Annotated in this window: 62 protein-coding genes, 1 pseudogene and 1 riboswitch; of the genes and pseudogenes, 28 read left to right on the plus strand and 35 right to left on the minus strand. The window is 65.3% G+C overall.

What is annotated here, in order from left to right; all coding sequences use genetic code 11:
* From DTS01S_RS31085 to uvrA, 3 genes are all read left to right on the plus strand, one after another.
* The coding region (locus tag DTS01S_RS31085; protein WP_218010588.1) for a hypothetical protein at positions 1-244 on the plus strand (244 nt) is incomplete at its 5' end.
* A gap of 66 nt (positions 245-310) precedes the next feature.
* Positions 311-1,300: a porin gene (locus DTS01S_RS19975; RefSeq protein ID WP_016450048.1), complete on the plus strand. Its 990-nt coding sequence runs from the start codon at positions 311-313 to the stop codon at positions 1,298-1,300.
* A 431-nt stretch (positions 1,301-1,731) separates the two neighbouring features.
* On the plus strand, positions 1,732-7,689 hold the full coding sequence (gene uvrA / locus DTS01S_RS19980) for an excinuclease ABC subunit UvrA (protein WP_017404604.1): 5,958 nt from the start codon (positions 1,732-1,734) through the stop codon (positions 7,687-7,689).
* Positions 7,690-7,692: 3 nt separating this feature from the next.
* Here the strand turns inward: uvrA and DTS01S_RS19985 are convergent, their stop codons facing one another.
* Positions 7,693-8,871 carry an MFS transporter gene (locus DTS01S_RS19985; RefSeq protein WP_016450051.1) on the minus strand — a complete coding sequence of 393 codons (1,179 nt, stop codon included), beginning with the start codon at positions 8,869-8,871 and terminating at the stop codon, positions 7,693-7,695.
* Positions 8,872-9,000: 129 nt separating this feature from the next.
* Here DTS01S_RS19985 and DTS01S_RS19990 point away from each other — a divergent pair, with 129 nt between their 5' ends.
* Positions 9,001-9,966 (plus strand): LysR family transcriptional regulator, encoded by a 966-nt coding sequence (locus tag DTS01S_RS19990; protein ID WP_016452773.1) that lies wholly within the window; start codon positions 9,001-9,003, stop codon positions 9,964-9,966.
* 22 nt (positions 9,967-9,988) lie between these two features.
* On the opposite strand, the gene DTS01S_RS19995 is transcribed toward DTS01S_RS19990, so the two are convergent.
* The 4 genes from DTS01S_RS19995 to DTS01S_RS20010 form a co-directional block, all read right to left on the minus strand.
* Positions 9,989-10,849: a hypothetical protein gene (locus DTS01S_RS19995; RefSeq protein ID WP_017404603.1), complete on the minus strand. Its 861-nt coding sequence runs from the start codon at positions 10,847-10,849 to the stop codon at positions 9,989-9,991.
* A gap of 159 nt (positions 10,850-11,008) precedes the next feature.
* On the minus strand, positions 11,009-12,133 hold the full coding sequence (locus DTS01S_RS20000; RefSeq protein ID WP_017404602.1) for an acyltransferase family protein: 1,125 nt from the start codon (positions 12,131-12,133) through the stop codon (positions 11,009-11,011).
* 254 nt (positions 12,134-12,387) lie between these two features.
* Positions 12,388-13,710: an MFS transporter gene (locus DTS01S_RS20005; protein WP_017404601.1), complete on the minus strand. Its 1,323-nt coding sequence runs from the start codon at positions 13,708-13,710 to the stop codon at positions 12,388-12,390.
* A gap of 48 nt (positions 13,711-13,758) precedes the next feature.
* A complete protein-coding gene (locus tag DTS01S_RS20010) occupies positions 13,759-15,411 on the minus strand; it encodes a GMC family oxidoreductase (protein ID WP_017404600.1) in 1,653 nt (550 codons plus the stop codon).
* Between the two features lie 165 nt (positions 15,412-15,576).
* On the opposite strand from DTS01S_RS20010, the gene DTS01S_RS20015 reads away from it, so the two are divergent.
* Positions 15,577-16,377, plus strand: a complete 801-nt coding sequence (locus tag DTS01S_RS20015; protein ID WP_012207743.1) for an IclR family transcriptional regulator — start codon at positions 15,577-15,579, stop codon at positions 16,375-16,377.
* A 134-nt stretch (positions 16,378-16,511) separates the two neighbouring features.
* Here DTS01S_RS20015 and DTS01S_RS20020 read toward each other — a convergent pair whose 3' ends face one another.
* From DTS01S_RS20020 to DTS01S_RS20125, 24 genes are all read right to left on the minus strand, one after another.
* Complete coding sequence (locus tag DTS01S_RS20020) at positions 16,512-17,798, minus strand: TRAP transporter large permease (RefSeq protein ID WP_016452769.1); 1,287 nt, start codon at positions 17,796-17,798, stop codon at positions 16,512-16,514.
* Positions 17,799-17,947: 149 nt separating this feature from the next.
* Entirely contained in the window at positions 17,948-18,463 is a 516-nt protein-coding gene (locus DTS01S_RS20025; protein ID WP_013800419.1) for a TRAP transporter small permease, read from the minus strand.
* A 177-nt stretch (positions 18,464-18,640) separates the two neighbouring features.
* Positions 18,641-19,627, minus strand: coding sequence for a TRAP transporter substrate-binding protein (locus tag DTS01S_RS20030; RefSeq protein ID WP_017404599.1), 987 nt, complete (start codon positions 19,625-19,627; stop codon positions 18,641-18,643).
* A gap of 233 nt (positions 19,628-19,860) precedes the next feature.
* The gene (locus DTS01S_RS20035; protein ID WP_013800421.1) at positions 19,861-20,193 is read right to left on the minus strand and encodes a helix-turn-helix domain-containing protein; all 333 of its coding nucleotides are present in this window, start codon (positions 20,191-20,193) and stop codon (positions 19,861-19,863) included.
* Positions 20,190-20,534 (minus strand): type II toxin-antitoxin system RelE/ParE family toxin, encoded by a 345-nt coding sequence (locus DTS01S_RS20040; RefSeq protein WP_013800422.1) that lies wholly within the window; start codon positions 20,532-20,534, stop codon positions 20,190-20,192. Before DTS01S_RS20040 ends, DTS01S_RS20035 begins: the two co-directional genes overlap by 4 nt.
* Positions 20,535-20,686: 152 nt before the next feature.
* Positions 20,687-22,189 (minus strand): sodium/proline symporter PutP, encoded by a 1,503-nt coding sequence (gene putP / locus DTS01S_RS20045; RefSeq protein WP_061288582.1) that lies wholly within the window; start codon positions 22,187-22,189, stop codon positions 20,687-20,689.
* A gap of 79 nt (positions 22,190-22,268) precedes the next feature.
* Positions 22,269-26,306: a trifunctional transcriptional regulator/proline dehydrogenase/L-glutamate gamma-semialdehyde dehydrogenase gene (gene putA, locus DTS01S_RS20050; RefSeq protein ID WP_061288584.1), complete on the minus strand. Its 4,038-nt coding sequence runs from the start codon at positions 26,304-26,306 to the stop codon at positions 22,269-22,271.
* A 182-nt stretch (positions 26,307-26,488) separates the two neighbouring features.
* The gene (locus tag DTS01S_RS29845) at positions 26,489-27,496 is read right to left on the minus strand and encodes a fimbrial protein (RefSeq protein WP_160310758.1); all 1,008 of its coding nucleotides are present in this window, start codon (positions 27,494-27,496) and stop codon (positions 26,489-26,491) included.
* Positions 27,497-27,646: 150 nt separating this feature from the next.
* Positions 27,647-28,435, minus strand: a complete 789-nt coding sequence (locus DTS01S_RS20060; protein WP_139223874.1) for a hypothetical protein — start codon at positions 28,433-28,435, stop codon at positions 27,647-27,649.
* Positions 28,436-28,550: 115 nt separating this feature from the next.
* The gene (locus tag DTS01S_RS20065) at positions 28,551-31,442 is read right to left on the minus strand and encodes a fimbria/pilus outer membrane usher protein (RefSeq protein ID WP_061288589.1); all 2,892 of its coding nucleotides are present in this window, start codon (positions 31,440-31,442) and stop codon (positions 28,551-28,553) included.
* 115 nt (positions 31,443-31,557) lie between these two features.
* A complete protein-coding gene (locus tag DTS01S_RS20070) occupies positions 31,558-32,340 on the minus strand; it encodes a fimbrial biogenesis chaperone (RefSeq protein ID WP_052947257.1) in 783 nt (260 codons plus the stop codon).
* Positions 32,341-32,444: 104 nt separating this feature from the next.
* Positions 32,445-33,188: a fimbrial protein gene (locus DTS01S_RS29850; protein ID WP_139223875.1), complete on the minus strand. Its 744-nt coding sequence runs from the start codon at positions 33,186-33,188 to the stop codon at positions 32,445-32,447.
* 615 nt (positions 33,189-33,803) lie between these two features.
* Positions 33,804-36,896, minus strand: a complete 3,093-nt coding sequence (locus tag DTS01S_RS20075; protein ID WP_061288591.1) for a fimbria/pilus outer membrane usher protein — start codon at positions 36,894-36,896, stop codon at positions 33,804-33,806.
* A gap of 274 nt (positions 36,897-37,170) precedes the next feature.
* Complete coding sequence (locus DTS01S_RS20080) at positions 37,171-37,932, minus strand: fimbrial biogenesis chaperone (protein ID WP_016452763.1); 762 nt, start codon at positions 37,930-37,932, stop codon at positions 37,171-37,173.
* Between the two features lie 113 nt (positions 37,933-38,045).
* Positions 38,046-38,636, minus strand: a complete 591-nt coding sequence (locus DTS01S_RS20085; RefSeq protein WP_017407602.1) for a fimbrial protein — start codon at positions 38,634-38,636, stop codon at positions 38,046-38,048.
* 623 nt (positions 38,637-39,259) lie between these two features.
* Positions 39,260-40,057, minus strand: coding sequence for an HAD-IIB family hydrolase (locus tag DTS01S_RS20090; protein WP_026062949.1), 798 nt, complete (start codon positions 40,055-40,057; stop codon positions 39,260-39,262).
* Positions 40,058-40,143: 86 nt separating this feature from the next.
* On the minus strand, positions 40,144-42,018 hold the full coding sequence (locus tag DTS01S_RS20095; protein WP_017407604.1) for a hypothetical protein: 1,875 nt from the start codon (positions 42,016-42,018) through the stop codon (positions 40,144-40,146).
* Between the two features lie 51 nt (positions 42,019-42,069).
* On the minus strand, positions 42,070-43,047 hold the full coding sequence (locus DTS01S_RS20100) for a glycosyltransferase (protein ID WP_017407605.1): 978 nt from the start codon (positions 43,045-43,047) through the stop codon (positions 42,070-42,072).
* 5 nt (positions 43,048-43,052) lie between these two features.
* Entirely contained in the window at positions 43,053-43,403 is a 351-nt protein-coding gene (locus tag DTS01S_RS20105) for an EamA family transporter (protein ID WP_017407606.1), read from the minus strand.
* Positions 43,404-43,424: 21 nt separating this feature from the next.
* Complete coding sequence (locus tag DTS01S_RS20110; RefSeq protein ID WP_017407607.1) at positions 43,425-45,422, minus strand: hypothetical protein; 1,998 nt, start codon at positions 45,420-45,422, stop codon at positions 43,425-43,427.
* Between the two features lie 140 nt (positions 45,423-45,562).
* A complete protein-coding gene (locus DTS01S_RS20115) occupies positions 45,563-46,933 on the minus strand; it encodes a hypothetical protein (RefSeq protein ID WP_061288593.1) in 1,371 nt (456 codons plus the stop codon).
* Positions 46,934-46,941: 8 nt separating this feature from the next.
* On the minus strand, positions 46,942-47,970 hold the full coding sequence (locus DTS01S_RS29855) for an acyltransferase family protein (RefSeq protein ID WP_074931974.1): 1,029 nt from the start codon (positions 47,968-47,970) through the stop codon (positions 46,942-46,944).
* Between the two features lie 24 nt (positions 47,971-47,994).
* Positions 47,995-49,623, minus strand: a complete 1,629-nt coding sequence (locus tag DTS01S_RS20120) for a peptide chain release factor 3 (protein WP_061288595.1) — start codon at positions 49,621-49,623, stop codon at positions 47,995-47,997.
* Between the two features lie 146 nt (positions 49,624-49,769).
* Positions 49,770-51,104, minus strand: a complete 1,335-nt coding sequence (locus DTS01S_RS20125; protein ID WP_174538916.1) for a hypothetical protein — start codon at positions 51,102-51,104, stop codon at positions 49,770-49,772.
* A gap of 270 nt (positions 51,105-51,374) precedes the next feature.
* On the opposite strand from DTS01S_RS20125, the gene DTS01S_RS20130 reads away from it, so the two are divergent.
* The 11 genes from DTS01S_RS20130 to DTS01S_RS20180 all read left to right on the plus strand — a co-directional run bounded on the left by DTS01S_RS20130 (position 51,375) and on the right by DTS01S_RS20180 (position 65,410).
* Positions 51,375-51,473, plus strand: a complete 99-nt coding sequence (locus DTS01S_RS20130; RefSeq protein ID WP_013800438.1) for a potassium-transporting ATPase subunit F — start codon at positions 51,375-51,377, stop codon at positions 51,471-51,473.
* A 114-nt stretch (positions 51,474-51,587) separates the two neighbouring features.
* Complete coding sequence (gene kdpA, locus DTS01S_RS20135) at positions 51,588-53,294, plus strand: potassium-transporting ATPase subunit KdpA (RefSeq protein ID WP_016448469.1); 1,707 nt, start codon at positions 51,588-51,590, stop codon at positions 53,292-53,294.
* 71 nt (positions 53,295-53,365) lie between these two features.
* Positions 53,366-54,100, plus strand: a complete 735-nt coding sequence (gene kdpC, locus DTS01S_RS20140; protein ID WP_016448468.1) for a potassium-transporting ATPase subunit KdpC — start codon at positions 53,366-53,368, stop codon at positions 54,098-54,100.
* Between the two features lie 3 nt (positions 54,101-54,103).
* Positions 54,104-56,188, plus strand: coding sequence for a potassium-transporting ATPase subunit KdpB (gene kdpB, locus DTS01S_RS20145; protein WP_026062954.1), 2,085 nt, complete (start codon positions 54,104-54,106; stop codon positions 56,186-56,188).
* A gap of 82 nt (positions 56,189-56,270) precedes the next feature.
* The gene (locus DTS01S_RS20150) at positions 56,271-57,146 is read left to right on the plus strand and encodes a TorF family putative porin (protein WP_016448466.1); all 876 of its coding nucleotides are present in this window, start codon (positions 56,271-56,273) and stop codon (positions 57,144-57,146) included.
* Between the two features lie 34 nt (positions 57,147-57,180).
* On the plus strand, positions 57,181-59,886 hold the full coding sequence (locus DTS01S_RS20155; protein ID WP_016448465.1) for a sensor histidine kinase: 2,706 nt from the start codon (positions 57,181-57,183) through the stop codon (positions 59,884-59,886).
* Positions 59,887-59,897: 11 nt separating this feature from the next.
* A complete protein-coding gene (locus DTS01S_RS20160) occupies positions 59,898-60,632 on the plus strand; it encodes a response regulator (RefSeq protein WP_016448464.1) in 735 nt (244 codons plus the stop codon).
* Positions 60,633-60,639: 7 nt separating this feature from the next.
* A riboswitch (S-adenosyl-L-homocysteine riboswitch) is annotated at positions 60,640-60,724 on the plus strand.
* Between the two features lie 70 nt (positions 60,725-60,794).
* On the plus strand, positions 60,795-62,225 hold the full coding sequence (gene ahcY, locus DTS01S_RS20165; RefSeq protein WP_016448463.1) for an adenosylhomocysteinase: 1,431 nt from the start codon (positions 60,795-60,797) through the stop codon (positions 62,223-62,225).
* A gap of 157 nt (positions 62,226-62,382) precedes the next feature.
* Complete coding sequence (locus DTS01S_RS20170) at positions 62,383-63,585, plus strand: TlyA family RNA methyltransferase (protein ID WP_017406719.1); 1,203 nt, start codon at positions 62,383-62,385, stop codon at positions 63,583-63,585.
* Between the two features lie 22 nt (positions 63,586-63,607).
* Positions 63,608-64,435, plus strand: a complete 828-nt coding sequence (gene metF, locus DTS01S_RS20175; protein ID WP_016448461.1) for a methylenetetrahydrofolate reductase [NAD(P)H] — start codon at positions 63,608-63,610, stop codon at positions 64,433-64,435.
* 78 nt (positions 64,436-64,513) lie between these two features.
* The gene (locus tag DTS01S_RS20180; protein ID WP_061288597.1) at positions 64,514-65,410 is read left to right on the plus strand and encodes a septal ring lytic transglycosylase RlpA family protein; all 897 of its coding nucleotides are present in this window, start codon (positions 64,514-64,516) and stop codon (positions 65,408-65,410) included.
* Between the two features lie 6 nt (positions 65,411-65,416).
* Here DTS01S_RS20180 and DTS01S_RS20185 read toward each other — a convergent pair whose 3' ends face one another.
* Positions 65,417-66,289: a 23S rRNA (adenine(2030)-N(6))-methyltransferase RlmJ gene (locus DTS01S_RS20185; RefSeq protein ID WP_017406717.1), complete on the minus strand. Its 873-nt coding sequence runs from the start codon at positions 66,287-66,289 to the stop codon at positions 65,417-65,419.
* Between the two features lie 267 nt (positions 66,290-66,556).
* Between DTS01S_RS20185 and rplM the strand changes: the two genes are divergently transcribed.
* The 7 genes from rplM (at position 66,557) to DTS01S_RS20220 (ending at position 75,320) form a co-directional block, all read left to right on the plus strand.
* Positions 66,557-66,985 carry a 50S ribosomal protein L13 gene (rplM, locus tag DTS01S_RS20190; RefSeq protein WP_012207711.1) on the plus strand — a complete coding sequence of 143 codons (429 nt, stop codon included), beginning with the start codon at positions 66,557-66,559 and terminating at the stop codon, positions 66,983-66,985.
* Positions 66,986-66,995: 10 nt separating this feature from the next.
* Complete coding sequence (gene rpsI / locus DTS01S_RS20195) at positions 66,996-67,388, plus strand: 30S ribosomal protein S9 (RefSeq protein ID WP_012207710.1); 393 nt, start codon at positions 66,996-66,998, stop codon at positions 67,386-67,388.
* Positions 67,389-67,590: 202 nt separating this feature from the next.
* A complete protein-coding gene (gene erpA / locus DTS01S_RS20200) occupies positions 67,591-67,965 on the plus strand; it encodes an iron-sulfur cluster insertion protein ErpA (RefSeq protein ID WP_016448458.1) in 375 nt (124 codons plus the stop codon).
* Positions 67,966-68,081: 116 nt separating this feature from the next.
* Entirely contained in the window at positions 68,082-69,524 is a 1,443-nt protein-coding gene (mdtD, locus tag DTS01S_RS20205) for a multidrug transporter subunit MdtD (RefSeq protein WP_016448457.1), read from the plus strand.
* 279 nt (positions 69,525-69,803) lie between these two features.
* On the plus strand, positions 69,804-71,417 hold the full coding sequence (gene xdhA, locus DTS01S_RS20210) for a xanthine dehydrogenase small subunit (RefSeq protein WP_047218459.1): 1,614 nt from the start codon (positions 69,804-69,806) through the stop codon (positions 71,415-71,417).
* 1 nt (position 71,418) lies between these two features.
* On the plus strand, positions 71,419-73,845 hold the full coding sequence (gene xdhB / locus DTS01S_RS20215) for a xanthine dehydrogenase molybdopterin binding subunit (RefSeq protein ID WP_061288599.1): 2,427 nt from the start codon (positions 71,419-71,421) through the stop codon (positions 73,843-73,845).
* 176 nt (positions 73,846-74,021) lie between these two features.
* A complete protein-coding gene (locus tag DTS01S_RS20220; RefSeq protein ID WP_016448452.1) occupies positions 74,022-75,320 on the plus strand; it encodes an NCS2 family permease in 1,299 nt (432 codons plus the stop codon).
* A gap of 197 nt (positions 75,321-75,517) precedes the next feature.
* On the opposite strand, the gene DTS01S_RS20225 is transcribed toward DTS01S_RS20220, so the two are convergent.
* Positions 75,518-76,666 carry an anhydro-N-acetylmuramic acid kinase gene (locus DTS01S_RS20225; protein WP_061288601.1) on the minus strand — a complete coding sequence of 383 codons (1,149 nt, stop codon included), beginning with the start codon at positions 76,664-76,666 and terminating at the stop codon, positions 75,518-75,520.
* Positions 76,667-76,770: 104 nt separating this feature from the next.
* A complete protein-coding gene (locus tag DTS01S_RS20230; RefSeq protein ID WP_052151611.1) occupies positions 76,771-78,165 on the minus strand; it encodes a peptidoglycan DD-metalloendopeptidase family protein in 1,395 nt (464 codons plus the stop codon).
* A gap of 164 nt (positions 78,166-78,329) precedes the next feature.
* Here DTS01S_RS20230 and tyrS point away from each other — a divergent pair, with 164 nt between their 5' ends.
* Positions 78,330-79,562 carry a tyrosine--tRNA ligase gene (gene tyrS / locus DTS01S_RS20235; protein ID WP_016448449.1) on the plus strand — a complete coding sequence of 411 codons (1,233 nt, stop codon included), beginning with the start codon at positions 78,330-78,332 and terminating at the stop codon, positions 79,560-79,562.
* A gap of 151 nt (positions 79,563-79,713) precedes the next feature.
* Here tyrS and DTS01S_RS20240 read toward each other — a convergent pair whose 3' ends face one another.
* Positions 79,714-80,688: a LysR substrate-binding domain-containing protein gene (locus tag DTS01S_RS20240; protein WP_061288603.1), complete on the minus strand. Its 975-nt coding sequence runs from the start codon at positions 80,686-80,688 to the stop codon at positions 79,714-79,716.
* A gap of 104 nt (positions 80,689-80,792) precedes the next feature.
* Here DTS01S_RS20240 and glmU point away from each other — a divergent pair, with 104 nt between their 5' ends.
* Positions 80,793-82,223, plus strand: a complete 1,431-nt coding sequence (gene glmU / locus DTS01S_RS20245; protein ID WP_034348976.1) for a bifunctional UDP-N-acetylglucosamine diphosphorylase/glucosamine-1-phosphate N-acetyltransferase GlmU — start codon at positions 80,793-80,795, stop codon at positions 82,221-82,223.
* A gap of 94 nt (positions 82,224-82,317) precedes the next feature.
* On the plus strand, positions 82,318-83,175 hold the full coding sequence (locus DTS01S_RS20250; protein ID WP_016448447.1) for a sensor histidine kinase: 858 nt from the start codon (positions 82,318-82,320) through the stop codon (positions 83,173-83,175).
* 25 nt (positions 83,176-83,200) lie between these two features.
* On the opposite strand, the gene DTS01S_RS20255 is transcribed toward DTS01S_RS20250, so the two are convergent.
* Positions 83,201-84,325: a GGDEF domain-containing protein gene (locus DTS01S_RS20255; RefSeq protein WP_061288604.1), complete on the minus strand. Its 1,125-nt coding sequence runs from the start codon at positions 84,323-84,325 to the stop codon at positions 83,201-83,203.
* Between the two features lie 217 nt (positions 84,326-84,542).
* On the minus strand, positions 84,543-85,058 hold the full coding sequence (locus tag DTS01S_RS20260) for an Lrp/AsnC family transcriptional regulator (protein WP_016448445.1): 516 nt from the start codon (positions 85,056-85,058) through the stop codon (positions 84,543-84,545).
* 137 nt (positions 85,059-85,195) lie between these two features.
* On the opposite strand from DTS01S_RS20260, the gene glmS reads away from it, so the two are divergent.
* Together glmS and DTS01S_RS20270 are read left to right on the plus strand one after the other, a co-directional pair.
* The gene (glmS, locus tag DTS01S_RS20265; RefSeq protein WP_016448444.1) at positions 85,196-87,115 is read left to right on the plus strand and encodes a glutamine--fructose-6-phosphate transaminase (isomerizing); all 1,920 of its coding nucleotides are present in this window, start codon (positions 85,196-85,198) and stop codon (positions 87,113-87,115) included.
* Between the two features lie 408 nt (positions 87,116-87,523).
* A pseudogene (locus tag DTS01S_RS20270) lies at positions 87,524-87,763 on the plus strand (Arm DNA-binding domain-containing protein); the annotation flags it as partial.
* Positions 87,764-87,984: the final 221 nt, after the last annotated feature.

Below are 87,984 nucleotides of genomic sequence, written 5' to 3' on the forward strand. Positions count from 1 at the left end.
CGGCGTCTCTGAGTTGGGCCGCGCCGGTTGCATGCGGTGTGCGCAGTATCCGACTGTGTTTTGTGGCGCTGCATTGACGAAAGCCCATGGCGGTTTGCCATGGGCTTTTTTCGTATGGCGCTTCTACTGGTTTTCCATGTCATGCCTGTGGCAGCAAAGCATCAGATCGCGCATTTTCAGAGGCGGCCGTACATTTTTTGACATGCCCGCACCTAGAATTCGCAGCAGCCGCAAATGGCACTGATCTAGAGCCGGAGTCGGCCCTGAGATTTCAAGAATACCCACTCAACAATCCCAAGGAGATGCCGAGATGATCAAGATGAACCGCGTTGCCCTGGCCGTGCTGGCCGTGCTGGGTTCCACCACCGTGATGGCGCAAAGCAGCGTCACGATCTATGGCCGTATCAACACCACGATCGAGCGCCAGAAGATCGGTGACGAAAGCGTCAGCAAGATGGAGAACAACTCCTCGCGTTGGGGCATGCGCGGTGTCGAAGATCTGGGCGGCGGCCTGAAGGCCGGCTTCGTGCTGGAAAGCGGCTTCGCTTCCGACACCGGCATGGGCTCCTCCTCCACCGGCGCGCTGACCTTCGGCCGCCAGAGCGAAGTGAACCTGTCGGGCAACTTCGGTATGCTGCGCCTGGGCAACTTCTTCCCCGGCTCGTACTTCGCCACGGCCGACTACGTGAGCATGCACAACCATGACACGGGTTCGTCCTCCGACGCGCTGTACTTCGATCCCGTCTGGTTCGCCAGCGGCCTGGGCACCGCCAACAAGATCTCCTACACCACGCCCAACTTCGGCGGCCTGACGGTGGAAGGCTCGGTCTCCATGCACGAGAAGGCCACCGCCCTGGCCAAGAAGAAGAACGGCTACGACCTGGCCGCCAACTACAACGTGGGCCCCCTGGCCCTGGGCGCCGGCTACAGCCAGTTCGACGAAGACAAGCAGCTGGCCTTCCGCGCTGCCTACACTCTCGGCCAGTTCGTGCTGGGCGGCTACTACCAGCGCAACGACGAAGAAATCCGCGGCACGCGCAACAACTTCCGTCTGTCGGGCATGTACACCCTGGGCGCTTCCGAGTTCCACGTGAACCTGGGCCACGCCAACAAGTGGAGCAACATTGCCGACTCCGGCGCCAACCAGTGGACCCTGGGCTACAACTACAACCTGAGCAAGCGCACCAAGGTCTACGGCTACTACACCAAGGTGGACAACAAGGCCGGCGCCAACTACATGACCGGCGTGAAGGGCGCGGACTTCTCGTCCTTCGCCGTCGGCGTGCGCCACGCATTCTGATCGCCGCGCGGCGTAAGCCGCGAGCAAAGCAGGTCTGTTCCAATCAGCACCTGCCTGCCATCAGGCCTCGTACCGAAAGGTGCGGGGCCTTTTTGTCTGGGCCCGTCTTTTCACAGCCTGATCAAGGAAATACCCATGAGGATCATCGCGGCCGGTTGCCTGGCCTTTGTTGTCGTGTCGCTGCTGGCCATCACCCAGGTGAAGGGCGTGCCGGACGGGCAGGCCATGCCTGCCTCCGTGCAGATGGCCAAGTAAGGCCTTGAAAGAGGCACGAGCCCCGGACTGGTTCCGGGGTTTTTTTATGGTCGCGCGGATTTGTTGAGGAGGCGTTTTGTGTTTAACCTGTATGAAAATACAGGTATTGAGAAGCGTCCGATGCCTGACGCATGGACTGCCTAGAATGTTTGGCTCCCACTGACCACACAACATCCATGACGCACGGTCTGATTCGAATTCGCGGCGCACGCCAGCACAATCTCCAGAACCTGGATCTCGACATCCGTACCGGCGAGCTGACCGTGGTCACGGGGCCCAGCGGCTCGGGCAAGTCCAGTCTGGTGTTCGATACCCTGTATGCCGAAGGCCAGCGCCGCTATGTCGAGACCTTCTCGGCCTATGCGCGGCAGTTCCTGGACCGCATGGACAAGCCGGCCGTGGACCGTGTGGAAGGTGTGCCGCCGGCCATCGCCATCGACCAGACCAATCCCGTCCGCAACTCGCGCTCCACCGTGGGCACGATGACCGAGCTCAACGACCACCTGAAGCTGCTGTTCGCGCGCGCAGCCCAGCTGTTCGACCGCGACACCGCCGTGCCCGTGCGCCACGACACGCCCGACAGCGTGCTGGAGGAGCTGGCCGAGCGTTGCCGGCAGGCCGGTGATCCGCGCATCGCCATCACTTTCCCCGTCGAGCTGCCCGCCAACACCACGGCTGCCGAGGTGGAGCAATGGCTGTCGGCCAGCGGCTTCACCAAGGTCCAGGCCGAGCGCGAGGCCGAGAAGGCCGGCGCCGTGGAGCCTGCCGCAGACGCCAAGGGCAAGAAGGCCAAGGCGGCGGCGCCGCTCAAGGTCAAGATGCTGGACGTGGTGGCCGACCGCTTCCGCCTGGGCAATGTGGAGCGGGCCCGCGCCTACGAGGCCATCGAGGTCGCGCTCAAACGCGGCAGCGGCCACATGACGGTCTATGTGCTGCCTGAATCCGCCGTGGAAGCCGCAGGTGCCCAGCCCACCGAACCCCAGCTGTGGAAGTTCTCGCTGGGCCTGCACTGCCCCGAAAGCGGCCTGAGCTACCAGGAGCCGATTCCCTCGCTGTTCTCCTTCAACTCCGCCGTGGGCGCCTGCGAGGCCTGCCGGGGCTTTGGCCGCGTGATCGGCGTGGACTGGGGGCTGGTCATCCCCAACGACAAGCTCACCCTGCGCACGGGCGCCATCAAGCCCGTGCAGACACCGGCCTGGAAGGAGATCCAGGACGACCTGATGCGCCACGCCGAGGCCGAAGGCATTCCGCGCGACACGGCCTGGGCCAAGCTCACCGACGCGCAGAAAAGCTGGGTGCTGGACGGCTCGCCCAACTGGAATGGCAAGTGGACCCAGACCTGGTACGGCATCAAGCGCTTCTTCGAATACCTGGAGAGCAAGGCCTACAAGATGCACATCCGGGTGCTGCTGTCCAAGTACCGCAGCTATACCGAATGCCCCACCTGCGGCGGCGCGCGCCTGAAGACCGAAAGCCTGCTGTGGCGCCTGGGCGGCAAGCAGGCCGCCGATGCCGTGCTGCCGCCCGGCGACGAAGGCCGCTACCGCCGCTTCATACCGAAGGGCGTGGCCTGGAGCCGCGAGCAGCTGGAAGCGCTGCCGGGCCTGTGCCTGCACGACCTGATGCAGCTGCCCCTGGTGCGGCTGCGTGATTTCTTCCAGCAGCTGGCGCCGGCAGTCGACGCCCCATTGCATGACGGCGAGGCCCAGGCCCTCAAGATGCTGCACGCCGAAATCATGGCGCGCGTGCAGTACCTGTGCGACGTGGGCATCGGCTACCTCACGCTGGACCGCCAGAGCCGCACGCTGTCGGGCGGCGAGGTGCAGCGCATCAACCTGACCACGGCCCTGGGCACCTCGCTGGTGAACACCCTGTTCGTGCTCGACGAGCCCAGCATCGGCCTGCACCCGCGCGACATGGAACGCATCACCGAGGCCATGCAGCGCCTGCGCGATGCAGGCAACACCCTGGTCGTGGTCGAGCATGACCCGGCCGTGATGTTCGCGGCCGACCGCATGATCGACATGGGCCCCGGCCCCGGCGCGCGCGGCGGCCAGATCGTGTTCGACGGCACGCCCGACGACCTGCGACATGCCGACACGCTGACCGGCGCCTACCTGGGCGGCCGCAAGCAGGTGGGCTTCGGCCTCAAGCGCATGGTGACCGAGTCCACGCCACGCCTCATCCTCGAAGGCGCGCGCGAGCACAACCTGCGCAGCATCGACGTGGACTTTCCGCTGCAGCGCCTGGTCACCATCACCGGCGTCAGCGGCTCGGGCAAATCCACGCTGATCCAGGACGTGCTGGTGCCCGCGCTGATGCGCCACTTCGGCAAGCCCACGGATGCGGCCGGCGCCTTCGAGCGCCTGCTGGGCGCCGACCACCTGAGCGACGTGATGTTCGTGGACCAGTCGCCCATCGGCAAGACGGCGCGCTCCAACCCGGCCAGCTACGTGGGCGCCTGGGACTCCATCCGCGAGTTGTTCGCCATTGCGCCGCTGTCGCGCCAGCGCGGCTACACGGCCGCCAAGTTCAGCTTCAACAGCGGCGACGGCCGCTGCCCCACCTGCGGCGGCTCGGGCTTCGAGCATGTGGAGATGCAGTTCCTCTCCGACGTCTACCTGCGCTGCCCCGACTGCAACGGCACGCGCTACCGCCCCGAGATCCTGGAAGTCACGATCGAGCGCCACGCGGCCGGCGAGTTGCAGCCGCGCAAGCTCAACGTGGCCGATGTGCTGGAGCTCACCGTGGCCGAGGCGGCCCTGCTGTTCGCCCAGGACCGCGAGGTCATCCGCGCCCTGCAGCCCATCGTTGATGTGGGCCTTGAATACGTGAAGCTGGGCCAGCCCGTGCCCACGCTGTCGGGCGGCGAGGCCCAGCGCCTCAAGCTCGCGGGCTTCCTGGCGGAGGCCGCCAAGGCCCAGGCCAAGTCGAAGCAGGCGCTGGCCAAGAAGGGCACATTGTTCCTGTTCGACGAGCCCACCACGGGCCTGCACTTCGACGACATCGCCAAGCTCATGCGCGCGCTGCGCAAGCTGCTGGAGGCCGGCCATTCGCTGATCGTCATCGAGCACAACCTGGACGTGATCCGTGCCAGCGACTGGCTGATCGACCTCGGTCCCGAAGGCGGCGACGGCGGCGGCGCCATCGTGGCCCAGGGCACGCCCGAGGAGGTGCGCCAGGTGCCTGGCTCGCACACGGCCCAGGCCCTGCGCGAGTACGACCTGGCCATGGGCGTGGGCGGCGAGGCCGTGCGCGAGGTCGCCCCCATGCTCTACAAGAGCCAGCGCAAGGCGCATGCCATGTCGGGGGCGGCCGCCAGGAATGCCATCGAGATCGTCAACGCCAAGGAGCACAACCTCAAGCAGCTGTCGGTGGAGATCCCGCGCGGCAAGTTCAACGTGGTGACGGGCGTCTCGGGCTCGGGCAAGTCCACGCTGGCCTTCGACATCCTGTTCAACGAAGGCCAGCGACGCTACCTGGAATCGCTCAACGCCTATGCGCGCTCCATCGTCCAGCCTGCGGGCCGGCCCGAGGTGGATGCCGTCTACGGCATTCCGCCCACCGTGGCCATCGAGCAGCGCCTGTCGCGTGGCGGGCGCAAGTCCACCGTGGGCACGACCACCGAGGTCTGGCACTTCCTGCGCCTGCTGTACGTCAAGCTGGGCACGCAGCACTGCATCCACGACGGCGCCGCGGTGCAGCCGCAGACGGAGGAAAGCATCGCGGCCCAGCTGCTCACGCAGTTCCGGGGCCAGACCATCGGCCTGCTGGCGCCGCTGGTGGTCAACCGCAAGGGGGTCTACACCGAGCTGGCCGACTGGGCTCGGCCACGCGGCTACACCCATCTGCGCGTGGACGGCGAATTCCTGCCCACCACGGGATTCCCGCGCATCGACCGCTTCAAGGAACACACCATCGAGCTGCCCGTGGCCAGCATCACCGTCACGGCGGCCAGCGAGCGCGAGCTGCGCGGCCACCTGGCGCAGGCGCTGGAAACAGGCAAGGGCGTGCTGCATGTGCTGTCCGGCCTGGACAACCTGGCCGATGCCATGGCCGGCGGCCGGAGCACGGCCGGCATCGGCAGCCTGCAGGTGTTCTCCACCCAGCGCGCCTGCCCGGTCTGTGCCACCAGCTATGCCGAGCTGGACCCGCGCCTGTTCTCCTACAACAGCAAGCACGGCTGGTGCCCCGACTGCGTGGGCACGGGCGTCAAGCTCACCAAGGACCAGCGCAAGGTCTATGACGACACCCTGCTGGTCGAGGACAACCGGGGCCGCGAGGTCAAGTTCGAAGGCCAGGAAATCGAGGACCTGGCCGAAGTGACCTGCCCCACCTGCCAGGGCACACGCCTGAACGCCACGGCGCGCGCCGTGCGCTTCCATGGCGTGGGCATTGCCGAGATCGCCCAGCTGTCGGTCAACGACGTGCGCAAATGGGTGCAGGCGCTGGCGATGTCGGGCCGCGAGGCCGATATTGCCCGCGACCTCATCCCCGAGATCCAGAGCCGCCTCGAATTCCTCGAGGAAGTGGGCCTGGGCTACCTGACGCTGGACCGTGGCGCGCCCACGCTGTCGGGCGGCGAGGCCCAGCGCATCCGCCTGGCCGCACAACTGGGCAGCAACCTGCAGGGCGTGTGCTATGTGCTGGACGAACCCACCATCGGCCTGCATGCGCGCGACAACCAGATCCTGCTCAACGCCCTGCACAAGCTGGGCGACAAGGGCAACACCCTGGTCGTGGTCGAGCATGACGAGGACACCATCCGCCGCGCCGACCACATCATCGACATCGGCCCCAGCGCCGGCATACGTGGCGGCCGCCTCGTGGCCCAGGGCACGGCGGCCGACATCATGGCGGCCGAGGACTCCATCACGGGCCGCTACCTGCTGCATGCCATGCGCCACCCGTTCCAGCCGCGCCGCTGGGTGGGCGAGGGCCAGCCGCCGCAGGCGGCCGCCGAGCTTGCCGCCGTGGCCGAACCGGTGCCGGAACCCGCGCCTGTCAAGGTATCCAAATCCAAAAAGAAGGCCGCGCCTGTCGTTGTCGACGCCGAACCCGCCTCCGACGCGCTGGGCTGGCTGACCGTGCGCGGCGCCCATTTGCACAACCTGCAGAACGTGGATGCGCGCGTGCCGCTCAAGCGCCTGGTGGCCGTCACCGGCGTCAGCGGCTCGGGCAAGTCCACGCTGGCGCGCGACGTGATGCTGGCCAATGTGGCCGCCTGGGTGGGCCAGCGCGCCACCAAGGCCGGGCGCGATGCCATGGACGCGGGCAAGGCGCCTGCGCTGTCGGGCTGCAAGGGCCTGCAGGGCTTCGAAGGCATTGACCGCGTGCTGGAAGTGGACCAGACCCCCATCGGCAAGACCCCGCGCAGCTGCCCGGCCACCTACATCGGCTTCTGGGACACCATCCGCAAGCTCTATGCCGAAACGCTGGAGGCCAAGGCGCGCGGCTACGCGGCCGGCCGCTTCTCGTTCAACACCGGCGAAGGCCGCTGCCCGGCCTGCGAGGGCCAGGGCATGCGCACCATCGAGATGAGCTTCCTGCCCGACGTGAAGGTGCCCTGCGAGGTCTGCCACGGCGCGCGCTTCAACCCCGAGACCCTGGCCGTCTCCTGGCGCGGCAAGAGCATTGGCGACGTGCTGCAGATGGAGGTGGACGAGGCCGTCGAGTTCTTCGCCAGCATGCCCAGCATCGCCCACCCGCTGCAACTGCTCAAGGACGTGGGCCTGGGCTATCTCACGCTGGGCCAGCCCTCGCCCACGCTGTCGGGCGGCGAAGCCCAACGCATCAAGCTCGTCACCGAGCTGACCAAGGTGCGCGACGACGTGACCCGGCGCGGCAACAAGGCGCCGCACACGCTCTATGTGCTGGACGAACCCACGGTGGGCCTGCACATGGCCGATGTGGACAAGCTCATCCGCGTGCTGCATCGCCTGGTCGATGCGGGCCACAGCGTGGTCGTCATCGAGCATGACCTGGACGTGATCGCCGAGGCCGACTGGATCATCGACCTCGGCCCCGAAGGCGGAAAGGACGGCGGCCGCATCATCGCGGCCGGCACGCCCGAGGATCTGGTGGCTGCGGGCACGCACACGGGCAAGGCGCTCAAGCCCGTGCTGGCCCGTTGAGCCTCAGGCGCAGGCCACGCCTGCGCTGCGTGCGGAGCCTGCGGGCAGGCGGCTGCTCCAGAAGACCAGCACCAGGCCCACGGCCGTCAGCGCGGCGGCGGCCCAGCCCAGGTTGACCAGGCCCAGGCCACCGGCCAGGGCCAGGCCGCCGACCCAGGCACCCAGGGCATTGCCCAGGTTGAAGGACGCAATGTTCAGGCTGGAGACCAGGTTGGCGCCCTGGGGGCCGGCCTGGTCCAGCACGCGCATCTGCATGGGGGCCACCGTGGCGAAGGCCACGACGCCCAGCACGATCACATAGGCCATGGCCACGGCCTGGTTCCCGAAGGCCCAGCGGCCTGCCGCCAGCACCACCATCAGCGCCGCAATGCTCCACACCAGGGCGCGCATCACGCCCCGGTCGGCCAGCTTGCCGCCCAGCAGATTGCCTGCGGCCAGGCCCGCGCCGAACAGCAGCAGGGTCAGCGCCACCAGGCTGTCGCCCATGCGGGTCACCTGGGTCAGCAGCGGCTCCACATAGGTGTAGAGCGCGAACACGCCCGCAAAGCCGAAGGCCGTGATGCCCAGGCCCAGCCAGACCTGGCCGTTGGCCAGCACGGCCAGCTCCTGTGCCAGCGGCGTGACCTCGGGGCGGCCCTGGTCGCGCGGCACGAAGGCGGCCAGGATGGCAAAGGCCAGCACGCCGATCGCGGCCACGGCCAGGAAGGCGCTGCGCCAGCCGAACATCTGGCCGATCCAGGCACCGGCAGGCACGCCCAGCAGGGTAGCCAGGGTCAGGCCCGAGAACATCAGCGCAATCGCCGACGCCTTCTTGTCCACCGGCACCAGGCCCGTGGCCACCACGGCGCCCACGCCGAAGAAGGTGCCGTGGGTCAGCGAGGTCAGCACGCGCGCCGACATCAGCCATTCATAGCTGGGCGCGAACGCGGCGGCCAGGTTGCCGGCGATGAAGATCAGCATCAGCGCCAGCAGCAGGCGCTTGCGCGGCCATTGGCGCGTCAGCAGCGTGAGCACGGGCGCGCCCACGGCCACGCCGATGGCGTAGCCCGAAATCAGCGAGCCCGCCGTGGGAATGCTGATGTGCAGATCCTGGCTGACCTGTGTCAGCAGGCCCATGATGATGAATTCCGTGGTGCCGATGCCAAAGGCACCGGCCGCCAGGGCGAGTAGGGAAAGAGGCATGGACGGATTCCTTGTGATCCTTGGTGTGATGTCCAGTAATGTCGCACTGCAACATACCTTTGTGTAGATGGAATAATGGAAACGGATCTGTTCCTGTGTGGAATAGATGATCCTTTTCTCGGAGACACCATGCCCGCACTTGTTCCTCTCGCCGCCGCCGACACGGGCAGCGCCGATGCCAACCGCTTTGCCGAGCTGGAAATGCTGATCCTGGTCGCCGAGCGCGGCAGCCTCTCGGCCGCGGCACGCCACCTGGGCATCTCGCCCTCGGCCGTCAGCAAGAGCATGTCGCGGCTGGAGGCACGGCTGGGCGTGCAGCTGCTGCAGCGCAGCACGCGCCGCCTGCATCTCACGCCCGAAGGCTGCCAGCTGTTCGAGCGCGGCAAGCGCGTGCTGGCCGACCTGGAGGAACTGGAGGCCTGCGTGGCCGTGCGCAGCGAGCCGCGCGGCCTGGTGCGCATCAACACCAGCTCATCGACCGGAAAAATGCTGCTCGTGCCCCTGGTGCCGCAATTGCTTCAGCGCCATCCCGGGCTGAGCCTGGAACTGAGCTTCACGGACCAGATCGTGGACCTGGTCGAGGCCGGCACCGACATCGCCGTGCGCTGGGGCCAGCTTCCGCCCTCGGACATGGTGGCGCGGCTGCTGGGCCACACGCGGCAGGTCATCCTGGCCTCTCCGCAGTACCTGGCCCGCATGGGTCGGCCCCTGCATCCAGACGAGCTGGGCCACCATGTGCGCCTGGGCTGGAGCTACCAGCGCGCCATACCGCACTGGCCGTTTCTGGTGGACGGCCAGCGCGTGGCCGTCGATATCGGGGAGGTGGTGCGCGTCAACGACGGCGATGTGATGCGCGAGCTGGCGCTGCACGGCACGGGCCTGGCCCGCCTGTCGCTGTACCACGCCTGGGCCGACGTGCTCGCCGGCCGGCTGGTGCCCGTGCTGGAGGAATTCAACACGGGCGACCTGGAGCCCATCCACGCCGTCTACCTGGGCAAGCCCGACCGCCTGCCCCCGCGCACGCGCGCCGTGCTCGACTTCCTGCAGGCGCATGTGGACCTGCGGCATGCGGAGCAACTGCCGGCGCTGCCCTGAGGGGTGGCCGGCAGCGGGGGCGTCACTCCTGCTCGGCTGGCAGAGGTGCGGCGTTGAAGGACAGGTTCTCGATGATGTCGTGCAGCACGGTGGGCACTGGGTCCAGGGGTGCGTCGGCCGCGTAGACGATGCCTGTACCCACGCCCTTCGGGTCAAGCAGGCGTTTGACCACCAGCACCTGTTCGGGGCGGGTGCCATTGGTGCGGGAGCTGCCTTCACCCTCGTTCACGCTGTAGACGAAGTAGTAGGAGCGCAGCAATTGGCCGTAGTTGTTGACCTTGACGCACAGGACGCCGCCCGCCAGATTGCCCCGGATCTGGTGTTCGCAACCAAATAGCCTGTCCGCCGTTTCCATCAGGCCATTGCCATTCGCGGTGGCAGGCGTTTGCAGCTGCATATTCACCACTTCGGAAGCAACGCCTTCGCTGCCGAACGAAGTCAGCGCCCAGAGTCCCCTCAGGCTGGATGCCACGGCGGGGTAACCGAAGTTGAAACGCGAAATCGCCACTTCCTGTTCGCCGGGCAGCGTGATGAAACCCGACACGCCGCTGGTGAAGCGCATGCTGACCTGGCCCATGTTCCGGTCTTCGGAGCCTGACATCGGGCCGCTGCCCAGAAAGCGGCCGCCCTTGTAGCGGATCAGCGGAGCGGCAAAGCGGTTGTTGGTCAGCGCGCCCGAGGTCATGTAGAAGGTGGGCTGGCCGCTGGGTTCGTAGGCATACATCTGCATGACCAGCGTGCCGTTCTGTGCATCGATGGCCAGCCCGCGGCCCGGTTTGCCATTGAGTTCCGACGTCACCACCCAGGTGCCGTTGCTGGGCATGAACGCGTGCGCCAGGCCGCAGCCCAGCAAGGTGGCCGCAGCCAGTATTTTTTTGAACATGAGTCCCTCTCTATTGGTGAACGGCGAAGTCTGTGAAGGATTTCACCGGGAATGGATTTTCAACGAAAGCCGCCAGTTGCGGAATATCTCTTGGAAGATCCAGTGGGCTTTGGCGGATTGGTGAGATGACGGCTTGATGAAGCCAGATGGCGGAATATCTCAAACAGTGCATGTCCTGGAGGATTCAGCACTGCGCAGCCACACACCGGACGCTCTTCTCGAGATTTTATGCAGCGGATTCTCGATGAATTTGAAGTAGAGCAAGGAGCAGATCACGACCGACACCAGATAGACAAGCAGCGAGAGCTTTCCGCCACCTATCCACAGCAGGCCGGGGATCTTGGGAAAGAGCAGGCCGTAAAGAATGACCAGCAAGGGAATGTGCAGCAGGTACAGCGCATAGGAGGCATCACCCAGCTTGCAGAAGAAGCGGCTCAACAGGCTGCCGGACGAGGGCAGCAACGCGGCCAGTGCCACCAGGCCCAGGGAGGCGCTACCAAACAGCATCACCCGTTCGGGATAGTAGAGAAACGCCGCCATGCCCACGCCCATGAGGCCGCCATATTTCTGCATCCATATGCTGGCGCACAGTGCCACGGCGGTGAATAGGGACCATGCTGCAATGGACTGCCCGGGTTTTCTATGAATCCACTCGCTCAGCAGAAAGCCAGCAATGAATTCAATGATCAGCGGAGATGTCAGAAAAACATTCAAGAGAAAATTGTTTTCCCTGGGCGTTGCCGACCGATAAACCCCCAGATTGAATTGCACGGCAACAATGACCACGAATGCCAGCAGCAAAGCAAGGAACACGGGAACGGCCTGCTTTCGTGTGAAGCAGAGCATGGCGCCAATCAGCAGATAGAAATACAGCTCATAGGTCAGCGTCCATGAGACATTGAGCAGATAGAACTCCTGAGGCAGCAGCAGAAATGACTTCCAGCGGCTGATTTCTGGCCCGTTGAAAATACCAAGCCAGATGCTGAGAAAAAGCACCAGCAGGAAGGCTGGCCAGTAACCGCTGTAGATTCTCAGGAAGCGCCGGAAGACAAAGCCGGATGCCGTGCTGGCTCCGGGCTGCATGGAGCGCGTGGTCTCGGCCATGATGAAGCCGCTGATGACGAAGAAAATATCGACACCGGCGAAGCCGTAGACGGAAATCTCGGTGATCCAGGCCGGGATGTTCGCGTAGTGGGCCGGATGCACATTGGGCGGAAGCGTATGGTGCAGAACCACGAGAAAGGCGGCAATGAATCGCAGTATTTGTATATTTTTATAGATCATGCAGCCAAGGTGATACCTGATAGTGCATGCCTGCCTGACATGCGGTTGCGATATGGAGGGTGAATCTGCCGGAATCTTTTTGCCATGCGGCCTGGCCGTTGATGGCTACCTTTGCGGACTGGCGCCATCCTAAACCAAGACGGCTCTATGGCGGCAAGGTGGGCGTGGATGCGGTCTATCGTTCAATGCGAAAAAGCTGCCCGATCGGCAGCTTTGATCTCGGACCCTTGCAGCTGCACCGCAAGACAAATGGGCTATCTGACCAAGGGCTTCATACTGGCAAAGCTCTCTTGCCGGCCCCCATCCCTCCCAATCGCCCAGGCACACCAGGCCGATACCGCTCCCGCAAACACCACATACAGGCACACCAGCCACGGGCTGCCACCGACTGTCTTGACCAGCGCCGTCGCAATGATGGGCGTGATGCCCGAGGCAAAGATCCCCGAGAACTGGTAGACGAAGGAAATGCCGGTGTAGCGTACCTTGGCGTCGAACAGGTCGCAGAAGAGGGCGGCTTCGGGACCGTAGACCGCCGCGTAGAGAATGCCGAAGGGCACGACGATGGCGATCCATATCAGCAGCACATTGCCGCCGCTGTGGGCCATGAGCCAGAAGGCCGGGAAGGCCGAGACCGCGGTGATCAGCGATCCCCACAGATACACGCGGCTGCGGCCCATGCGGTCGGACAGGCGGCCGAACAGCGGAATCGTGAAGCACATCACCACGGCGGCGACCATCACGCCGATCAATGCGTCGGTGCGGCTGATCTGCAGGGTAGAGGTCAGGTAGCTGATCGAGAACACGCCGAAGACGTTGAAGAAAACGCCGTCGATATAGCGTGCGCCCATGCCCTTGAGCACATTGCCCGGATAGCGCCGCATTATGTCCATGAAAGGGATGGCCGTTTCCGCATTGCGTGCCTTGACGGCCGCGAATTCGGGCGTCTCCTTCACATGCAGGCGGATGTACATGCCTACGGCCACCATGAGGCCCGAGATCAGGAAGGCGATGCGCCAGCCCCAGGCCATGAATTGCTCTTCCGTACACAGCCAGGACAGCAGGGCCACCACGCCCGAGGCCATGAACAGGCCGATGGCCAGGCCCACCTGGGGCAGGGAGGCATAGAAGCCCCGCTTTTCCTTGGGCGCGTATTCGTAGGCCATGAGCACGGCACCGCCCCATTCGCCGCCCAGGCCTATGCCCTGGGCCACGCGCAGCAGCAGCAGCAGGATGGGCGCGGCCGCGCCGATCTGCGCATGCGTGGGCAGCAGGCCGATCAGGAAGGTGGACACGCCCATGATCATCAGCGTGACCACCAGGATGCTCTTGCGCCCCACGCGGTCGCCGAAGTGCCCGAAGATCACCCCGCCCAGCGGCCGCGTGACGAAGCCCACGGCAAAGGTGGTGTAGGCCAGCAGGGTGGAGATCAGCGGATCGTCGCTGGGAAAGTACAGCTTGCTGAACACGATGCCGGCGACCACGCCGTACAGGAAGAAGTCATACCACTCGATGGTTGCGCCGATGAGCGCGGAGGTCACCACCTTGCGGATGACCTTGGGATCGGTTGCCGTCGTCATGCTGTCTCCTGGTTGTCTGTCGCATTGCCGGGATGCAGGAACGGGCAGTCATGCGACCTTGAGCTGCCCTGTCTCTCCGTGCCTGTCTTCGCGAACCATGTCGGCGGCCTTCTCGGCCATCATCACCACGGGCGCATTGGTGTTGCCCGAGACCAGGGTGGGCATGACCGAGCAATCGACCACGCGCAGCCCGGCCATGCCATGCACGCGCAGGCGCGCATCGACCACGGCCAGGGCGTCGCTGCCCATGCGGCAGGTGCCGCTGGGGTGGAAGATGGTGGCGCCGTGGTTGCGGCAGAACTCCAGCAGCTCCGCATCGCTGTGCGCATCGGGGCCGGGCTTGACCTCGCGCTTCACGAAGGGGCGCATGGCCGGTGTGTCGGCAATGGCGCGTGCCGCGCGCACGGCCGCCACGTTGGTGCGGCGGTCCAGGTCGGTGGCCAGGTAGTTGGGCTGGATGGAGGGCGGCTCGAAGGCATCGCGCGAGCGGATGCGCAACTGCCCGCGTGACTCGGGCCGCAGCTGGCAGACCGACATGGTGAAGCCCGAGTACGGATGGACCTGGCCGCCTGCCATGTCGGCCGACAGCGTGGAGACGTGGAACTGGATGTCGGGCGTGGCGGCCACGGGCCGGCCCTGCTCGTCCCTGAGCGCACGCATGAAGCAGCCGCCCTGGTTGATGCCCACGGCCAGCGCGCCCGAGCGGAACAGCAGCCACTCCAGCCCCAGCATGGTCCTGCCCACCCAGGAATTGAGCTGGTCATTGGTGGTGATGGGCTGGCTGCATTCGTAGCCCAGGCGTATCTGAAGATGGTCCTGCAGGTTATCGCCCACGCCCGGCAGATCGTGCACCACGGGAATCCCCAGGGACTGCGACAGCGCGGCCGGGCCTATGCCCGACAGTTGCAGCAGCTGCGGCGACTGGATGGCGCCTGCCGACAGAATCACCTCGGCCCGCGCCTGGGCCTGGCGCTCCTGCCCGCCTTGCCGGTAGCGGATGCCGGTGGCGCGCCGGCCGCGCAGCACCAGCTGCGTGGCCATGGCATCGGTCTCTATGCGCAGATTGGGGCGGCGCCGAGCCTCGCCCAGATAGGCCTTGGCCGTGCTGCAGCGCAGGCCCTTGTGGGTGGTGAGCTGGTAGTAGCCCGCGCCCTCCTGGTCGCGGCCGTTGAAATCCTCGGTGCGGGGCACGCCGACCTGGCCTGCACCGGCGATGAAGGCCTCGATCAGCGGATGCCGGGCGCCGATGTCCGAGACCTTGAGCGGCCCGTCCGCGCCATGGCCCGGGAAGGCGCCGCGCGCATTGCCTTCGGACTTCACAAAGTAGGGCAGCACCTCCTCATACGACCAGCCCGCATTGCCCAGCGCCGCCCAGTGGTCGTAGTCCTCGCGCTGGCCGCGCACGTAGATCAGGCCGTTGATGGAGCTGCTGCCGCCCAGCGTGCGGCCGCGCGGCCAGTAAATGCGCCGGCCGTTCATGTTGGGGTCCGGATCGGTCTCGAACTTCCAGTTGTAGACGGGGCTCCACATGGTCTTGCCGTAGCCGATGGGCAGGTGGATCCAGGGCGAGCGGTCCGGCGGGCCTGCCTCCAGCAGCAGCACCCGCGTGGCCGGGTCCTCGGACAGGCGCGCGGCCAGCACGCAGCCGGCAGAGCCTGCTCCCACGATCACGTAGTCATAGCTGTCGATGGGGTCCGGCATGCAGTGGCTCCTTTTGAGTTTCTTTTTAAGGAACTATTTGTTCCTTTTGGTGAAACTTATTCGTTGCCGCCGTGGACCGCAACCCCGCGCAAACCCTTGCCGCCTCCTGGCGATCAGGCATGATCGAAAGCGTTTCCGGCCTTTCACACGACACGACACCGCCCCATGCCGCCATCCCTTGCCAGCGCTGCCCCGGACCCCACCCCTGCACGGCAGGACGAAGCGAACTCGGTCTCCGATCGCTCCCTGGCCGTGCTCGATTTCGTGACCCAGGCCGAGGCCCCGCCGGGCCTCATGGACATCGCAGCCGCGCTCAACCTGCCCAAGGCCACGGCCTCGCGCCTGTGCTCCCACCTGGAGGCGCGGCAATGGCTGCTGCGCCATGAGGGTGACCGCAGCTTCTCGCCAGGCCCCAAGCTGCTGAGCCTGGCCGTGCGCGCCCTGCAAGCCGACCCGCGCCAGGCCCTGCGCCATGAGCTGCTGTCCCAACTGGTGGCCCGTCTGGGCGAGACCTGCAACCTCACCGTGCTGGACGGCACGCGCGTGCGCTACCTGGACCGTGTCGAGACCCACTGGCCGCTGCGCATCCAGCTGGAGGCCGGATCGATGGTGCCCATCCACGCCACGGCCAGCGGCAAGCTGTTCCTGGCCCATATGCCTGCGGCCCGGCGCGCCGCCATTCTGGACAGCGTGGAACTCACCGCCTGCACGGCCAACACGCTGACCACGCCCGAGGCGCTGGCACAGGAGTGCGCGCGCATCGTGCGCGAAGGCCACTCCTGCGACCGCGAGGAATTCATGCGCGGCATGATCGCCGTGGCCGTGCCCGTGCGCGATGCCAAGGGCCAGTGCCGCGCCACGCTGGCCGTGCATGCGCCGGAGGCGCGCATGCCGCTGGCGCAGGCGCTGGAGGGCCTGCCGCACCTGAAGGAAACGGCCCAGCGCATGGCCGGCCTGCTCTTCTGAGGCGCTGGGCACCCCGGAAAAAAGGCCCCCACGCTACCCTTGCTGCGCAAGGTCCGCTGCCCACCAGGGGGGCGCTTTATGCCTTGGGGCGGCCAGGCGGCAAAAAAAAGGGCCTCACTCGGAGGCCCTTGTCGTCACTGGAAGCCCAGTGTATGCGGCAACCAGGTGGACAGCGCGGGGATGAAGGTCAGCAGGCACAGCACCACGAAGTGGGCCAGCAGGAACAGCGGCATCTCGCGCGTGAGATCGGTGATGGACACGCGCGTGGCCACCGAGGTCACGAACAGCAGCCCGCCCACGGGCGGCGTGATCATGCCCAGCGTCAGGTTCACGATCACCACCATGGCGAAGTGCGTGGGATCGATGCCCAGGCTGAACGCAATGGGCGCCAGGATGGGCACCAGGATCATCACGCCGGGCAGCGGCTCCATGAAGATGCCGAACACCAGCAGCAGGATGTTCACCGCGATCAGGAACAGGGTGGGCGACAGCTGCCAGCTCACGATCAGCTCGGACAGGTACTGCGGAATGCCCTCCACCGTCAGCACCCAGGCAAAGGCCGCCGAAGTCGCCATCACCAGCAGCACCGAGGCCGTCAGCATGGCCGAGCGCGCCGCAATGCCCGGCAGCGCCGACCACTGCAGCGTGCGGTACACCCACTTGCCGCAGACCAGGGCGTAGAACACGGCCACCACCGAAGCCTCGGTGGGCGTGAAGATGCCGAAGCGGATGCCCACCACGATGAGCACGATCAGCATCAGCGCGGGAATCGCCTTGAAGCTGTTGATCCACATCGTGCGGCCGTCGGGGCGCGGCTCGGTGGAGCGGTAGTCGCGCTTCTTGCACACCCACCAGTTCACGGCGGCCATGGCCAGCGCGATCAGGATGCCGGGGATGAAGCCGGCCATGAACAGCCCGCCCACCGACACGTTCTCATCCTGCAGCGCGTAGATGATCATGCTCACCGACGGCGGAATGATGGGTCCCACGATGGCCGTGCTGGCCGTCAGCGCCGCCGCGTAGGAGCGCGCGTAGCCGGCCTTGTCCATCATCTTGACCATCATCGAGCCGGGGCCGGCCGCATCGGCCAGGGCCGAGCCCGAAATGCCCGAGAACAGCGTCAGCGACAGCACATTGGCATAGCCCAGGCCGCCGCGCAGATGGCCCACGAACTGCGCGGCAAAGCGCAGCAGCACATGCGTGAGCGCCCCGCCCGACATCAGCTCGGCCGCCAGGATGAAGAAGGGCACGGCCATCAGCGGAAAGCTGTCTATGCCCGTGAACATCTCCTTGAACACGATGAGCTGCGGATAGCGGCCCCCCACGAAGACGGCCAGCGCGGCGGAGATCGCCAGCGCGAAGGCCACCGGAAAGCCCAGCGTGAGCAGGACGATGATGGCGATGAAAAGCGTGATACCCATGATGTGCGTTCGAATCAGTTATTCATGGCAGAGCGATGGAACTGACACGCTCCAAGGCAGGAGACACCAAGCAAGGGCCTGGGCCGGCCGCGCCGCCCCGCAGCGAGGGTGTCGTCCCCTGGGGGAAGGCGCGCAGCGACTCAGGGGGGTCATATGGATGCGGCTGCGTCGGCATCCATCTCGTCGGATTCGGCGAACGAGCCGTCTGCGATATAGCCGCGCGCAATGAACAGCAGATGCACCAGCATCAGCACGAAGCCCACGGGCATGGCCGCGTAGACGAAGGAGATGGGAATGTCCGTGGCCGCCGTGGTCTGGAAGCGCGTGGCCCAGACGTACTGCGACGAGGCCACCGCCATCACCGCGCAGAACAGGCCCACGCCCAGCACCACGAGGCGGCGTAGCCACTGCGCCTTGCGCGTGCCCACCGAGCGGTGCAGGTTGTCGATGGCAACATGGCCACCGAAGCGCAGCACCAGGCCCGCGCCCAGGAAGGTGACCCAGATCATCATGTGCCGGGCCACTTCCTCGGCCCAGACAATGGAGTCGCCCGTGGTGTAGCGCAGCACCACATTGGCAAACACGATGCAGGCCATGGCCAGCAGCAGCACGATCAGCAGCCAGCGGTTGCAGGCCACAAGGGCGCGTTCGATTCGGTTGAGCATAGGAGTGGGCGAGGGCAGGAGGGCAGGGGCGAAAAAGCCGCAAGAGCCGCGATAGCGGCAAGGGCCGGGCTGCCGTCGGAGGTCAGATCATCGGCGCGGGCGCCGTGCGGGGCCACAGGTGTTGCCCGCAGCGGGGCGCCCTGCATTGCGGGCCGCAGCCCGCAATGCGTCAGGGGACTACTTGGCGTTGGCGATGGTGTCCAGCGTCTTCTGGCCGAACTTCTTTGCGTATTCCTTGTAGGCGGGCTCCAGCGCCGTGCGGAAGGCGGCCTGGTCCACCTTCTCCACCACCTGCATGCCGTGGCTCTTGGCTTCTTCCACGCCCTTCTTCTCCACCGTGTCCACGAACACGCGCGAAGCGATGGCGCCCGACTTGGCGCCCTGCGTGAAGGCCGCCTTCTGGCTGTCGTTCAGCGTGCCCCAGAACGAGGGCGACACCAGCAGGGCCATGGGCGCGTACACATGGGCGGTCAGCGTCAGGTGCTTTTGCACCTGCCACAGCTTGGCCGAGGCCAGCACCGAGATCGGGTTCTCCTGGCCGTCGATCGTGCCCTGCTGCAGCGCACCGATCACCTCGGGCCAGGACATGGGCGTGGGCGATGCGCCCAGCGTGCGGAAGGCCGTGATGTGCACGGGGTTCTCGGTCACGCGGATCTTCAGGCCCTTGAGATCGGCCACGCCGTTGACGGCGTGCTTGTTGTTGGACAGGTGGCGAAAGCCCTGCTCACCCCAGGCCAGCGCGACCAGGCCGCGCTTGCTGAACTTGGCCAGCAGCTCCTGGCCGAAGGTGCCGTCCAGCACGGCGCGCGCATGCTGCGTGTCGCGGAACAGGAAGGGAATGTCCACCACGCCCACATCGGGCACGAAGTTGCTGATGGCGCCCGTGGAGACGATGGCCGCCTCCACCGTGCCCAGCTGCAGGCCCTCGATCAGCTCGCGCTCGCCGCCCAGGGCGGAGGCGGGGAACTGCTTGAACTTGTAGGCGCCGTTCGTGCCCTTTTCCACCGCATCGGACCAGGCCTGGGCGGCCGCGCCGTAGTGCGAATTCACGGCCAGTGCGTAGCCCACCTTGACCTCCTTGGTCTGGGCCAGTACGGCGCCAGCCGAGGCAGCCGCCATGGCGGCCACGCAGGTCGAAAGAAGGGTGCGGCGGATCATTTGCATAGCGGCAGTCTCACTTGTTGTGTGTTGAAAAATGGCCCCCACGCTCCCCTTGCAGGGCAAGGTCAGTGGCTACCCCGCAGGGAGCCGTTTTTCATCCTGGGGCGGCCCGGCGATGAAAAAAAGAGCCCATGGATTGTAGTGACCACTCCCCTTGTGGCGACCACGTACAAAGCGCTCGTCATGTGCGTTGAGGTGCATCTGATTTGGCGATGTCGTGGGCAGCGACCGGCATATCAACCAATGGACAGACGCACCGGCTTTCCCACGCGGCTCAACATTTCAACCAGGGCATCAATGGTGAACTTTGCAGTCTTTCTGTTCACTACATCCGAGATGCGCGGGCGGGACACCATCAGGATCTCCGCCGCGTCTGACTGCTTCAGGTGATGCTGTGCAATCCATTGCGCCAGCTCCGCCATCAGCTGCTCCTTGAGAAGATGGGTGTCGTTGATCTGCTGGCGCGATGCAGCTTGCAGCTTCAATGCCTCGTCTTCAGGAAAGCCCAGCTCCAGAAAGAGGTTTGCCTTCGCCTTGGTCACATGGCGGATTTCTGTATCGATCTTCATTTGTTGGCCTTTCTCATGTGGACCACGGCACGGTAGCGCGCCGATGCGATGTCCTTGTCGTGCCGGCTTGTCACCTGTGATTTCTTCTGGAAGCAGTGCAATACATAGACCGCTTCCTCGAACTTGGCCACATACATCACCCGGAACGCTCCGCTGGCGTCCCTCACGCGGATCTCCCGTGTCCCGGCGCCCACGTCGTCGAAGGGTTTCCAGTCCTCCGGTTCCTGGCCTGCCTGAACCTTGCTCAACTGAAAGCCCGCATCTCGCCTGGGGCCTGCGGGAAAGTCCCGCAGATCGTCGTATGAGGATCCGACCCAGCGGATGTCTTTGTCCTGCTCCATGGAAGATCCTTGTATAAAATTTTATACAGGCATGCCGAAGGCGTAAAGCGGCTGTATGGCCTTTCGAGTGCGTGCATCAAAGCAAAAACGCCCGAGGCGCAGGCATCGGGCGTTTTGCGTCATGGCAGGGGTGCCGTCTTCGTGCGCACGGCTCAGCGTGCCCCGATCCGCTCGAACTCGTTCTCCACCGCCGCATGCGCCTTCAGGATGCTTTGCGAAGGCGCAGGGCCCATGCGGCTGACGACCACCGTGGCCAGCCAGGCCAGGATGAAGCCGGGGATGATCTCGTACAGGCCCAGCCAGCCGAACTGCTTCCACACCAGCACCGTCACGGCGCCGGTGATGATGCCGGCCAGCGCGCCGCCGCGCGTCATGCGGCTCCAGAACAGCGACAGGATGATCACCGGGCCGAAGGCGGCGCCGAAGCCGGCCCAGGCGTAGCTGACCATGCCCAGCACCTTGGAGTCGGGATTGCTGGCGATGGCGATGGCGATCAAGGCCACCAGCAGCACCATGGCGCGGCCGATCCAGACCAGTTCGATCTGGCTGGCGTTCTTGCGCAGGAAGGTGCGGTAGATGTCTTCGGTCAGCGCGCTGGAGCACACCAGCAGCTGGCACGACAGCGTGCTCATCACGGCCGCCAGGATGGCTGCCAGCAGCGCGCCCGAGATCCAGGGGTTGAACAGCTGCTTGGTGATCTCCATGAACACCGTCTCGGCATTGGCGTTCACGGCGGCGGCGCCACCGGGGTTGGCCGCGAAGTAGGGGATGCCGATGAAGCCCACGGCCACGGCGCCGGCCAGGCACAGGATCATCCAGGTCATGCTGATGCGGCGGGCCGAGGGAATGGTCTGCACCGACGATGCCGCCATGAAGCGCACCAGGATGTGCGGCTGGCCGAAGTAGCCCAGGCCCCAGGCCAGCAGCGAGACCACGCCCACGAAGCTGGCGCCACGGAACAGGTCGAACTTCTCTGCCGCCACGATGGCGTGCAGGTCCTGGCCCGGCTGCAGATGGCCCTGCACGGCCAGCCAGGCGATCACGGGCGCCAGGATCAGGGCCGTGATCATCAACGATGCCTGGATGGTGTCCGTCCAGCTCACGGCCAGGAAGCCGCCGATGAACACATAGGCGATGGTGCACAGCGCGCCCACCCACAGGGCCGTGCTGTAGGGCATGCCGAACATGTTCTCGAACAGGCGCGCTCCCGCCACCACGCCCGAGGCGCAGTACAGCGTGAAGAACACCAGGATCACCACGGCCGTCACGATGCGCAGCACGCTGGAGTGGTCCTCGAAGCGGTTGGCCAGGTAGTCGGGCAGCGTCAGCGCATTGCCGGCGCGCTCGGTGTACAGGCGCAGCCGCGCCGCCACCAGGCGCCAGTTCAGGTAGGCGCCCAGGATCAGGCCGATGGCGATCCAGGCTTCCGACAGGCCGGACAGGTAGATGGCGCCGGGCAGGCCCATCAGCAGCCAGCCGCTCATGTCCGAGGCACCGGCCGACAGCGCCGTCACGAAGCTGCCCAGGCTGCGGCCGCCCAGGATGTAGTCGGAAAGATTCTTGGTGCTGAAGTAGCCGATGGCGCCGATGCCGAGCATGGCGACCAGGTAGATGGCGAACATGATCGCCGTCGGGTCGTTCCAGTTGAATTGCATTGAAGTGTCCTGCGTTGGTCGTGTTTTTTCGGGTGGTGCGGGGCGCTTGCCAGGGGCCGGTTGTGCCGGCCCCGGCGGTTCAAGCCATGGTCATCAGTTGAGCGTTTCCGCCTGCGGCAGCGGTATTGGTGCTGATGGATTGCTCGTGGAACAGCGCGGCCAGGTCATAGCCGCGGCCCGCGTGCAGCTCGTCGCTGTTGCGGCTTTCCACGCGCACCAGGGCGCCGTCGCGCGCGGCGACCTGGGCGCAGACCTGCAGCAGGGCGTCGCCATCGCCCTCGAACAGCAAGGCCGCCATGGGCGCTGCCGAATCGCCCAGGGAGTCGGCGCTGGCGCTGTGCAGCCATGGCACACCGGCATCGCCCGCAGCGGCGCGCAGCGCCTGCCAGGTGGCGGCGCAGCCGCTGTCGGCGCCTGTTCCGTTGTCGGGCAGCACCGCATGGCAGGCGTTGCCGCTGGCCAGGGCTGCTGCCACCTGGGCCACCAGGCCCAGCGGCGTACGCGGCAGTGCCCAGACGGGGCCGCGCGGCAGCAGGCGGTAGCGGTTGGATTCGCCCGTGGGGCCGGGCAGCGGCATGGCCGCGTCCAGGCGCGATGCGGAGGCTGCCGCATCGCAGGCGGCCAGGGCCTGCACCTGCTCGTCGGCGGACATGGCATCCGGCGGCGCCTTGGACAGTGTCTCGCGCAGCAGGCCCAGCAGCTGCAGCGGCGCCTGGACGGGCGACTCCGCCCGTGCGAAGACCGACAGCGCCGCGCTGGCAGGCCCCTGCACCAAGCGGTGCAGATACAGCGGGCCGCCGGCCTTGGGGCCCGTGCCCGACAGGCCCATGCCGCCAAAGGGCTGCACGCCCACCATGGCGCCGATCACATTGCGGTTCACATAGATGTTGCCCGCATGCACGCGCTGGGTGAGGTGGGCAATGGTCTCGTCGATGCGGCTATGCACGCCGAAGGTCAGGCCGTAGCCGGTGGCGTTGATGCCATCGACCAGCGCGTCCAGCTGCTCACGCCTGAAGCGGATCACGTGCAGCACGGGGCCGAAGACCTCGCGCTGCAGGCGCTCCGTGCTGTCGATCTCGATGAGGGCGGGTGCCACATAGTGGCCGTTGAGCACGCCGTCCTTGCGCTCCACGCGGGTGACCTTCTGGCCCGCTGCGGCCATCTGCTCTATGTGCTCCTCGATCTGGCGGCGTGCCGCGTCGTCGATCACGGGGCCCACATCGGTGCTCAGGCGGTCGGGGTTGCCCAGCGTCCACTCCTGCAGCGCATCGCGCAGCATGGTCAGCGTGCGGTCGGCCACCTCTTCCTGCAGGCACAGCAGACGCAGGGCAGAGCAGCGCTGGCCGGCCGAATCGAAGGCCGAGGCCAGCACATCGGCCACCACCTGCTCGGCCAGGGCCGAGGAGTCCACCACCATGGCGTTCTGGCCGCCGGTCTCGGCAACCAGCGCAATGGGGCGGCCTGCGGGCGACAGGCGGCGCGACAGCTGGCGCGCAATCAGGCGTGACACCTCGGTGGAGCCCGTGAACATCACGCCGGCCACCAGCGGATGCGCCACCAGGGCGGCGCCCACGGTCTCGCCCGCACCGGGCACCAGCTGCAGCGCATCGCGCGGCACGCCGGCCTCGTGCAGCAGGGCCACCATGGCGGCGGCCGTCAGCGGGGTCTGCTCGGCGGGCTTGGCCAGCACGGTATTGCCGGCAGCCAGGGCTGCGGCCACCTGTCCGCAGAAGATGGCCAGCGGAAAATTCCAGGGGCTGATGGCCAGCACCACGCCCAGCGGGCGCTGCGTGGCGTTGTCGAAATGCGCAGCCACCTGGGCGCCGTAGTAGCGCAGGAAGTCCACCGCCTCGCGGATCTCGGCCACCGCGTTGGGCAGGGTCTTGCCGGCCTCTCGCATGATCAGGCCCATCAGCGGCTGGCTGCGCTGCTCCAGCAGATCGGCGGCGCGGGCCAGCGCATCGGCGCGGGCGGCAGCAGGCGTGCCGGCCCAGATCGGCGCGGCCTGGGCGGCGCGGGTGGCGCAGGCCTCGGCCTCGGCAGCGGTGGCCTCGCGCACCCAGCCCACGATGTCGGACAGCTCGGCCGGATTGCGCATGGCCTGCCAGCCCTCGGCACGCGCCGGGTCGGCAGGCAGGTCGGCCTCTGCGGGCGCGGCCAGATAGGTCTGGCGCGTGCTGTGCAGCAGTGCGGCGGCCAATGAGGCCAGCTGCTGCTCGTGCGCCAGATTCAGGCCCTGGGAATTGGCGCGGGCCTGCGCGTCTTTCTCGCCCTGCCGTGCAAACAGGTCGGCCGGCAGTGCAATGCGCGGGTGCGGCGCACCCAGCCGGCCTTCAACGCGGGCGATCTTCATCACCTCGTCCACCGGGTCGGCCACCAGCTCGGAGACCGGCACGGAGGCGTCGCCGATGCGGTTCACGAACGAGGTGTTGGCACCGTTTTCCAGCAGGCGGCGCACCAGATAGGCCAGCAGCGTCTCATGGCTGCCCACGGGCGCATAGATGCGGCAGGGGCGGGCCAGCTTGCCTTCGGAGGCCGGGCCCGTCACCTGTGCGTACAGCGGCTCGCCCATGCCGTGCAGGCACTGGAACTCGTACTGGCCGCTGTAGTAGCTGCCGCCCACAGCCTGGGCCATGTGGTAGATGCTGGCCAGCGTCTGCGCGTTGTGCGTGGCGAACTGGGGGTAGACGGCGTCGGGCGCATCCAGCAGCTTGCGCGCGCAGGCCAGGTAGCTCACGTCCGTATAGACCTTGCGCGTATAGACGGGGTAACCGGCCTGGCCGCCTTCCTGGGCGCGCTTGATCTCGCTGTCCCAATAGGCGCCCTTGACCAGCCGCACCATCAGGCGGCGGCGGCTGCGGCGGGCCAGGTCCACCAGGTGGTCCAGCACCTGCGGGCAGCGCTTTTGATAGGCCTGCACCACGAAGCCTATGCCGTTCCAGCCCTTGAGCGAGGGCGCCGCGCACAGCGACTCCAGCAGGTCCAGCGACAGCTCCAGCCGGTCGGCCTCTTCGGCGTCGATGTTCATGCCGATGTCGTACTGCTTGGCCATCTCGGCCAGCCGCAGCACGCGCGGCAGCAGCTCGGCCATCACACGCTCGTACTGCGCGCGGCTGTAGCGCGGGTGCAGGGCCGACAGCTTGATGGAGATGCCCGGCCCCTCGAAGATGCCGCGCCCGTTGGACGCCGCGCCGATCGCGTGGATGGCCTGCTCGTAGGCCTGCAGGTAGCGCTGCGCATCCGCCTCGGTGGCGGCCGCCTCGCCCAGCATGTCGTAGCTGTAGCGAAAGCCCTGCTTTTCATAGGCGCGGCTGTTGGCCAGCGCCTCGGCGATGTCCTGGCCCGTCACGAACTGCTCGCCCATCAGCTTCATGGCGCGGTGCACGCCCTGGCGGATCAGGGGCTCGCCGCCCTTGCCGATCACGCGCGTCAGCGCCGAAGACAGGTTCTTCTCGCTGCTGGTGGATGTGAGCTTGCCCGTCAGCACCAGGCCCCAGGCCGCCGCGTTCACGAACAGCGAGGGCGAGCGGCCCACATGGGCGCGCCAGTCGCCCTTGCTGATCTTGTCGCGGATCAGCGCATCGCGCGTGGCACGGTCGGGAATGCGCAGCAGCGCCTCGGCCAGGCACATCAGCGCCACGCCTTCCTGGCTGGACAGGGAAAACTCCTGCACCAGCGCCGCCACGCCGCTGCCGGCCGGCGCATCGCGCAGGCCCTGTACCAGCCGGGTCGCCAGCTCGCGCACCCTGTCGGCCTGCTGGGCATCCTGGGCGCGTGCCAGCGGCAGCAGCACGGGCAGGCACTCGGGCTCGGGCCGGTGCCAGGCGGCCGTGATCGCGGCGCGCAGCGGCGTCTGCGGCAGGATGGATTGGGCGAATTCCAGAAAGGGTTGCACCTCTTGGCTGGCGTTGGGTTGCGCTTCTTCCAGCGCCACATCGCCCTGGCTGTCGCCCGCGCTGGACAGCCGGATGGTGGTCGCGCCGCGCTCCAGGGCATCGACGTACTGGACAACCGCCTGCTTGATCAGCCAGTGCGGTGTGCGCCCTATCTGCTGGGCGGCGATGCGGATGCGCTCGCGCAGAGCGTCATCAACCTTGATGCCTACGGTGGTGGACATGGTGTGCCAGTGAGGAATGGAAGAGGTGGGAAATGCGAATGGAGATGCACCATGAAGAAGACATGGTGCAACCTTGCTTGGTTGAAATGTCGCAGAGGTTGCGACGTTTTTGGACTGGGGTTAACCCTTTTGTCTCGTGGCCCAAGCCGATACCGCCGTGTTACGGCCGTGCTGCGACCGGCCTACTGGTAGTCGATGGTGAAGGTCGCCAAGGCATTTGCACTGCCACCGCCGCTCACGGTATTCCTGATTTGCCGGTAGCGCGCCTCCAGGTCGATCTGGAAATTTGCCGTGCCCTGCGAAATCGTGCCCGCCTGCCAGCCGTTGGCTGCGCCAAAGCCCTGGATCGCGCCATTTCTCAGCACCTCCACGCCAACGCCGCTGACCTGCGAGCCGGTCAGCGCCAGCACTGAGGGGACTTGCGTGTCCGTCGTGCCCGACAGCGTCACGAAAGGCTTGATCTGGGTGTTCGGGTCGCCGCCGGAGCAGCTCAGCTCGATGGAGAAGGGCACCTTGTCCGTGGTCGCACCCAAACCCGTGAAGCGTGTGTCGGGATGCGTGCCCAGCGGTACGCTGATGCTGTCCGACACCAGCGTGCAGGTGGGATTGGTGGGGACCAGGGTGACACCGGAGAAAACGTATTGCGCGGCGAGTGCTCCGGCAATTTTCATTTCCATGTATGGTCCTGCCAGTTGGATATCTCCAAAAATAGTACTGATGGGTCCTGTTTTTATGAATTCTATTGTAATGATGAAATTTTCTCCCTCGGGAATGGGATACGAATTTGTTAGTATGGGCAGTTCGTTGGGAATTGTTCCAATCCCCTTCATCGATATTCGCAATCCTATTCCGGAGACATTGCTGGGGTAGATTCTGACATCAGGTGCTCCAATTCCTGAAAATGAAGGTCTGCTAGCGCCGGAGCAAACCACTTGCGCAATTATTGATGAATGAGTCTTGTTGTTGACTACTGGTTTAATCGGAATTGTTGCAAACACTTTGCCGTTTGGTTCGGAGTTTATGTTGATGGGTAAACTCAGGACCTGATTCACGGGGTAAGATGCAATGTAATGGTTCTTTCCATCAGTGGTCGGATTGGAGTCAGCCGGCATGCAGATTGCTGCATGGGATGCGGAAATGGTGGAAAAAATGATTCCCATGGAAAATGCGAAAAGCTTGTATATATTCATTCTGGTTCTCCATCTGGAATCAAGGCGCCACTTCGAAAGAACAACGTGGCGTCTTGTGCCGTGTGCCGTTAGCCCTGGCATGTGCAGGCGCATGGCATCTCTGAGGAGTGCAGCGCCTGCTCCAAGGCCCTCGCAAAGGCAGGCTTGGGATCAGTGGCGGTTGAACGAAAGCTGGGCGACACTGGAACTTCCCATGACCGGCTTGATGCCTGGCAGTTCATCCGCAAGGCAGGATGGAGCTTTGGCGATCATTTTCGGCAGCCTGCCCTCAGCAGCGGGGCGACCGGAAGAATGGGCGACGGCGGCCGTGGCCGGGTTCTCTGCGCTGAGGCTCGCGGTGCAGAACGGACCGGTCGGAGCGGCGGCCTCACGGTCAAACTGGTATTGGGCGATGACCACGTCGTCGACCTTGTATTGAAGGAAAACCCCTTTGAGGGGCCCTGCCTGTTTGATCGGGCCAATCTTCACCAGATAGATATAGATGGGAGCATCGGACAGTTCCTGGATGGGAAAGTAGCTCTGTATTGCATTGCTTGGGTCGGTCGGAACAGGCATTTTTCTGAAATCTATGCGCAGTCCTATGCCGGGAATGGAGCTCTCATAAGCCCGGTGCTTCTGGTGAAAGGTGCCCACGCCATACCAGCCAGAGGTTTGGTATTTTGCACAGAACATTGCACCCCCTTTCATTCCAGTATATTTCTTGTTGATGATATAAGGGAGAAAGGCGACGCGGCCCACTACACTGCCGATTGCACGAGATTCAATATCAAACGGCAGTGGGACCTCCAGCGTTCTACTGGGCAGGAGGACATAGTGATTTTTGCCATCGTTGATGGAATTGCCGACTCCATCGTTAGAGCAAAAAGCTTGCGCGTGTGCCTGACCTATGGAAAAAATGAAGAGTACTGAGGACAATGCGATGGCACGGGTAATGGTCATGAAAATGCTCCGTTGCTGAATGAAAAGGCGGTTCTTGGATTTCAATATCGCAGGGCAGGTGACCGGCGGACCGCGTGCAGGAAAGGGGGTGGGCACAGCCATGTACCGCGTCGGTTCAGACGCCGACCGAGGCCTGGGCTTGCGTCGGCGAGTCCCGCAATTCACCCACCAGGCTGCGATCGATCCGCAGGCCAGGGCTGTTGTCTGCCTGGCCGTCCGGCACCAAGGGCGGCTGCGCCTGGCCCGTGTACTGCTTCGCATCGGCCGTGGTGCGCAAGACACTGATGCGCAGGCTCAGCCGCAAATCGCCAAGATGCTTCTCGGCCTGGAAGGGCAGGCTGGACTGGCGGATGGCGATGGGGCGCGAGGTCTCGGCTCTGTGTGTCAGCGCGGCCTGATGGGACGGCGCTGCGGCAAGATGGGACGGCACGCAGTGCAGGTCCATGCTGGCTGGCACACGGGAGCCGGTGGAGCGCTCCCGCGCCGGCAGCGAATAGGCCATGCTGCAATGGGCCGTGCCATCTCCGGCCTTCCACTGGGCGTGCAGCTGCCCCTGGTCCGACAGGCCGCGCAGCATGAGCTTGCCGGCCTGGCCGACCATGCCCAGGTCCTTGCCGCTCTCGTCCGAGACGACGGCGCCGAAAGGCACGGGCGACGTGTCCGCCTGTGTCAGGCGCAGCACGGCCGAGCGACTGTAGGCCGTCCTGAACACCACCATGGCGGCGGCACCGGCCACCGGTGCGACGCGCCGGTTGGTTTCCTGCAGTTTCACATCCATGGACATGCCCTTGGGGTCCAGCGACACCTCGTTCATGGCATAGGGTGTCATGTAGGGCACCACGGCATAGCCCCGTGCATCGATGCGTACACCGGGCGCATTGGTGAGGCGCGCGCCCTCGGCATGCGGGGCCTGCACGATGGCGAAGGTCTCGCCCAGGGGCTGCGACAGCGTGACCCCTCCGGGGTGGGCGACCAAGGCGCCGCGCGCGCCCAGTGACAGTTGCTGGCCGGCCCGGCCCGCGCTCACGCTGCCGCTGAACAGCGTGTACGGGCGGCGGTAGAGGGCATTGGCGCCTGCATTGAGGCGCGATCCCTGGTTGCCGCTGCTGCCGTATTCGGCATTCAGGCCATAGGAGAGATCGCTGCCGACCTGCCCGTAGGTGCTGGCCTGCAACTGGTTGCCGCCGCTCGAGTCATGTGTGAAACGGCTCATGACTCTGGGCTTTCCCGCCCCCAGCGGAATTGTCACCCCTGCGTACAGCTGCGTGCTGGGGCGGCCCCAGGCATCGCGCTGGCGCGAGGCCGACAGGTTGTAGGGAACGCCCAGCCACGAGCTGCTGTAGTTGAGCGTGTAGTCCACGCGGCGGCCCGCGCGGTTCCAGTAGTTGTCCATGGAGGCGGAAATGCTCAGGTTGCCGCCTTGCTCGCCCAGGCGCTGGCTCAGTGTCATTGCGGCGCGCGTGCGCGGGCGCGACAGCAGGGGCGGTGCGCCGCTGGCAGCGGGCCGGGTCAGGTCGCGCGCCCGCATGGCCTCGTTGATGCCGAAGAACCCGTTGGTGGAATAGCGGTAGGCCGCCAGGGTGATGCCCGTGCCGGACTCCGGGAAGGTCTTGGCGTAGGTGACTCTCAGGCTTTGTCCTGAGTAGCTGCGGTCATGGGGGATACGGGTGTTGGCGTGTGTGAGGTCCAGGCCAAAGGCACCCCATGGTGTATTGAACACGGCGCCCACCGTGGGCGAGAAATAGCCCTTGGCCACCGTGGCGCCGCCATAGGCCGTGAGCATGTTCGAGAAGCCGTACTGCCAGCCTGCCTGCGAGAAGAACGGAGCGCTCTCACGCAGGCCGCGCACCGCGCCCGCTGTGAGGCTGTAGCGGTGCTGGCCCTCGCGCAGCGAACGAGGAACGGCCGCATAGGGCACCGAGAAGGAACGCACGGAGCCGTCAGCCTCCTCGATGTCCACCTGCAGGTCGCCGCCATAGCCGGTGGGGTACAGGTCATTGATCACGAAGGCGCCCGGTGCCACCGTGGTCTCTTGCAGCTTGATGCCGTTCTGGCGGATAACCACCCGGGCGTTGGAATTGGCCACGCCGCGCACCACGGGCGCGAAGCCGCGCTGCGACTCGGGCAGCATGCGGTCGTCCGTGCGCAGCCGCAGGCCGCGGAAGGAGACCGAGTCCATGATCTCCCCGTCGGTGTAGGTGTCGCCCAGGATCAGTTGCGATGACCAGTCGGCGATGTCGCGCTGCGCATAGGCCGAGATGCTCTGATAACGGCTCGGTCCCTGATCGCTCCAACTGAACGAGCCACTGTGCCGGAAATGCCAGCGCGCATAGTTGAAGCCGCTGTTCAGGCCCAGGTAGCCCTGGGTGCTGCTGCCCGCTGGCCCGCCGCGCGCATGGTAGGTGTTGAAGTCATAGCCGAGCGAGCCGGTCGTCACGCCCGCGTTCCACTGCTCCGGACTCACGTAGCCGCTTGGCACGCGCCGCATCAGGATCTGGGGAATGCTCACATCCAGTCGTTGCAAACCTACGTTGAAGCTTGCGGAAGCGCCGGGGACGGCCTTTTCAATGCGCAGGCACGCTGGGTCTCCATCCACAACATCCTCGTTCGCCGGCAGGCTCGCCATGTCAATGTCCATTTGCTCCAGCAGGGACATGTTGAAGCAGGGCTGGGCACTGGTACCCCGACTGCGTTGAGTGAACCGCATCTCGGTGCGGGTCATCCAGTTGCCGTTGACCAGAAGGTCCGGGTTGTAGAGACCCGGTTCCACAGAATTACCCTCTGCAAAACGCAAGACATCAATCCCGTCGCCTCCTCGCAGAAAGCTGCTGTTGAATTCGATGTGCTGTGCGCGTGCGGGCGGCATCCTGCCGGCGGTGTGCTCTGTTTGCGATGCGCGCATATCCATTTGCCAACAGGCCAGTACTGCCAGCAGCAAGGCATGTAGTGGTTTGGCCTTGAACGCGAAACAGCCTGGCTTCCGTACCCTGTCGGCTTTTTTCTTCATAGCAATCCCTCTCGATGGACATGCCTTTTTTTTGCACCTGCTGTGCCGTGCTGCCTACCTCGGCCAGTCACGCGTGACCGGCATGGAGGCTTTCGGTGCTGCGTTAGGGATTCGGCTACCGTCGGCGCCCAAGTTCGACCCTGTGGCCCTCGGCACCACCCCAGTCGTTGAGGCTGGTGTAGACCACGACTGCGTCCGCGGGAAGCTCCTTGGGTAGTTGTTCGTTTTCGGCGGGCTTCTGGAATGCAAACTTTGCCGTTTCTCCTGGCAGCACATGTCCTACATTCATCTTGAAACTCTGGCCAGCTGCCTCTACGGCGATATGGCCCAAATTGGCGACATACGCGGTCGGATTACGGGCCTGAAGTACGGCCTGCCCGTCTCGGGTCGTGCTCGCGGACCACTGCAACTGCTCAGGCGCATCCTTCGGTTCGCCCGGAAGGCCCTTGGGGCGATATATCAGCTTGATGCGCGTGCGAAAGGCCAGTGCGAGGCTGCCCTGGGAGCCTTTCGCGTTCTCGGTCTTGGGCGGCACGTCCAGCACGTTGATCCAGAACAATGACTCTCTGTCCTGGAGTAGGGGCTGGCCGGAATAGATGATGCGCAGCATCTGCTGGTCAGAGGCTTCCAGGCGGGTGAGCGACGGCGCGATCACAAAGGGCACATCTATGCCCTCGGGCGCCATATCTCCATCGCCCGTGTCCAGCCATGACTGCACCAGCGATGGCAATTTCCCTTCATTGGAAATCTTGAGGGTGGCTTCCGTCTCGTCGCCTGAAAATATGACCCGTGTTCCATAGAGGACTATGCTGGCATTGGCCGGGAGGACGCAAATAAGCAATGCGGCCATGGCGAAACAATGTGACAGCAGACTGGATCGGCGATTTTTCACCGGCATAGGAGATCCTGAATTTCTGTATATGAGAGAAATGCCACAGGCATTGGGGGTGAATGCGCCAGCCACCAGAAGGTGGCCGGCGCTTCTCTGAGGCGGTGGACTGCCTATTGATAGTTCATGGTGAAAGTCGCTTCAGCATTCGCCTCTCCTGAGGCAAGGGGCACGGCAGCCACGTAGTACCTGGCGATGTAGTTGAGCGTATTGGTTCCTGATTGCAGGTTGACAGGCGCGGACGGGCCGCTCAGATCCCAGATGGCCGTTGTCGAGTTGTTCTCCAGTAACTGGATGTCGGCCGTGGCATTGCTCGTATTGATGCGGCCGTTCCTGATGGGGCCATCAAAACGGACCGTGGCAGTGGTGGGCTGACTGTTCGCTCCTGGGGTTGAGCAGCCATCCAGCCTGATGGTGATCGTTCTATGATGGGCGGGAAGAGCAACGTTGCCGACGGCGCCACCGCCAGACGTGAAACCGCGTTCATTGGGAGGGACGATACCGAAATCGATCTTCTGGTCTCGACTTCCCAGATTGACGATGCAAGTGACAGGAGAAATATTTCCTGTGAATCTGACGATTCCACTCTGAGTGGATTGCGCATGGACAGAACTCAGTGCAAGCAAGGACAAGCCCGCAACCGAAAATTTCAATGCAGAAAATTTCATATTTATGCCTGATGAAATTGAGTTTGATGAATATGGTGGATTGAAGTAATGATCTTGTTTGAAACTTTCTCTTTGGCGCACCTCCATTTTTGATTTGATATTGGATATTTTTGAATGATTCCAGATATCGATGGCTATAGAGTTGCTGCTGCTGAAAGTTGCAGGTAATATATTTTTTTTATGCGTCAATTGGGTGTGGCTGAAGAGGCTTTTTGGGAATATGAATTGACGGTGGATTGTTCTCGTTGATGACGAAATTTCGAAGAATCAGATTCTGATTCTTGGCAATTTATCTGATCGGCTTATTGTCAACACATGCTCGCTGAAATGAAATTGGATAATTCTGAATTTCGCGATTTTCTCTCTAGGAATTCCCTGATTTTTTGAGCGAATTTATCGGGATTCCCTAGGAATAGTCCTATCTTGTCTTCAATTGCTTACGAATTGGTGATCCGAACTGTGCGTGCGCGGGTCCAGAAATGGCGGGGCAAAGCCTTGTGGGAAGGCTGTCGCCTATGGGGTGGGGGATCTGCGATGCAGCTGATGCCGGCAGACAAGCGGACGATGGTCTTTGCGAGAAGAGCAAGGTCTCGGCTGTGCCGCCCTGCGGCACAAGGCCCGCAGTCAATCTTGCGGGTCTTGATGAACAGCGTTTGGGCAGTGACGACAAATAGCTGCATGCCGATGGCTACCCGTACCAACGTATCTGCAGTCGGCGCGGGAGTCGGAAATGGAAGCCTGCTGGTGCAGGCAATCAACGTGGCCCTGCATTGGCAGGGGCCATTTGGGCTGCTTTTCCGGTGCTTATGTCTGATCGGCCGATGCCAGGACCCTGATCTTCAAGCTGGGCTGCAGGATGGCCAGCGGACGGTCAGCCCGCAGGGTTTGCTGCGGCGGCTTGTGCTTGCCGGTGCCTGCGTCGTGCCCTGCCGCTACGGGAGTTCTGCCCGCGTTGCCGATGACTGGTGCAGTGGTGGGCAAGGCGCTGATCTTGACGCTCATGCGCAGGCCGTCCAGGTCGCGCTCCAGCTTCAGTGCCTGCTGGCTGCCGCTCGGCTGTGTGGCACGAGCGGGCAGCACTGCCGCCGCAGTGACTGCCGGGGCGCTGGCGACTGCCGTGGCCGGTGCCGTTGCTGCCATGCGTTCCTGGGTGATGCCGGCCAGAGCCACAGCGGACGCAGCGTTGGAGGCCGGGGCGCCTGCCACGGCTGTCTTGGCATTGGTGGTTGCGGTTGAGGTTGCCGCGGTCTTGCCCGGCTTGGCAGATGCCACGTCGGTGGCCGCAGGCAGCAGCTTGTTGCTGGCCACGCAGGGCAGTTCCAGGCTTTGCGGCGGCTGGTGGGTGGTGCTGCGCTTTCTTTCAGGCAGGGTATAGGAGAGGTTGCAGCCCACCATGCCGGTGTCGGTCTTCCACTGCACCTGCAGTTCGCCCTGGTCTGATAGCCCGCGCGCCAGCAGCTTGCCGGCCTGGCCGATCACGCCCAACTCCTTGCCGTCCATGTCCAGCACGCTGGCGCCAAAGGGCACAGGCATGTTGCCGGCCTGCCGCGCGCGGATCACGGCCGAGCGGCCGTAGGCCGTCTTGAAGACCAACAGCGGCACGGCACCGGCCAGCGGCGCGACGTGCTGGCTGGTTTCCTTGAGCTCAACGTCGGTGGAAAGGCCCTTGGGATCAATGGAGACCTCGTTCATCGAGAACGGTGTGAGGTAGGGCACGACGGCATAGCCCCGGCTGTCCACCTTCACTCCGGGCGCGTTGTTGATGCGCGCGCCCTCCGCGTTCTTGGCCTCCACGATGGCAAAGGTGTCAGACACCGATTGCGACAGTGTCACGCCGCCCGGGTGGGCCACGATGGCGCCACGCGCGCCTACCGAGAACTGCTGGTAGCCGCTGCTGGCGCTGACGCTGCCGCTGAGTTCGGTCTGCGATGCGCGGTAGGTGGCGTTGGCGCTGGCACTGGTGCTGCTGCCATTCATTCCACCGGTGTTGTGGTTGGCGCTGAGGCCGTAGGAGATGGCGTTGTCGTCGCCCAGCAGACCGGACAGGTTGGCCTGGGCCTGCACGCGGCCGCGCGAGTCGCGGTTGGTATTGGTGGAGAGCATCATGCCGCGCTCCATGCTGAGCGGAATCGACAGGCCCACGTGCAGGAATGTGTTGGACTGTCCCCAGGCATCACGCTGGCGCGCCGCAGAGAGGTTGTAGGAGATGTTGCGGAACGAGTTGCTGTAGCCAATGGCGTAGTCGACGTTGGAGCCCTGTCGGTTCCAGTACTTGGCAGTGGACGCCGTGAGGCTGAGGTTGCCTCCCCCAGGCCCGAACTGCTGGCCCATGACCAGGGAGGCGCGGTTGCGCGGCCTGTACAGGTCCGTGGAGGGCCGTAGCAGATTGGCCTGATCCCGTGCGCGCATGGCGTCGTTGAGGCCGAAGAATCCGTTGGTGGAGTAGCGATAGGCGGCAATGGCCACGTGGGTGCCGGTCTGCGCAAAGGACTTTGCGTAGCTGGCCCGCAGGCTCTGCCCGGAAAAGGAACCGTCGTGGGGGATGCTGGTGGAGGCGTGCGTGATGTCTGCACCGAAGGCGCCCCAGGGCGTGGTGAGCGCTGCGCCAATCATGGGCGAGATATGGCCCTTGGCCAGGGACACGCCGCCGTAGCCTGTCAGCATATTGGTGAAGCCGTGCTGCCACGTGGCCTGGGAGAACATGGGCGAGGTGTTGGGCAGGTGGCGCACCACGCCCGCAGTGAGGCTGTATCGGTTCTGCCCTTCACGCAGCGACAGCGGCACGGCCGCGTAGGGAACGGAGAAGCTGCGCACGGCGCCATTGGCCTCGGTGATGCTGACTTGCAGGTCACCACCGTAGCCCGTGGGATAGAGGTCGTTGATGACGAAGGCGCCGGGCGCCACCGTGGTTTCGTAGAGCTTGATGCCGTTCTGCGTGATGGTGACTCGGGCATTGGTGTTGGCCACGCCGCGCACCACGGGCGCGTAGCCGCGCTGGGAGTCGGGCAGCATGCGGTCGTCACTGTTCAAGCGTATGCCGCGAAACGAGGTGGAGTCCATCAGGTCGCCACCCGTGTAGGTGTCGCCCAGTATGAGCTGGGAAGACCAGTCGGCAATGTCGCGCTGTGCGTAGGTGGAGATGTTCTGGTAGTTGCCCCGTCCAGTGTCCGCCCAGTTGAAGGAGCCGTTGTGCCGGAAATGCCAGCGGTCGATGTTGACGCCGCCGTTCAGGCCCAGGTAGCTCTGCGTGGTGTTTTCTGCGTTGCTGGAGCGCCCGTGGTAGGTGTTGAACTGGTAGCCGAGCAGGCCGACAGGCACGCCGGCGCTCCATTGGTCAGGGCTGACATAGCCGCGCACCGAGCGGCGCAGCGAGGCCTGGGGCACGCTCAGGTCCAGTCGCTGCTTGCCGAAATCGAAACTGGTGAAGGCGCCCGCGATGATCTGGTCCAGCCGGTTGCAACCACCGTCGGCCGCCAGCTTCAATGCGGCCTCGGGCGGCAGGCGCGAGAGGTCGATGCCCACCTTCTCCAGCAGGGCCTTGTCCAGGCAGGGCAGCGCGTCCTGCGAGCCGGCCTGGGCCTTGAACTGCACTTCGCTGCGGCCAACCCAGTTGCCGTTGATGTAGATGTCTGGGTTGTAGCTGCCTGCCATGACCACGTTGGCGCGCGAGTAGCGCGAGACGTCAATGGTCTGCTTGCCGGTGTTCAGAAAGCTGGGGTCGAAGTCGACAGCAGCCGGCGTGGGCTGCCACTGGCCGGTGGACGTGGAGGTCGTGACTTCCTTGACCTGCTGCCCCTGCTGGGCCTCGGACTGCCAGCACACCAGCACGGAGAGCAGCAGCGCATGGCCGGGCTTCAGTTGGAAATATCCGGCAGGGCCTTGGCCTGGCCCCGGCATTGTTCCTTTTCCTTGCCTTGTATGCCGGCTTTTGATTCCCTTTTCTGAATCTGGAAAGACTGGCCTGATCATTTGCTTATCTCCTAATGCTGTGCGCCCGATGCAAAGCGAACGGCCAAGGCCGATGTGCCAGTCCCGGTAAAGAGACCGATGCCGTTTCGCCGGGTATTAACGCTGGGTATCGGTGTGCTGGCCGGGCTGAAAATGCAGTGGCATTAGATAGTCAGGCCGGAAAGGACGGGGGATTCGCGTGGCTGTGCTCGCATTGCCCTGTTTATTGGGCGGAATTTCCGATTCTGGCTTCGTGGTTGAGACTGGCGCCCCAATCATTGATGCTGCTGAACATCACCGTGGCACCTGCCGCGCCAGCCATATTGACACCCGCAGGTTCCTTGATTGGAAAGGTGGCCACCTGGCCGGGAAGAACGGGCCCGACGCCTGCCTCGAAGGATTTGCCGCCGAGTTGCACTTCAACGCCAGCCACATTGACCACAAAGGCGCTGGGATTGCGTGCTTTCAACACAGGCTGGTTTTTGGCGTCAACGTCTACCGACCATTGAAGCTGGGCAGGAGCTTCCTGGGCATTGCCGGGCAGGTTGCTGGGTCGGTACATGAGCTTGACACGGGTGCGAAAGGCGAACTGGAGATTGTTGGAGTCGCCTTCCATTTCCGCCTTGGGCGGGACGTCCAGCACGTTGAGCCAGAACAGGGATTCCTTGTCGGCAGGCAGTGCTTCGCCCGAATAGATGATGCGCAACGTCTGGCTCTTGCCCGCCTCGATGCGCATGATGGTGGGCGTGATGACGAAGGGAACGTCGATGTTCTCAGGCGATTCCTGGTTGTTGCCCTTGTCCAGCCAGGTCTGCACCAGGGCAGGTTTGCTGCCTTCGTTGGTGAGCTGGATGGTGGCTTCCTTCTCGCCACTGGGGAAGATGATGCGCGTGCCCGTCAATGTCACGCTGGCCTGTGCCGCCGTTCCAAGAAGAAGGGACAACAGGATGGCAGCAAGCCCATATGAACGTTTGATCGTCAGCATCGGAGAACTCTCTGGGTTTTGAGCGAAAGAATGGGGCCGGGCCCATGTCGGGAAAGCAGAAGACACGGCATATCGACCACCGCAAGGCGGCCGATATGCCTGAAAGTCAGTGATTACTGATAGACCAGCGAGTAGGTCACCGAGGTGTCGGTACGGCCTGCGGTCACGGGGCCGGTGGCCACGTATTCGGAGGCGAAACGCATGACGGCCCGGCCCGTGCCACCGACCTTGTTGTCGATGTCCACAAAGCGCGATTGGGCGGAACCGATCTTCAGGCGCTCGTTGTTGCTGGGATCCACGATGGCGATCTGGACACCGGAGGCCACGGTGGGCGCACCAGCACCGCTGGCCGCTGCGGGCTTGAGCATGCCGGTGACCAGGTCCACGTTGGGGCCGGCCTCGAAGAACACGGCGACCTTGGAGACAGGCGTCGTGGCGGTGGCGCTGGAGGCCAGCTCGCAGCCACTGAGTTCCAGCGAGAACGCCTGGCGGCCGACAGTGGCACCCACGGTGGCCAGCTGGTTGTTCGCCACGTTGGGCAGCTTCACGCCGTCCTTGGCGGCGCCGGCGACCGTGGTGTCCACCTTGCAGGTGGTGGTGACCACCTCGCCCGTGAAGTTGATGGTGCCGTCTGCTGCTTGAGCGGTGTTCATGGCCATCATGACCAGGCTGGCGACCGATGTCAGCAATGCGATCTTTTTCATGGGTATTCCCTCGAGTTGAAGAGATAAATGAAATTCCAGCAGCGATGAATGCGCTGATGGAATAAGAGATTGTGTGAATGGTTGAGTGGTTAATAAATCATCAGTGTTCCATGTTCACCTCATCAATCCAATGGTTGGTAACTGTCAGCATGGTCAATGATTTGCAGGGGTTGCGATCATGCTGGAATAGGTGGTGGCGCTGACATGGAGAAATTGTTCGGATGAGGGAGCGTTGGCGAGGGATGGGCGAGGTTTGTTTCTCTGGCATGTTTGAAATTGAATTGCTCAAAGACACCAGTGCCCAATGGCGCGGACGGGGTTCAGGAGAGAATATGTCAAAGAAAAAGGCGAAAAAACCTGTTCTTTGGGTATGTGATGGATTCTAGGTGTGCGCCGCCGTTATATGAAATAGGGCGCATTCTGATTATTTGAGCCTGAATCTAGGAATAGTCCTAGATTTGCTCTGTCGAATGGGGGAAAGAGGGTGCGCAGCCCGCCTGCGCCGGGCGGTTGCCTGTGCTGAGGGTGATGGTGTCTGCGGAGGGGGCGCGGGTCCCGCAGATCGGGAGGGGTGGTCGAGGGCGAAGGCCTGCAAGGGCAGCACCGGCCCTCGGCCCTGTGGATCAGGGGCGCTGGGACAGCAAATACTGCGCCATTTCGGCAAAGCCGTCGCCGCGCTCGGCCTGCGTGACATGGCGAGGCAGGTGCTTGAGCTGGGGCACGAAGCGCGCGATGTTGGCCACGCCCAGGCTGTGGGGCATGTGCTCGAACATCAGCTGGTCGTTGGTGGAGTCGCCGATGTAGATCCAGCGGTCCAGCGTGGCGTCGAGGTCGATGTCGAACAGGGTGCGCAGGATCCATCGCGCGCCTTCGAGCTTGTTGTGCGCGCCAAACCAGCCGTTGATGTGGATGGAGCTGACGGTAGCGTTCATGCCCGCCGCCTTCATGATGGCCACGCACCGGTCAATGTCCTGCTGGGGCATCTGCGTGAATTCGCTGTGGTCCACGGCAATGTCGCATTCGCGGCCCGCCGAGTCGGTGGCGCGCAGCGCGCCAGGCACGGTGGCCTCGATCTCGGCCAGCACCTGCTGCATGCGCGCGTAGTTGGCGGTGCGCGTGGCCTCGTCCTGCTGGTAGAGCTTGTCCAGCCCGCCCTGCGCATTGCGCCGCAGTGCCACGGCGCCGTTCTCGGCCACGATGGCATCCACGGGCCAGGCCTGGGCAAACGGCTCGCTCCAGCCTACGGGGCGGCCGGTGATCGGTACCACGCGCAGCCCGGACTGCTTGAGCTGGGCAATGGCATCAACGACATGGGCCGGCACCACGCCTTCCGTGGTCAGGGTGTCGTCGATGTCGGTGAGGATGCCGAGCGGCGATGCGGGAGGTGTCCAGAGGGACAGCGGCTGGAGGGTTGTAGGCACGGTCGTCAAAATGCAAAAAGCCGCCCGGGGCGGCTTGTAAAAGGGCAGCGTTTGCACGCACGGACCGTGCGCGCAAGGGCTCCATCCTACTGCCTGGCGAACTCGACGATGGCCTTGTAGAACTTGTCGGAGCCGTCCTTGGGGTTGTCGGGGGACAGTTCCATGCGGTTGACGCCGTGTTCGGCTGCGCCCTTGAAGCGCTGGTTGATCACCGAGAAGTAGTAGGGGCTGATGAAGGTGGCGCCTGCGTCATAGTGGGCCTTCAGCGCGGCCAGGTGCGTTCCGTCAAGTTTCCATTGCTGCGGATTGAACTCGGGCGCGCCGTAGCCGCTGCCGATCTGGTGCTGCTTCATGAAACCGCGCAGCCAGTCGCTGTTTGTGGCGCCGCCGTACATGTTCAGGCCCTGCTTCCAAGGTGCCTTGCCGTCAAGCGTCTGGGTCGAGGCGAACAGCTGTGGATTCCAGGAGGGGTTCACATCGGGAATGATCTGGTGGGAAAAGAGCTTGGCGGCGGGCAGGCCGGCTGCAATGGCACGTTCATGGAATACCGCAAGCTGCGCATACACCTGGGATTCGCGGTACTGGTTCCAATCCTTTGCCAGGGGGTTGTAGTAGACGTCCTGCAACTGAACAGGCATGTCTAGCCAGAAGCGCACGCCCTGCTTCTCCAGCATGGACGTGGGCGGCATCCACCCGAGCCGTCTGGGGTACAGATTGACCATCTTGCCCTGATTGCGTGGAACGACAACGAAGTTGGCATTGGCCAACTGGTATTTGCGTCCCTTGGACTCGGCCACCACTTGCACGATGTGCTGTCCGGCGGTCAGGTTGCTGAAGTCGAGGTTGTAGCGGAACCCGGTGTTGGGACTGGTGATGTTGTCCACAGCGCGGTAGACATCCAGGCGATTGAGTCCGCGTGCCATGGGCCCTGCGAGCTTGCCGTCCAGATAGAGATCCAGGCGTTCTATGGCCTGGTTTGGGTCCCACAGCCAGCCACCCACGGGCAGTGTGCCGTCGGCAAATGCATCGTAGTGTTCGCCGAAGCCGTTGAGTTTTTCCTTGCGTATGTCCTTGGATGGGGCAGGAATGACGTCGAACGACGCGTAGTCCAGCCCGGTCTGCGCCTTGAACTGCGCGATGCCTTTGTATTTGCTCTGCAGCCATTGGCGAAAGCCTGCCACCGAGCCTGGGCTGTAGTCGGTGACGCGGATGTCCTTGTAGGCGCCCATACCGTTCTCGAAGTCCGGGAACATGTGGTGCAGTTCACCGGGCAGGGTGTAGGCAATGATGCGGTCCTGTACGGGCTGGGGCAGCTCCCGGATCTTCCTGGCCATGTATTCGAGGGCCTTGAAGCGGTAGTGATTGACGGGCACCGAGGGGTCTGTGGAGAGCGTGTAGGGCAGGATGCGGTAGCCGAAATAGCCCAGTTCCAGAGGCTTGCCGTCGCGTAGCTGCATCAGGTTGACGGGGTCCTTGGCCAGCTCGGCGGCAATGGGGCCGACCGAGTCGAAATGGTCTGCCGAGAAATACAGCACGACCGGGCGCTGTACCTTGCGGATGACGTTCAGGAAGCTGTCCACCTTGGCCTCGTCGATTTCCCAGCCCTTGGACGTGCGCTGGTACAGCCCCAGCAATTGCAGCGTGGCGGTGTAGCCGATCTGCACGTTACCCTTCGGGCCGCCCGGTTCCAGCGTGTCCAGCAGGCGGTTGACGGCCGCGGAGCCGTCCAGCTTGCGCTGCTGGCAGAAGGCGTAGGCCTCGTCCATGGACTTGATCCTGATGTCGGCAACGGCTTCATCGCACAGGAGCATGCCTTCCACCGTGGGCGCGATGACCAGGGGCTGGCTGCGCGTGGCACCAGAACCTGTCTGTGCATGGGCCGCCATGGATGCCAGGGCAAGGCCTGCGGCGATCAGCGTGGATGCGTATGGAAGGTGGAAGGTGCGAGGCAGGTGGGGCATGGATGGGCTGGTGGACAGGACTGGATGTGGCAGGCCGCGAAGACGGCGCGGTCAGGCGACGGCTTCGTCTTCAAGGGACAGGCTGACCGGCTCGGTGGGTACGCTGCTGACGTCGTAGTGCAGAAAGGCGATCAGGCACTGGATGCCGATGATGATGGGCAGTGCCGCGAGCATGACGGTTCCGCTGGTGGCCGGGTGGCTGGTACTGCTGCTGACGACCCAGCGCCAGAGACCAAAGAAGGTGCCTAGCAGCACGAGCAGCGTGCCGCTCAGGCTGTACAGCGTTCCCACGTTGAAGTCGCGCACCAGATAGTTGTAGACATAGCGCCGCCACAGTCGCGAGGCGTGCTTGCGCAGGAATTCAGGCAGCACCTTGCCTATCTTGAGGTTGGATTCCTCATCGGCATAGACCGAATCCATGGGCACGTCCTTGACGACGGCGCGCACGGTGTTCAGGCGGAACAGCATGTCGGTCTCGAAGAAGTAGCGATTTTCCAGCTTGTCCAGCGGGAGTTCGGCCAGCACGCAGGTGCGTACGGCCGTATAGCCATTGGTCGGGTCCATCACGTTCCAGTAGCCGCAGCTGAGCTTGGTCATGAAGGACAGCACGGCATTGCCGAACAGGCGTACCGGAGGCATGTCCTGTACCGACTCAGGCCGGTAGAAGCGGTTGCCCTTGGTGTAGTCGGCCTGGTGGCGCAGCAGGGGACGCACGAACAGCGGCAGCAGCGAGGGGTCCATCTGGCCGTCGCCATCGATCTTCACCACGATGTCCATGCCGTCGGCAATCGCCGCCTTGTAGGCCGTGACGATGGCGCCGCCCACGCCCCGGTTCTCGGGGTTGTAGAGCACGCGCACGCGTGGGTCCGTGTTGTTCTCCTCGATGAAGCGTCCGCTGCCGGCAGGGCAGGCGTCGTCCACGGCATAGATGGCCTCTACCTCGGGACCGATGGCATTGATGACACCGAGCACGTGCTGGGTGACCTTGTAGCAGGGGATGGCGACGGCAATGCGCATGGTCGTGGACATGGAGCTCAGGATGCGTGGGCGGTGATGGTAATGCCGGCGAGGATCAGGGCGCCGCCGATCAGCGTGGGAATGCGGATGGGCTCACCCAGGAACAGCCAGCCCAGGCACGGCACGATCACGAATGCCAGTCCCATGAAGGGATAGGCCAGATGCAGCGGCGCATGGCGCAGCACCCAGATCCAGACCAGGGTCGTGATGCCGTAGAGGGCGAGTGCGGTGATGAGCCAACCGTTGAACACCCAATGCTGCCAGGTGGCGGCATCCGGTATGGATTGCGCGGCTTTCTTGAAAAGCATCTGTCCTAGCGATATGCCCAGGACGCACAGGATGGTGATGCTGGTGAGGAACGGAGTCATGTAGTGGATTGGACGAGGGCGTCAGCGAGGTTCGTGGCGGTAGTAGGGGTCGATGGGCACGCCTTGCTGTATCAACGCGCGAGCGGCTTCGGGAAGCGTGGACCTTAGCAGTTCCGCTCCAGACCAGGTGATGATGGTGTCCTTGGGGCAGTGGAAGGTAATGATCAGCTTGCCTGGTCCTGCCGGGCGAAGATGGTCGTTTCCGTGGAGGGCGTAGGTGTGGGCTTTCCCATCGGGGCGCAGCCGCAGGGCGGTATCGGGCTCATACCAGTCGTTCGACTGATAGGCGTTGGAGACCTGTACGGCGGCTTTGCGGCAGGTGCGGGCTTCTTCTCCCTGCAGCTCGATGGCGAAGCGCGCTCGCCAGATGGCATCCATGGTGCGATGCGGGGAAAGGATGCCGGGCTCCTTGATTTCCAGCGGTATGACCAGGGCGGCCGGGCTGGTGGTCAGCTTCCACCGGCCCTCGCCGAGGTCCGTGGCATCCTGGGACTGAAGGGCGCCCATGGCGGTGCGGTCCAGTGCCATCTCCACAGGGCCGGGCCGATACGGGTCCATGCCCCAGGTTTCGTGCCGGGCCGCGTAGCGTGCGAGCGCAGGCGGCAGCAGTGCGAGCACCAGCACGATGGCCACCTTGCGCGGCAGCCATTGCGCCAGCTGGCGCAGACCCCTGGCTGCAGAGCCGGAGGATGTGGCCAGCGCGGCAGGTTTTTGCAGCAGGATGGCGCATGCCACACCGCACAGCAGCATCAGCCAGGGCTCCAGGAAAAAGAGGTTGTAGCGCGTGTTGTAGAGCACAGGCGCCAGTTGCGCCGCCATGGCCAGCACCAGCAAGAGCAGTGTCAGCAGGATGGTGAGCCGTTCCGGCTCGTGCCCTGGAGGGCCGGGCAGCCGCAGGCGTTCGCCCTTGGGGCGTCGCCGCGCCTGGAGAGCGAGCGAGATGGCGGCAAAGCCGATGGCAAGCCACTCGAACACCCGCAAAGCGCGCAGTTTGCGCAGGAACTGCAGTTCGGGCGTGCTGTAGATCAGCCAAGCCTTGATTTTGTGGGTGAAGAACCCGGCGTTGTCCGCCAGCGAGGTGTTCCTGATGATTTCCAGGCCCACACGGGCGTTGATGCGGTCCGACTCGTGGGCAAGTGGGTTGGTTGTGGCCATGTCGGAGGCGATCTGCGGAACAAGTGAGGCGTCATAGCCGAAGCCAGAGTAGATCGGTTCCAGCCCCATCTTGGAGGGGCTCACGCCATAGAGCAGGCCCGAGCCTGCGCCCGTTCCCAGCGCCCAGACGTCAAAGCATGCGCCGTTCTTGATGATGACCGCAACGGGCAGCAGAATAGCTGCCACCAAGGCCACGCAGAGACGGCGATCAATGATGCGCGAAAGGCAGAGCAGGGTGCGGCCAAGCGCCGGGCCGCGCCAGGCAGCGTATGCCGTCAGCACCAGCGCAGCGATCAGGGCCGCCAGTGTGAAGACCTGCAGAACAGGGCGCGACAGCAGGGTGATGGTCAGGCCGATGGCGAACAGGCCTAACAGCAGGCGAGGCCGCCGCCCTCCCAGTGCGTATTCAATGCCCGCTGTCATGCACAGCATCAGGCCGAAGAGATAGATAGATTCGGTCAGTACCTGCGGAATGAACGAAGCCAGTGCCGGGTAGCTGACCAGCAGGCTGGTCGCGATCACCCCGGCCCACAGTCCGCCCAGCCGCGTGGCGCAGCGCCACATCATCAGAACGCAGGCAAGAAAGAGTACGCAATTGGCCAGTTCGACGCGCGCATGGTCGGCGCCCCATACGGCGGCCCAGATGTAGCCCAGCGGGGCGACGTAGTAGCTGGCGGGGTCGGTGGTCAGGAAGGTCCAGGGGTCTGCAAGCAGCTTGCGGGCGTTGGGAAGGTAGGTCCAGTAGGCGTCGCCGTTGAGCTGGTCATCGGGCAAGGGAAAGAAGCGGATGAGGCGCTTGGTCGCTGCAACCAGGATGAACGCCAGCCACAGAGCTGAAAAATAGAATCCGAATTTGCGCTGCATAAATTATGAGGACATCATTTCAGGGCTGGACTGGATTTTGATTTTATCTTATGAAGCTGGCGGTTGATAAGAGAATATCTGCCAATTTTAATCGATGGTGCAATTGCTCTGCACGCCGGTGATTCTCATGTTATGTGTGTCTATGTCGCTGATTGTGTGAGTGGCTTGCCTGAGGTTTTCGATGGCAAGTGAGAAAGTACGGGCAGCAGTACCAGCGGAGCGGTGAAGAAGGAAAGCAGATATCGATATTCCCCGGCGATGGAGAAAAAGAATACGGCCGTCAGTTGGAGTGTGAAGATGCTGCACACTATCAGGCTGCTCCGATCCCGCAGGCGCCATGCCTTTGCTGTGGTGAAAATGATGAGGAATATTCCCAGCCATGGAGCCCAGAATATGGCTCTATATTCCAAGGCAAAATTGTACCAAGGCATAAGAATTCTATGCGGAAGGAGTTCGCGAAACTGTACGGTTGATTCCGATTTTGTCTGGGAAAGAATGTATTGAGCGGCTTCCGGGGGGGGGAGTCCGCCATTGGCCAGGGATGCATAGAGGAAAATATTCACTCTGCTTGCCATGAAAGCGGGAAAATTGTGCCAGAGATTGTATTTGAAGAACTCTTTGATAATGGTTTGCTTTGCCTGCCTGGGAAGATGCAGAAGGGCTGGGCCTGCATCACTGAAAATGAGGGGATCCCAGTAATAGTGATCATGAAATTTCATGATGTGATTCAGGGATTTTCCAGTGGAGGTGAGTGCCTCTGCTGATTTTTGGGATATGCGAGGTTTGTTATATTCCCACAATCCCATGGGGCGATGTTCCATGAAGCCCACGGTTTCATAGAGAGCGAGAGGGAAAATGCTGCCGATAGGTGTATGGTATTTGTATTGGGAGTTGGCAAATATTGCTATGGCACACCATGGCAGCGTGATGGCCAGAAGCCTCCAGCGATGAAGTTTCGGCAGGGCAAAAAATAATGCGACAAGGGCAATTGCATTGATGAATCCGTTGGGGCGTGCGAACAATGCAAAAGGAATGGTCAAGGCCAGCATCCAGCATGCAGCTGTATCGAGGCGTCTGGCACGGTGGGAGCGCCATATCTCGAACAGCATGCCCATCATGGCCATGGCATAGATTCCATCAGAATAAAGCGCGATGGAGTAATAAAGGACGCTGGGGGCCAGTGCAACAAAGAAAAGGCAATACCAGAAGCTCTTGTAGAGGCGTTCGCCCAGCATCCAGCTCAGAATACGTGCACTTACAACCGTGCTGACGCTCATTTGTATGAGGATGGGGACTTCCACCAGCCTCCAGGGGGCATAGAGCAGAAGATTGTAGAGGTACCAGAATGCAGGTTTGCCTGCCTGAGCAACCCGATCGGTCTCCACTTCAAGAATGATGGCAAGACTGTCTTGCCCTAGAACGCCTGGCCAGAAGGCCAGCAGCCATAGCATGTAGACAGCGCTGATGAGCGCCAGCAGCCATATGAATCTTCGTTGTGGACTTCCGGGCATGCTTTGTCCTAGGGTTTGCGAGGCTTGATCTTGAGTGCCCTTTTTTCTATGCCGTGCCACGACGCATAGGCAAGAACCGTGGTGATGGCAACGGACAATGCAAGAACGCTGGCCGAGCCAATGGTTGGCCAGAAAAAATGGATAACGGTCTGCTGGATGGGGAAGGCAATCAGATACAGACCATAGGATGGATCTCCCCAGCGGCCGAATTGACGCAATATGGGGGTCGATTGAGTGCCAAGATAAATAAGGAGGTAGGGCAGTGCAATCATCAATGAAAGGTATCGCAGCCCGAAAAACCAGGCGCACAGACTTGCAACTGTCAATGCCGCAAGCCACGGCAATGGTCGCCTGCTCCAGCTAGGTTGAAGAACTGCCAGCGCGGATCCAAGAATGAAATAGACCATCATTTCACGCTTGAGCTTCCAGTCAGGGTGAAAATCAGGGCCGTATTTGACTTGGTACCAAATGGTCGTCACCAGTACCATCAGCAGCCATACAGTGCGAATGCGCAAGGCGCCAAGCAATCCTGCACAGGCCAGGATCACATAGCATTGCACCTCGTAGGGAATGGTCCAGATTGAGCCGTTGGCCGCTCCTCTGAGAGGATTGTTTTCGAAGAGTCCCGGAAGTCCGGCCTTGCCATGCAGCCATATATTGGATAAATAGCCGGAAGTTGCGCTGTCTTGCAAATATTCCTTGGGGGCAAGGGTTGTCAGCCACACGCCCAAGCCATAAGTAGTCAGAACGACTACAGCAATAAGCGCTGGCCAGATACGCAGGGCACGCCTCAAGGTAAAGCGTACGAGATGCGGGTCATTGTTCCAACTGCAGGTGACCAAGTAGCCGCTGACCACGAAAAACACAAGCACCGCGAAACCGCCCAGCGAGTGTATTCCCAGCACCAGTGGCTCAAATTGCCCTATGAGTGCATGGTGGTGACTGACGAGAACCGCCAGTGCCGCAACGATTCGAATGGCATCGAAATTGTTGGTGTGGGAAACGGGCCGATGAAGGTTGGGAGTGCTTGCTGTCATGCCTATGGTATGGCCTGTCTTTGGTCAGTTTCCGGATTGCAGCGCCAACCCCGCATGCTCGCGCAGCGGATGAAAGTGAATCTTCGGAAACCGCTCCTGCGCCAGCCGCACGTCATAGGGCGAGGTGCACAGATAGGCCAGCGTGTCGGCCGCATCGCGCGCCATGCGCAGCGGGTAGGCGTTCTCGAATTCACGCAGCTCGGCCGGGGTGTCGGCCGTGATCCAGCGGGCGGCCGTGTACTGGCAGCCTTCCAGACGGATGTCGCAGTCGTATTCGGTGTTCAGGCGGTGCTGCACCACTTCGAACTGCAGCTGGCCCACGGCGCCCAGCAGCATGTTGCCGCCGGCTTCGGGTTTGAAGACCTGGATGGCGCCTTCCTCGCCCAGCTGCATCAGGCCCTGCTGCAGCTGCTTGGTGCGCAGCGGGTTCTTGAGCACCACGGTCATGAACATTTCAGGGGCGAAGAAAGGCAGGCCCGTGAATTGCAGGCTCGCGCCGTCGGTGATGGTGTCGCCCAACTGCACGCCACCATGCGTGGTGAAGCCGATGATGTCGCCCGCATAGGCTTCTTCGACGGCTTCGCGGCGCTGGCTCATGAAGGTCACGACCGAGGTGGGGCGCAGTTCCTTGGCGGTGCGCTGCACCTTCATCTTCATGCCGGGCGTGTACTTGCCCGAGGCCACGCGCACGAAGGCGATTCGGTCGCGATGGTTGGCGTCCATGTTGGCCTGGACCTTGAAGACCACGCCGGAGAAGCCTTCGTCCTCGGGGTGGATGATCTTTTCCACAGGCTGCTTGTTGACCAGCAGCGAGCTTTTTCGGGGGCCGGGCGGGGGCGACATGTCGACCACGGCATCCAGCACTTCCATGACACCGAAGTTGTTCACGCCCGAGCCGAAGAAGACCGGCGTGAGCTTGCCGGCCAGGAAGGCCTCATGGTCCCAGGGGGCCGAGGCGCCCTGGGCCAGTTCCATGCTGTCGAGCGCGTCGTCAAAGGCCTGCCCGAAGCGCGCGCGCAGCTTGTCGGCCTCGGCCAGGGGGATGGCCTCGAAGTCCTGGGGGCGGCGTTCGCTGCCAGGCTGGAACACCGTCATGGTCTGGGTGAGCAGGTTGATGATGCCGCCAAACTGCTTGCCCTGGCCCACGGGCCAGGTGACGGGGCAGCAGGGCATGCCCAGCTCGCGCTCCACTTCGTCAAGAATGTCCAGCGGATCGCGCACTTCGCGGTCCATCTTGTTGACGAAGGTGATGATGGGCGTGTCGCGCTGGCGGCAGACCTCGATCAGGCGGCGGGTCTGCGATTCCACGCCGTTGGCGGCGTCGATCACCATCAGCGCCGAGTCCACGGCCGTGAGCACGCGGTAGGTGTCTTCCGAGAAGTCCTTGTGGCCCGGGGTGTCGAGCAGATTGACCACATGGTCGCGGTAGCTCATCTGCATGACCGAGCTGGCCACCGAGATGCCGCGCTGCTTTTCGATTTCCATCCAGTCGGAGGTGGCGTGGCGGCTGGCCTTGCGGCCCTTGACGGCGCCCGCGATCTGGATCGCGCCCGAGAACAGCAGCAGCTTTTCGGTTAGCGTGGTCTTGCCCGCGTCGGGGTGGGAAATGATGGCAAAAGTCCGGCGGCGCCGGGTTTCCAGGGCGTAAGTCAAGGGGGAATCCAGGAGATGGGCTGTCGAGAGCGCACGGGCGTCTGGCACCCGTGGCGAATCGGAGCATTTTACAGAGCGTGGGCAAGAGAAGGCTTTTGCATGGTGTCCCGGATTGGCCTGTGCATTGACCTGCTGCCTGGGGACTGTTACGACCTGCTTTCGTGTGCCGACGAAACCATTATGGGAATGAGTGCCAGCGGCATGGCAAAGAAAAGCAATAAGTAACGATACTCGCCCGCCGAGGCGAATGCAGCGATACCGGCCAGTTGCAACGCCAGGGGAATTGTCACAAGCAGGGCTGGCAGTTCCTTGCGGCGACAACTGCGCCACAGCAGCATTGCCAGCAGGCCCATGCCCAGCCAAGGTGTCCACAGCAGCCACCGCCACGCGTAGCTATATCTGTGCACGGTGCGCAGTGCCTGTTCTGCCCGGTCCAGCCCGAACCGGCGCATCTGTGACTGTGCCTGGGTGCGTTTCAGGACGTATTGCGCGTAGTCGAGCGCAGGAAAACCACCCTGCGCAAGGGCTGCAGCCAAAAAAACGTTCACACGGCTGGCCGCCACGTCCGGCAGGTTGTGCCACAGGTTGTAGCGGAAAAATTCGCTTACCAACTCCTTGCGCTGCTCATCGGGTAGGCCCAGGAGCTGGGGTCCTGATGGATGGAAGACAAGCATGTCCCAATAGGCTGGATCCGAATATGCGAGCATCAGGTCCCGCGGGCGATAGCTGTCGAGGATTTCCAGGGTGCGCGCGGAAAGCTTGGGCTCCTGCAGCACCCACGGGTCGTTCATGAGGGGCTGCTTTTGCCATAGATCGTTCATGGCCCTGGGCTGGAGTAGCTTGACGGTCTCGAAAAGGACCAGTGAATCCGAGGCGCTTTGCGCGGTCGATTTGTGCAATTGGGTTCCTGCATAGACCGTGGCGCACCAGAACGCGATGATGGTCCCGAGATACCAGCGGCTGCGAAGGTCGGCGAGAAACAGGGCGAGCATGGCAGGTGCCAGGAAAACGATCCCGTTGGCGCGCACGAACACGGCCAAGGGCAAGGCAAGGGCAATCATCGCAAGGGACGCCCAGCTGTGCTGGCGCCGGCTGCACAGCAGCCATATTTCGAACAGCAGCGCGCAAGAAGCCACGGCGAAGATGGCGTCCGGGTACAGCGTGCCTGTGAAATAGACCATGTGCGGCGCCGCGCAGATGAAGAGCAGCAGAAAAACGCACAGCGCGCGGTGCCGCGAGGTCCAGTACCAGGCCAGCATGCGGGCGAAGAACATGGCGCACAGCAATATCAGCGCGATGATGGGTACTTCCACCAAGTGGGTGGCACCGTAGGTGATACGGACGAAGTAGTACCACAGCACACCCTTGCCGGAACGGAATTTGTCCGGGTTGTCCACTTCCATGAGGACGGCCGCGCTGTCCTCGCCCAGCACGCCGGGCCAGAAGATCAGCAGCCATCCCAGGTACAGGAGGCTGAGCAAGCCCCAGAAACCCAGGAAAGTCCTGCCATCGGTTGCCTGGGCTGTCGTAGAAGTGTTTTTCACTTGGAGTGCAGGAGTCATAAGGGTGGGATGGCAGAGCGTGAAGGGCGGGGTTCTGAACCATTCGATAAGACGCAATGGTGGACATCTTGATGCCGTCTTGATACGGCACGTCGCAATCTCAATCCGCTTTTGACAGCCCCGGCCCTAGAGTTTTCCCCATCGCAACAACAGGTGCCGCCATGCGGCGCCGATGCGGGAGAAATCCCTATGACCCTGACCGAAATCACCGGATGGCTGGGCGCCCTGGGCGCCCTGGCTGTGTTTGTCTACCTCGGATACGCATTGCTGCGGCCCGAACAGTTCTGAGGTGGCGCAGATGCAAGACCTGATCTTTATCGCCCTGAGCCTGGGCTGCTTCGGGGGCCTGCTGGCCTTCGTGGCGGCGCTGGGCCGGATTTGACTGCCTGAAAGGAGACCTCCATGTGGTTGACCTGGATGGAATATGCACTGGTGCTGCTGCTGATGACGGCGCTGGCCGTGCCCATGGGGCAGTGGCTGGCACGCTGCTTCACGAGTGAGCACCATGCCTGGATCGAGCGGCTGAGCTTTCGCGCTCTGGGCGTGAACCCGGCCGAGCGCATGGGCTGGCAGCGCTACGGGCTGGCGCTGCTGCTGTCCAACGGCGCCATGCTGCTGCTGGGCTATGCGCTGCTGCGCCTGCAGGGCTGGATGCCGCTCAATGCGCTGAGCAATGCGGCGCAGACACCGGACCTGGCCTTCAACACGGCCGTGTCCTTTGTGACCAATACCAACTGGCAGGCGTATTCGGGCGAGAGCAGCCTGTCCAACGCCACGCAGATGGTGGCCATCACCTTCATGATGTTCGCTGGCGCGACCACGGGCGTGGTCGCCGCGGCGGGTGTCATCCGCGGCCTGGCGCGCTCCAGTGCCTCGGACCTGGGCAACTACTGGGTGGACTATGTGCGCATGCTCTGGCGCGTGATGCTGCCGCTGAGCTTTGTGGTGGCCCTGGTCTATGTGTGGCAGGGTGTGCCTCAGACGCTGGATGGCCAGGTCTGGGCGACGACGCTGGAAGGCGCTCGCCAGCAGATTCTTCTCGGCCCCGTGGCCAGCCTGGAGAGCATCAAGCACATCGGCACCAACGGTGGCGGCTTCTTCGGCATGAATGCGGCCCATCCGTTCGAGAACCCCACGCCGCTGACCAACGCATTCCACATCCTGGGCATGCTGCTGATCCCGTCGGCGCTGACCTATGCGCTCGGCTCCATGCTGCTGCGCCGTCGCCAGGGCTGGGTGCTGTTCGGCGCCTGCCTGGTGATGTTCGTGGGCTTTCTGGCGCTGGTGTTCACGGCCGAGCAGGCCGGCAATCCGCTGCTCACGGCCGCAGGTGCCGACCAGCAGATCAGCGCCACCCAGCCGGGCGGCAACATGGAGGGCAAGGAGCTGCGCTTCGGCATCGCCGATACGGCGCTGTTCGTGACCACGACCACGGCCGCGACCACGGGCTCGGTCAATGCCATGCATGACTCGCTGACGCCCCTGGGCGGGCTGGTGCCGCTGGCGCAGATGATGCTCAACTGTGTGTTCGGCGGCGACGGCGTGGGCCTGATCAACCTGCTGCAGTACGCCATCCTCACGGTTTTCCTGGCCGGCATGATGATCGGCCGCACGCCCGAGTTCCTGGGCAAGAAGATCGAGGCGCGCGAGATCAAGCTGGTGATGCTGGCCGTGATGGCGCACCCGATCTCCATCCTGGGCTTCACGGCGTTGGCTGCGGTCTGGCCCGACACCATGGCCAGTCTGACCAACCGGGGGCCGCACGGCTTCTCGGAGGTGCTCTATGCCTATGCCTCGGGCACGGCCAACAACGGCTCGGCCTTTGCGGGCCTGAATGCGAACACGCCGTTCTTCAACACCACCATCGGCCTGGCCATGCTGGCTGGCCGCTATCTGACACTGCTGCCCATGCTGGCCCTGGCCGGCAGCCTGGCGGCCAAGCCCACCGTGCCTGCGGGGCCGGGCACCTTCCCGACGGCCACGCCGCTGTTCATGGGCTTGCTGGTCTTCGTGGTGGTAGTGGTCGGTGGACTGACCTTCCTGCCTTCGCTGGCCCTGGGTCCTGTGGTCGAGCAACTGCAGATGCTGTCAGGACAGGTCTACCCCTGAACACCCCTGAGCCCGTTTTTTTCCTGGCCGCCTGCTGTGCCTGACACAGCAGCGCGGCGGAGGTTTCCGAAATGCAAGTTCAAACACACACTTCCGGCCCGTTGCCGGTGCTGCGCACCGATGCGCAGGTTCCATCCCAGACCGATGCCGGCGGGCTGCGCTCGCTGTTCGGCCCCAGCCTGCGGTCGGCGCTGTTCGTCGCCGTGGTCACGGGCCTGGCGTATCCGCTGGTCACCACGCTCGTGGCCCAGGCCGCGTTTCCCAAGGCCGCCAATGGCAGCCTGATCACGCGCCAGGGCTCGGTCGTGGGCTCGGCCCTGATCGGGCAGGAGTTCGCTTCGCCCCGTTATTTCCAGGGTCGGCCCAGCGCCACCACGGCGCCGGATCCCGACAAGGCCGATGCCACGGTGGCCGCGCCCTACAACGCCGCGCTGTCGGCCGCCACCAACCAGGGGTCGACCCACGCGGCGCTCAAGGAGTCCGTGGCGGCGCGCGTGGCGGCCTACCGCGAACTCAATGGTCTGGCGGCAGATGCCGCTGTGCCTGTGGATGCCGTGACGGCCTCGGCCTCCGGCCTGGATCCGCACATCTCTGTGGCCAATGCCGAGCTGCAGCTGCCGCGCGTGGCACGCGAGCGCCAGCTGCCTGTGGCCAAGGTCCAGGAACTGCTGCGCCAGCAGATGCAGCCGCGCGTTCTGGGCCTGCTGGGTGAGCCGCGCGTGAACGTGCTGCAGTTGAATCTGGCGCTGGACGATCTCTCGGCCGCGACGCTGCAGCCTGCGGCAGCCAATGCCGCCAAGGAGTAAGCCATGTCGCGCAAAACTGCTTTGTCCCTGTTCGATCCTTCGCTGGTGCGCCAGGCGCTGGGTGACTCCATCCGCAAGCTGGCACCGAGCGCGCAATGGCGCAACCCGGTGATGTTCGTGGTCTATCTGGGCGCCATCTTCACCAGCCTGCTCTGGGCCCAGGCCCTGGCGGGCGAGGGCGAGGCGCCTGCGGGCTTCATCCTGGCCATTGCGCTGTGGCTGTGGTTCACCGTGCTGTTCGCCAATTTTGCGGAGGCGCTGGCCGAGGGGCGCAGCCGCGCCCAGGCCGCCAGCCTGCGCAGCATGAAGCGCAGCACCGTCGCCAAGAAGCTGGAGCAGGCCAGCTACCAGAGCCGCTGGCATCCCGTGGGTGCCGAAGAACTGCGTTCGGGCATGTGGGTGCTGGTGGAGGCCGGCGACACCGTGCCGCTGGACGGCACCGTGATCGAGGGCGTGGCCTCGGTGGACGAGAGCGCCATCACCGGCGAATCGGCCCCCGTGATCCGCGAGGCCGGCGGCGACTTCTCTTCGGTCACCGGCGGCACGCGCGTGCTGTCGGACTGGCTGGTGGTGCAGATCACCGTGAACCCCGGCGAGTCCTTCCTGGACCGCATGATCTCCATGGTGGAGTCGGCCCGCCGCCACAAGACGCCCAACGAACTGGCGCTGACCATCTTGCTGGTCGGACTGACGCTGCTGTTCCTGCTGGTCATCGTCACGCTGCGGCCCTATTCGGCCTTTGCGGTGGAGCTGACGGGCAGCGGGCAGGTCGTGGGACTGACGGTGCTGGTCGCCCTGCTGGTGTGCCTGATCCCGACCACCATCGGCGGCCTGCTGTCGGCCATTGGCGTGGCAGGCATGAGCCGCATGATGCAGGCCAACGTGATCGCCACTTCGGGCCGCGCCGTGGAGGCGGCCGGCGACGTGGACGTGCTGCTGCTGGACAAGACCGGCACCATCACGCTGGGCAACCGCCAGGCCAGCGAATTCCTGCCCGCTCCCGGCGTGACGGCCGCGCAGCTGGTCGATGCGGCGCAGCTGGCATCACTGGCCGACGAGACACCCGAGGGCCGCAGCGTGGTCGTGCTGGCCAAGGAAATGCATGGCCTGCGCGAGCGTGACCTGGCAACCCTGCATGCCGTCTTCGTGCCCTTCACGGCCCAGACGCGCATGAGCGGCGTGGACATGCCGCAGCCCGACGGCGGCACGCGCAGCCTGCGCAAGGGCGCGGCCGACGCCGTGCGCCGCCACGTCGAAGCCATGGGCGGCAAGTTCCCGCCCGCCATGCTCAAGGTGGTGGAGGATGTCTCGCGGCGCGGCAGCACGCCGCTGGTGGTGGCCGATGGCGCCCGCGTGCTGGGCGTGATCGAGCTCAAGGACGTGGTCAAGCACGGCATACGCGAACGCTTTGCCGAGCTGCGCCGCATGGGCATCAAGACCGTGATGATCACGGGCGACAATCCGCTCACGGCCGCCGCCATTGCGGCCGAGGCCGGCGTGGACGACTACCTTGCCGAAGCCACGCCCGAGGACAAGCTGCGCCTGATCCGCGAACACCAGGCCGCCGGCCGGCTGGTGGCCATGACCGGCGACGGCACCAATGACGCACCCGCACTGGCCCAGGCCGACGTGGCCGTGGCCATGAACAGCGGCACCCAGGCGGCCAAGGAAGCCGGCAACATGGTGGACCTGGACAGCAACCCGACCAAGCTCATCGAGGTCGTGGAGACCGGCAAGCAGATGCTGATGACGCGCGGTGCGCTGACCACCTTCAGCGTGGCCAACGACGTGGCCAAGTACTTCGCCATCATCCCGGCCGCCTTCGTGGGCACGTATCCGCAGCTGTCGGCGCTCAATGTCATGGGACTGGCCAGCCCGGGCTCGGCCATCCTGAGCGCCGTGATCTTCAACGCGCTGATCATCATCGTCCTGATACCGCTGGCCTTGCGTGGCGTTCCCTACCACGCCATCGGCGCCTCGGCCCTGCTGCGGCGCAACCTGCTGGTCTACGGGCTGGGGGGCCTGGTCGTCCCCTTCATCGGCATCAAGCTGATCGACATGCTGCTGGTGGCTTTCGGCCTGGCCTGATCTTTGGCGGCAAGCCTGCCCGCCCGGGCAGGCACCGCCTTGCTTTCTCTGTACAAAAACCAAGATGAAATCCGCTTCTTCCATGACGGCCGCTTGTGCCGTCCCCCGCTTCTTCCCCCGTGCCTCGCTGGCTGCACTGCTGTCGCTGGCGGCTGCGTCCTGCCATGCCCAGGCCGAGACCTCCCCAGTCAACGCTGCCAGTGCCGATGCCCAGCAATCGCCCGCACCCGCCTACGCGCTCACCGGCAGCGTGGCGCTGCTCAGCGACTACCGTTTCCGTGGCATCTCGCAAAGCTGGATGGGGCCGGCGCTGCAGGGCGGGCTGGAGCTGTCGCTGCCGCGCGGCGCCTACCTGGGCGTGTCCGGCTCCAGCGTGTCGCGCCACAGCTATCTGGACGGCCGCGCGCTGGAGCTTGACCTGTACGGCGGCTGGCGCACCGAGCTGCTGCCGGGCTGGACGGGCGACATCGGCCTGCTGCACTACAACTACCCCGGCGCGCGCGTGCCCCGCGGGGATGGCAGCGGCGGCGTGCGCTACGACACCACCGAGGCCTATCTGGGCGTCACCCACGGCGGCTTCAGCGCCAAATGGTCGCTGGCGCTGACGCCTTACTTCGGCCTGCGCGACAGCACGGCGGCCACGGCCTTTGCCGAGGCACTTCCCGGCAGCGGCAGCTCACGCGGCAGCAGCTATCTGGACCTGAACTACCAGCATCCGCTGGGCGACTGGGCGGTGCTGGGCCTGCATGCCGGCCACACGCAGGTGCGCAACTACAGCGAACTGTCGTACGCCGACTGGCGCGTCTCGCTGGCCCGCAGCTGGGGGCCATGGACGGCCACGCTGGCCTGGGCCGGCACCTCGGCCGACACGCGCTACTACCGCGCGGCCAATGCGGCAGGCCAGATGCAAAGCCTGGGCCGCAGCGGCTGGGTGCTGTCGCTGTCGGCGGCGTTCTAGTGTGGGGGCACGCTCTGGTGCTAGGCTGAGAACCATGCCCATTTCGTCCTCTGCCGAGCCGGCGCCGCCCGGTCTGCCGCGCCCCGATCCCGACGCCCTGGTCGCGCGCCTGCGCCATGAGCGGGCGCAGGAGGGGCGGGGCAAGCTGCGCATCTACTTCGGATCGAATGCAGGCGTGGGCAAGACCTACGCCATGCTGGCCGCCGCCCAGCGCGAACGCCAGGGGGGCCGCGAGGTTCTGGTGGGACTCGTGGAAACCCATGGCCGCAAGGAAACGGCGCAGCAGCTGCATGGCCTGGAGCAACTGCCGCTGCGCGAGCTGCCGCACCAGGGGCGGACGCTGCGCGAGTTCGACCTGGATGCGGCGCTCGCGCGGCGTCCGCGCGTGCTGCTGCTCGATGAACTGGCGCACAGCAATGCGCCAGGCTCACGCCATCCCAAGCGCTGGCAGGACGTGCAGGAGCTGCTGGACGCAGGCATCGATGTCTGGACCACGATCAACGTGCAGCACCTGGAAAGCCTGAACGACGTGGTGGGCGGCATCGTCGGCATCACGGTGCGCGAGACCGTGCCCGACCAGATCTTCGACGATGCCGACGAGGTCATCGTCGTCGACATCTCGCCCGACGAGCTGCTGCGCCGCTTGAAGGACGGCAAGGTCTACATGATGGAGCAGGCCGAGCGGGCCTCGCGCAACTTCTTCAGGCGCGGCAACCTGCTGGCGCTGCGCGAGCTGGCACTGCGCCGCACGGCCGACCGCGTGGACGAGGACATGCGCGACTACCGGCGCGAGCGCTCCATAGGCACGGTCTGGCCTGCGCGTGAGCGCCTGCTGGTGGCCGTGGCAGGGCACGCGGGCGACGACGCCCTGGTGCGCCAGGTGGCGCGCATGGCACGCCGGCTGGATGCTGGCTGGATGGTGGTGTACGTGGACGCGCCCCAGCGCCAGCACCGCCCACGCAGCGTGCAGGCCGCCGTGCTCAAGACCCTGGCCCTGGCCGCACGCCTGGGGGCCGAGACGGCCACGCTGCCGGGCGCCGATGTGGCCGAGGCCCTGGTTGCCTTCGCGCGCGAGCGCAACGCCAGCCGCCTGGTGCTGGCCCAGCCGCCGCGCCCGGCATGGTCGCCCTGGCGCTGGTGGGGCCGCAGCCTGCCCGACCGCATCGTCCAGCTGCATCCCGACATCGACGTGCTGGTGCTCTCCGGGGGCTCCAGCGCGGCCCGGACCGAGGCCGCGCCTGCCGCACCGCTGCGGCGCAGGCCGCTGCCCTGGAAGGGCTATGCCGGCGTGACCCTGGCCTGCTTGACCGCCACGGTGCTGGCCGAGCAGCTGCTGCGCATCTTCGACCCGGCCAACGTGGTGATGCTGTTCCTGCTCATCGTCGTGCTGTCTTCGTTGCGCTGGGGGCGTGGCCCGGGCGCCTGGGCGGCGCTGCTGTCGGTACTGTGCTTCGACTTTTTCTTCGTGCCCCCGCGCGGATCCTTCCATGTCAACGACACGCAGTACCTGTTCACCTTCGTGCTGATGCTGGGCGTGGCCCTGGTCTGCGGCCAGCTCATGGCGCGGCTGCGCCACGAGGCGCGCGTGGCGGCCGAGCGCGAGCGGCGCGCGGGCGCCCTGGCGCGGCTGGCGCGCGACCTTTCGGGCGCGCTCACGCAGGAGCAGGTGGTGGAGATTGCGCTGAGCACGGTCTCGGGCGTGTTCGACGCCCAGGCCGGGCTGCTGTTGCCCGATGCCGACGAGCGCCTGCGCCCCGCCGGCGGCGGCTCCTGCCCCATGGACGACAGCATTGCGCGCTGGGCCATGGACCACGGCCAGCAGGCCGGCCAGGGCACGGACACGCTGCCGGCCGCGCCGGCCCGCTACGTGCCGCTGGCGGCGCCCGTGCGCATGCGGGGCGTACTGGTGCTGCAGCTGCGTGCGCCCCAGCGCCTGGAGGTGCCCGAGGAGCAGCGCCTGCTGGAGGCGTGTGCCAGCCAGGTGGCGCTGGCGCTGGAGCGTCAGCACTTCGTGGCCGTGGCCCAGCAGACCCAGATCGCCATGGAGGGCGAGCGCATGCGCAACACCTTGCTGTCCGCCGTCTCGCACGACCTGCGCACGCCGCTGACCACCATCCTGGGCGCGGCCGAGGCCGCGCAGCGCCATGTGCCGCCGGGCGGCGCAGCCGACATGCTGGAGCAGGTCCGCATCCAGGCCCAGGCCATGCAGCGACTGGTGGAGAACCTGCTGGACATGGCGCGCCTGCAGCAAGGCGGCGTGCACCTGCAGCGCGAATGGCTGCCGCTGGATGAAGTGGTCGGCAGCGCGCTGCGCCAGATGCGCGCGCGCCTGCACGAGCATCCCGTGAGCACCGACGTGCCCGCCAGCCTGCCGCTGCTGCAGCTCGATGCCGTGCTCATGGAGCGCGTGCTGGTCAACCTGCTGGACAACGCCGCCAAGTACACGCCGGCCGGCACGCCGCTGACCATCCACGCACGCGAACAGGACGGCGAGGTGCTTGTGGCCGTGCAGGATGGCGGGCCCGGCCTGCCGCCACACCTGCCCGTGGAGACGCTGTTCGAGCCCTTCACGCGCGGCACGGCCGAGTCCACCGTCTCGGGCATAGGCCTGGGGCTGGCGCTGGTGCGCAGCATTGTCGAGGCCCATGGCGGGCGCATCGAGGCCGCTGCCGCGCGCCCAGGCCCCGGCACCGTGTTCACGCTGCGCTTTCCGGTGCCGGAGCAGCCATTGCTCGATTAGAGTCTTGCGCCATGAGCACGCCCACCAACCGCATCCTGATGATCGAGGACGACCCCGGCATCCGCCGCTTCGTGCGCCTGGTGCTGGAGGACGAGGGCTGGCAGGTCTTCGAGGCCGACAGCGCGCGCCGGGGCCTGATCGAGGCGGCGAGCCGCCAGCCCGATCTGGTCATCCTCGACCTGGGCCTGCCGGATGCCGACGGCAAGCAGGTTCTCACCGAGCTGCGCGGATGGTCCTCCGTGCCCGTGCTCGTGCTTTCCGCGCGCGAGCGCGAGGACGAGAAGGTGGCCGCCCTGGACGCCGGCGCAGACGATTACCTGGTCAAGCCTTTCGGTGTGCCAGAGCTGCTGGCCCGGCTGCGCGTGATGCTGCGCCGCCGCCAGCAACTGGGGGCCGCAGGCGGCGCAGTTGCATCCAGCCAGGTGCACTTCGGCCAGGTGCAGGTGGACCTAGCCACGCACGAGGTGCGGCGTGCGGGCCAGCCGGTGCACCTCACGCCCATCGAATTCCGCCTGCTGGCGGCGCTGATCGCCGCCCAGGGCCGTGTGATGACCCACCGCCAGCTGCTGCTGCAGGTCTGGGGACCCGAATACCTGGGCCGTGCCCATTACTTGCGCGTGCACATGGCCAATCTGCGCCAGAAGATCGAGGACGAGCCGGCCCAGCCGCGCCACCTGGTGACCGAGCTGCAGGTGGGCTACCGGCTTGTGGGGCTGGGCGGTGAGGCATCCCCGGGATCGGTATAATCAGCGCCTCTCCGAGGAGCGTTGCAGCAGGCCCATTCACCAGATGCGGTCTGCGAGGCTCGGAGTCATACCTGCAACGACGCTCGCCCACGCTTTCTGTGCGGTGAGCTTTTTTTCGTCTCCCGCAGAACGTGGTTTTTCATTCATCTTTTGGAGAAAACCATGAACGCTGCTGTTCGTCCCGTTTCCGCCGACACGGCCATCGCTGACATTTCCCTCGCCGCCTGGGGCCGCAAGGAAATCCTGATCGCCGAAACCGAAATGCCCGGCCTGATGGCCACGCGCGAGGAATTCGCCGCGGCACAGCCCCTCAAGGGCGCGCGCATCGCCGGCTCGCTGCACATGACCATCCAGACGGCCGTGCTGATCGAGACGCTCAAGGCCCTGGGCGCCGACGTGCGCTGGGCCTCGTGCAACATTTTCTCGACGCAGGACCATGCCGCCGCCGCCATCGCCGCCACGGGCACGCCCGTGTTCGCCATCAAGGGTGAATCGCTGGCCGACTACTGGGACTACACCCACCGCATCTTTGAATTCGGCGCCGCCGGTACCGAAGGCGAAGGCCCCAACATGATCCTGGACGACGGCGGCGATGCCACCATGCTGCTGCACCTGGGCATGCGCGCCGAAAAGGACCTGTCCGTGCTGGACAACCCCGCCTCCGAGGAAGAGAAGATCGCCTTCGCCGCCATCCGCGCCAAGCTGGCCCAGGACCCCACCTGGTACACGCGCAAGAGCGCCCACATCATCGGCGTGACCGAAGAGACCACCACCGGCGTGCACCGCCTCAACGAGATGTCGGCCAAGGGCACGCTGAAGTTCCGCGCCATCAACGTCAACGACTCCGTCACCAAGAGCAAGTTCGACAACCTCTACGGCTGCCGCGAATCGCTGGTGGACGGCATCAAGCGCGCCACCGACGTGATGATCGCCGGCAAGGTCGCCGTGGTGGCCGGCTACGGCGACGTGGGCAAGGGCTGCGCCCAGGCGCTGCGCGCGCTGTCGGCCCAGGTCTGGGTCACCGAGATCGATCCCATCAACGCCCTGCAGGCCGCCATGGAAGGCTACAAGGTCGTGACCATGGAGTGGGCGGCAGACAAGGCCGACATCTTCGTGACCACCACCGGCAACCGCGACATCATCCGCCACGAGCACATGGTGGCCATGAAGAACGAAGCCATCGTCTGCAACATCGGCCACTTCGACAACGAGATCGACGTCGCCTCCATCGAGCAGTACCAGTGGGAAGAGATCAAGCCCCAGGTGGACCACATCACCTTCCCTGACGGCAAGAAGATCATCCTGCTGGCCAAGGGCCGCCTGGTGAACCTGGGCTGCGCCACCGGCCACCCCAGCTTCGTGATGAGCGCCTCGTTCGCCAACCAGACCATCGCCCAGATCGAGCTGTTCACCAAGCCCGATGCCTACGAGGTCGGCAAGGTCTACGTGCTGCCCAAGATCCTGGACGAGAAGGTTGCCCGCCTGCACCTGAAGAAGGTCGGCGCCATGCTGACCGAGCTGACGGACGGCCAGGCTGCCTATATCGGCGTGAGCAAGCAGGGGCCCTACAAGCCCGAAACTTATCGCTACTAAGCACCCCCTGAGGCGCTGACGCGCCTTCCCCCTCTCTATCCGCTTCGCGGGGGAGGGGGACGACGCCCTCGCTGCGGGGCGGCCCTTGCTTGGCGTCCCTGAGTTGGGTCGCGCCGGTTTCGGGCATTAGTCAACTGAGATTTCCTGGAGCGACGCTATGCGCGCAGATGTATTTTTGGTGGAAGCCGGCCATGCGGCCACGCGCTCGCAGGCGCAGCGGCTGATTGCGGGTGGCGTGCAGTGGCGCATGACGCCGCTGACGCCTTGGAAGAAGGTTGCCAAGAACGGCGACGAGATTCCCGCGGGTGCCGAGCTGCAGTTGCTGGACGGGGCCGAGGCCCGGTTCATCTCGCGCGGCGGGCTGAAGCTGGAAGGCGCGCTGGCGGCCACCAAGCTGTCGGTGGACGGCCTGCGCTGCCTGGACGTGGGCCAGAGCACGGGCGGTTTCACCGACTGCCTGCTGCAGGCAGGCGCCGCCCAGGTCATCGGCGTGGACGTGGGCCATGGCCAGCTGCATGACCGGCTGCGCTCGGATGCGCGCGTGATCTGCGTCGAAGGCGTCAATGCCCGCGCGGTGACGGCCGAGGGCCTGCAGGAGGCCTGCGAGGAAGTGCTGTCCGAACGCTGGGAAGAAGATCCCGACGACAACGACACCCAGCCCGTGGCGCCCTATGCCTGGATGCGCAACGGCGGCGTGGTCGACGAGGACTACGACGACAGCGACGACGCCAAGGAAAACGAGATCGAGGCCTTCAAGGCCGAGCGCGCGGCCAAGGGCAAGGCGCGCGATGAGGGCACGGTGGCCACGCAGCGCCGCCGCCGCGCCGAGTTTGCCGACGTGGACATCACGCCGCAGTTCGACTTCGTCACGGGCGATCTGTCCTTCATCTCTCTGACCCTGGTGCTGCCGGCCGTCACGCGCCTGCTCAAGCCGCATGGCCAGCTGCTGATGCTGGTCAAGCCGCAGTTCGAGCTGCAGCCGGGCCAGGTCGGCAAGGGCGGCATCGTGCGCGATGCGGCCCTGTTCACCGAGGTGGAGCAGCGCATCCGCACCTGCCTGGGCGAGCTGGGCCTGGAGGTCAAGGGCTGGATGGAGTCGGCCATCGAAGGCGGCGACGGCAACCGCGAATTCTTCGTGCATGCCCAGCAGGCGGCCGTGGTGAAGGAGCCAGAGCAGCCTGAAGCGCAGGACGACGACCAGCCCCGTTCGGCCGTGAAGGCAGCTCCTAAGCCGGCCGCGCCTAAGCGCGTGTCCCGCACCGTGCTGCGCGAGCAGCGCAACGAGCGTGTGATCGACACCAGTACCGAGTTCGGCGTGCCCGGTCCGGGCCGCGCCAAGCTGCGCAAACGCAACGAATGAAACACTGAGCAGCGAGTCTTACATGAGCTTTCCGATCAGCTTCGAGTTCTTCCCGACCAAGACGCCCGAGGGCGCGACCAAGCATGTGCAGGTGCGCAAGAACCTCTATGCGCGCAAGCCCCAGTTCTGCTCCGTCACCTATGGCGCGGGCGGCTCCACGCAGACGGGCACCTTCGCCATGGTGCGTGACATCCAGAACGAAGGCGTCAGCGCGGCATCGCATTTCTCCTGCGTGGGCGCCACGCACGACAAGGTGCGCGCCGAACTGCAGGAGCTGAAGGCCATGGGCGTGCGCCGCATCGTCGCGCTGCGCGGCGACCTGCCCAGCGGCTATGGCCTGGGTGGCGAATTCCAGTACGCCAGCGATCTCGTGGAATTCATCCGCCGCGAGTTCGGCGACTGGTTCCACATCGAGGTGGCGGCCTACCCGGAGGTCCATCCGCAGGCGAAATCCCCACAGTCCGATCTGGATGCGTTTGCGGCTAAAGTGCGCGCTGGCGCGGATTCCGCGATCACCCAATATTTCTACAATGCCGACGCCTACTGCCGTTTCGTTGATGCGGCGCGCGGCATGGGGCTTGATGCACCGGTTGTTCCCGGCATCATGCCCATCACCAGCTCTACGCAGCTGATGCGCTTCTCGGACGCCTGCGGCGCCGAGATCCCGCGCTGGATCCGCCTGCGTCTGCAGGCTTACGGAGATGACACGGCGTCCATTCGCGCCTTCGGCCTCGATGTCGTGTCCCGTCTATGCGAGCAGTTGCGCAGCCAGGGCGCTCCCGGGCTGCACTTCTATACGATGAACCAGAGCGTCGCCACGCTGGAAATCTGCGATCGATTGGGCCTTTGAGCGCGCAGCCACTGCGCTGGCCCCGGGCGACCCTCTAGAACTTGGGAACGGTCAGGCGTTCCCTGGAGGTTTTTGCCCATGGATCGTGGTTTTCGACGCCTGCACTGGCGCTGGCTGGCCATGTGCGCCATCACCGCCACCCTGGCCGGCTGCGCGCCGGCTCCCGTGGCACAAAGCGATGCCGAGTCCGGCGCCCTGACCGCAGGTGCGGCGGCAATGGATGAAGGCCAGACGCCAGCGGCCGTGCCCTCGGCCGGCAAGCGCGGTGGCCGCACATCGCGGACCGCGCAGCCGGCCAGCAAATCCCCGGATGCCAAGCCCTCCGAGTCGGCCTCGCCCGAAGACAGTGCCGAGGCTCCCTCCAATCCCGACTTCGCCCTCGTGCCCTCGCGCGACAGCGACCAGCAAGGCCTGGCCTCCTGGTATGGCCCGGGCCTGCATGGCCGGCTGACCGCCAGCGGCGAGCGTTTCGACAAGGAAGAATTGACGGCCGCGCACCGCAGCTTTGCCTTCGGCAGCCGCGTCTGCGTGCGCAGCGCCGCCACGGGCAAGACAGTGGTGGTGCGCATCAACGACCGCGGGCCGTTTGCGCCTGGCCGCGTGATCGATCTGAGCCAGGCCGCAGCGCAGGAGCTGGGCATGGTCGGCCTGGGCATCAAGCCCGTGGAGCTGTGGCAGCTCGACGATGGTGAGCAGGAATGCCCCGAAACCCTGGTCACGGCCAGGAAGGCCAAGTCCATCGAGAAGACGCAGCAGGCCAAGGCACAGGCACAGACAACACAGGCACGGACCCGGGTTCAGGCCAAGGCGCCAGTGCGTCCGCGTGTCCAGGCCAAGGCGCCTGCCCCCAGGTCCAATGCACGCACGGCCGTGGCCAGCCGTGCCGTCCCTGCCGACAAGCCGGTGGCGAAGGCTGCGGCGCCCGCCGCTGCCTCGTCCACCGCAGTGGCCTCTGCGGCCTCGAACGCGCGCTGAACGGGTTCAGCCGCCGGATTCGAGCGTGAAGGCCGCGTTCTCGTCCTGACCGAGCAGCTTGACCAGCTGCGGCATGGCCGGCTTGAGCTGTTCCTTGAGATTGAACGGCGGATTGATCAGGAACATGCCGCTGGCCGGCAGGCCGCCGCGCTCCGAGGTCTTGTTGCTCTTGACCGTGAGCTCCACATGCAGCCAGCTCCTGCCGGCCTTGGTGGTCATGGTCTTCAGGCGGCGCGGCAGATCGTGCGCCTCGGGGCGCGGGATGATCGGATACCAGAACGCATACGTGCCCGTGGCAAAGCGCTTGAGGCTGTCGGCCGCCATGTCCAGCACCTTGGCGTAGTCGCTCTTGAGCTCGTAGCTGGGGTCGCACAGCACCAGGGCTCGGCGCGACGGCGGCGGCAGGAATTTCTTGATGCCCTCGAAGCCGTCCTCGTGCAGCACGGCCACCTGGCGGCCCGCTTCGAGCTGGGCAATGTTGCCGGCCAGCGAGCGCATGTCGGTGGGATGCAGCTCGAAGACCTTGAGCTTGTCGCGCTCCTGCACGCGCAGCAGGGACTGGATGATGAACGGCGAGCCCGGATAGTTGCGCAGCTGCGCGCCCTGGTTGAAGGAGCGCACCGAGGCGATGTAGGCCTGCAGCACCGGGGCCAGCTCGGACTCCTTGGCCTGGGCCAGGCGCAGGATGCCGTCTGCGGCCTCGCCGCTCTTGTTGGCATAGTCGCCATCCAGACGGTACAGGCCGGCGCCGGCGTGCGTGTCCAGCACCGTAAGGGCGGCCTCCTTCTGGAGGAGGTATTGCAGGGTGGCGATCAGCACGGTGTGCTTGAGCACATCGGCATGGTTGCCTGCATGGAAGGCGTGGCGGTAACTGAACATAGGCGTGATGGTAACCAGCCGCGCTGGCGGGTGGACACCCATGGCGGCTGCAAGGTTGCCCGGCGCTGGCGCCTCGCGGCGAGGGCTGCCGGGGACTTGCGGATCGGGGGGATGGTGCGGTTGCGCCAGTTTTGTATAATGGCGGGCTTCGCAGCGATTTTATGGGTCCCGCGGCGAAGTTTACATCCCCGCCTAAGAGGCTTCCTTTTTGAAGAAGCACCGACCGCGGAAAAGGGCCCGCCAAACCTTTCTTGAAAGAGAAAACTCATGTCTACATTCAGCGCAAAGCCCGCTGAGGTGCAACACGAGTGGTTTGTGATTGACGCCACCGATAAGGTGCTCGGACGTGTCGCCAGCGAAGTGGCACTCCGTCTGCGCGGCAAGCACAAGGCCATTTACACACCTCACGTTGACACCGGCGACTTCATCGTCATCATCAACGCCTCCAAGCTCAAGGTCACCGGCACCAAGAACCTGGACAAGGTGTACTACCGCCACTCTGGTTTCCCCGGCGGCATCACTGCCACCAACTTCCGCGACATGCAGGCCAAGTTCCCCGGCCGCGCTCTGGAAAAGGCCGTCAAGGGCATGCTGCCCAAGGGTCCCCTGGGCTACGCAATGATCAAGAAGCTCAAGGTGTACGGCGGTGCTGAGCATCCCCACACCGCCCAGCAGCCCAAGGCTCTGGAAATCTAAGGAGACCTAGATGATTGGTGATTGGAACAATGGCACCGGCCGTCGCAAATCCAGCGTCGCACGCGTGTTCCTGAAGAAGGGCTCCGGCAAGATTACCGTGAATGGCAAGGACATTCAGGAATACTTCGGCCGCGAAACCTCGATCATGATCGCAAAGCAGCCCCTGGCTCTGACGAGCAACCTGGAAGCTTTCGACATTCAAGTGAACGTCCACGGTGGTGGTGAATCCGGCCAGGCCGGCGCTACCCGCCACGGTATCACCCGCGCCCTGATCGACTATGACGCAGCGCTCAAGCCCGTCCTGAGCCAAGCCGGCTTCGTGACGCGTGACGCTCGTGAAGTCGAACGTAAGAAGGTCGGCCTGCGCTCCGCACGCCGCGCCAAGCAGTTCTCCAAGCGTTAATCCGCTGGCACTGCAGGAAAGTCCCCCGGGGCTTTCCCCAGAAAAAAACCGCCTTTGCCGGCGGTTTTTTTCTGGGCGATGCAAACCTTTCTCATTCAGTGGGCAATGCCCCCACTTGCACTGTCGTCAAGCCGGCAGCCCCGGGAATTCCCGAGCCCTTTGCTGTACCATTCGGGCCAATTGAGAACTTCGGAGTATCCCCATGAGCGCCGTCGCAGAAATCACCGAAACCACCACCGCCGAAATGCCCACCCCGATCGTCTTCACCGACAGCGCAGCTGCCAAGGTGGCCGATCTGATCGCCGAGGAAGGCAACCCTGACCTGAAGCTGCGCGTGTTCGTGCAAGGTGGCGGCTGCTCGGGCTTCCAGTACGGCTTCACCTTCGACGAGATCACCAACGAAGACGACACGACCATGACCAAGAATGGCGTGTCGCTGCTGATCGACGCCATGAGCTACCAGTACCTGGTGGGTGCCGAGATCGACTACAAGGAAGACCTGCAGGGCGCGCAGTTCGTGATCAAGAACCCCAACGCCTCCACCACCTGCGGCTGCGGATCGAGCTTCTCGGTGTAAGCCGTGTCGGCCGCGCTGCAGTGAAGCCCGCAGCAGCCCGCCGCACAACACGCCACCAACCGCCGCGCAGCAATGCGCAGGCGGTTTTTTAACGCCTGCGCCCTCCCTGCCTTGCCATGATTCCTGAAGACAAAAGCGCTTCCGCCTCCACCACATCCTCCTCGCGTTCGGTGCTCCTATGGCTCGTGGCCATCGGCTTTTTCATGCAGACGCTGGACGGCACCATCGTCAATACCGCGCTGCCCACCATGGCCGAGGCCCTGGGCGAGAGCCCGCTGCGCATGCAGTCCGTCATCGTCGCCTATTCGCTGACCATGGCCATGCTGATCCCGGCATCGGGCTGGATGGCCGACCGCTTCGGCACGCGGCGCGTCTACCTGTGGGCGATTGCGCTGTTCGTGCTGGGATCGGTGCTGTGCGCGATTGCGCCCAACCTGCAGCTGATGGTGGCCGCACGCGTGCTGCAGGGCATGGGCGGTGCGCTGCTCATGCCCGTGGGCCGGCTGGCCGTGCTGCGCGCCTTTCCGCGCGAGCAGTTCCTCAAGGCCATGAGCTTCGTGGCCATTCCCGGCCTGGTCGGGCCGCTGATCGGCCCCACGCTGGGCGGCTGGATGGTGGAGTACGTGAGCTGGCACTGGATCTTCCTGGTCAACGTGCCCGTGGGCCTGATCGGCCTGGCCGCTACCCTGCGCTTCATGCCCGTGGGCGACCGCTTCGCCGTCAAGCGCTTCGACGGCGTGGGCTATGCGCTGCTGGCCTTCGGCATGGTGGCCGTGTCGCTGGCGCTGGACAGCATGTCGGGCAAGGGCATCCACGGCGCCATGGTCTTCGTGCTGCTGATCTTCGGCCTGGCCAGCCTGGCCGCCTACTGGCTGCATGCGCTGCGCCGGCCCGACCCGCTGTTCGCCCCCGAGCTGTTCGCCGTGCGCAGCCTGCGCGTGGGCCTGCTGGGCAATCTGTTCTCGCGCCTGGGCAGCTCCTGCATGCCCTTCCTGATCCCGCTGGTGCTGCAGGTCTGCCTGGGCTTTTCGCCGCTGCAGGCCGGCATGATGATGCTGCCCACGGTGCTGGCCAGCATGGCCATGAAGCGCCAGACCACCACGCTGATCCAGCGCATCGGCTACCGCCGCGTGCTCATGGGCAACACCCTGGTGCTGTCGCTGATGATCGCCAGCTTCGGCACGGTCTCCACGGCGCTGCCGCTGTGGGTGGTCATCGTCCAGCTGCTGATCTTCGGCGCCACCAACTCCATGCAGTTCACGGCCATGAACACCGTCACGCTCAAGGACCTGGATGCCGGCAACGCCAGCAGCGGCAACAGCCTGCTGTCCATGGTGCAGATGCTGGCCATGGGCATGGGCGTGGCCGCCGCAGGTGCGGTGCTGGCCGGTTTCAGCGAATGGTTCGGCGGCGATACGCCGCAGCACACCCTCAATGCCTTCCGCGCCACCTTCGTCTGCATGGGCGCGGTGACGCTGGCCTCGACCATGATCTTCTCGCAGCTGGGCGACGATGAGGATGTGCGGCCCAAGCCTTTGGAGCCGGCCGAGCACGAGTGAGGGCTGTGCATAGCTTTTGAACCCTGAACCGCTGCAATCCACACTTTTGTTGCGGGTTTACCCTTGTTTTTGGCAAGGATATATGGCAGCCCGCATAGGAAATATCGAGGCCGTCTTATGCGTTTGGGCGGGGCTGGACTTAATCTCGGGTACATCCGCAGGACTTACGCAAGCAAGAACGCAAACACGCCATCGCCACAGGGCCAGCGGCTTTCTTCCTCGGAATTTGCGTAAGTCGTGATCCGAACAGTCCACGCACCAGCAGTTGCCCCCACGAGCATGAGCCAGAGCCCCAGTTCCCAACCCATCCGCTTCTATCACCGCGGCCAGATCGTCGAGGTACAGGGGCCGCATCCCACGCGCTCGGTGCTCGACTGGCTGCGCGGCGACGCGCGCTGCACCGGCACCAAGGAGGGCTGCAACGAAGGTGACTGCGGCGCCTGCACCGTGGTCATCGCCGAGCTGGCCGAAGACGGCGCGCCCGACGCCGTGGGCGGCCTGCAGCTGCAGACGGTCAATGCCTGCATCCAGTTCCTGCCCACGCTGCACGGCAAGGCGCTGTTCACGGTGGAGGACGTCAAGGGCCAGTGCGCCGGCAAGCAGGGCTGTGCCACGGGCAAGCCCGCAGGTGGTGCCGAGCTGCACCCCGTGCAGCAGGCGCTGGTGGACTGTCACGGCTCCCAATGCGGCTTTTGCACGCCGGGCTTCGTGATGTCGCTGTGGTCGGCCTACGAGCACCACCAGCAGGCCGGCACGCGTCCCTCGCGCCAGCAGCTGGCCGACGAGCTGTCGGGCAATCTGTGCCGCTGCACGGGCTACCGTCCCATCCTGGACGCAGGCCAGCGCATGTTCGACCTGCCCGCCACGCGCATGGCCACCGAACCCGTGGTGCAGGCACTGCAGGGCCTGCGCGCGCAGGATGCCGGCCTGGACTACGCCGCTCCCAACGCCGCCCAGGGCGGCCGTGTGGACAGCTTCCACGCTCCGCGCACGCTGGACGAGCTGGCCGCCGTGTGCGAGGCCAAGCCCCGCGCGCGCCTGCTGGCAGGTTCCACCGATGTGGGGCTGTGGGTGACCAAGCAGTTCCGCGACCTGGGCGACATCGTCTATGTGGGCGACGTGGCCGAGATGAAGCGCGTCGAGGAGCGCCGCGGCGCGGGCAGCCTGGACGGCGGCGAGCTGTACATCGGCGCCGGTGCCTCGCTGGAATCGGCCTGGTCGGCGCTGTCGCAGCGCTTCGAGGGGCTGACCGATGTGTGGCTGCGCTTTGCCTCCGTGCCCATCCGCCATGCGGGCACCATGGGCGGCAACGTGGCCAATGGCTCGCCCATTGGCGACTCCCCGCCCGTGCTGATGGCGCTGGACGCGCAGATCGAGCTGCGCAAGGGCGCGCGCGTGCGCCGCATGCCGCTGCATGACTTCTATCTGGACTACATGAAGAACCAGCTGGAACCGGGCGAGTTCGTGCAGGCACTGGCCGTGCCGCTGGACGCTGCACGGCGCCAGACCCGTGCCTACAAGATCAGCAAGCGCTTTGACTGCGACATCTCGGCGCTGTGCGCAGGGCTGGCCATCGAGCTCGATGGCGAGGTGGTGAAGTCCGCGCGCCTGGCCTTTGGCGGCATGGCCGCCGTGGTCAAGCGTGCGGCCCTGGCGGAGGCGGCCATCGTGGGCCAGCCCTGGGACCAGGCCGCAGTGAAGGCCGCCCAGGCCGCGCTGGCCCAGGACTTCAAGCCCATGTCCGACATGCGCGCCAGCGCCGACTACCGGCTCAAGGTGGCGCAGAACCTGCTGCAGCGCCTGTGGCTGGAGACACGTCCGCAGCAGCCGCTGCCGCTGCAGGCCACCAGCGTCTGGAGCGTGATGCCCCACGCAGTGCACCAAGGAGCCTGAAATGAACCGCCCCATCGACCCTTCCCTGCTGCACTCGTCCGAGGCCTTTGCGCATTACCTGAAGAACACCGCCTTCCGCGTGGACGAGCGTGCCGAGGCCGGCGCCCACACCCAGGGCCAGCGCGTGGGCATCAGCCGCCCGCATGAGTCGGCCCATCTGCATGTAGCCGGCGAGGCCGCCTACATCGACGACCTGCCCGAGCTGGACGGCACGCTGCACTGTGCGCTGGGCCTGTCGCCCGTGGCCAATGGCCGGCTCAATGCGCTCAAGCTCGACGCCATCCGCGCCATGCCCGGCGTGGTGGCCGTGCTCACCGGCGAGGACATTCCCGGCGTCAACGACTGCGGCTCCATCATCCACGACGACCCCATCCTGTGCAGCGGCGAGATCCGCTACCTGGGCCAGCCGCTGTTCGCCGTGATCGCCGAAAGCCGCGAGGCGGCGCGCCTGGCTGCGGCCCAGGCCAAGGCGGCGGCCGACATCACGGCCGAGCCGCCCGTGCTCACGCCCCAGCAGGCGCATGAGCTGGGCCAGTACGTGCTGCCGCCCATGCACCTGGCGCGCAGCACGAATGAAGGCGGCGCGCGCCGCGCCATGGACGAGGCGCCGCACCGCCTGAAGTCCTCGTTCTACGTGGGCGGCCAGGAGCAGTTCTACCTGGAAGGCCAGATCAGCTACGCCATCCCCAAGGAGGACGGCGCCGTCCACCTGTACTGCTCCACCCAGCACCCCAGCGAGATGCAGCACCTGGTGGCGCATGCGCTGGGCGTGGCCTCGCACGCCGTGCATGTGGAGTGCCGCCGCATGGGCGGCGGCTTCGGCGGCAAGGAGTCGCAGTCTGCCCTGTTCGCCTGCGTGGCCTCGGTGGCCGCGACGCGGCTGCGCCGCCCCGTCAAGCTGCGCCTGGACCGCGATGACGACTTCATGATCACGGGCCGCCGCCACTGCTTCTGGTACGAGTACGAGGTGGGCTACGACGACGAGGGCCGCATCCTCGGCGCCGAGATCTCCATGGTCTCGCGCGCCGGCCACTCGGCCGACCTGTCCGGCCCCGTGATGACGCGCGCGCTGTGCCACTTCGACAACACGTACTGGCTGCCCGATGTGTCCATGCACGGCTACTCCGGCAAGACCAATACGCAGAGCAATACGGCGTTCCGCGGCTTCGGCGGCCCGCAGGGCGCGATCGCCATCGAGAACATCATGGAGACGGTGGCGCGCGAGCTGGGGCGCGACGCGCTCGACGTGCGCCGCGTCAACTTCTACGGCAAGACCGAGCGCAACGTCACGCCCTATAGCCAGGTCGTGACCGACAACATCATCCACGAGCTGGTGGCCGAGCTGGAAACCTGCAGCGACTACCGCGCGCGCCGCGATGCCATCGCCGAGTTCAACGCGGCCAGCCCCGTGCTCAAGCGCGGCCTGTCGCTGACGCCGCTCAAGTTCGGCATCTCCTTCAACGTCAAGCACTTCAACCAGGCCGGCGCCCTGGTCCATGTCTACAACGACGGCTCCATCCTCGTGAACCACGGCGGCACCGAGATGGGCCAGGGCCTGAACACCAAGGTGGCCCAGGTCGTGGCGCACGAGCTGGGCGTGGGCTTCGGGCGCGTGCGCGTCACGGCCACCGACACCACCAAGGTGGCCAACACCTCGGCCACGGCGGCATCGACGGGGGCCGACCTCAACGGCAAGGCCGCGCAGGACGCGGCGCGCCAGATCCGCGAGCGCCTGGCCGCCTGCGCCGCAGAGCGCCATGGCGGTCGCGCGGAGGACGTGCGCTTTGCCAACGACCAGGTCCACGTCAACGGCAAGGTGCTGGACTTCAAGGCCGTGGTGGGCGAGGCCTACATCGAGCGCGTGCAGCTGTGGTCCGACGGCTTCTATGCCACGCCCGGCCTGTCGTGGAACAAGGACACCATGCAGGGCCGGCCCTTCTTCTACTACGCCTACGGTGCCGCCGTGAGCGAGGTGGTGGTGGACACGCTGACCGGCGAGTTCAAGCTGCTGCGCGCCGACGTGCTGCACGATGTGGGCCGCTCGCTGAACCCCGCCGTGGACGTGGGCCAGGTCGAGGGCGCCTTCATCCAGGGCATGGGCTGGCTGACCACGGAAGAGCTGGTCTGGCACCCGCAAAGCGGCAAGCTCACCACGCACGCCCCGAGCACCTACAAGATCCCGACGGCCAACGACTGCCCGCCCGTGTTCAACGTGCGGCTGTTCGAGGGCGACAACTTCGAGGACTCCATCCACCGCAGCAAGGCCGTGGGCGAGCCGCCGCTGCTGCTGCCGTTCTCGGTGTTCTTCGCCATCCGCGATGCCGTCTCGGCCGCGGGCGGGCACCGCAGCAACCCGCCGCTGCAATCGCCGGCCACGCCGGAATCCATCCTGCGCGCCATCGAGGCCGTGCAGGCCGCCGGGAGCTGAGCGGACCGGCGCCGCCCCCTCATTCCTTGAATCCGCGCGCAGCGATGCGCGCAACCAGGTCCATGGCCGCCCGGCAGGGTGCCATGCCTTGTGCCGGCCTGGACAGCCGGTGCTCAACCCTGGGCGCTTTCACAACCGTTGCGCCCCGCATGCGAAAACAACACGGAGACAATGCGATGAACTGGATGGAACGGGTGTTCAAGCTCAGTGAGCACGGCACCAATGTAAGAACCGAGCTGGTCGCGGGCCTGACGACCTTTCTGACGATGGCCTACATCATCTTCGTCAATCCCTCGATCCTGGGGGATGCGGGGATGCCCAAGGGGGCCGTCTTCGTGGCCACCTGCCTGATCGCGGCGCTGGGCACGACCATCATGGCGCTGTACGCCAACTATCCCATCGCGCTGGCGCCGGGCATGGGCCTGAACGCCTATTTCGCTTACGTGGTGGTGCTGCACATGGGCTTCACCTGGCAGGCCGCGCTGGGTGCGGTCTTCGTCTCGGGCTGCCTGTTCCTGCTGGTGACGCTGTTCGGCCTGCGGGAGCTGATCATCAAGGGCATACCGCAGTCCATACGCATAGCGATCACCGTGGGCATCGGCCTGTTCCTGGCGCTGATCGCGCTCAAGAGCGCGGGCATCGTCGCCGCGTCGCCGGCCACCTTCGTGACCCTGGGCGACCTGCACAAGCCCGAAGTCATCCTGGCCTCGCTGGGCTTTCTGATCATCGTGGTGCTGGACCGCCTGAAGGTGCCGGGCGCCATCCTGATCGGTATCGTCGTGGTCACCGTGGCCTCGTTCTTCTTCGCGGGCAACGAGTTCCACGGCGTGTTCTCGGCGCCGCCCTCCATCGCGCCCACCTTCCTGCAGCTGGACATCAAGTCCGCGCTGACGGGCGGCATCCTCAACGTGGTGCTGGTGTTCTTCCTGGTCGAGCTGTTCGATGCCACGGGCACGCTGATGGGTGTGGCCAAGCGCGCGGGCCTGCTGGTGCCCAGCCGCATGGGCCGCTTCAACCGTTCGCTGCTGGCCGACAGCGGCGCCATCTTCGCGGGCTCGCTGCTGGGCACCTCCAGCACCACGGCCTACGTGGAAAGCGCGGCCGGCGTGCAGGCTGGCGGCCGCACGGGCCTGACGGCGCTGACCGTGGCCGCGCTCTTCCTGTGCTGCCTGTTCCTGTCGCCCCTGGCCGGCGTGGTGCCCGGCTACGCCACGGCGCCCGCGCTGTTCTTCGTGGCCTGCCTGATGCTCAAGGAGCTGACCGAGATCGAATGGGGCGAGACCACCGAGGCCATCCCCGCCGCCGTCACGGCACTGCTCATGCCCTTCACCTACTCGGTGGCCAATGGCCTGGCCTTCGGTTTCATCACCTATGCCGTGCTCAAGCTGTTCACGGGCCGTTCCAAGGAAGTGCACTGGATGGTGTGGCTGATCGGCGGCGTCTTCCTCTTCAAGTTCGTCTATATCGGCGGATAGCACCCCCTGAGGCGCTGACGCGCCTTCCCTCGTATGCACGGCGCCCTCTCTCGCTTCGCGGGAGGGGGACGACGCCCTCGCCGCGAGGCGGCTCTTGCTCGGCGTCCCTGCTTTTGGGCCGCGCCAGTTTCATAGGCTTTGGGCTCAGGCAAGATGTTTGGTGGGCCCATGCTTGGCGGATGCCTTGCATGGTTTTTTTATGCGGGGTAGATGGCGCCCAGGATGCGCGGGCCGCGTGCGCCTGTGACGGCCGGCAGGTTGCCGGGCAGGCCCAGCAGGGCCTGGCGCGCCAGCCAGGCGAAGGCGGCGGCCTCCACCTGCTGCGGCGGCAGGCCGCGCGCGGCCGTGGTGTCCACGGCCACGCCGGGCAGCAGGGCGGCGATGCGCTGCATCAGCTGCGTGTTGAAGGCGCCGCCGCCGCAGACCAGCAGCTCGCCGCCGCCACGCCCGAAGCGCTGCACGGCACTGGCGCAGGCCCGGGCCGTGAATTCGGTGAGCGTGGCCTGCACGTCGGTGGGGCGGGCATCGGCGGCGCTGGTTGCACTGGCGGACAGATGGCCGGCCAGCCAGTCCGCGTGGAACAGGTCGCGCCCCGTGCTCTTGGGTGGCGGCTGCTGCAGGAAAGGCTCGGCCAGCAGGCGGTCGAGCAGGGCGGGCAGCACCTGGCCCGTGGCCGCCCACTGGCCGCCGTCGTCATAGGGCTGGCCCGTGTGTGTCTGGCACCAGCCGTCCATCAGCGCATTGCCGGGGCCGCAGTCGAAGCCCAGCACCGTGCCATCGCCGGCCAGCACGCTGAGATTGGCAATGCCGCCGATGTTGAGCACCAGCACCGTCTCGCCGGGCCGGCCGAACACGCCCTGGTGGAAGGCGGGCACCAGTGGCGCACCCTGGCCGCCAGCGGCCACGTCGCGGCTGCGCAGGTCGGCCACCACGGCAACGCCGCTGAGCTCGGCCAGCAGGACCGGGCTGTTGAGCTGCAGCGTGTAGCCCGTGCCGTCGAACATCTGCGGCCGGTGGCGCACGGTCTGGCCGTGGGCGCCGATGGCCGCGATCTGGCCGGGCGCCAGGCCCGTGGCCTGCAGCAGCTCCCGCACCACCTCGGCATAGCTGCGCGCCAGCGCATTGGCCGCCAGCGCCGCGCGGTGCAGCTCGTCGCGGCCCTCGGGGGTGTTCAGGGCCAGCAGCTCGGCGCGCAGCGCGGCATCAAAGCCACGGCTGGCATGCCACAGCACCTGCGTGCCTTCGGCAAAGTCCACAAGCACGCCATCCACCCCGTCTAGCGAGGTGCCGGACATCAGGCCTATGCAGTAGCGGTGGGCGATGGGGGAGGGGGCTGGCTGGTTCATGCCGGCAATGGTAGCCCTGCAGGACCCCGGGGCTGGCGATCACAAAAGGATGCGTCTGAAACAACAAAGGCTGCCAGGGCAGCCTTTGGAGGGGGGTGCAGTGCTCAGCGCTCGGTGGCCAAGGCCAGCGCCTCGTTCGATGCCTGCAGCTCGATGCGCATCTGCGCGGCCATCTTGTCGAAGGCGGCGCGGCCGGCCTTGGAGACGGGGCGGGCGGCATCGGTGGCCTGGACGATGGTCATGGGGTCGCGGTGCTCGCCATTGACGCGGAACTCGAAGTGCAGGTGCGGGCCCGTGGCCCAGCCCGTGGAGCCCACGTTGCCGATGATGTCGCCCTGTTCCACGCGCTGGCCGCGCGTGACGCCGATGTGGCTCAGGTGGGCATAGACCGTGGTGTGGTTGTTGGCGTGGTCCACGAAGATCACGTTGCCGTAGCCGTTCTGCACTCCCGCGAAGGAGACGGTGCCGTCGCCCACGGTGCGTACCTTGGTGCCCGTGGGCGCCGCGAAGTCCGTTCCCAGGTGGGCTCGCCAGGTCTTGTGGATGGGGTGCATGCGCATGGCAAAGCCGCTGCTGATGCGCGAGAACTCCACGGGCGAGGTCAGGTAGGCCTGGCGGCGGCTCTTGCCGTCCATGGTGTAGTAGTCGCCCTTGGCCTTGCCTTCGTCCTGGAACCACAGGGCCTGCACGACCTTGCCGTTGTTGTGGAACTCGGCGCTGAGCACGCGGCCCGCGCGCAGCGGCTCGCCATCGGCTTCCAGCGATTCGTAGACCACCGAGAAGCGGTCGCCCTTGCGCAGGCCGCGGCGGAAGTCCACGTCGCCCTGGAAGATGTCGGCCATCTGCATGGCCACGGCGTCGGGAATGGAGGCCGCATCGGTGGCGGCGAACAGCGAGCTGCGGATGATGCCGCCGGCCAGGCGCGGCGAGGCGGTCAGCTTGCCCGTCTCGATGCGTGTGCTCAGTTCATTGTTCTTGCGCTCGACCACGAGGCGGCGGAAGCTGCCGTCCTCGTCGGGTGCCCAGCGCACGGTCAGCAGGGACAACTGGTGGTCGGGCGTGGTCTCGGCCGTCACCAGGCGGCCGGCGCGGCCCAGCACATGCTGGCGCACCTGGTCGTTGCCGCGCATGAAGGCGGCGGCGGCCGGATCGGCCACGCCCAGGCGCTGCAGCAGGGTTTCGGCCGTGTCGCTGCCACGCGTGTATTCGGAACGGTACAGGGACATGCCCTGCACACTGTCGGTCAGCTCGGCCAGGGTCTGGCCTTCTGCCAGCGATTCCACGGGCGTGGAGAGCATGCGCACCGGCAGGTCGGCCGGATCGGGTCCCAGGTTGGCCACGGCGAAGGCGCCGCCGCCGCCCGTGAGCAAGATGGCTGCCAGTGCTGCGGTGACACGCTGGGGGTGTTGCTGGATCACGGAGGTCAGCCGCGCAACAAGAGCACCGCTGGCATGGTTCAAGCCATATTTCACAACATCAGATCCTTGGGTTGCGCGCATCCGGCCTGGGGGCCGGACAGCATCGCAGCGGCGGGATACGCTCTCCAGACGGGCAACAAGTCCGCGCTCTGTGGTGCGGAAAGGCGGGCGTCTAGAATTCGCCGCAGCGGGAAAATCCCCGGAGTATACCGACGCGGTCCTACGCGGCCTGGCGAAAAACCCTTATGAATCAATCTGCTGTTACAACATACCCGGTCACTGAAGGTGTAGGCCAAGCGCTTGAAATCACCCTGCGCGGCGTGGATGAACTGCTGCCCCAGGCCGACTGGGTGCAGAAACTGGCCCGCTCCGAGGCCACGGGCGTGCCGCTGCGCATCAAGCTGGGCCTGGATCCGACGGCGCCCGACATCCACCTGGGCCACACCGTGGTGCTCAACAAGATGCGCCAGCTGCAGGACCTGGGCCACCAGGTGATCTTCCTGATCGGCGATTTCACCACCCTGATCGGCGACCCTTCGGGCCGCAACAGCACGCGCCCGCCGCTGACGGCCGAGCAGATCAAGGTCAACGCCGAGACCTACTACACCCAGGCCGCCAAGGTGCTGGACCCGGCGCGCACCGAGGTGCGCTACAACAGCGAGTGGTGCGACAAGCTGGGCGCGCGCGGCATGATCGAGCTGTCGGCCAAGTACACGGTGGCCCGCATGATGGAGCGCAACGACTTCCACCAGCGCTTCACCGAGGGCAGCTCCATCAGCCTGCATGAATTCCTCTACCCGCTGCTGCAGGGCTATGACTCGGTGGCGCTGCGCGCCGACCTGGAAATGGGCGGCACGGACCAGAAGTTCAACCTGCTCATGGGCCGCCACCTGCAGCAGGAATACGGGCAGGACACGCAGTGCGTGCTCACCATGCCGCTGCTGGTGGGCCTGGACGGCGAGCACAAGATGTCCAAGTCCAAGAACAACTACATCGGCATCACCGAGGACGCCAACACCATGTTCGCCAAGGTGCTGAGCATCTCGGACACGCTGATGTGGAACTGGTACACCCTGCTGTCATTCAAGAGCCTGGCCGAGATCGCCGCGCTCAAGGCCGAGGTGGAAGGCGGGCGCAATCCCAAGGACGCCAAGGTGCTGCTGGCCAAGGAGATCACGGCGCGCTTTCACAGCGCGGCGCTGGCCGATGCGGCCGAGCAGGATTTCAACAACCGCAGCAAGGGCGGCATTCCCGACCAGATCGACGAGGTCAGCCTGTCGGGCGCGCCGCTGGGCATCGGTGCCCTGCTCAAGCAGGCCAACCTGGCGCCCTCGACCAGCGAGGCCAACCGCCTGATCGACGGCGGCGGCGTGCGCGTGGATGGCACGGCCATCAGCGACCGGGGCCTCAAGCTCGAAGCCGGCACCTATGTGGTGCAAGTGGGCAAGCGCAAGTTTGCGCGCGTGACGCTGGGCTGATGCCCGCGCCGGGCCATGCGCCCGGCTGCACAGGGATGAAGGACGCCGGCATGCCCGCGTCCTTTTTTCATCGCCGGGCCGCCCCAAGATGAAAACGGCCCCCTCGGGGGGCGCGGACCTTGCGCAGCAAGGGGAGCATGGGGGTTATTTTTCAAGCCGGGGGCGATTCGACGGTTTCGCGCGTGACCTCGGCCTGCTCCTGCAGCCACCGGCAGAAGGCGGCCACCTCGGGACGCGCGGCGCTGCGCGGGCCCACGATCAGCCAGTAGGCCAGCGGCGATTCCAGCCGGTGCGCGGGCAGCACCTCGACCAGGTCGCCAGCCGCCAGCGCATCGGCCACCAGCGGCAGGCGTGCAATGGCCAGGCCCTGTCCGGCCAGTGCGGCCTGCACGATCTGGTGGGCGTAGTTGAAGTACAGCCAGCGCGGCGGCTGCAGCTGGTCGCAGCCCTGCACGCCGAACCAGCGCTGCCAGCCCAGCCACTCCAGCTGGGGCATGCGGTGGGCGTCGCCGGTCTCGATCAGCGTGTAGCGGGCCGCGTCGGCCGGCGTCTTGAGCGGCGGGCCGCCGGCCAGCAGGCGCGGGCTGGCCACCACGGCCAATTGCTCGCCGAACAGGCGCTGCGCCTGGTGCCAGCCGTCGCCCGCGCGGCCGTAGCGCAGGGCCAGGTCCACATCGGTGGTGTCCAGGTCCATCACGGTGTCGCTGGTGTCGATGCGGATGTCGATATCGGGCCAGGCGCGCTGGAAGGACTCCAGGCGCGGGATCAGCCACATGGCGGCAAAGCTGGCCCAGGTGGTGATGGCCACGCTCTTGCGGCCCACGGTCTGGCGGATCTGGCGCACCGAGGCGTCGATCTGCTCCAGCGCGGGCGCCACCGAGCGCAGCAGCTGGGCGCCGGCCCCGGTCAGCTCCACGGCGCGCGTGTGACGCAGGAACAGCGGCACGCCGACTTCATCCTCCAGCGACTGGATCTGGCGGCTCACGGCCGACTGCGTCAGCGACAGCTCGTCGGCGGCCGCGCGGAAATTCAGGTGCCGGGCCACGGCCAGGAAGGCACGCAGATGGCCGGCTCCGATGGCGCGTGTGCGCAGCAGGGGAACGGGTGCAGTGGTGGCATGGGGCATGGCGCCGCCAGCATACGTCAATCGTGTGACCGGCCGCAGCCCTTGGCGGGCAGATAATCGGCGGCGTTGCCGGCACAGGTTCTGGCGTTTTGGATGAATCACCTATGACAGCACCTCTGGATCTCGTCATCATGGCCGCGGGCAAGGGCACGCGCATGAAAAGCCGCCTGCCCAAAGTCCTTCAGCGCCTGGCGGGGCGCCCGCTGCTGGGCCATGTGCTGGCGACCGCAGCGCAGCTGGATGCGCGTTCGGCCGTGGTGGTCACGGGCCACGGCGCGGACCAGGTGGAGCCCGCCATGGCGGCGGCCTGCCAGGGCGGCTCCATGGCGCTGAAGTTCGTGCGCCAGGAGCCGCAGCTGGGCACGGGCCATGCGGTGCAGCAGGCCGTGCCTGCGCTGGCGGGCGACGGCATGGTCATCGTGCTCTCGGGCGATGTGCCGCTGACGCAGGCCGACACGCTGCGCGCCCTGGTCGATGCGGCCGATGGCCAGCGGCTGGCGCTGCTGACCGTGCGCCTGCCCGATCCCACGGGCTATGGCCGCATCGTGCGCGGCGAAGACGGCACGGTGCAGCGCATTGTCGAGCAAAAGGATGCCAATGACGCCCAGCGCGCCATCCAGGAAATCTACAGCGGCATCATGGCCGTGCCGGCCCGCCACCTGGCCGGCTGGCTGGCCCGCCTGACCAATGACAACGCCCAGGGCGAGTACTACCTGACCGACGTGGTCGCCATGGCCGTGGCCGACGGCGTGCCCGTGGTCGCGCACTGCATTGCCGACCCCGTGCAGGTGGCCGGCGTCAACAGCCCGCTGCAGCTGGCCGAGCTGGAGCGCGCCCACCAGGGCGCCCAGGCCCGCACGCTGATGGAGCAGGGCGTGCGCCTGGCCGACCCCGCGCGCTTTGACCTGCGCGATGACCCGCGCACCGGCCGCGCGGCACGCCTGGTCTGCGGGCAGGATGTGGAGATCGACGTGGGCTGCATCTTCAGCGGCCATGTGGAGATTGGCGAAGGCGCGCGCATCGGCGCCTATTGCAGCATTGCCAACGCCACGATTGCGGCGGGCGCCGTCATCCATCCGTACACGCATGTCGATGGCGAGAAGGCCGGCGTCAGCGTGGGCGAGGGCGCCCTGGTGGGCCCGTTTGCGCGCCTGCGCCCCGGGGCGCAGCTGGGCCGCGAAGTGCACATCGGCAACTTCGTCGAGGTCAAGAACTCCGTGCTGGCCGATGGCGCCAAGGCCAACCACCTGGCCTACCTGGGCGATGCCACGGTGGGCGAGCGCGTCAACTATGGCGCCGGCTCCATCACGGCCAACTACGACGGCGTGAACAAGCACCGCACGGTGATCGAGGCCGACGTGCACATCGGCAGCAACTGCGTGCTGGTGGCGCCCGTCACCATTGGCGCGGGCGGCACGGTGGGCGGCGGCTCCACGGTCACCAAGAGCACCGAGCCTGGCGTGCTCACGGTATCGCGGGGCAGGCAGGTGAGCATCACCAGCTGGAAGCGCCCGGTCAAACTGCCCAAGTCCTGAGACTTCCGAGACACGTGGGCTCGAGGGCCCGCATCGCCGGCGGGTCCCGTACGGGGCAAGCCGATTTTCCGAATCTCCTGACCCTGTCCATGCCATGACGGAACCTTTCGCCCACCCTCCGCCCGACCCTGCCGCCGACCTGCAAGGCCCGCCCCGCACGCTGCAGGACGCGCTGGAGCGCCTGGCCCAGCGCGAGCAGGAGCTGCAGGCCCTGCGCGCCGCGCAGCAGGAATGGCTGCACGCGGTGTCGCACGACCTGCGCGCGCCGCTGCGCCATGTGCTGTCCTTCGGCCCCCTGGTGGACGAGCTGCTGTCGCAGGCCGCGCCTTCGCCGCAGGAGCTGCAGGAGGCACGCGGCTTCCTGCAGACCATGGACCAGTCCGCCCGACGCATGGGCGGCATGCTCGACGGCCTGCTGGCCCTGGCGCGCGCCGCCCGCACGCCCATGCAGTGGCAGCCCATTGCCTTGCAGGAACTGCTGGAGCAGGCGCGCACGGCGGTGCTGGCGCAGCCGCGCTGGGCGGCCTGCGGCGCGGCGGCGCGGCTGCAATGGAGCCTGCCGCAGCAAAGTCCCGCCGTGCGTGCCGACGCGGCCCTGCTGCGCCAGGTGCTGGAGGCGCTGCTGGACAACGCCGTCAAGTTCACCCAGCCCGTGGCCCAGCCGCGCATTGCCATCGATGTGGAGCGTCATGCCGACGGCGGCATCACGCTCAGCGTGACGGACAACGGCGTGGGGTTCGACCCCTCGCGTGCGGGCGCGCTGTTCGGCATCTTCCAGCGCATGCACCGTGAGTCGGAGTTTCCGGGCCTGGGCACGGGCCTGGCCCTGGTGCGCGGCGTCATGCGCCGCCACGGCGGCGAGGCCACCATCCGCGCCACGCCGGCGGGCGGCTGCAGCGTATGCCTGAACTGGCCCGGCGGCGAAGTGCGGCGCACGGATCGCGGGCTCTGAGTCTGCCTGCCGCTGGCGCCAGCCCTCAGATCAGCGTGTCGTCCGGCTCGGGCTGGTGTGCCTGGCGCGAGGCCTCGCTGCCCGCGTCCGTGCCCGACCTGGTGGGCGCGCTGCCGGCCATCAGCGGCGCAGCAGGTATCACCTGGTCGCGCCCGGCGTCCTTGGCGCTGTAGAGCGCGCTGTCGGCCGCATTGATCCAGTCCTTGACCGACAGAAAGCTGGGGTCCGCCGCCGCCACGCCAATGCTGGCGCTGACGCGCAGATGCGGGTGCTCGCGCACGCGCAGCTGGCTCAGCTGGTTGCGTATGCGCAGGGCCACCGCATAGGCATCGTCCAGATGGGTGTGCATGCACAGCACGGCGAATTCATCGCCTCCGTAGCGGCCGGCCGCGTCATGCGATCGCAGGCAGTGCCGGATGGTCAGGCCGATGGCCTGCAGCACCTCGTCACCCACGGTGTGCCCAAAGCTGTCGTTGATGCGCTTGAAGTGGTCTATGTCCACGATCAGCAGGCAGGCCGAGGTCTGCGTCTGCCGGTAGTCGCGCAGCGCGGCGCGCGCCTTCTGCCACCAGTAGTCGCGGCTGTACAGCGTGGTCAGGGGGTCGATGCGGCTGAGCACCTGCAGCTTCACGTTCTGTCGTGCCAGCTTGCGCACCAGCTGGCGCGTGGACCAGCTGGAGAACACGCTGTGCAGCAGGAGCAGGGGCAGCATGCTCAGCTGCACTGCCAGGCTGGCCTCCCACTCGGGCGCGGGCCGCAGCAGCAGGGCCCCCACGGCGGCGGCCAGGAAGGTGGCGAACAGCGATTGCAGCCAGCCGTCGCGCGTGGCCGTGTGGTTGCGGTCTGCAATGCTGATGGCCAGCAGCGCAATGCTGGGCAATGCACAGAAATGCATGACGGGAATCCAGCTGCCGATGATCAGCGCATCTATCTTCAGATTGGCGTGTTCGGCGCGGTGGCTGTCACGGCTGTGGCGGGCGTGGAGAAAGGCGATGTGCGGCCAGACGAGGGCGCTCACCAGCACAAAGCCCCAGACAGCCGTGCTGGCGCCCAGCTCGGTCATGGTCGTGCCCACGACGAGGCCACCCAAAGCCATGCTGGAGACGCGCAAGGGATAGGTGCGGCGATGGATGCGCTGGCGCAAGGACATGGCGGTGCGAGCCGAGTGCGCGCCGATTGCCTAGCGCGTCAGAAAGTGTTGTTGCATCAATTTGTATCATTGTCCCCGTGCGTGCGCAACGCCTTAAAGTCCAACGTTGCCCAAAGTTGGCGTTCGGGACACATTGCAGGCTTGCTGTCCTACGCAGTCCCGCCGCCGCGCAGTTTCCTGATGCGCACAATTACTCGCAAAATCAAGCGTCCTGGCCTCATTGGGCGCCTGTTCCGGGATTTGCCGGCGGCAGCGGCATGGCGGTGGAGAACTTGGCGCGCCTGACGCTGAAAAAACTCTTGACATTGCGCACGTTGGCGTCGCCCGTGAATAGCGCCCGGCTCAACTCCAGGTAGGCCGGCATGTCGGGCGCGGCCACCACGAGGATGAAATCAGGCCCCGCCGATACGCGCCAGCACTGCTGCACGGCGTCCAGCGCCACGGCGCGGCGCTCGAATCCGTCCAGCGCGTCACTGTCCTGGCGGTCCAGCGAGACCTCCACAATGGCCTGCAGCCCATGGCCCAGGGCGGCGGCCAGGCGTTCGGGCTGCAGGATGGCCACCTGCCGCTCGATCAGCCCGGACTCCTGCAGCCGCCGCACGCGGCGCAGGCAGGTGGGCGGCGACAGCTGCAGCAGCGCGGCCAGGGCCTGGTTGCTGCGGCTGCAGTCTTCTTGCAGCAGCTGCAGCAGCTGCAGGTCGGTAGCGTCCAGTTGAATGGAATTTTGGTTCATTTTGTTATTTATATTGAAATAATATTTCTTGAATGCCTGATGATGAAATATTAGGTCAATAGATAAGGAAATCTGGAGAGAAATTTCTTTTCAACCTGCGTAGCATCCGTCGTCATCTCGAAACAAGGAGCTTGTCCATGTGTGGCATCGTCGCAGCGGTTTCCTTCCGCGATATCGTCCCCGTTCTCGTCCAGGGCCTGCAGCGCCTGGAATATCGCGGCTATGACTCCTGCGGCGTGGCCGTGCAGGCGCTGGACGCACAGGGCGTGCACAGCCTGGGCCTGCGGCGCGCCCGCTCCACGGCGCGCGTGGCCGAACTCATGGACCAGGTGCAACAGGACAAGGTCATCGGCCACACCGGCATTGCCCACACGCGCTGGGCCACGCATGGCGAGCCGGCGGTGCGCAACGCCCATCCGCATTTCAGCCACGGCCCTGGCGTCTCGCCCGTGGCCGACACCGACCAGCCGGCCCGCGTGGCCCTGGTGCACAACGGCATCATCGAAAACTACGAAGCCCTGCGCGCCGAGCTGCAGTCCAAGGGCTATGTCTTCGCCAGCCAGACGGACACCGAGGTCATCGCCCACCTGGTGGACAGCCTCTACGGCGGCGACCTGTTCGAGGCCGTGCAGGCCGCCACGCAGCGCCTGCATGGCGCCTTTGCCATCGCCGTCATGCACAAGGACGAACCGCAGCGCGTGGTGGGCTCGCGCGCCGGCTCGCCGCTGATCCTGGGCGTCGGCCAGGACGGTGCCGAACACTTCCTGGCCAGCGACGCCATGGCCCTGGCCGGCGTGACCGACCAGATCGTCTACCTGGAAGAGGGCGACATCGTGGACCTGCAGCCTGGCCGCTACTGGCTGGTGGGCAAGGGCGGCGAGCGGCTGGCGCCCGAGCAGCGCCCCGTGCGCACCGTGCACGCCCACAGCGGCGCGGCCGAGCTGGGTCCCTACCGCCACTACATGCAAAAGGAAATCTTCGAGCAGCCGCGCGCCATTGCCGACACGCTGGAAGGCGTGCAGGCCATCGTGCCCGAGCTGTTCGACGGCGTGGCCTCGGACGGCAAGGCCGGCACTTCGGCCTGGCGCGTGTTCAAGGAGATCGACCGCGTGCTCATCCTGGCCTGCGGCACCAGCTACTACAGCGGCTGCACGGCCAAGTACTGGATCGAGTCGCTGGCCGGCCTGCCCTGCAGCGTGGAAGTGGCCAGCGAATACCGCTACCGCACCAGCGTTCCCCATCCCAAGACCCTGGTCGTCACCATCAGCCAGTCGGGCGAGACCGCCGACACCCTGGCCGCGCTGCGCCATGCCCAGAACCTGGGCATGAAGCACACGCTGACCGTCTGCAACGTGGCCACCAGCGCCATGGTGCGCGAATGCGAGCTGGCCTACATCACGCGCGCCGGCGTGGAGATCGGCGTGGCCTCCACCAAGGCCTTCACCACCCAGCTGGCGGGCCTGTTCCTGCTGACCCTGGCCCTGGCCCAGTCGCAAGGGCGGCTGAGCGAGGAAAAGGAGCAGCAATACCTGGCCGCCATGCGCCACCTGCCCGTGGCCCTGCAATCCGTGCTGGCGCTGGAGCCCCAGGTCATCAGCTGGTCCGAGGACTTCGCCAAGCGCGAGAACGCGCTCTTCCTGGGCCGTGGCATCCACTACCCGATTGCGCTGGAAGGCGCGCTCAAGCTCAAGGAAATCAGCTACATCCACGCCGAGGCCTATCCGGCCGGCGAGCTCAAGCACGGCCCGCTGGCCCTGGTGGACAGCGCCATGCCCGTGGTCACGGTGGCGCCCAATGACGAGCTGCTGGAAAAGCTCAAGAGCAACATGCAGGAAGTGCGTGCGCGCGGCGGCGTGCTCTATGTGCTGGCCGATGCCAAGACCAACATCGAAAGCAGCGAAGGCATGCATGTCATCCGCATGCCCGAGAACTACGGCGCGCTCAGCCCCATCCTGCACGTGGTCCCGCTGCAGCTGCTGGCCTACCACACGGCCTGCGCACGCGGCACCGATGTGGACAAGCCGCGCAACCTGGCCAAGAGCGTGACGGTGGAGTGAGGCGGGGGCGGGGTAGGGCGCAGGTATTCTGGGTAATTAAAGTCGTGAACACGCAATTAAAGTCGTAAACAAGCCTCCAGGATTCATGCAGATCTGCGCCGTGGTCGTTTACAAGGGTAAAACCGTAAACCGAATCAGACGGCTAGTGCAGACATAGATATGCGGAGATAACCATAGCCTGGTTTAGGTTTGTTGCTATAAAAAGAGCGCACATTTGGGGCGCTCTTTTTTTGTTTCACGAGGACTCCAGCTCGGCAATTCGCTGGACTACGCCAAGGCTCGATACAGCAGGTTTATCAATAACTTAGGCGAGTTCAACATATGCCGGTGCTTTCCGAAGCTTGACCCGGCTTCCTCTCGCATGGCTCCCATGCGGCTCTTGGAAACCGGGCTTTCCGAGGAGTCATCATGGCGAAGATCAAGCTCACCAAGTCCGCAGTCGATGCGGCACAACCTCAAGACAAGGCCATCGAACTGCGGGACACCGTGGTGCCCGGCTTCCTGTGCAAGATCACCCCGGCGGGCCGCAAGGTGTTCATGCTTCAGTACCGCACGAACGCCGGCGAGCGCCGCAAGCTCGCCTTGTAGCAGTACGGGGAACTGACGGTCGATCAGGCACGCACGATGGCGCAGGAGTGGCTGACCGAACAAGCCTGCCCGCCTTTGGCAATCTGCATCGCTACAACGCGACCCGGTTTGCTTTCTACAGGCTCTCATGTAGCTCCCAGCCCACAACGCTGCATCCTCTACTAGCGGCGTGAAACAGAGCTAACCTCTTGCTCCATATATGGTTTCAAGTCCCGTGTGATTTCAACAAAAGGCTTGACGCCAGCCATTTTTTATCAATAGATGCGTGGGCTGCTGCCGGT

The organism is Delftia tsuruhatensis NBRC 16741, from assembly GCF_001571325.1.
Taxonomy (GTDB): domain Bacteria; phylum Pseudomonadota; class Gammaproteobacteria; order Burkholderiales; family Burkholderiaceae_C; genus Comamonas; species Comamonas tsuruhatensis.

Coding starts and splice junctions, on each gene's coding strand:
- kdpC (WP_016448468.1), top strand. CDS start 53,366: ATGCAAGTTCAAACACACACTTCCGGCCCGTTGCCGGTGCTGCGCACC.
- ahcY (WP_016448463.1), top strand. CDS start 60,795: ATGAACGCTGCTGTTCGTCCCGTTTCCGCCGACACGGCCATCGCTGAC.
- DTS01S_RS20150 (WP_016448466.1), top strand. CDS start 56,271: ATGACGGCCGCTTGTGCCGTCCCCCGCTTCTTCCCCCGTGCCTCGCTG.
- DTS01S_RS20075 (WP_061288591.1), bottom strand. CDS start 36,896: ATGCCGGGGCCAGGCCAAGGCCCTGCCGGATATTTCCAACTGAAGCCC.
- glmS (WP_016448444.1), top strand. CDS start 85,196: ATGTGTGGCATCGTCGCAGCGGTTTCCTTCCGCGATATCGTCCCCGTT.
- kdpB (WP_026062954.1), top strand. CDS start 54,104: ATGTCGCGCAAAACTGCTTTGTCCCTGTTCGATCCTTCGCTGGTGCGC.
- DTS01S_RS29845 (WP_160310758.1), bottom strand. CDS start 27,496: ATGAATATATACAAGCTTTTCGCATTTTCCATGGGAATCATTTTTTCC.
- metF (WP_016448461.1), top strand. CDS start 63,608: ATGAGCTTTCCGATCAGCTTCGAGTTCTTCCCGACCAAGACGCCCGAG.
- DTS01S_RS20025 (WP_013800419.1), bottom strand. CDS start 18,463: ATGCTCAACCGAATCGAACGCGCCCTTGTGGCCTGCAACCGCTGGCTG.
- tyrS (WP_016448449.1), top strand. CDS start 78,330: ATGAATCAATCTGCTGTTACAACATACCCGGTCACTGAAGGTGTAGGC.
- DTS01S_RS20130 (WP_013800438.1), top strand. CDS start 51,375: ATGACCCTGACCGAAATCACCGGATGGCTGGGCGCCCTGGGCGCCCTG.
- DTS01S_RS20225 (WP_061288601.1), bottom strand. CDS start 76,666: ATGAACCAGCCAGCCCCCTCCCCCATCGCCCACCGCTACTGCATAGGC.
- DTS01S_RS20070 (WP_052947257.1), bottom strand. CDS start 32,340: ATGCCGGTGAAAAATCGCCGATCCAGTCTGCTGTCACATTGTTTCGCC.
- DTS01S_RS20250 (WP_016448447.1), top strand. CDS start 82,318: ATGACGGAACCTTTCGCCCACCCTCCGCCCGACCCTGCCGCCGACCTG.
- erpA (WP_016448458.1), top strand. CDS start 67,591: ATGAGCGCCGTCGCAGAAATCACCGAAACCACCACCGCCGAAATGCCC.
- DTS01S_RS20035 (WP_013800421.1), bottom strand. CDS start 20,193: ATGAAGATCGATACAGAAATCCGCCATGTGACCAAGGCGAAGGCAAAC.
- DTS01S_RS19995 (WP_017404603.1), bottom strand. CDS start 10,849: ATGTTCAAAAAAATACTGGCTGCGGCCACCTTGCTGGGCTGCGGCCTG.
- rplM (WP_012207711.1), top strand. CDS start 66,557: ATGTCTACATTCAGCGCAAAGCCCGCTGAGGTGCAACACGAGTGGTTT.
- DTS01S_RS20255 (WP_061288604.1), bottom strand. CDS start 84,325: ATGTCCTTGCGCCAGCGCATCCATCGCCGCACCTATCCCTTGCGCGTC.
- DTS01S_RS20155 (WP_016448465.1), top strand. CDS start 57,181: ATGCCCATTTCGTCCTCTGCCGAGCCGGCGCCGCCCGGTCTGCCGCGC.
- DTS01S_RS20160 (WP_016448464.1), top strand. CDS start 59,898: ATGAGCACGCCCACCAACCGCATCCTGATGATCGAGGACGACCCCGGC.
- xdhB (WP_061288599.1), top strand. CDS start 71,419: ATGAACCGCCCCATCGACCCTTCCCTGCTGCACTCGTCCGAGGCCTTT.
- DTS01S_RS20180 (WP_061288597.1), top strand. CDS start 64,514: ATGGATCGTGGTTTTCGACGCCTGCACTGGCGCTGGCTGGCCATGTGC.
- DTS01S_RS19985 (WP_016450051.1), bottom strand. CDS start 8,871: ATGCCTCTTTCCCTACTCGCCCTGGCGGCCGGTGCCTTTGGCATCGGC.
- DTS01S_RS20005 (WP_017404601.1), bottom strand. CDS start 13,710: ATGACGACGGCAACCGATCCCAAGGTCATCCGCAAGGTGGTGACCTCC.
- DTS01S_RS20115 (WP_061288593.1), bottom strand. CDS start 46,933: ATGCCCGGAAGTCCACAACGAAGATTCATATGGCTGCTGGCGCTCATC.
- DTS01S_RS20065 (WP_061288589.1), bottom strand. CDS start 31,442: ATGAAGAAAAAAGCCGACAGGGTACGGAAGCCAGGCTGTTTCGCGTTC.
- glmU (WP_034348976.1), top strand. CDS start 80,793: ATGACAGCACCTCTGGATCTCGTCATCATGGCCGCGGGCAAGGGCACG.
- DTS01S_RS20095 (WP_017407604.1), bottom strand. CDS start 42,018: ATGCCCCACCTGCCTCGCACCTTCCACCTTCCATACGCATCCACGCTG.
- DTS01S_RS20240 (WP_061288603.1), bottom strand. CDS start 80,688: ATGCCCCATGCCACCACTGCACCCGTTCCCCTGCTGCGCACACGCGCC.
- DTS01S_RS29855 (WP_074931974.1), bottom strand. CDS start 47,970: ATGACAGCAAGCACTCCCAACCTTCATCGGCCCGTTTCCCACACCAAC.
- putA (WP_061288584.1), bottom strand. CDS start 26,306: ATGTCCACCACCGTAGGCATCAAGGTTGATGACGCTCTGCGCGAGCGC.
- DTS01S_RS20185 (WP_017406717.1), bottom strand. CDS start 66,289: ATGTTCAGTTACCGCCACGCCTTCCATGCAGGCAACCATGCCGATGTG.
- DTS01S_RS20100 (WP_017407605.1), bottom strand. CDS start 43,047: ATGTCCACGACCATGCGCATTGCCGTCGCCATCCCCTGCTACAAGGTC.
- DTS01S_RS20000 (WP_017404602.1), bottom strand. CDS start 12,133: ATGATCTATAAAAATATACAAATACTGCGATTCATTGCCGCCTTTCTC.
- DTS01S_RS20230 (WP_052151611.1), bottom strand. CDS start 78,165: ATGCGCGCAACCCAAGGATCTGATGTTGTGAAATATGGCTTGAACCAT.
- DTS01S_RS20080 (WP_016452763.1), bottom strand. CDS start 37,932: ATGCTGACGATCAAACGTTCATATGGGCTTGCTGCCATCCTGTTGTCC.
- DTS01S_RS20060 (WP_139223874.1), bottom strand. CDS start 28,435: ATGACCATTACCCGTGCCATCGCATTGTCCTCAGTACTCTTCATTTTT.
- DTS01S_RS20220 (WP_016448452.1), top strand. CDS start 74,022: ATGAACTGGATGGAACGGGTGTTCAAGCTCAGTGAGCACGGCACCAAT.
- DTS01S_RS19975 (WP_016450048.1), top strand. CDS start 311: ATGATCAAGATGAACCGCGTTGCCCTGGCCGTGCTGGCCGTGCTGGGT.
- DTS01S_RS20170 (WP_017406719.1), top strand. CDS start 62,383: ATGCGCGCAGATGTATTTTTGGTGGAAGCCGGCCATGCGGCCACGCGC.
- DTS01S_RS20015 (WP_012207743.1), top strand. CDS start 15,577: ATGCCGCCATCCCTTGCCAGCGCTGCCCCGGACCCCACCCCTGCACGG.
- DTS01S_RS20085 (WP_017407602.1), bottom strand. CDS start 38,636: ATGAAAAAGATCGCATTGCTGACATCGGTCGCCAGCCTGGTCATGATG.
- DTS01S_RS20105 (WP_017407606.1), bottom strand. CDS start 43,403: ATGACTCCGTTCCTCACCAGCATCACCATCCTGTGCGTCCTGGGCATA.
- DTS01S_RS20020 (WP_016452769.1), bottom strand. CDS start 17,798: ATGGGTATCACGCTTTTCATCGCCATCATCGTCCTGCTCACGCTGGGC.
- uvrA (WP_017404604.1), top strand. CDS start 1,732: ATGACGCACGGTCTGATTCGAATTCGCGGCGCACGCCAGCACAATCTC.
- putP (WP_061288582.1), bottom strand. CDS start 22,189: ATGCAATTCAACTGGAACGACCCGACGGCGATCATGTTCGCCATCTAC.
- DTS01S_RS20110 (WP_017407607.1), bottom strand. CDS start 45,422: ATGCAGCGCAAATTCGGATTCTATTTTTCAGCTCTGTGGCTGGCGTTC.
- DTS01S_RS20040 (WP_013800422.1), bottom strand. CDS start 20,534: ATGGAGCAGGACAAAGACATCCGCTGGGTCGGATCCTCATACGACGAT.
- DTS01S_RS20030 (WP_017404599.1), bottom strand. CDS start 19,627: ATGCAAATGATCCGCCGCACCCTTCTTTCGACCTGCGTGGCCGCCATG.
- DTS01S_RS20260 (WP_016448445.1), bottom strand. CDS start 85,058: ATGAACCAAAATTCCATTCAACTGGACGCTACCGACCTGCAGCTGCTG.
- DTS01S_RS20010 (WP_017404600.1), bottom strand. CDS start 15,411: ATGCCGGACCCCATCGACAGCTATGACTACGTGATCGTGGGAGCAGGC.
- xdhA (WP_047218459.1), top strand. CDS start 69,804: ATGAGCCAGAGCCCCAGTTCCCAACCCATCCGCTTCTATCACCGCGGC.
- DTS01S_RS19990 (WP_016452773.1), top strand. CDS start 9,001: ATGCCCGCACTTGTTCCTCTCGCCGCCGCCGACACGGGCAGCGCCGAT.
- mdtD (WP_016448457.1), top strand. CDS start 68,082: ATGATTCCTGAAGACAAAAGCGCTTCCGCCTCCACCACATCCTCCTCG.
- rpsI (WP_012207710.1), top strand. CDS start 66,996: ATGATTGGTGATTGGAACAATGGCACCGGCCGTCGCAAATCCAGCGTC.
- kdpA (WP_016448469.1), top strand. CDS start 51,588: ATGTGGTTGACCTGGATGGAATATGCACTGGTGCTGCTGCTGATGACG.